This is a genomic window from Hyphomicrobium sp. (assembly GCF_035687085.1).
Taxonomy (GTDB): Bacteria; Pseudomonadota; Alphaproteobacteria; order Rhizobiales; family Hyphomicrobiaceae; genus Hyphomicrobium_B.
In genome coordinates this window covers 56,913-171,676 of the sequence record NZ_DASRYS010000014.1, presented here as the reverse complement: position 1 = coordinate 171,676, position 114,764 = coordinate 56,913, and the positions used below count along the sequence as shown (strand labels likewise).

Here is a 114,764-nt window from a genome sequence, read left to right as displayed (position 1 = left end):
GGCGCAATACCGGGGGACGGGGCGCGAGATGTTGGGCAGGGATGTTTGCCAGAGGTTTGACTAAGAGCAAGGCTTCGATAAGACCGCACCATGGCTATCCGTGACCTGACCTCAGAGCGACTGTTTCTCGACGGCGATCTTGCCGCCGCCAAGCTCGTGGAGCTGGAGGCGCCACAAGCCCACTATCTGACGGGCGTGCTGCGTCTGAAGCCCGGCGCACAGCTGCTCGTGTTCAACGGCCGCGACGGCGAATGGCTCGCAACGCTGACCGAGACGAAAAAGCGCGGGGCGACGCTCACCATCGGGCATCAGACCCGGGCTCAGGAGGCAAGCCCGGACCTCGATTATCTGTTCGCGCCGCTCAAACGCTCGCGGCTCGACTACATGGTTCAAAAGGCGACTGAGATGGGCGTTGCGCGCCTGAGGCCCGTGATCACGGAAAGAACGATCGCCGAAAGAGTTAATACCGAACGGATGCGCGCCAACGTCATCGAGGCGGCCGAGCAGTGCGGCATCTTGCATATCCCGGCGGTCGAAGCCCCCGTGAAGCTCGACGATGTTCTCGACGGTTGGGATGAAACCCGGAGTCTGATCTACTGCGATGAGCATGACGAGGGGTTGGGCCCCATCGAGACTCTCGCGAAGCTGACCTCCGGTCCGCTGGCGGTGCTGATAGGACCCGAAGGCGGCTTTTCCGATCGCGAACGCAAGCGGCTCGTCGGCAAGCCCTATGTGGTTCCCCTATCGCTTGGTCCGCGAATCATGCGCGCCGACACCGCAGCCGTCGCCTCGCTCGCGATTGTCCAGGCCGTATTGGGTGATTGGCGCCGCCGTTAGCCGCTTTCGAGCAGACGCTTGCCGTTCCGGCCGGTCATCGCCATAAGGCTCAGGCCGCGGGCGTGCTCCGCGCCGGGATCACCAAGGCTAGGCCACTCCGGAATGTCCACACGGGAACAAAGCGCAGCGAGCAACACGATCGAGAGCCGTGAGGATCTCGTGCGTTGGATTGCTGCCGGCGAGAAGCCGAAAGCTGACTGGCGCATCGGCACTGAGCACGAGAAGTTCGTATTCCGCACAGTGACACTGGACCCGGTGCCCTACGGCGGCAACGATGGCATTCGTGCGCTGATGGAAGAGTTGATCCGCCGCTATGGCTGGGTCGCAATCAAAGAGGGCGAAAACGTCATCGCCTTGAAGCGTCCCGACGGCGAGAAGGGCGGCACGATCAGCCTCGAGCCAGGTGGCCAGTTCGAACTCTCGGGCGCCCCGCTCGAAACGCTCCATGAAACTGCAGCGGAAACCGACGAGCACCTGCGCGAGGTGATCGACGTCGGCGAAGACCTGGCAATCGGATTTCTAGGCGTGGGCTTTTCGCCGAAGTGGCGTCTCGACCAGATCCCGCACATGCCGAAGAAGCGCTATCAGGTGATGACGCGCTATATGCCGACGGTGGGCAGCCGCGGCCTCGACATGATGTACCGGACCGCAACCGTCCAGGTGAACCTCGATTTCTCCTCCGAAGCCGACATGGTGAAGAAGCTGCGGGTGTCGCTCGCGCTGCAGCCGATAGCGACCGCGCTCTTCGCCTCATCGCCCTTCACGGAAGGCCGGCCCAACGGCTTCCAGTCGATTCGCAGCGAGGTGTGGCTCGACACCGATAAGCGCCGCACGGGCATGCTGCCGTTCGCGTTTGAAGACGGCATGGGCTACGAGCGTTACGTCGATTACGCGCTCGATGTGCCGATGTACTTCGTCTACCGCGACGGCAATTACATCGACGTCGCCGGCGCATCGTTTCGCGACTTCATGGCCGGGCGCCTGCCGGGCTTCGAGGGCGAACTGCCGACCGTGGACGATTGGTCCGACCACCTCACCACGCTCTTTCCGGAAGTCCGCCTCAAGCGGTTCCTCGAAATGCGCGGCGCCGATGGCGGGCGCTGGGGAACGATTACGGCCCTGTCGGCTTTCTGGGCTGGGATCCTCTACGATGAAGCCGCACTGGATCAGGCCTGGAACCTTGTCCGTGATTGGACCGAGGAAGAACGGCAGACATTGCGGGCGGATGTCCCCAAGACGGCGCTCGCGACGGTGTTCCGGAACACCACGGTGGCTAACATCGCCCGCCAAGCGTTGCGCATATCGCGGACGGGTCTCAAGAATCGCGCTCGCATCAACGCCAAGAACCAGGACGAGACGGTATATCTGACCCCGCTGGAGAAGATCGCCGGCAACGGTCAGACGGTCTCGGATGAATTGCTCCGGCGTTATTCCGGGGAGTGGCACGGGAACATTGATCGTATTTTTGAAGAATTCGCTTTCTGAAGCGGCCATCGGGCGGCAATACTTGCACCCTGCGGTTCAGGCCATGTTCATGGGCCCGGCACTAGCGTCCGCCGCTTGCCTAGGCTCAGCCGCCCAGTATGGCCCGGGGATGAGGAGGAGGCGGTACGTGTTTCAGGCTGCACGGCAGTCCATGAAATGGATCGGGAGAGCCGCACTGGCTGTCCTGGCGATCGGGGGTTTTGCTGCCCGCGACGCCAATGCCGACCCGTGCGCCGCTGCCTGCCGCTCCCAGCACAATTCCTGCCGTATGTCGGCCAAGCTGCTTTTTGCATCGCACTGCGACGCTCAGTTGCAGTCGTGCATCACCCAATGCTTTGCTGGCGCTCGCGGTAGCCGCAGCCGTGAGGGCCGCCCAGACGTACGCGAGCGCGAGCTGCGAAGCCCGGGCGAACCGCGCGAAATGCGAGGCCCACCCCGCGAGCGGCCTTGATGCGCTGTCTCGCCTCTCCAGCTCCCATGTGCGGCTGACGCCCATATTGCCGGTCAAACGCGCACGTGCGAGGATGATTAACGCCGGTGGCGGCGTGTCGTATCTGCCGTGGGCGATCAATTCGGCAGCCTCTTTTGAGTGCAGGCGTGCGCCCTGAACACGAAACAGCTGACATGACAAAATTGGAGACTGAGGACGATGCCGCATATCGAGCTGCCTGAGCCCGATGTTGGCGTCTTGCGGCGGCTGCCCATTCTGATCGAGGGCTTGAAAAGCCGGGTCGGACAAGACCTCCTGATCGTCGACGAGGAAGGCCGCCGCGCCTACGAGACGGACGCGTTCACGGCCTATCGCCGCGTGCCGATGCTCGTCGTGCTGCCGCGCACGACCGAGGAAGTCTCCAAGATCTTGAAGTACTGCCACGAGAACGGCGTGAAGGTCATTCCGCGCGGCGCAGGAACGTCCCTGTGCGGTGGTTCGCTGCCGACCGAAGACGCCATCGTGCTCTGCATTTCCAAGATGAACCGCGTCATCGAGATCGACTACACCAATCGCCTGGCGCGCCTCGAAGCCGGCATCACGAATCTTCAGATCACGGCGCAGGTTGCCGCCGAAGGCTTCTTCTACGCGCCTGATCCCTCATCGCAGCTCGCCTGCACGCTGGCAGGCAACCTCGCAATGAACTCGGGCGGCGCGCATTGCCTGAAATACGGAGTGACCACGCACAACATTCTCGGTGTGAAGATGGTGCTGATCGACGGTACCGTCGTCGAGATCGGCGGCTCGGCGCTGGAGCGCAACGGCTATGATCTCTTGAGCCTCGTGATCGGGTCCGAAGGCCAGCTCGGCGTCATCACGGAAGCCACCGTGAAGCTCGTGCCCGCGCCCGAAGGCGCACGCCCGATGATGATCGGCTTTCGCTCGCCGGAAGCGGCCGGCAGCTGCGTCTCCGCGATCATTGCAGCGGGCATCATCCCCGTTGCGATCGAATACATGGACCACGCGGCCATCGAAGTTTGCGAAGCCTTCGCCGGCGCCGGTTATCCGCTCGACGTGGAAGCTCTGCTCATCGTCGAGGTCGAAGGCTCGGAATCCGAAATCGGCATTCTTCTCGGCCGCATCGCCGAAATCGCCGCGCGTTTCGATCCGAAGACCGTGCAAATCAGCGCCGATGCCGACCAGAGCGCGCGCATCTGGGCAGGCCGCAAGGCGGCGTTCGGCGCGATCGGACGTATCTCCGATTACTTCTGCATGGACGGCACGATCCCGCTCGCGCAGCTGCCGCACGCGCTGACGCGCATCAGCCAGATCTGCGCCGAGTACGGCTTGAAGGTCGCCAACATTTTCCATGCGGGAGACGGCAATCTGCATCCGCTCATTCTCTACGATGCCAATAGTCCCGAGCAGGCCGACAACGCCGAGCAGGCCGGCGAAGCGATCCTGAAACTCTGCGTCGAGCTGGGCGGCTGCCTGACAGGCGAGCACGGCGTCGGAATCGAAAAGCGCGAGCTGATGACGAGCCAGTTCTCCCCCACCGATCTCGCGGTGCAGACGCGGATCAAAACCGTATTCGATCCGACGTGGCGGCTGAACCCGGCTAAGGTTTTCCCGCTCGCGATGACCGATGTCATGCGCGCAGGCAACGCCGCCAGCACGCCGGAGGCCGCCTGACTTGACCGAACTTTTCCGCCCCGCCGCCGAGTGGGAACTGCAGTCCATGGTCGCAAGGCTCGCGCGCGAAAAACGCGCCATTGAGGTTGTGGGCCACGGCGCGCTGCGCAATACCGGCCGCGTCGCCAATGCCGATGTCGTGCTGACGACGGTAGGCCTTAAAGGCGTGACGCTTTACGAGCCGACCGAACTCGTGATGTCGGCGCGCTCGGGCACGCCCGTCTTCGAAATCGAATCCGTCCTCGCCGCACGCGGACAGATGCTGGCGTTCGAGCCGGTCGATCTCGGCCCCACGACCGGCGCTCCGGGCGGCGCGCTGACCATCGGCGGCGTCTTCGCGACAAACTTCTCCGGCTCCCGCCGCATCTCGGCGGGAAGCGCTCGCGATAACCTGCTTGGCGTTCGCGCCGTCAATGGCCGCGGTGAACTCTTCAAATCCGGCGGCCGCGTCATGAAGAACGTCGCCGGGCTCGACGTCGCGCGCGGATTGACGGGCAGTTGGGGAACGCTCGCCATCATGACCGAGGTGACGTTCAAGGTCGCGCCGCTTCCGCAAACGATGCAGACGTTGGCCTATGTGGGTCTGCCCGATGATCTAGCGATCGAAGCTTTGAACGTCGCGATGGCGACGCCGCTCGAGGTTTCAGGCGCGGTCCATTTGCCGAAGAATTGCGCCGAACGGCTGCGGGTCCCGAAGCTCAAGGACGCCCGCAAGTCGCTGACGCTTCTGCGTCTCGAAACGTTTTCGACGTCGATCGATGAGCGCCGCGAAAAGCTGAAAGCTGCGCTCAAGGTCTATGGCACCCCGATCGAACTCGATCAGGAAGAGACGTTCAGTTTGTGGAGCGAATTCCGCACGCTCTCCGTCATGCCATTCTCGACCGGGACGAGCCTGTGGCGGATCGCAACGCTGCCGACGAAGGCGCCGGAGATCGTCGCCGCGATCCACAAGTTCATGGACGCCGTTGCGTTCTACGATTGGGCGGGAGGGCTCGTCTGGCTGGAAGTGCCAGCCGCCGCGGACGCCGGTGCGGCCGACGTCCGGCGCGCCGTCGCTGTCAGCGGCGGGCACGCGACGCTCATCCGCGCCGAGCCCGAAATACGTTCATCGGTCGACGTTTTTGAACCCCTGAAACCTGAGATCGAACGATTGACACGGGGCATCAAGCAGGCGTTCGATCCCAACGGATTGCTCAACCGCGGCCGGATGTACGCCGATTTCTAGACAAGAGCTTTTGGCAATAAGGCGCAATGCAAACCAATTTTACCAACGAGCAGCTTGAAGATCCCGATGTCCGGGAAGCGAACCGCATCCTGCGGCGCTGCGTGCACTGCGGTTTCTGCACCGCGACGTGCCCGACCTATGTTGTGCTGGGCGATGAACGCGACAGCCCGCGCGGCCGCATCTATGCCATCAAGGACATGCTGGAGAATGGACGGGACGCCAAGCCCGAGGTGTCCGTTCACATCGACCGTTGCCTCTCCTGCTTCTCGTGCATGACGACTTGCCCTTCGGGCGTCGATTACATGCATCTCGTGGAGATCGCCCGCAAACACATCGAGAAGACCGGCAGCCGCAGCTTCAAGGATCGGCTGATACGGCGTGTGCTGACGGAACTCGTTCCCTACCCAAATCGCTTCCGCTGGGCGATGCGCGTTGCGCCGCTCGGTCGCCGCTTCTCGCGCGTGTTCAAGGCTCTTAACCTTCCGCAACTCGCGGCCATGGCTGATCTCGCCCCGCCGCAAGCGCCGCGATCTGGCCGGTTCCGTGGGCCGGGAAGAGCGTCACCCACCGGCGTCAGGACCGGCCGCGTGATCATGCTTGCGGGCTGCGCGCAGCAAGTTTTGAGACCTGAGATCAACGACGCGACGATCAGGCTTTTCGCACGCGGCGGCATCGACGTCGTCGTGTCGGCAGGCGCGGGCTGCTGCGGCGCCTTAAGCCAGCACATAGGGCATGAAGACAAGGCGATCGCAGCCGCCAAGGTGAACGTCGATGCCTGGAGCAAGGAAATCAAAAAGGGCGGCGTCGATGCGATCATCATCAACACGTCGGGCTGCGGCACGACGGTGAAGGATTACGGCCACCTGCTGAAGAACGAGCCGGACTATGCCGAGCGGGCCAAGACCATTTCCGCGATGGCCAAGGATATCACTGAATTCCTCGATGCCTACGATATCGGCGCGCCGAAACGCTGGTCGAGCCTCAAAGTCGCTTATCATTCTGCCTGCTCGCTGCAGCACGGCCAGCGGGTGACGAGCCAGCCGAAGGCGCTGCTGAAGAAGGCGGGCTTCACTGTGATGGATGTGCCCGAAAGTCATCTCTGCTGCGGCTCGGCCGGCGTCTACAACATTCTCCAGCCCGAGATTTCCGGCGCGCTGCGTGATCGCAAAGTGGGCAACATCAAATCGTTGCGGCCCGACGTTGTCGCCGCCGGCAACATCGGCTGCATGAACCAGCTCGCGCCCGGGCTCGACGTGCCGGTCGTCCATACGGTCGAGTTGCTCGATTGGGCGCACGGTGGGCCTGTGCCGCCGGGCCTTGAGCATCTCGCCAGATATTCAACCGACGTGCCGCAACCCAAACGCAGCGTTGAGGACTACATACGCGCATGACACTGAAAGCCGACGTGAAGCAATCCCGCACGCTGCTGGCCGACGAGCTCCGCGCCCGCTTGCGAGGCAAAGCAAAGCCCGTCGGCTCGCTCGGCCGGCTCGAAGATTTGGCCGTTCAGGTCGGCCTGATCGCAGGGTCGGCCAACCCGGTTCTGGGTGCCGCGAAAATTCTGGTCTTCGCCGGGGATCATGGCATCACCGCCGAAGGCGTAACCGCCTATCCCTCGGTCGTGACGCGCGAGATTGCGAAGTTCGTGCTGGCGGGAACCGCAGGCGTCAACGTGCTGGCGCGCGCGGCGGGCGTCGGCGTCGAACTCGTCGATGCGGGCATGCTCGAACCGCTGCCGGCGCACGATCTTTTGATTGACCGGCGCATCGGGAAGGGCGCGCGCAACGCCCGGCGCGAACCCGCAATGTCGCCGGAAGACTGCACAGCCGCTCTCGAAGCGGGCCGCGCGCTCGATGCCGATGTCGGCGCTGAGAACGTCGGCATCGTCGGCTTCGGCGAAATCGGCATCGGCAATACGTCGTCTGCCGCACTGATCGCACACGCGTTGACGGGCCTTGATCTCAAATCCCTCGTCGGCCCAGGTGCAGGCGCACCCGCACTGGGCCTCGACCACAAATATCAGATTCTGGCAGAAACGATTGCGCGCGCCGCGATCGAACCGTCCACCTCTGCCGAGCGCACCTTCGAAGTGCTGCGCCAGTTCGGCGGTTTCGAAATCGTGATGATGGCGGGAGCAATGACAGCAGCGGCTGCCTCAGGCCGCGTGATCGTCGTCGATGGTTTCATTTCCACCGCGGGAGCGATCGCCGCCGAAGCTTTGAGCCCCGGAACGATCGACAACTGCGTCTTCGCTCATTGCTCCGCCGAGCCGGGCCATGCCGCGCTTCTGAAGCACCTGAGCGTGCGCCCGCTACTCGAACTAGAGATGCGGCTGGGCGAAGGCACGGGTGCGGCGCTCGCCGTGCCCATCATCAGGGCCGCCGAACTGCTGCTCCGCGAAATGGCCGACCTGCCGGGCGAACACCCCGTATGATCTCGCTCGAAAGCATGCGGTTTTTCGTTGCGCTGCAGTTCCTGACGCGCATTCCGCTGAAGCACATCGACCCGTTGCCGCGCGATTGGCTCGCACGCGCGGCGAAATATTTGCCCCTCGTCGGCGGACTGATCGGCATCGCGACGGGAGGTGTCATCCTGCTCGCGTCTTACGTTTTCCCCTGGCCGCTGCCGGTGATCTTGGGTCTCGGATTTGCGATCCTGCTGACCGGCGCACTTCACGAAGATGGATTGGCCGACACGGCGGACGCCTTTGGCGGAGGCCACACGCGCGAGCGCTGCCTCGAAATCATGAAGGACAGCCGCATCGGCACGTACGGCGTGCTGGCGCTGATCATCACGCTGGCGTTGAAGGCGACGGCACTCGCGCACGTTTCGGCGGCGACGGCGGCAGCAATTGTCATCGCCGGATTTGCGGGCGCGCGCCTCGCCCCCGTGCTGGCGCTCGCAGCCTTGCCCTATGGCGGCGGCGAGGCAGCCAAAGTCAGCCGCACGGCGTCCGACATGACCCGGAACGAACTCGGCGTCGCCGTTGGCACCGGTTTGATCTTCGGATTGATCTTCCTCAACCCGCTCGTGTTCCTCGCCTCGACCCTGTTCGCCGGGGTGGCGGCAGCCCTTGTGGCATTGATCGCGCAGCAGAAAATCGGCGGCTACACGGGCGATGTCCTGGGCGCCATCGAGCAGGTCTATGAGACGGTCTTCTTCATAATGGCCGTGGCGATTATCTCCGGACCGGGATAATCTTCCCGAAAAGACGTTCGACGCCGAGTGTAACGCGTATGGCGACGATAGATACGGGGGAGGGCGCGTTCCGGCGCGCCGGGGGTGGCTGGTCGCGAGTCCTCAGCTCGCGCAATCACCGCTTCATTGCCGAAATCTTCGACGGCGCCGACGACGCGCTCGCCGCATACGAGGCCGTGGAGCCGGGCCTTGCCGCCAACGGCTTCCAGACGCTCGACTGGCTGACGGTCCTCTACGAGGAACTCGCGCCCGCGCGAAAAGCCATGCCGCGGCTTGTGGTCGTGACGGAACGCGCAAGCGGCGAGGTGGCGCTCGTGCTGCCGCTGCTGGTGAAGAAAGAAGGCATTCTGCGGGTCGCGAGCTTCGCGGACCTCGGCGTCTCCCTTTACGGCGGCCCGATTCTGGGCCCGGCGCGTATCACCGACCAAGGCGCGACCCGCAACCTATGGCGCTCGGTACGGCGCGCGATGCACGACATCGACCTCATCCGGTTCGAGCGCATGCCGGCGGAAATCGCCGGCCGGCCCAATCCGCTGCGGGCGCGAGCCGGTGTCTTGCCCGCAAAAACGTCGGCAAGCGCGCTGACCGTGCCGGATAGGGTGGAAACATACCTGCGCGGCATCGGCACGAAATATCGCAAGGAAGTCGAGCGCTGCCATCGGCGATGGCAGGAAGAAAGCGCGCCGCGCTTCTATCGCGCCGAGACGGCCGATGAGATCGCGCACGTCTATCTGGCCTTCGAAGAACAACACGCGCAGCGTCAAGCGAGCCTGCATGAGGCGAACAGCCTTGACGAGCCGGGCTATCGCGCCTTTTACGAGCGCCTCGCAATCGACGGGTCGAATGCGGGCTTGAGCGCGCTCTTCGCACTTGAGGCGAACGGCGAGATCATCGCCACGCTGTTCGGCATCGTGCACGAGGGCACCTTCACGCGGCTCTTGAGTTCGACGGCGGGGAAAGAGTGGGCGCACCTCTCGCCGGGCAGGCTCGTGATGATCGAGGCAATGAACTATTTCGTAGGCGAAGGCGTGCGCCGCTTCGACATGGGACCCGGCAAGCATCCGCTCGCCCGCGGGTTCGGTGTGAAGCCCGTCCCCCTCTACGATCTGGTGGTGCCGATGGACGCCATAGCCGTGCCGAGAGCCTTGTTCCATGGCGTCAGAGCACGTCTCGGCGCGAAATGGGCACCCACGCGCCATGCAAGTCGCTGGCCCGCGTAGATTTTAAGGATTTTGGGCGGCTTTCCTCATGCCGGTCCATCCGATATAAGGCGGGCTCGCGCGCCGGATGCCATCAGGTGTCACGGCAACTTTTCCATTTGCGGTTCGGCCCTTCATCACCTCATGTCCAAAGTGAACCAAAGCACGCGTCCTGAAGCGCGCCTCGCCAAAGGCTTCCGCGATATCGAGGCGGCGGAACTGCGCGGCCTCAACGACATGACGGGCAAGATCCGCGAGGTCTACGAGCGCTACGGTTTCGAAGCGCTCGAGACGCCCGCCGTCGAGTACACCGATGCGCTGGGCAAATTCCTGCCCGATCAGGACCGGCCGAACGCCGGCGTCTTTTCGTTCCAGGACGAGGACGAGCAGTGGATGAGCCTGCGCTACGATCTGACGGCGCCGCTCGCCCGTTACGTCGCGCAGAATTTCCAATTCCTGCCGAAGCCATTCCGCCGCTACGCGTTCGGCAACGTCTACCGCAATGAGAAGCCGGGCCCCGGCCGCTTCCGCCAGTTCATGCAGTTCGACGCCGATACGGTGGGCGCTGAAGGTATCGCCGCCGACGCCGAGATGTGCATGCTCGCCGCCGACACGCTGGAAGCGCTGGGCGTGAAGCGCGGCGACTACGTGATCAAGGTCTCGAGCCGCAAGCTGCTCGATGGCCTGCTCGACGCGGCGGGCCTTGCAGGTGATGAGAATGCCGCCCGCCGCCTCACCGTGTTGCGCGCCGTCGATAAGCTCGATCGTCTCGGTCTCGAAGGCGTCTCCGCGCTCCTCGGCAAAGGCCGAAAGGACGAGAGCGGCGACTTCACCAAGGGCGCCGAGCTTTCGCCTGCCCAGACGATGGAAGTGATCGGCTTCCTTGAAAGGCCGATCGCCGACAGCGCATCGAACCCCGTCTTCAAAGCAGGTGTCGATGATCTTCTGCAGATCCAAGAGATCTGCAAGGCGGCCGGATATGATGAGACGCGCATCCGTCTCGATCAGACCGTCGTCCGTGGCCTTGAATATTACACCGGCCCGGTCTTCGAAGCCGAACTGACGTTCGAAGTGAAGGACGATGACGGCAAGCCCGTGCGCTTCGGTTCGGTCGGCGGCGGCGGCCGCTACGACGATCTGGTCGCGCGCTTTACCGGCGAGAAGGTTCCCGCAACCGGCTTCTCCATCGGCGTCTCGCGCCTGCAGGCAGCGCTCTCGCTGATCGGCGAGAAGAAGGCCAAAGCGCTCGGCCCCGTCGTCGTGCTGGTGATGGATAAGGGCGAAATCGCCACCTACCAGCGCATGACGCAGGCGCTGCGCAACGCCGGCATCCGCGCTGAGATGTACCTCGGCTCATCCGGCATGAAGGCGCAGATGAAATATGCCGACAAGCGCAACAGTCCGTGCGTCATCATCCAAGGCTCCGACGAGCGCGCCAAAGGCGAGGTAACGATTAAGGATCTGATCGAAGGCGCCAAAGCCGCCGCCGCGATCAAGGACAACAAGGAGTGGAAGGCGGCGCGCCCGGCGCAGTTCTCCGTCTCCGAGGCGAACCTGATCCAGGAAGTCCACAAGCTCATCAAGCTCCACCAGGAATAGAACATGGCCGCCGAGACGGCGCAAAATCTCGAGGCGCTGGCATCGCAAGCGCAGACGATGATGTCGGTCTTCACGAAAGCCGGCTACGACGCCGTTGCGCCCTCCATCATCCAGCCGGCCGATGTTTTTCTCGACGTCATCGGCGAGAGCTTGCGCGCACGCACGTATGTCTTCAGCGATCAGGACGGCGCGGAGCTGTGCTTGAGGCCCGATATCACCGTGCCGACGTGCAGGCTGCACTTGGAGCGCCATGCCGATCCGGCAACGCCCGCGCGCTATTGCTATAATGGCCCCGCGTTCCGCTATCAGCCGCAAGGTGCCACGGCTTCGCACCCGCGCGAGTTCCGCCAGGCGGGCATCGAGCGCTTCGGCGACAAGTCGCGCGAAGTGGCGGAAGCCGAAACCGTCGCCATCGTCCTGAAGGCCATCGAAAAGGTCGGCCTCAAGGACTGGACGCTGCGGCTCGGCGATCTCGGGCTGTTTTCGAGCGTACTCGATGCGGCCGGTGTTTCACCCAACTGGAAGAAGCGGCTCGACGATGCATTTTTGAAACCGCTGTCGTTCCGCGATGCGCTGAAAGGCTTCGCATCCGGCGCACGCGTGGCTTCGCCCGGCATCCCGGAAGAGCTGCTGGCATCCATCAGCCGCGATGATCGGGAAAAGAGCGAAGCCGCGGTCGCCGTCTATCTCGAGGAAAACGCCATCGAGCTTATCGGCACGCGCTCGCTGTCGGACATTACCGAGCATCTGATCGTCATCGCCGAGGACCGCCAGGAAAAGCCGCTCGATGCCCGCGCCATCGAATTGATCGCGCGCTATGTGGCGGTCTCGGGTCCCGCGACGACGGCAGGCGACAAGATCGCGGCGCTGCTGAAAGGCGCGGCCAATGGTGCGGGCATGGCGCTGGAGACCTACGACAGGCGTCTCGCACTTCTATCCAACGCCGGCATCGATTTGGATCGCGTGACCTTCTCGGCCGAATTCGGGCGGACGCTGGCCTATTACTCAGGCCTCGTCTTCGAGGTGAATGCAGCGTCTCTCGACGCCAAAAGCCCGGTCGCGAATGGCGGCCGTTACGACGGACTGATGCGCGCCGCAGGAGCCGCGGTCGATGTTCCGGCCGTTGGCGCCGCCATCCATTCCGAGCGTCTTCTCGCAACGACAGTGAAGAGGGCGCCATGAGCAAGCTGACGCTCGCGATCCCCTCCAAGGGTCGCCTGATGGAGCAGACGACCGATATGTTCGCGCGCGCCGGATTGGTCGTGCGCAAGGTCGGCCACGTTCGCGGCTATCGCGGCGAGATCGACGGCCTGCCGGAAATCGATGTTGCCTACGTGTCGTCGGGTGAGATCGCCGCCGCCCTGAAGGCCGGCAGCGTTCACCTTGGCATCACGGGTGAGGATCTGATCCGCGAAGGCATTTCCGATGCCGCAACGCGCATCCGCTTCCTGCAGAAACTCGGCTTTGGCTTTGCAGATGTGATCGTGGCCGTACCGGCATGCTGGGTCGATGTCGCAACCGTCAAGGATCTCGAAGAGATCGCGCTGCCCTTCCGCCGCTTACACGGACGCTGGCCGCGCGTGGCGACGAAATACGTAAACCTTACGCGCCGCTTCTTTGCCGCCAACGGCTTCGGCGACTACCGCATCGTCGAAAGCGCCGGTGCCACCGAAGGCGCACCTGCAGCGGGCACCGCCGAGTTGATCGTGGACATCACGACCACGGGTGAAACGCTGCGCGCCAACGGTTTGAAGATCCTCGACGACGGCGTCATCCTGAGATCTCAGGCGAATCTCTGCGCCTCCAATGCCGCCCAATGGACGCCGGAACTCGAGAAGATTTGCGATGAGCTGACGGCTAAGCTCTCGGCTTCCGTCCCGGAAAAGTCAGCGTAGGCTCTGAGATCACACGGTATCAGCGAGATGGCATTTCAGGATGCCGTAATCGTATTGGCCGCCGAGCGCGGAAAAGGCCGGGCCGAGCTTGCCCGTCTCGCGCGTATGGCACCGCTCGAATGCTTCTTCAATCTCGTCGATCTCCGCCGGATCGAGCTTCAGCGCATCCGCCGCCGTGATGAGACCGGCTTCGATGGCTTCGGCCAAATGACCGTAGACGGTCGAGACTTCGATTTTGCGCTCAGCCGCAATGGCCTCCGCATCAAGCCCGCGCAAGTGCGCGGCGAGCGTCGCATTCACCGTCGCCGATAGCCGGTTGTTGAGCGCGGGATGCTTCTTGAACTGCGAAATGACCTGCAGGAACGCCGCGCCGTAACGCGCGATCTTGCTGGCGCCGAGACCGGAAATATCGTGCAGCGCATCCTCGGTTGTTGGCCGCTTCTCGGCGAGCTCGATGAGGGTTTTGTCCTGCGCGACGACATAGGGTGGAAGCTTCGCCGATGCCGCGAGCTGCTGCCGCATCGTGCGCAGCGCGTCGAACAGTGGCTGGTGTTCCCGCGCCACGCGCGATGAACCAGCGAGCGATGCCGCGCGCGTTGAGCCTTTTGAGACCTGCCGCGTCACGCGCAGCAGGAAGCGCTCTTCACCGCGCAACAGCGGCCGCGCCCGCTCGGTGAGCACCAGCGAGCCCATGCCCTCGTCGTCGATCGTCAGGTAGCCCTGCGCGGTGAGCTGGCGGAACAACCCTTTCCACGTCGTCTGGGCCACGTCCTTGCCGATGCCGTAGACGCTCAGCCGGTCGTGCCCATTGCGAATGATCCGCTCGTCAGCAGCGCCGGTCAAAACGTCGACGAGATAGGTCACGCCGAAACGCTGCTCGGTGCGGTACACGGCCGATAGCGCCTTCTGCGCCAGTACGGTGCCGTCTTCCGTGTGCGGCGGGTTGAGACAGTTATCGCAGTTGCCGCAAGGCTCAGGCCGCGTCTCGCCGAAATAGGCGAGCAGCGCTTGCCGCCGGCATCCGGGCATCTCGGCAAGCCCGATCAGCGCGTCGAGCTTCTGCCGCTGGACCTTCTTGAAAGCTTCCGCGCCGTCCGACTGCGAAATCCATTGCCTCAGCTGCACGATGTCTTGGAAGCCATAGGCCATCCAGGCGTCGGCAGGCTCGCCGTCGCGGCCCGCACGGCCGGTCTCCTGATAGTAGGACTCGATCGACTTCGGCAGGTTCAAATGCGCAACGAAGCGAACGTCCGGCTTGTCGATGCCCATGCCGAAGGCGATGGTCGCGACGATAATGAGACCGTCTTCCGACAGAAACTTCGACTGCGCGCCGGCGCGAATGTGCGGCTCGAGCCCGGCATGATAGGCAAGCGCCTTGCGGCCTTTGGAAGACAGCCACGCCGCCGTTTCCTCGACCGACTTGCGTGAGAGGCAATAGACGATGCCGGCGTCGGTCGGATGCTCGGTTTCGATGAACTGCCAAAGCCGCTCTCTGGCACTCGCGCTGCCGAGTTCGGAGATGGTGTAGCGAATGTTCGGCCGGTCGAAGCTCGCGATGAAGGAGGCGGCGTTTTCGAGCGATAGTTCCGAGATGATGTCCTGACGAGTGCGCTCGTCGGCCGTCGCCGTCAGCGCGACGCGCGGTACGTTCGGGAAGCGCTTGGCCAGAACCTTGAGCTGACGGTACTCGGGCCGGAAGTCATGGCCCCATTGCGAAACGCAGTGCGCCTCGTCGATCGCGAAAATGGCGATGTCGGCGCGCTCGAACATGTTGAGCGTGCGATCCTGCACAAGCCGTTCCGGCGCCACGTAGAGGAGATCCAGTGCGCCCGCAGCGAACTCGCGTTCGATCTTGTCCTGCGTCGCGCGGTCCTGCGTCGAATTGAGGAACGCGGCTGCGACGCCGAGGTCGAGCAGCGCGTCCACCTGATCCTGCATCAATGCGATGAGCGGGGAGACGACGATGCCCGTGCCGTTCCGGATAAGCGCCGGGATCTGATAGCACAGCGACTTGCCGCCGCCTGTCGGCATCAGCGCGAGGCAGTCGCGGCCATCGAGCAGGGTGCCGATGATATCGCTCTGCAGCGACCGGAAGCCCTTGTACCCGAACACCTCTTCCAGCGTCGCGAGCGCCTTCGCCATGTCGTTCTTGGCGGCCGGGGAAAAGGGGAGGGGAAGCGGCGCGGCGTTGGCCGGCATCATGGAAACCTGTGCTTGGAAATCGATGCCGGAAGCTAATCTGATTCGAGCCCACGAGCCCCGGCCCGAGCCCCTGCAACCCGGGGAAAACTCATTGATCTGCCGGGACCTTTTGAGGCAACCGAACGTTGCGACTTTTTAATGCCACGTTCAGAATGAGTTCATATTTGTCAGGCTAGATTAGGCTTCAAGCTGGTGATGTCACTTCCCCCCGTGCACACCAGATGCTGCTGAGCCCGGTCAAGCCCTGAGACATCCCCCCGTCTTCCCCGCTTGATCGGGCCAGCCCCAATCTCCCCTCATTTTTATGAAGATCGGCCGCGGCTTCGGCGTGCGCCCCGTCAAACGGCGATATTTCCGGCAAGCTGCACCCGGCTGCTGGTGCCCCCCTGGCTCTCGATGAGGTCAGGGCCTGTCATCCGACCGAAATCCATCTCGCGGATTGCGCCGTCCTTGGCATTCGAAATCAGGTTGTTGGCGATGAGGCACTTCCCGGCATCGGACGCGCCCGTGACGGAGATCCCGACGCCCGCGTTGCGAATGACGTTTCCGGTCGCCGCGACATCGCGCATGAAGGCACCCCAGCCGATCTGAATGCCAACCGTCGGCGCGTTCTCGATAGTGTTGCCTGAGACGACCGCGTCCGCTTCCACGCCGATGCCTTCGCCGCGCTTGTCCTCGGGCTCCTGCTCGCGCCGGAAGAGGTTGCGAATGAGGTTGCCCTGGACGACGGCAAGGCGGCCGCCCTCGTTGAAGTTTGTGACCGAGATCCCGGCCGCTGCCGTATCGACGATGTTGTTGGCGATGACGGCGCCCTGAAATCCGAACTCCGCATAAAGCCCGACTTCGCCCAGGCGCTCGCAGCTGTTGGCGATGATCTGAATGTTGGAGGCCGCGTTCCCGCGAATGGCCGTATAGGCGCAGTCGGCAATGCGGTTGCCGGTGACAAGCACGCTCCCTGCGCGAAAGACGTTGACGCCGTTGCCGTATTCGCCCGTACCGCCCGACGCGTTGCGGATCCTGAAGATGCGGTTGCCGGAGACGACGGAGCCATCCTCGCCGGCGGTCGAGCGCCAGACGAGAATGCCGTTATTCCCGCAATCGGAGATCGTGTTGCCTTTGATGTCCAGGCCCGTCGCATCGAGGCTCTTCAGCCCGGCATCGAGCGCGCCAGTGATCGTCACGCCGCTGACCTGCCCGCTGCACGAAAATAAAGAAACCCCGTTGCCGGCGCTGTTGCGGACGTCGAGGTCGATAAGGCGGATGTCGTTCGAGCGGGAGATCGCAAGAGCGCCATCGGCGCGTGTCTGATCGAATGGCTTATAGCTGCAATCGAAAACGACGCCGTCGACCACGAGGCCGTGCGCATCCTCTGCGGTGACGAACGTATCGCCGCCATTGAACGCGAGGATGCTTGTGCGTGCATTGCCGATGAGCCGCGTGCCTGCGCGAAGCTTCAAGCCGCCGATGAGAAACGTGCCCGGTGGCAGGATGACCGGCATATCCTCGCGGGCGGCCGCATCGATCGCCGCCTGCAGGAAGGCGGTCTGATCGAGGGTGATGTTGGGAACGAGGCGCGCCGCGAGATTCTTGGGCGACGTCTCGCCCGCTGCCTTCGCGGCTTTTTCAGCAGCTTGCGCAGCCGTGGCCGCCGCGCTGAAGGTAAGGCCAGCGCCCAACACCAAGCGGCGATCAATGGTCATGGATGGCTCCCCGTGCCTCGGCTCTCTAGCGCGAAAAGTACGCACAATGAGCGAGCGTCGAGAGTCGTTAAGCCACGGTTAACGTTGTTTCGCCGGGTGCCGTTTCGATGGCGATTTTGATGACCTCAAGCGCTGCAGCCGCAGCTTCCTCGAACTGCTCTTCCGACAATTCCCTTGGAATGTGCACGAAGCCGGCTTTGCCGCCATGTGCCTCAGCGAGCGCCAAAGATTGGTAGAGGACGGCGTTGCAGAGATATCCGCCGGCATCATCGGATACAGAGCAAGAGAAGCCTTTTGCTTCCAGTGCAGCCGCAATCTCGGGGATAGAAATCGAGGACGCACGGACCGCCGGGCCATCGACTGACAAATTTCCGCGAAGCGGTAGCGCCCCAGCGGCGTCGGCGGCATTCCGGCAGAAATTGACCGCCCGCGATTCGAGTCGAATGATCCGGCTCCCGGCGGCGACGCCGAAGTGTAAGGCGAGCGCGGGCCGGTGCTGTTCGTGGAGTTCCGCCACAAGCGACGGCGCCTTTTCCCACTCGGTCGGCAGCACCTCAGCCACAAAGCGGACTTGAGGGAAGACACTACTCGCCTCGCGCGCGATCCGGCGCGCGAGATAAGCGGAGGCGTTCACCGGCACGTTGGGAAACGGGCCAAAGCCGGTCAGCAGCACTGTCGGACGTTCTTTGGACCCCGTAGTCACTGTCGCGGTATTCGCCTTTAGACCTTTTGTTCGACGACCAGCCGACCCTCTTCGGCCTTATGAAAATACTGGCTGTTCACGAGCCATCCCTTAAGCGGTCTGAGCGGGGGAATGCAGGTGATCAGGACGAGCGGCAGACTGGTTACCAAGTGCATCCAGAATGCGGGCCCGTAAACGACCTCGAACCAGCACGCGAAGGCGACGCTCGGAATGCACCCAAAACAAATCACAAAAAAGGCGGGCCCGTCGGCAGGATCCGCAAAAGCAAGGTTGAGACCGCAAGCGGGGCACGCCTTTTTGAGCGTGAGAAAACCGTCAAAAATCTTGCCCTTGCCGCAGCGGGGGCAAAGCCCTCTTATCCCCGTGCTAAGGGGAGACAACTTAGGCCATTCGTGTTGATGTTCGCCGCACACGGCGCTTCCTTTCAAAGTTAAGTGTTGCTACATCCAAGTATTGTATGGCAACAAACGCTGCAGACAAAGCTAATGTATGCGCTCCGCGCTGAAACTCAAAGCATAGAAATTATATCGCGTTTTCAGCGGCTTATCATAATATATAGAGGACGCTTTCAGTTAGTGCGTTGAGGCACCATTACATAAAAGCCCGTACATTTATGTAATGTATGGCTGTCGTAGGGAGAAGGCCTGGACCTATGTCTTCTTGGGAACCCTGGTTGGCGGAGGGCGAACAGCTCAAATACCGCGGCATCGTCGAGGCCATCGAGGCGGACTTGCGGGCTGGGCGAATAAAGCCTGGAGACCGGATGCCGCCCCAACGCATGATCGCGGAAATTCTCGGCGTTGATCTGACGACGGTAACGCGCGCCTTCAACGAGGCGAGGCGGCGCGGTCTCGTCGAGGCGAACGCGGGCCGCGGCACCTTCATTCGCCGGCGGGTGGACGATAGCCGCATTCTGGGCGGGCCGGCTCAGCCGGCTGTCGACCTCAGCATGAACATTCCACCCCAGCCAACTGCGGCCAACCTGAAACGCCTCATTCCGGAGACGATTGCCACGCTCCTCGCGGAGGAGAACGGCATGCAGAACCTCCATTACCAGGAGAGCACGGGCAGCGAGACCGATCGAGCCACTGCCGTAGTGTGGCTGGAGCGGAGACTATCTGGCTTACAGCCGGCTTCCATCGTCCTGACGAACGGCGCGCAGAACGCGCTTTTTGCGATCTGCGAATGCCTTGCATCGCCCGGGGATTCCATCGCAGCAGGGTTCGTCACCTATCCCGGTTTGAAGGCCGTGGCCCAGCAACAGGGCTTGGAGGTACAGGCGCTCGAGATGGACGCCGAAGGCATCGTTCCAGACGCCTTCGAAGCCTGCTGCGCGGCCGAGGCGCCGAAGCTTCTCTACGTCATTCCCGCAATCGACAACCCGACAACGGCGACGCTGCCGGCCGAGCGGCGGCACGCGATCGTTGCGATTGCGCGAAAGTACAACGTGACGATCGTCGAAGATGACCCCTATTCGCCGCTGCAAACCAATCCGCTTCCTCCGCTCGCCGCGCTGGCCCCGGAAATCACGTGGCACATTGCAACCCTGTCGAAGTGCGCAACGCCGGCATTGCGCATCGCATACGTGGTGGCGCCCAGCTCGGCTCAAGCAACGCGGCTTGCAGCCGTGATCAGGGCCGTGAATCTCATGGTGCCTCCCATTAACGCGGCATTGGCATCGCGCTGGATCGTGACTGGCATCTTGGACGACATCACCGATGCGATCCGAGATGAGAATATCGCGCGCCAAAAGATCGCGAAGACCGTGTTCGGCGATGCTCCGATCGCGGCGGATAAGTGTGGCTCGCACATCTGGATGCCCATGCCCGCGCATTGGCGCGCGAACGATTTCGTGCAGCACGCGGGCCGCTCGGGGATCTCGGTCGTGCCTGCATCTGTCTTCGCCACCAGTGGAACGGAGCCCGAAGCGCTGAGGCTATCCCTCGGCGTAGCCTCCGATCGCGACGCGCTGCTGCAAGCCTTGAAGCAGCTGGCGAGCCTTCTTTCGCAACCCTCCGGCGCCGCCAGAGCCATCGTTTGAACCACCTCAAGTTGCGGGCTGATCCTTGGCGCTGCTGAAACGCAGGTTGCAAACGCCGGGAAGCTAGATATCCTCCCGGCTATATCGGTCTCGGCAAAAGGAAATATCCCTAATGCAGGCAGCGCTTGGGTTTACGCGTCCGTTGCTCAAGCTGGCACTGGCCGGCATGATGCTGGCCATTGCGCTTTTGATAGGAACTCAAGCGAGCAAAGCCGATCCGTCGACGATTACCGTCTTCGCAGCGGCCAGTCTTAAGAACGCGTTGGACGACGCTGCTGCGGCCTATGAGAAGAGCACGGGCAATAAGGTCGTCATCTCCTATGCCGGATCGTCTGCGCTGGCCAAACAGATCGAGCAGGGCGCACCGGCAGACATTTTCCTATCAGCCGATCTCGATTGGATGGATTACCTCGGCAAAGCCAAGCTCATCGACGGCAGCCAGCGTTTGGACCTCTTTGGCAATCGCCTCGTTCTGATCGCGCCGCAAGCGAGCGCAGTATCGCTCAAGATCGGCAAGGGCTTTCCGCTCGCCGAAGCTTTGGGCGGTAATCACTTGGCGATGGCGAACGTGAAATCGGTGCCCGCCGGTAAGTATGGCTCGGCAGCCTTGAATAAGCTTGGCGTGTGGACAGCCGTGGAGCCGAAAGTCGCGCAGGCCGACAATGTACGTATGGCTCTCGCGCTCGTTGCCCGAGGCGAGGCGCCATTCGGCATTGTGTACGAGACCGATGCAGCGGCTGAACCCAAGGTCAAGACCGTGGACGTCTTCCCTGAAGACACGCACCCACCGATCATCTATCCGGTTGCCGTTGTCAGGGCGAGCCGGAATGCCGAAGCCGCAAAAGCTTTCATCGCGTACCTGAAATCACCGGAGGCCCAATCGTTCTTCACAAAGCAGGGCTTCACCATCATCAAGCAAACGGGCTAAGCGGCAACGCACGGCGGGAGACGTATAGGTGTTCGGATTTTCACCCGACGAATGGATGGCGATAGAACTCAGCCTCAGGGTCGCAACCGTTGGCACGCTAGCCGGCTTGCCGGTTGCGCTTGTTGCTGCCTATGCCCTCGCGCGCTGGCGCTTCCCCGGCAAGATCATCCTCGACGGCCTTTTGCATTTGCCCCTCGTTCTGCCGCCGGTCGTGACCGGGTACTTCCTTCTTCTGACGTTCGGAAAGCAAGGCGCAGTTGGCAAGGCGATTTATGACCTCTTCGGCATCACATTCTCCTTCAGATGGACGGGTGCTGCGCTGGCGTGCGGCGTCATGGGATTTCCGCTCATGCTGAGAGCCATCCGCCTCTCGTTTGAGGCTATCGACCGCAGACTGGAGAAGGCCGCAGGCACGCTCGGCGCAAATCCGTACTGGACGTTTCTTCTTGTCACCCTGCCGTTGGCGCTGCCGGGCGTCCTCGTCGGCGTCATCCTGTGTTTCGCAAAGGCGCTGGGCGAGTTCGGCGCGACGATCACGTTCGTCTCGAATATTCCCGGCGAAACGCAGACAATTCCATCCGCGATCTATACCTATACGCAGGTTCCGGGCGGCGAGTCGCAAGCACTCAGGCTATCGATGGTGTCGATTGCCATCGCAATGGTGGCGCTCATCGTCTCGGAAGTGTTGAACCGCCGTATCCAAAAGCGCATCGCCGTGTTCGAATGAAGGAAGCAAAACCACTGTTGAGCGTCCAGGCATTGCAGAAGTGGCCGGATTTCACGCTCGACGTTGCCTTCGAAAGCGATCGTGCGATTACGGCATTGTTCGGACCCTCGGGGTCAGGGAAGTCGACGATCCTCAACATGATTGCCGGTGTTCGAAAGCCCGATAGCGGCCGTATTACCGTGGCCGGCAATGTGCTGACAGACACTGAGGCTCGCATTTTCGTTCCCCCGCATAAGCGGCGCATCGGCTTCGTCTTCCAGGACGCGCAGCTCTTTCCGCATTTAACGGTGCAGCAGAACATCAAGTTTGCGCAGTGGTTCAACCCAGCTGAAAAGCGAGGCCTGCCACTCGAAGCAGTGGTCGAAACTTTGGGTATCGGAGCATTGCTGAAGCGCCGTCCGGCGACGCTCTCGGGCGGAGAAAGGCATCGAGTGGCCTTGGCGCGAGCATTGTTGTCATCGCCTCGCATTCTGCTGATGGATGAACCGCTCTCCGCGCTCGACGACGCGCGGCGTGCAGAGATCATGGGGTTGATCGAGCGCATCCGCGATGAGTTTGCGGTGCCAATCGTCTACGTCACGCATCGCGTCGATGAAGTGCGAAGGCTCGCCTCGCGCGTCATAAGGCTGAACGCTGGCCGTGTTGTTGACACCGGCAGCGCTGCCGAGGTGCTCGGTCCGTGAGCGAGGACGCTATGCGCGCGCAGCCGGCGGCGATTTCTTCGCGGGCTTGCGATGGCCTTTGGCGTTTTGAACGAGATGCTTCTCGATCGACGCCAAAGGCTTTGCAAATGCGACAAGCGCCTTCGCTTCCATTTCGCGATACTGCCGCACGAGTTCCGCGCCGAACGGCGTAAGCTTGGCCGCGCCGCCGCCACGACCACCGTGCTGTCGTTCGATGATGGGATCGGCGAAGAGAGCGCCGAACTCGTCCATCAAGTACCAGGCGCGCTTGTAGGACATGCCCATGGCCTTCGCCGCTTTCGCAATCGACCCATGCTGACCGATGAGCTCGAGAAGCTGGATGCGGCCATGGCCGATGTATCTTTCGTCATCGAAGTCGATGCGGATCTTTATGACGGCCATTCGTTCCACTCCGCGTTTCAACCGGCCCGCCGGTTCGTTGCGCCGCAATCGGCAGCATTCTGAACGACGGGTTCAATAGAATCCTCCGCCAAAATCAATCGGGGCCGCGACCGGAAGCCTTTTACGATCTGAGCGGACTGAAATTCTGGCGGCTCCACACTGCGTTGCCGAAACTCTAAGCAATCGCCCCTTGCTGGTAAGGCGTCCCTGGCGCGAGTGCAATTCGTGAACTAACATCAACGCGGTATGCGCGGCGGCGGGGGCGCGCGGAGTGAACCCTCCGAGCCCTGGTTGAGGCGTGGCAAGCGGAGGAGTACGCACATGATGCCCAGTTGGAAGATACTTCTTACATCCGGAGCGTTCCTTTTGATCGGCAGTTTTGCCGTGATGGGTGATCCGGCGAAATCAGTCGGAGAGGGAGAAGGCCAAGTCGATATTGTAGCCTGGCCCGGCTACATCGAGAGGGGCGAGTCCGACAAGAACTACGACTGGGTGACGAGCTTCGAAAAGGAAACGGGCTGCAAGGTCAACGTCAAGACGGCGGCGACGTCTGACGAAATGGTGACGCTGATGAACCAGGGCGGTTTCGATCTGGTCACGGCTTCAGGCGATGCCTCCTTACGGCTCGTGGCTGGCAAGAAGGTTCAGCCGATTAACATCGACCTCATCCCGAGCTGGAAGACGATCGATCCTCGGCTGCAGGAAGCCCCCTGGCACACGGTCGATGGCGTCCATTACGGGGTGCCCTATCAGTGGGGCCCCAATGTGCTTGCCTACAATACGAATGTCTTCAAGGAGCCGCCCAAGAGCTGGTCGGTCGTCTTCGAGGAGCAGAGCCTTCCCGATGGCAAGAGCAACAAGGGCCGCGTGCAGGCCTACGACGGCCCAATCTACATTGCCGATGCCGCGCTCTACCTGAGCAAGAAGAAGCCCGAACTCGGCATCAAGAACCCCTACGAGCTGAACAAGGAGCAGTACGATGCCGTCATTGCACTGCTGCAGGAGCAGCGTGGCCTCATCGGCCGTTATTGGCATGATGCCACCGTGCAGGTCGACGACTTCAAGAACGAAGGGGTCGTCGCGTCGTCCTCATGGCCATATCAGGTCAACCTGCTGCAGGCGGACAAAAAGCCGATCGCATCGACCATCCCGGAAGAGGGTGCAACCGGCTGGGCCGATACGACGATGATGCACGTCAACGCCAAGCATCCGAACTGCGCCTACAAGTGGATGGAACACTCGCTCAATCCGAAGCTCCAGGGCGATCTGGCATCGTGGTTCGGTTCGGTGCCGACGGTGCCGGCGGCCTGCAAGGGCAACGAGCTCTTGACGGACACGGGCTGCGCGACGAACGGATTTGAAAACTTCGAAAAGATCTGGTTCTGGCGCACGCCGACGGCAAAGTGCGAGAAGGAAAGCTCTTGCGTCCCCTATTCGCAATGGGCGAAGGATTATATCGCTATTCTCGGTAAGTAACATTGACACCAGCTGCGGTCGGCCTCAATTGGCCGGCCGCAGTGAGCCGATGAGTTTCATGTCACCTGCAGTCCGCTTCCAGAACGTTTCGCGACGCTTCGGCGCCGTTCGCGCCGTCGACGGCGTATCTCTCGACATCGAGCCCGGAGAGTTCTTCGCGCTTCTTGGGCCCTCCGGCTCCGGCAAGACGACGTGCCTCCGCCTCATCGCGGGCTTCGAGCAGCCCGATGATGGCCACATCGAAATATTCGGTGAACGCGCCGATGGCGTGCCGCCCTACCGGCGCAACGTCAACACCGTGTTCCAGGACTACGCGCTGTTCCCGCACATGACCGTTGGCGAGAACGTCGCCTACGGCCTGATGATCAAGGGCGTCGGAAAATCCGAGCGCGAAGCGAAAGCAAAAGACGCGCTCGCGATGGTCAAGCTCGCGGGCTACGAGGGCCGCCGCACCGCGCAACTCTCGGGCGGTCAGCGCCAGCGCGTGGCGCTCGCCCGAGCCTTGGTCAATGGACCCAAAGTCCTCCTGCTCGATGAGCCGCTCGGCGCCCTTGACCTGAAGCTGCGCGAGCAGATGCAGGAAGAATTGAAGACGCTGCAGACGAAGCTCGGCATCACGTTCGTTTTCGTCACGCATGACCAGGGCGAAGCGCTGTCGATGGCAAACCGCGTCGCCATCTTCAACGAAGGCAAGATCGTCCAGGTCGGCACGCCGTCCGACGTGTACGAACGTCCGAAATCGCGCTTCGTCGCTGATTTCGTCGGTTCCTCCAACGTGCTGCCGCCGGAGTTCGCAGCAAGCCACGGTGGCCAGCCGATGTGGACGAGCCTGCGTCCGGAAAAGATCCAGATCGCAGCCAAGAACGCTCTTGTTCCGGCGGCCTGCGCACATGCGGCGGGCACGGTGACGGCCATCAGCTATCAAGGCGCGGTGACGCGCATCACGGTCGCCACCGATCAGCTGGCTCTCATAGCCTCAACGCCGGCGGAGACGACATTGCGCAAGGGCGACAGCGTCTCCCTGATCTGGCCGAAGTCCGCGATGGTGGCGATGGGAGAAACCGCGTGACCGCCGCCGTTGCAGAGAGACGCAGTGGGATCGCAGGCGCGCTCTCGGACGTCTTCTTCGCGCGTCCACAGCTCCTCACGTTTCTTCTGCTGACGCCCCCGCTGATTTGGATCGGCGTCGTCTACATCGGCTCGCTATTCGCGCTGCTGCTGCAGAGTTTCTATTCTCTCGACGATTTTTCGGGCGTCGTCGTCCACGAGTTCACGCTCGCGACCTACGAGCAGCTGCTCGAAGCATCGAACGCGCAAATCATCCTGCGCACTGTCCTCATGGCGGTGCTCGTGACCGTTGCGAGCGCGATCATCGCCTTCCCGATCGCCTACTACGCGGCGAGATACGCGCGCGGGTGGAAGAAAGCGCTCTTCTACCTCGCGGTGATGATGCCGCTCTGGTCGAGCTACCTCGTCAAGGTCTACGCCTGGAAGCTGATCCTCGCCAAGGAGGGGATCATCACCTGGTTCGCCAACTTCCTGCACTTGAGTTGGCTACTCGACGGCGTTCTGGCGCTGCCGGTCATCGGCGGTCCGTCGCTGTCGTTCAGCTATATCGGCACGTTCCTCGTCTTCGTGTATGTCTGGCTGCCCTATATGATCCTGCCGACCCAGGCGGCGCTCGAACGCGTGCCCGTCAACTTCATTGAGGCCTCAGCCGATCTCGGTGCTGATCCGCGCCAAACGTTCCGGACGGTAATCTTTCCGCTGGCGCTACCCGGCATCGTCGCCGGATCGATCTTCACGTTTTCGCTGACGCTCGGCGATTACATCATCCCGCAGATCGTCGGCAATTCGCGCCTCATGATCGGGCAGGCCGTCTACACGCTCCAGGGTACTGCCGGCAACATCCCGCTCGCAGCGGCCTTCACCGTCGTGCCGATGCTCATCATGGCCGTCTATCTCTGGATGGCAAAGCGCATGGGGGCCTTCGATGTCCTCTAACGCCAACCGCTCAGCGCCGCTCGGACTCCGGATCGCGGCGATCGCGGGTTTGCTGTTCCTGCATCTGCCGCTGGCACTGATCTTCCTCTACGCCTTCACGACTGAGGAAAAGAGCTTCGCTTTTCCGCCGCCTGGCCTCACGACCAAATGGTTCGAAGTCGCCTGGACGTCGCGGCCGGATATCTGGGGGCCGCTCTATCTGTCCCTGCAGGTCGCGGCCATTGCGACGCTGCTCGCGCTGATATTCGGAACGCTGGCTGCGGCCGCACTCTCGCGCACGCGCTTCTTCGGCCGCGAAACGATCTCGCTTCTTTTCATCCTTCCGATTGCGCTGCCGGGCATCATCACCGGTATCGCTTTGCGGTCGGCCTTTGACATCATGAGCGTGCCGTTCTCGGTCTGGACAATCATCCTGGGCCACGCGACGTTCTGCATCGTCGTCGTCTATAACAACGCGGTCGCGCGCTTTCGCCGGCTGCACGGCAGTCTCGTCGAGGCCTCGATGGATCTCGGCGCCAACGCCTTCCAGACATTCCGGCACATCATTCTTCCGCAAATCGGCACGGCCCTTTTGGCCGGGGGCATGCTGGCCTTCGCGCTGTCGTTCGACGAGGTGATCGTCACGACATTTACCGCGGGCCAGCAGACGACGCTGCCGATCTGGATGCTTGGCGAATTGATCAGACCGCGGCAGCGGCCGGTAACGAACGTCGTCGCCGTCTTCGTATTCGTCGTAACGCTGTTGCCGATCCTTGCAGCCTACTATCTCACGCGCGACGGCGAACACACCGGCGGTTCTTCTAAGTAACGGACTTGGGACTAGTGGAGGACAAGATGCTCGACACGAATATGCTGATCGGCTCGGACTTCGTGGCCGGAACCGATACGCCGGAACCCGTCATCAATCCGAAGACAGAAGACATCATCACCAGCCTGCCGGATGCTTCCCCCGCGCAGGTCGACGCCGCTGTCAATGCAGCCGAAAAGGCGTTCAAGACCTGGTCGCAGACGACGCCGGGCGAACGTTCGGCTCTCCTCCTGAAGCTCGCCGACGCGATCGAGCGCGACGCCGAAAGCTTCGCGGCGCTTGAAGCGCTCAACACCGGCAAGCCGCGCATCCGCGTCCTGCAGGATGAGATGCCCTCGATCGTCGATTGCTTCCGCTTCTTCGCCGGAGCGGTGCGCACCATGCACGGCCCCGTCGCCGGAGAATACGCCGCCGGCCATACCTCGATGATCCGCCGCGATCCGGTCGGCGTCATCGGATCGATCGCGCCGTGGAACTATCCGCTGATGATGGCGGCCTGGAAGCTCGCACCCGCACTCGCCGGCGGCAACACCATCGTGCTGAAGCCCTCCGAACAGACGCCGCTGACGCTCTTGAAGCTTGGCAAGATCATCGCCGACATCTTCCCCGAAGGCGTGGTCAACATCGTGGTCGGCAAAGGCGCGACGACAGGCAATGCGCTGATCAATCATCCGAAGGTCGCGATGGTCTCGCTCACCGGCAGCATCGGCACCGGTCAGAAAGTGCTGCAAGCCGCAGCGCCCACCATCAAGCGCACGCATCTGGAACTCGGCGGCAAGGCCCCCGTCATCGTGTTCGACGACGCCGATATCGCGGCTGTCGTCGAAGGCGTGAAGGTCTTTGGCTACTACAACGCGGGCCAGGACTGCACGGCTGCCTGCCGCATCTATGCGGGCAAGAAGGTCTACGACAATCTCGTCGCCGATCTCTCGAGCGCCGTGAAAACGCTGAAGTACAACCAGCCTAACGACGATGAGAACGATTTGGGGCCGCTCATCTCGTCGGCGCACAAGGAGCGTGTGAAGTCGTTCGTCGAGCGCGCAAGCCTGCAGAACCACATCGTCATGGCTGCCGGCGGAAAGCCCGCAAGCGGCAAGGGCTACTTCTTCGAGCCGACGGTCGTCGCTGGCGCCACCCAGAACGACGAGATCGTGCGCAAGGAAGTCTTTGGCCCCGTCGTCTCGGTCACGCCCTTCGACGATGCCGATGAAGCGATCGCCTGGGCGAACGACAGCGACTACGGCTTGGCCTCGTCCGTTTGGACGAACGACATCGCCAAGGGCATGAAGGTTGCCTCGCAGCTGCAGTACGGCTGCACCTGGGTCAACACCCACTTCGTGCTGGTCAGCGAGATGCCGCACGGCGGCATGAAGATGTCGGGCTACGGCAAGGACCTCTCAATGTACGCACTTGAGGATTACACCGTGCCGCGCCACGTGATGGTGAAACTGTAATCGCGTTCGCGTGAACAGCTAAAAAGGCCGCGCGGCGCTGTCAACTGACGCCGCGCCGAGGTCAAGTTCACTTTTCCCGTCGCCCTTAGTGTTTCCAAAAAGCGAGAAGCGGCCGATAACGCCGCTTCTCAATGCACCGCTTGGGAGCCAAGGCCGGGATGACGGGCACTGATGAGCTGACACACGAAGAGCTGCTGCAACGGCTGCAGCTTCTGGCCGAGCGCGCGACGCGGCGCTATGGCCTTCCCGCTGACTGCACCGTCAAACTGATCAACGTCTCGGAAAACGCAACCTATCGCGTCGAAGGCGGCTCGGGACAAAAGTGGGCACTGCGCGTCCATCGCGAGAATTACCACACGCGAACGGGCATCGCTTCTGAACTCTCCTGGCTCTCGTCCCTCCGCGATAAGGCGGGCGTGGCGACACCGACTGCGGTGCGAGGACAGGACGGCGAATTCATTCAAACAATCTCAGCCGAAGGGCTGCCCAATCCGCGGAACGTCGTTCTGTTTCAGTGGGAGGAGGGCGCCGAACCCGGACAAACCGATGTTGCGGGCTTCGAATTGCTAGGCGAGACGGCAGCGCGCATGCATGCGCATGTTCGCAAGTGGCAGCGCCCGCCGTGGTTTGAACGCTTCTCCTGGAACTTCGAGACGAGCCTGGGGAGCCGTCCGCATTGGGGCGAGTGGAAGAACGGCATGGGCATGACGCCCGAGGCGCTCGCCGCATTCACCGAAACCGTCGCGCTTATCGAGAAGCGGCTCGAGAACTTCGGCCAGTCGCCCGACCGCTTCAATCTCGTGCACGGCGATATGCGCTTAGCGAACCTCTTGATGGATGGTTCGACTGTCAAAGTCATCGACTTCGACGACTGCGGCTTCTCGTGGTTGCTTTACGATTGCGCTACGACCGTGTCTTTCTTCGAGCATGAGCCCGAGGTGCCGGAGCTTCTGAAAGCTTGGGTGCGTGGCTATCGCCGGATCGGCACGCTGAGCGAGGAGGAAGAACACGAGATCGCAACGTTCGTCATGCTGCGCAGGCTCCTGCTGGTCGCCTGGATCGGTTCGCATTCTGAGACTGAACTCGCCAAGTCCATGGGCGTCGCCTACACCGCAAGCTCAATCCCGCTCTGCGAGAAGTATCTCTCGAGCTACGGCGCCGCCGTCGGAAAAGCGCCCTCGACGCAACCTAAAAAGGGCATCTTGGGTCGTCTTTTCGGCTGAATGCTGCACCGCAAATATGCAGTCTGCAGCGCTGATTGCTGAATAATTCACCCCGGATGATAGTTGACCCATGAGCCGCTTCTGGTAGCCTTTTTCTCCAGGATATTGGCACCTGCTCACCAGGAAACTATGGGACTGGGCATTATCGACTTCGCAGGGAATGGCGCCTCCGGAAACCCCGCCACCAAGGGGGCTGATCCGTCCGTCCTGGCTTCGGCCGCGACCGGGTTGGTCAAGTTTATCGAGCGTCAGCGTGGCGACGTCGATCGAATTTTCGGAAGCGCGGGCATCTCGCCCGAGATGGCGGGATCGCCGACACTTCAACTAAGTCTCAACTCCTACTGCCGCCTGTTCGAGGAAAGCGCGAGGCTTACGCGCAACGACAATTTCGGCCTGTGGTTTGGCAACGCATTCGATCCCCGTGATCTCGGTCTTTGGGGCTACGCCACGGTCTCCGCGCCCTCTCTCGCTGTCGCTCTTGAAACCCTTGTCGAACTTTTCCCGCTCCACCAGCAGTCCTCGTCAATGGCGCTGAAGACCTCTCCCGAAGGCTTGGTGAGGCTTGAATATCGCATTGACGCGCCGCAGATCGTCGAGCGCCGCCAGGATGCGGAGCTGTCGCTCGGCATGTTCCTCAATGTTATTCGCGAAGCGATGGGCCAGAGCTGGGCGCCCGAGGAAGTGCACTTCGAGCATCCAAAGCCCGAAGGCTGGCGCGAGCACGAACGCGCGTTCGCGGCACCCGCTTTCTTTTCACAGCCGACGAACGCAATCGTCTTCAAGCCGCAAATCCTGAAACAGGTGATGCCCGCAGCAGACCCGCGGCTCATGTGTGCGATGAAGCTCTGCCTCGAGCGGCTGTCCGAACGCCGCGACGTCCGCACCAGCATTACCGATCGCATTCGCAGCGCGGTTCGTTCGAAGCTTCCGGAAGGCTTCCCTCAAATCGAGTGCATTGCCGCCGAACTGCGCTTGCCGCTTTCGGCCATTCAGCGCGAACTTCATTACGACGGGCTGAGCTACAGCACGCTCGTTGAGAACACGCGGCGCGATCTGGCGCTCTCGTATGTTCGCCAGCGCCAGCTCTCGTTTTCTGAAATCGCCTTCCTCGTCGGCTATTCGGAGCTTTCGGCTTTCAGCCGCGCGGTTCGCCGCTGGACGGGGCTCTCGCCCCGTGCCTTGCGCGCCCAGGTGCTGCGCACTCAAATCTGAACGGCAGCCCTGGACTCAAATCGATGCGTTAGGCTTGCGCCAGCGCATCCATGCTCTCCGGCAAAATCTGACCGCCGTCGACGATGATCGTCTGACCGGTGATGTAGGCCGCTTCCTTTGAAGCGAGGAAGAGCGCGGCATAGCCGATGTCTTCCACCGTTCCGAGCTTCTTGAGCGGGATAGAATTGGCCATCGACTGCGCATACTCGGGCCCGAGATCGGCCAGCCCCTCCGTAGCGATATTGCCAGGCAGGACCGCGTTGACCGTGATGCCATACTTCGCGAGCTCGATGCACGCCGTACGCATGAAGCCTAGCTGGCCGGCTTTCGTGGCAGCATAATGCGACCAGCCGGGAAAGCCCGTCACCGGACCCGTGATGGACGACGTGATGACGATGCGGCCCTGGTCCGATTTCTTGAGGTAAGGCAGGCAGGCCTTTACCGATAGAAACGTTCCTTTGAGGTTGGTGTCGGAAACGAAGTCCCAGTCCTCCGGCGACAGTTCCTCGATCTTGGTCTGCGGGAAGATACCGGCGTTGGCGCAAAGGATATCGATGCCGCCGTAAGCCTTCTCCGTCGCCTCGGCGAGCATCTGCAGGTCGCCCATGCTCGTGATGTCAGCGGCAAAACCCATCGCGGTGCCGCCCTTGGCGCGGAACTCTTCTGCAGTCGCTTCCGCTTCCGCGATGTGGCGCGACACGACCACGACGTTCGCGCCGCTCTGCGCGAAGACGCGGGCGATGCCTTTGCCGATGCCCTTGCTTCCGCCTGTGACGATAACGGACCGGCCTGAGAGTGACGTAAGCATGAGAGAGATCTCCTCAGAGACGTGTTGTTGGTCTTGTTGAAGTTCAGCCGCTGCGAGCGCCTTAGATACCAGCCTTGCGGTTTCGCGTGAGGATCAGCATGGCCGCGTAGCCTCCGAACAGCACGACTGCGGCCGCTGCCGTGGAGATCGTACCGAGCACGGGCACACCCGGCGTATAGCCGGCGACCATCTTCGCATAGAGATACTTGGGCAGCGTATTGTCCGACCCTGCCGTGAACAACGACAGCGGGAAGTTGCCCCACGAAAGCAGGAAGGCGAACAGGCTGCCGGAGAAAACGCCCGGCATCAGGACGGGCAGCGTCACCTCGCGGAACGTCTGCCAGCGCGTGGCGCCAAGATCGTTGGCCGCTTCTTCAAGCGACGGGTCGAACGAATAAACCTGGATCGCCATCACCAGAGTGACGACCGGCGCAATCCAGACGAGATGCGCGAGAACAGCCGTCTTCCACGAGAGATTAAAGCCCAGGGCGTTGAACCAGAGGAGCAGCGCGAGGCCTAGAACCGATTGCGGAAAGAAGATCGGAAGCAGAATGAACTTCTGATAGAGCTTGCGGCCACGCCAGTCGTAGCGGGCAAATGCCAGTGCTCCAAAGAAGCCAAGCACTACTGCAATAACTGTGACCGTCGCTGCGATCGTCAAAGACGTGATCGCCAGCTGCTTCACTTCGAACGAGTTGACGGTCTTCGACCACCAGTCGAAGCCGAACTTCGTGATCGGGAAAGTGAAGTAGCGGCTGGACGTCATAGAAGCGAGCAGGATCGTCGCGCTGGGAAGGAACACGAAGATCAGCACCGCCGCCGTCCAGACGCCAATCAGGATGTGACGAACGCTATATTTGCTGTCGGACATGGGGCTAGCGCTTTCCAAGAATTTGATCGAGATCGAACCGCCTCAGCACGGCGAGGACGAGCACGCTGACGACCAGCATCAACAGCACCGCGAGGGCAGCACCCAAAGGCCAGTTCTGTGCGTAGGTGAAAGCAATCTCGATGTCGTGCGTGATGGGGATGATGCGCTGGCCGCCCAGAACCTTCGCCTCGGCAATGGCGCCGATGGCAAGCACGAAGGTCAACAGCGATCCGATCATCAGACCGGGCGTGGAGAGCGGTAGCTCGACTTCACGGAAGACCTGCCAGCGCGAGGCGCCGAGATCCGTCGCCGCTTCGCGCATCTGGTTCGGAACCATCGCAATGCCGAGCGTCATCGGAAAGAGCATGAACGGCAGATAGACATACACCATGCCGAACAGAACGGCGGCTGGCGTAAAGAGGAAATCACCCATCTCCGCGCCGAATAGCGTCTTCAACGTGCCGGGCAGCACGCCGCCTTTGATGAAGAACAGCACCCAACCGTAAAGGCGAATGTTCTCCGAGACGACGAGTGGAATGGTGAAGAGTAGCGTCAGGACCGTAGACCAGCGGCCGAACACGCGGACGAGGCCGTAAGCCACCGGATAACAGATGAGTGCGAGCAGTACGACGGTCGCCGAAGCAAGCCCGAGCGACCACAGCAGTGAGACGTAGGTATTGTCGCTGAAGATCTTCTCGTAGTTTTCGAGCGAGGGTTCATGGAAAAGCCCGAACGTTCGGGGCGGCATGAAGCTGAAGCCGACGACGGCAATGAGCGGGGCAACGAATCCGAGTAGCAGCAATACCAGGATCGGCATGGCTGCACGGCGCCCTGGCTGGGCGAAGAACGAGTTGAGCGCGCTCATTCGTCGGCCACCATAATGGAGTTTTCCGGGTCCCATCCAATGATGACTTCATCGTCAAGCTTACCCTTGAACGGCTGCTGCCGCAGCTTTTCGACGAGGAACACCTTTTCTCCGATCCGGACCTGATACTGGATGCGCGAACCGAGCGCATACTCGTTGTAAAGTACGCCCTTGAGGCTGTTCGGGGCGTCGCCCGGAGCATCGAGAAAGCGCAGGAACTCCGGACGAACGACAAGGCACTGCGCCTTGGCTTCAATGGACGTGGCCGGAACCTTGAACGCCGCGCCGAGCGCCTGCGAACGGACCGAGCCCGCGCCGTTGCTCTCGACCGGAATGACGTTGACGTCGCCCATGAACTCGGAGACGAAACGCGAGCGCGGCGCCGAGTAGATCTCGTTGGGCGATCCGACCTGGATGAGCTTGCCGCGCCGCATGACGCCGATCCGGTCGCTCATCACCATCGCCTCTTCGAGGCTGTGCGTGATGTAAACAAACGTTTTGCCGGTCTCGCGGTGAATGTCCTTCAGCTCTTTCTCAAGCGTCTTGCGCAGCTTGTAGTCGATGGCCGAAAGCGGCTCGTCGAAGAACAGGATTTGCGGATCGAACGCGAGCGCCCTCGCAAGCGCCACACGCTGGCGCTCGCCGCCCGAACACAGGGTGACGTTCTTGCCGTAGTAGTCGGCGGGAAGATGCAGCTGCTGCATCAGTTCGCGCGCACGCTTCTCACGAGCCGCGGGAGCGACGTTGCGGATCTTGAGTGCGAACTCGATGTTCTGCCCGACCGTCCGGTGCGGGAACAGAGCAAGCGACTGAAACACCATGCACGTCGGCCGCTGATTGGCCGGCGTGTCGTTGATCCGCTTGTCGCGGAGCAGGATGTCGCCCGACGTCGGCTTATCCATGCCCGCAAGCATGCGGATCATCGTCGTCTTGCCGCTGCCCGATGGGCCGACGATCGTGAAGAACTCACCTTCGCCAATGGTGAGATTGATGTCATCGACGGCATTGAAGTTGCCGAAAGATTTGCGGACGTTCTTCAGTTGGAGGATGGGCTTTGAGATACCGTTCAACGTGGTGGTCCAACTTTATTGGAAGCGGATGTGAAATGCTTTGGGCCTTCCGCTTGTCGACGGCGGAAGGCCCATGCGTTGTGTTCCATGCCGTGCCCTGCAAGGACGGCGCAGCGCATTAGCCTCGACAAGTCTACTTTTTCGCAGCGTTCCAGATGTCGAGCAGCTTGTCGTAATCGGGAACGATATCGTACTCGACCGAGCCCGCCATTTCCTCTTCGAGGCTGTCCCACTGAATGGCTTCGAGCTGATCCTTCGAGAAGAGCTTGAAGCATTCGGGGTTGCCCATCTGGGCGACCGGGTTGAACGTGCCCTCGGCGAACGCCACGGTGTGGGCGACGACGGGATCTTGGACGTATTCCAGGAACTGCTCGGCGAGCGGTGAGCCCTCGGGATTGTTCACAACAGAGGTGATTTCGATCCAGGCGATACCGCCCTTGCCGTCCTTCAGCGGTCCCTTCTTCGGCGTAATGCCGCGCAGGTTCAGGTGGCCGTCGGCACGCGCCGGAGATACCGAGTAAGAGCCGCCCGTGAGGTGGAAATCGATTTCGCCGGAAACGAGCGCTTGGTTCATGGTCGCGATGTCGCCGACGACCTTCTTGTTCTTCATGATGCGGCGGGCGGTTTCTTCGAACTTGGCGACTTCCTCGGCCGAGTGCTCCTTGTAGGGATCGAAACCGGCGATGGCGCAAATGCCGAACACGTTCCAGTCGTCCGACTCCAAAATGCCGAAGCGGCCGGCCATTTTGGGATCGTTGAAGAGATCCCAGCCCTGATCCTCGGCCGTTGCGCGGCTGATCTTGTCCGTATTGACGACGAAGGAATACGGCCCGAAGCGCTGCGCCATTCCGAGCAGCTGCTCGCCGGAGTCGTCCATTGCCCATTTGTAGGGAGGCTTGAACTGCGGCAGCATCTTCTCGAAGTATGGCTCGAACTTCGCGCGATCGAGCGGCTTGATCAGCTTCTCGGGCATCATGACTTTGCGTGCCCAAGGATTATTGACGTTGATGAGGTCCCAAACCTTGATCTCACCCGCGCGCAGACGGTTGATCATCGTCGGATCGTTCGTCAGGCTTTCAGCCTTGACCGTTGCGCCCTTGTCGGAGCGGAAGGGATCGAGGACCTGCGCCGAGTTGTAACCTTCCCAGCAGAGGATATTGAGTTCCTTGTCGCGGGCCGCGTGAGCGGGCCGGGAGAAAGGACCCATCTGACTGGCGGCCAACGTGGCCGCAACAGACGCAGACGTTTTCATAAAGTTGCGGCGCGTGAGCTTGCTGTCAAACATGCCTGTCACTCCTGGTCGTCGAAAGATGATGTTGCTGGCCGGAAGCGGCCGGACGAATGCGATCGAAGGAAGCTCGCCAAGGGACGAGCACGAGTGGGAAGGAGCGCTTCAACAGTCGATCACGTCATAGTCAGTTCCCCCTAGGACACATCACTGTAGGCGCGTGGCTGCCAAGTTGATTTGACTTCCCCCCATGTAAACTTGACCCTGCGAGCTGCGAAAGCCCCGTTAAGCCAGCTTCATCAGTGCTTTGAGCTCCGAACTCGACATGACGTGGCAGTAGATCATGTTCATGATTTCGAGTTCTTTGTGGTGGAGCTCGTCGGAGCCGGCCGCGCAGCAATCCTCAACCACTACGACCGAGAAGCTCTCGTCTGCCAGGCTGCGGACGGTGGACGACACGCACTGGTCCGTGAAAATCCCGCAGCACACGACGGTTTTGATGCCGAGGTTGGTCAGGATCAGCCGCAGATTGGTGCCCGTCAGCGCGCTGTCGGTTGTCTTGGTGACAACGATCTCATCGCCCACGGGCGCCAGCTCCGGCACGATCTGCGACGGCAGCTCGTCCTTGGGCAGCAGCAGGTTGTTCCAGCCCGGCATTTTTTGCGACAGCGACCGCTCGCGCCCGTCCTTGGTATGGCAGGCGATCCGGGCAAACAGGCATTCGACACCGTTCTTCCGGAACGTCTGCAGCAGTTCCTGCGTCCGCGGCAGCACGATATTGTGCATGCGGTCGTGAAACGGCGTCCAGGCGTCGTACCGGCGCTGATCCTCGGCCGACAGAGACCCCCGGTCGGGCCGCTCGAGGTAGGTGTTTTGAACGTCGATTATCAGGAGGGCTGTGGTTGCCTTTGTGAGATCCGGATCCTCGGGCTCCGGCGCGCCATCGTAATAGATTGACCTGTAGGCCGTCTTCCAGTTCATGCCCGTCCTTTCAGAAACGTCTTTTGTAGAGAGATCTGCGCTCGTAAACGTCCGCAGCCTCCTCAATGAAGGCGGCGACACCTCCCGCGCCGTAGGTTTCACGAAGCTCTTGCGCCGCCGCGAGCAGTTCGTCTTTAGAGCTCGCCCGGCCGGGACGCAGCAGCTCGTAGACCCGCATAATGACGTCTTGCGGAACGTCCACGAGTTCGGCGCCCCGTTCGAAGTTGGCAGCAAGCGTTGGCCGCCCCGCCGCCCGTGCAATTTCCGCCTGCTGCCGAAGCGCCCGGTCCGTGATGCGGAGGTCTTCCAGCGTCACGCGGTCCGCAAGCAGGCCGCCGAGCGTGATGTCGTCGAGCTTTTTGCCGGCCTTCGTCTCGACGACGTCGGGCCGGTTCTCGGCAAGCGGATAGTCGGCAACTGTCAGAGGCTTCTCGGTCATGCGGCCGCTCCGATGAAGCTCACGTCGATCTCTTCGGGTTCCGCGCCTTCCGACGTCATTTCCGTCTCGATCGCATAGATGAGAGAAACGCGGGCGTGATAACGCGAGCCCATCGCTTCGCCCCGCGTCGGCACGATGACGGGTTCGGGCATTTGGCCGAGCGCGTACGCGGCCGCATTCATCCCCATGCGTTTGTAGTGTTCGAGCTTGGTGATTGGCGAATTCGAAAAGAGCTCGAGATTGTTGTGCGGCAGCCGGTCTTTCTGATGAATGACGGCGGTGCCCTTCGCCTGGATGCCGATCCCGATGCCCGACCCCGCCAACCGCGCCGCGCTAAGCCCCAGGAATGACGTGTCCGCCGTATGGCGCATGCGAACCACCCGCGCCGTGCATCCGCCTTCCGTGATGCCCGCAATAAGCACTCGCAGAATGGCCGAGAGCGGATGACCGGCGACGGTCTGGAACAGCTTCACGCCGAAGGCCGGGCTGATGCCGATCACCACCTCGCGCGCGTTGCGGGTTGCCGAAGCGGGACCTACCGGCCGGTAAGCGATGCGCGCGACTTCCGCCGGGCGCAAAGCCGACTCGACTCTCAAGACCTCCTCACGCGTCAGCACATCGCGAATGGCCACAATTTCCTCGCGCCGTTCGTCGCTGACACGGTAGCCCGTGCCCGGCCCCTGATAATCATTGGGTTGGTTGACGGCGCTGACGATGCGGCCGTCACGGACGACCGCCGACGTCTGCAGGTAGTCGCCGGAAACGCGAAGCCGCACGACCTTCAACAGGTTTTCGGCTTCCTCGGTGAACCCGCGCGCGGCGAGAGCCTTGATGACATCGATGACGGTAATCGAACGCTCGTAGATGGCTTCGCTGATGAGCGCCACGTCGCGGCCGGAGAAGGTCCGCGTCTCATCCGATCCCGACGCCGCTATGACACTCTGCTTCATGTCCTGGGTAGGATTCGCGAGCCCCAGCTCCTCCAGAACGGCACTGATGGCGTCCACGGCGCGGGCTCTCAATTCCATCACGCGCGTCTCGCCGACCGGCGTCAGCCCGCCGTCGGCCTCGAAGTCGCGTTGCAGAACGAGGTAGTCCTCCAATTCCTCGCCGTTGAGCAGCGAGGCATTGAACGAGTTGTCGTATTTCAGGATCGAGCCAAAACCGGAACAGATGAGATCGGATCCGGCGATGAGATACGGCAGGATCTTCGCGCCGACGCGGATTTCCGATTCCGTCGCCCGTGCGTCGTTGCCCGATGCGCATTCGAGATCGAGCCAGACCGCGATCAGGTTCTCCGCCATCAATTCGCGCATGCCGCCCGGAACAGTGCAGGTGACGGGCGCGCCGTCGATGCCGCCATTCTGCGTACCCTGCACCCCCATCGCACGCTGCAGGCATAAGCACCGCGCTTCGAGATACAGCAAAGACTTGCGGTCGTGAAAGCCCATCAGCAACTCTGAACCCGCGCCCGACGTGCACCGCATCTTGATGCCGCGCGAAGCGTAAGCCGCCGCCAGAAACGCCTTCGACCACGGCGTGTCGTCGCCGTCGATGAAGCTCTTCTCGGTGCCATAGACCGACACCGTCTCGGCATAGGAGGTGAACCCGGCCATGCCGATCTTGAGTTCTTCCGCTTCCTCGCTGGAGCACTGAAAGAGCGCACCCCAGCGTCCGACGGCAGCACCCACCGCGCAAGCGACGGCGTTTGACCAAGAGTTGCGCGCAACGCGCATGGTCGTCTCGACTTCGTCGAACCCGAACGCGACGGCGGTTGCGGCATCCGCCGCCATCTGTAGCGGATCGTCCTTGGCGTTCGTCACGTGCGCCTGGTTGCCGGGCGTCTGCCGGGCCCGCATCTTGCTATAGGCGAACGCAATCTCGAGCGAGGAGAGGTGAGCGACGACTTCCGCCAGCTTCGCCGGCGTCATGCCGCGCGCCAAGCGCACCAACGTCGTGCGCGGGACGTTCATGTCGACGAGCATGCGCGCGACTTCCAACGACGGCATCGCCATTGCTTCCGGCGCGATCTCGGGATCGAGATGATAGCGCGCAATGAAGACGTCGATCATGTCGAAGTCGTCTACGCCGATGCCATCCATCGATTGAACGCCGCCCGGCCCAAGCGAAAATCCGGGTTTTGGGTCGAACGGGCTTTTGAACGCCGAAAAACCGTTCGCGGCATCTTCCGCCGCAAACTTGTCGAGCCGGAGCGGGCGGTCGTCCCAATCGGAAAACCGCTTCCACCGATTTGGCCGTGCGTGCGAGTCTTCCGTCATGGTCGTGATCTCAGACAGTGGCGATGCGGTTGCAATCAGAATGACGATAGCGTGACCGGCGCCCGGGCGTTTGACCAGAGCCGCCCCGAAGTTGACGTGTTCAAGGCCTGAGCCGAGACCGGCCGCACCCCTTGCGCGTTAAACTGAACAGACCCGGCCGCGAAGGGTCAAGCCGCTGCCGGTCGCCTGACCTATATTAAGCAGAAAAGCGGTGCCGAGAGCAGCGCACTTGCCAAGGAGCTTGCCCGAGGGGCGTTATGGAAGCCACGCGAAAAATTCTTGATCTCAACGCTTTCGACATGAACGCGGCCGATAAGCTCGCGCCTGAGGTGACGAGCCTCGTCAAGCGCCGGCAGCAGACATTCGGGCCGACCTCGATGCTGTTCTATGAGCGCCCGCTCAATCTCGTCCGGGGCGAGGGCGTCTGGCTCTTCGACGCCGATGGCACCCGCTATCTCGATGCCTATAACAACGTGCCCTCGGTCGGGCATTGCCACCCGCGCGTCGTCGAAGCCATCTCGCGCCAGCTGGGCACGCTCAACACGCACACGCGATATCTCTACGACAACATCTACACGTACGCCGAGCGCCTGCTCGGCACGATGCCGGATCCCGTCTCGAATATCGTCTTCACCTGCACGGGCAGCGAAAGCGGCGATCTCGCGCTGCGTATAGCCCGCGCGGTTTCGGGCGGTACCGGCTTCATCGTCACCGACAATGCCTATCACGGCAATACAACTTCGATGACGGAGATTTCGCCGTCCTCCGCCAGCGCCGAGCCGCGGCCCCCGTATGTGTTCATCGTCCCCGCTCCAGATACCTATCGCTACGGCAGCGAAGCCATCGGCAGCAAATTCGCCAGCGATGTCCGCAAGGCTATCGCCGCCATGGAGAAGGCAGGCATTCGCCTTGCAGGCTTCATGGCCGACAGCATCTTCTCGAGCGACGGCGTCTTTCCAGGCGAGCCAGGCTTCCTGGCAGAAGCAGTCGAGGCGGTACGCGAGGCGGGCGGTGTCTACATCGCCGATGAAGTGCAGCCGGGCTTCGCCCGCACGGGCGAGAAGATGTGGGGCTATCAGCGCCACGGACTTGTGCCCGACATCGTGGTGATGGGAAAACCTATGGGCAACGGCTTCCCGATGGGCGGCGTGGCCGTGAAACCCGCTATGCTCGAGGCCTTCGGCTCGAAATCGGGTTACTTCAACACGTTCGGAGGCAACCCCGTCGCGGCCGCGGCTGGCCTCGCCGTCCTGGACGTGATCAAAGACGAAGGGCTGCAAGAGAATAGCTTTGAGACCGGCGCTTATCTGAGATCCGAGCTGCGGATTGCAGGCGCTGACGGTGATCGCATCGGCGACGTGCGCGGCGCCGGCCTCTATATCGGTGTCGAGGTCGTGACCGATAAAGCTTCAGGCGAGCCCGACCGCGCGGCAGCCGAAAAGATCGTCAACGGCATGCGCGCGCGGAACGTCCTCATCGGGACGGCAGGCGGCCATGGCAACGTCTTGAAAATCCGCCCGCCGCTGTGCTTCACGCGCGAGCACGCCGATATCTTCATCGCAGCGTTCAAAGGCGCGCTGGCCGAGGCGTCCTGAGCCAGAGGTACGTTAGGCCTTGAGGCGGTAGCCCGTCTTGAAGATCCACCAGACGACGCTCATGCAGATGGCGAGGAACACGAAGATCATCGCTAGGCTGACGCCGACGTTGACGTCGGAGATCTCGTAAAAGCTCCAGCGGAAGCCGCTGATGAGATAGACGATCGGATTGAACAGCGTGACGGCCTGCCAGGCCGGCGGCAGCATCTTCAGCGAATAGAAGGTGCCGCCGAGAAACGTGAGCGGCGTGATGATGAGAAGCGGCACGATTTGCAGCTTCTCGAAGCCGTCGGCCCACACGCCGATGACAAATCCGAGCATGCTGAACGTGATCGCGGTCAAAAACAGAAACGCGATCATCCAGAAGGGATGCGCAATCTGGATATCGACGAACAGGCTCGCAGTCGCCAGGATGATGAGGCCGAGGATGACGGACTTCGTCGCCGCCGCCCCGACGTACCCGATCACGATTTCGAAGGGCGATATCGGCGCCGACAGGTGCTCGTAAATCGTGCCGGTAAATCGCGGGAAATAAATTCCGAACGACGCATTGGACGTGCTCTCCGTCAGAAGGGAAAGCATGATCAGGCCCGGCACGATAAACGAGCCGTAGCTGACACCCTCGATGCTCGGAATGCGCGAGCCGATCGCGGCGCCGAATACGATGAAGTAAAGCGATGTCGCGAGAACCGGAGACACGATGCTCTGCATCAGCGTCCGCTTCCAGCGCGACATTTCGAAAAAGAAAATGGCGCGGACGGCTTCGGTGTTCATCGCTTTTGCCTCACGAGATCGACGAAAATGTCTTCGAGCGAGCTTTGCATCGTGGAGAGATCCTTGAACGTCACGCCTGCCGCTCGCATGTCGTTCAGGAGCGTGGTGATGCCCGTTCGTTCCGCCCGCGTATCGTAGGTATAGGTCAGCTCGTTACCGTCGGCGCCGAGCTGCAGACTGTAGGCGCTGAGTTCCGGAGGGACCGCTGCCAACGGCGAAGACAGCTGAAGCACGAGCTGCTTCTTGCCGAGCTTGCGCATCAGCTCGTTCTTTTCTTCAACAAGAATGATCTCGCCCTTGGCGATGACGCCGACGCGATCGGCCATCTCTTCCGCTTCTTCGATGTAGTGCGTCGTCAGAATGATCGTCACGCCTTGCGCGCGCAGATCTCTGACGACCTCCCACATCTCGCGGCGAAGCTCGACATCGACGCCTGCGGTGGGCTCGTCGAGAAACAGAATGCGCGGCTCATGCGCAAGCGCTTTCGCGATCAGCAACCGCCGCTTCATGCCGCCCGAAAGCGTCATGATGCGAGCATCCTTCTTTTCCCAAAGCGAAAGCGAGCGCAGGACCTTCTCGACGTAGGCATGATTCCGCGGCTTGCCGAACAAGCCACGGCTGAAGTTTACCGTGGCCCACGGCGTCTCGAACATGTCGGTCGAAAGTTCCTGCGGCACAAGGCCGATCATGGCCCGCACTTTTCGGTATTCAGCCACGATATCCATGCCGTCGACCCTGATCGTGCCGGCTGAAGGATTGACGATCCCACAGATGGCACTGATCAGCGTCGTCTTGCCGGCACCATTTGGGCCGAGAAGCGCGAAGATCTCGCCGCGATTGACTTCGAGATTGATGTCCTTGAGGGCCGTAAATCCCGAAGCGTACGTCTTGGCAAGATGTTCGATACGGATGACTGGCTGCATCGATGGGTTCTCTGCAATGGCGTGCTTCGACCGGGCACGCATCGCAGCGTCACCCACCGTTGTCAACGGGACCCGCCGGAAACTGTCAGCCTGTCACCGGTAATCCAGCCGGCCTCGTCCGACGCCAGAAAAACGGCCACCTTCGCGATATCATCCGGCTGGCCGACGCGCCCAAGCGGCGTTTCAGCGACCACAGTTTTCTCGAAATCGGTGCCTATAACGCCGAGTGTGTGCACGCCCTCGGTTTCGACCAGACCCGGAGCAAGCGTGTTAACGCGAATTTTCCTCGGGCCGAGTTCGGCAGCGAGAACCCGCGTGACGGTATCGACAGCAGCTTTCGTGCTGGCATAAACGACGGTGCCTTGCAGTGAAGACTGGCTGGCGACTGAGCTGACATTGATGATGCTGCCGCCTTCGGGGCCAAAATACTTCGCGGCTTCCTGCGCAGCGAGGATCGTTCCAAGAACGTTCGTGTCGAACTGCCGGTGGAATTCCTCTTCCGTCACGGCTTCCAAGGGCTGAAAGAGATAAACGCCGGCGTTGTTGACGAGGATGTCGACCTGGCCGAAGGCGTTCTTCGTCTCAGCAAAGATGTTTTTGATGTCTTCGCGCTTGGCAACGCTGCCTTTGACGGAAATGGCCTTGCCGCCTTTGCTCTTGATATCGGCGACGACGCGATCGGCACCTTCTTTGCTCGACGCATAGTTCACGGTGACAGCCGCGCCCGCTTCAGCGAGGGCTCGCGCAATCGCGGCGCCGATGCCCTTTGAGGCGCCGGTGACGACGGCGACTTTGCCTTTGAGGTTAGCCATTGCATTTCTCCTTAAGGGGTGGGGGAGGGGGGAGCTTTAGTTTGCGCCGCGTTACTCTGCGGGCGTAGGTGACAAGTGCCCATGGGAACCGGGCCCATTGCCAGCGACCGGAGCGACAATGGCGCCGGTGTGCTTCAAGGGCTTGTTTCCGCTGAGCTTACGCAGAATGACGTAGAAAACAGGCGTCAGGAAAATGCCGAAGATCGTTACACCGATCATTCCGGAGAACACGGCAATGCCCATGGCCTGCCGCATCTCCGCGCCGGCTCCGATCGAGGTGACGAGCGGGACGACGCCCATGATGAACGCCATGGACGTCATCAAGATCGGACGAAGACGCAAGCGGCTCGCTTCGATCGCCGCCTGCACGGGGTTTCGCCCGGCAAGCTCGAGTTCGCGCGCAAACTCCACGATCAGAATGGCGTTCTTCGCGGACAATCCGACAAGAACGATCAAGCCGATCTGCGTGAAGACGTTGTTGTCTCCGTTCGACAGATAGACACCGCCGATTGCAGCGAGCAGGCCCATCGGCACGATCAGGATGATCGAAAGCGGAAGCACGAGACTTTCGTACTGCGCCGCGAGCACCAGGAAGACGAGGAAGATCGACAGCGGGAAGACCCAGATTCCGGAATTGCCTGCCAGGATCTCCTGGTACGTCAGGTCGGTCCATTCAAAGCCAATGCCCTTCGGCAGAACTTGAGCGGCGATCCGCTCAACCGCATCCTTTGCCTGGCCGGAAGAGTAGCCGGGCGCAGCACCGCCGTTGATGTCTGCCGTGAGGAAGCCGTTGTAACGCATGGCGCGCTCCGGGCCCGCGACCTGCTTCACATTGAGGAGCGCCGAAAGCTGGATCATTGCGCCCGTGTTCGAGCGAACCTTCAACAGGCCGATGTCCTCGGCGCGCGCCCGATACTTCGCATCCGCCTGAACGCGAACCGAATAGGTGCGGCCGAATTTGTTGAAGTCGTTGACGTAGAGCGATCCGAGATAGATTTGCATCGTCTCGAACACGTCCGTCACGGCGACGCCGAGCTGGCGCGCCTTGGTCCGGTCGATCGCAGCATAAAGCTGCGGCACGTTCACCTGATACGACGTGAAGATGCCGGCAAGCTCCGGCGCCTTGTTCAACGCCGCTGTGAAGTTCTGCATCGCCTCGCTAAGCGCGTCGTAGCCAAGACCGGCGCGGTCTTCGACCTGAAGCTTGAAGCCGCCGATGGTGCCGAGACCCTGCACGGGAGGCGGTGGGAACATGACGATGAAGGCATCTTTGATACCGGCGTATTGCTGGTTGAGCTTCATCGCAATGGCCGGGCCGCTGAGGTCGGGTGAGCGACGCTCTTCGAACGGCTTCAAACCGGCAAAAACGATTCCGGAGTTGGAGCTGTTGGTGAAGCCATTGATCGACAAGCCCGGGAACTGCACGGCATCCTGCACGCCAGGAGTCTTCAGCATGATGTCGCCCATCTGCCGGATGACTTCTTCCGTGCGGTCGAGCGTTGCGCCGTCGGGCAGCTGGGCGAAGCCGACGAGATACTGCTTGTCCTGGCCGGGCACGAACCCGCTGGGAACCGCCTTGAACAAACCTCCGGCCGCTCCGATCAAAAGCAGATAGACGAAGAACGCCGCCGCCTTGTGAGACAGGATGCGTTTCACGCCACCGCTGTAGGCGTTCGATCCACTTGTGAAGGCGCGGTTGAACGCGCGGAAAAACCAGCCGAACGCGAACTCCATGGCGCGCGTCAGCCAATCCTTCGGCGCATCGTGGCCCTTGAGCAGGATGGCTGCGAGCGCGGGCGACAGCGTCAGCGAGTTGATCGCCGAGATCACGGTCGAAATCGCGATCGTTAGCGCGAACTGCTTGTAGAACTGGCCGGTGAGGCCCGTGATGAGGGCGAGCGGCACGAACACGGCAACGAGCACCAGCGCAATCGCGATGATGGGACCGGAAACCTCGCGCATGGCCTGAATAGTGGCTTCGCGCGGGGGCAATCCGTTCTCGATATTTCGCTCGACGTTCTCGACGACGACGATGGCGTCGTCCACCACGATGCCGATGGCGAGCACAAGTCCGAAGAGGGTCAGCGCGTTTATCGAGAAGCCGAAAATGTGCATCACGGCGAAGGTGCCGATGATCGACACGGGAACCGCGATCAGCGGAATGATCGACGCGCGCCAGGTTTGCAGGAATATGATGACGACCAGGACGACGAGCGCGACGGCTTCGAGCAGCGTGTGAATAACGGCCTCGATGGAGGCGCGCACGAACTGCGTCGGATCATAGACGATGCTGTAGTCGACGCCTTCCGGCATATACCGCTTCAGCTCCGCCATTGTCGCGCGGACATTGTCCGAGATCTCGATCGCGTTTGATCCGGGAGACTGGAAGATCGGGATGGCGACCGCCTGCTTGTTGTTGAGCAGAGACCGGAGCGAATAGTCGGCTGCGCCGAGTTCGATACGCGCGACGTCGCGCAGGCGCGTGACCTGATTGTTCGCGCCGGCCTTGACGACGATGTCGCCGAATTCTTCTTCGCTTGCGAGACGCCCTTGCGCATTGACCGAAAGCTGGAAGTCGAGGTTCGGGAGCGACGGCGACGAGCCGACGACGCCAACGGCTGCTTGCACGTTCTCGGCGCGGATGGCGTTGGCGATGTCGCTCGCCGAAAGTCCCAGTTCAGCCGCCTTCTCGGGATCGACCCAGACGCGCATCGAATAGTCGCCCGAACCGAAGATCTGGACGTCGCCCACGCCGTTGATGCGCGCGAGGCGATCCTTGACGTTGATCACCGCGTAATTGCGCAGGTACGTCATGTCGTAGCGATCGTTCGGCGACAGCAAGTGCACGACCATCGTGAGGTCGGGCGAACTCTTGACCGTCGTGATCCCGAGTGCGCGCACGTCGGCGGGCAAACGGGGCTCGGCCTGCGAGACGCGGTTCTGCACGAGCTGCTGCGCCTTGTCGGGATCGGTTCCGAGGCGGAAGGTGACGGTCAAGGTCATCAAGCCATCGGTCGTCGCCTGGCTGCTCATATAGAGCATGCCTTCAACGCCGTTGATCTGCTCTTCGATGGGCGTCGCAACCGTCTCGGCGATCACCTTCGGATTGGCGCCGGGATAATTCGCGCGAACGACGACCTGCGGCGGCGCCACCTCCGGATATTCCGAAATTGGCATGGCCGGCAACGCCAGGAGCCCGCCGAGAAAGATCAGGGTGGAAAGGACGCCTGCGAAAATCGGGCGGTCGATGAAGAAGTTTGAAATGTTCATTGCAGGCGCGCCTTGGTGGCTGTCGTTGAGCGAGTTTTCTTTGCGCCCGGCGGCTGACGTTCTGCGAACCGCCGCCGGGGTGGGGCCTTATTGCTGCGCTGTGGTGGTCGGCTTCTCGGTGGCGGCGTGCTCTTCCACCAACGGCTTGCCGTTCATGGCGACGGGCTCCGGCGCGACTTCGTCACCCGGGCGCACATGCTGCAAGCCCGCGACGATGATGCGATCACCCGCGGCAAGGCCGCTCGTGATGATGCGAAGATCATCCGCCATCGCTCCGAGCTTCACTTCCCGATAGGCTGTCTTGTTGTCAGCGCCGACAACAATGACGTACTTCTTGTCCTGATCGGTGCCTATGGCGCGCTCGCTGATCGCAATGATCGGCGCGCCACGGGGCTTCGCCATGCGGACCCGGACGAACTGTCCAGCGATCAGCCTGCCATCGGCATTATCGAGCGTCGCGCGCAGGCGCACCGTGCCGCTCGCGACATCGACCTTGTTGTCGATCAGCTGCAGCGAGCCGCGGCGCCATTGCCCCTCGGCCGACGCAGTCGAAATCTCGACAGGAATTTGCTCGACGCGCGCTGTCGCATTCGCCTCGGGCGAAAGCGTTGCAAGTGCGCGCGAAACGACATTCTCGTCGGCGTTGAAGCTTGCATAGATCGGATTGACCGAGACGATCGTCGTCAGCACCGGAGCGTTGGGGCCAGACTCAACAAGGTTGCCGACCGTGATTTCACGCCGGCCCACGCGACCCGAGACCGGTGCTCGCACTTCCGTCCATTCAAGATTGAGTTTCGCGGTTCTGAGTGCGGCCTGAGCGCTTTTCAGGTTTGCGATCGCCGCGTCGTACGCGTTTGCGCGCGAATCGAGTTCCCGCTCGGAAAGAGCGTTGCCGATGATTTTGCGGGCGCGCTCCACGTCGGTTTTGGTGAAAACGACCTGTGCTTCTGCTGCGGCGACCGTGCCGCTCAAGCGCTCGACCTCAGCAGCATAAGGAGAGGGATCAATGGTAACCAGCGTATCGCCGGCTTTCACCAGCGCGCCTTCGCGGAAATGAATGGCTGAGATCTGCCCGGAAACACGAGGACGAAGGTCGACGCGTTCCACGGCCTCAAGGCGGCCCGAGAATTCATCCCACGTTTCGGCGTCGCGGGCTTCTACCGTTGCGACAGAAACTGCCACTGGCGGGCGCGCCTGGGCGAACGCCACCTCTGCGCTGGCTGTAAGAAGAACAGTAGCTACGGCTGCCGAACCCATCAGCCGTTTCAGATCTCGTGAAGAAACGCGAAGTCGCATGATAACCCTCGATTGTTCACGCCTATGGCGCGTCGCCGCAGCGGCGTGCTGCCGGAAAAAGTGAAAAGGGCCGTGAATGCGGCGGCCCCAAGCAGGAGGACCGCCGCCGTGTCGTCGCTCAGGAAAAATTGTCGTGGTTGATTCCGGGAGACCAACGGTCGCGCGAGGCATCGAACCGCCCCGCCTTCTCCACGGAATCTCCTTCATCCCGAGATTGATACCCGCAAGCGGATACGATGAACGGACGCACCTCATCGGTAATCTGAATGGAGGTTCGACCTGAAACCCACCCTGCAAATCCTCGGAGGACCGCAGTAGCGCTGCCGAAAGTACTTTTCATCGTGCGCCGATTCCCTATATATGTACCGAGTGGTACGGATATAGGCGGGGCCGTGAACGTGTCAACTGCTATTTGTATCGACCAGTATGAAAATGTATAGGTGTAAACCAAACAAAAAAGTTATCGGGAGAGAAGCGGTGCAAAAAGGCCGCCCCAGGGAATTCGACGTTGAGCAGGTGCTCGACAAGGCTTTGAAGGTCTTCTGGGAGCACGGTTACGAAGGGGCATCCCTCACCGATCTCACGGAAGCCATGGGGATTAGCCGTCCGAGCCTCTATGGCGCTTTCGGAAGCAAGGAAGAGCTCTTCAAGCTGGCCCTGGAGCGCTACGAACAGAAGGGGCCGGGCTCGCTGTATCGTGATGCGATCGCGCAACCGACGGCCAGAGCCGTGGTTGAGAAGCTTCTGACAGGCTGTGCGATGTTCCTGTCGGACCCATCAAACCCGCCCGGATGCCTTGCCGTGCAGGGCGCTCTTTCGTGCGGTGAAGCGGCCGAATCAATCAAGCAGGAGCTTTGCCGGCGCCGGTCGATGGGCGAGAAGGAGCTTCGCGATCGGTTCGAACGCGCCAAGGCCGAGGGTGATTTGCCAGCCGATGCCGATCCGGACGCGCTGGCGCGCTATACAATGACGGTGGCGCAAGGCATGGCGGTGCAGGCAACGAGCGGCGCGTCGCGCGAGGCTCTTCTGGCCGTTGCGGAAATGGCTCTGCAAGCCTGGCCGGTTGCGAAGGAAAAGACCAGGTGATCCCGTTCGCTCGCCTGCGCGAGATCATGTAGGACTGTCGCTGCAAAGCAGACCTAGTCCTGTTCTCAACCGGCCAATCCATCTGGTGAAATTGTCATCGCGGAGTTCTTGAATGCCCCACTGGCTCGTACCCGGCGCGATCGCAGCGTCCGTCCTGCAACTCGCTCTCATGGCTGAGATGCCGGTGTCGATGGCAGGCGGCGCCGAATTAGCGGAGCGAAATTCTTGCAGTGCAGACGCCAAGAACGCTGGTATCACGCTGCCGAAGGGGTTCTGCGCCACGATCTTTGCCGACAAGGTAGGCGCGCCTCGCCATATGGCCGTCGGCCCTGACGGTACGGTCTACGTCAACAATCGCAGCCGCAAATCGTCATCCAGCGGCTCCCTGCTGGCCTTGAAAGACACCAAAGGCCAAGGCCACGCCGACGTCGTTGAGCGGTTCGGGCCGCCGGACGACGGCGGCACCGGTATCGCGGTTTATAAGAATGGCGTCTACGTCGATCTGGGCGATGAAATCGTTCGTTACGATCTCAAGCCCGGCGACATTGCACCCAAGGGCAAACCCGAAACCATCGTATCCGGTATCCCGCAGAACGGAGACCATAAATCTCGCCAGTTTACGATCGATCCGGCAGGCAACCTCTTCCTCAATATCGGATCGGCAACGGACTCCTGCCAAGTCGATAATCGGGCACCGGAATCGCCCGGTATCGATCCGTGCGTCGAGCTCGAGACGCACTCTGGAGTTTGGCGATTCGACGCCAACAAAACCGGCCAAGTGTTTTCGCCTGCCGCGAGATACACGACGGGCATTCGCAATGCCGCAGGCATCGACTTCGATGAATCGGGCCGCGTTTATGCGACCCAACACGGCCGCGATCAGCTTCATGAGAACTGGCAGCACCTGTACACCTCCAAGCAAGGCTCGGAACAGCCCGCGGAAATCCTCGTCGAGCTTCGCGAGGGCGGCGATTACGGCTGGCCGTACTGCTATTTCGACGCGGCGCAGAACAAGCACGTGCTCGCACCCGAATACGGCGGCGACGGCGGCAAAGCCGTCGGCCGGTGCGCGGATAAGCTTCCTCCCGTGGCCGCCTATCCCGCTCATTGGGCGCCGAACGATCTGAAGATCTACAAGGCAAACGCTTTTCCCGAGTCCTATCGCGGCGGCGCGTTCATCGCGTTCCATGGATCGTGGAACCGCTCCGACGGTCCGCAGCAAGGCTATAAAGTCGTCTTCCAGCCGCTCGCTGACGGCAAAGCCTCGGGCCCCTACACCACTTTCGCCGACGGTTTCCGCGACGGAGATCCAGAAGGCACAGAGCATCGGCCCACGGGGCTTGCGGTCGGACCCGATGGCGCGCTTTACGTCAGCGACGATGCTGGTGGCCGAATCTGGCGCATCGTCTACACGGGGTGACCTGAAGTTCGGACGCGAAGGGGTGGGTAAGCGTTGGCGGGAAAAGACATCGCATTTTTGACCGGCGCCTCCGGATTCGTAGGCTCAGCGGTCGCCCGCCGCCTTATCGCGGAAGGATTTGCCGTCCGCGCGCTTGTCCGGCCGACAAGCAATCGCGCCAACTTGACGGATGCCGGGCTGGATATTGTTGAAGGGGATATTCGCGACGCGGACTTGATCGCGCGAGCCGTTCAAGGCACGCGCTATGTTTTCCACGTGGCTGCCGACTATCGCCTGTGGGCGCCGGACCCGGAAGAGATCATCAGAACGAACACGCAAGGCACGCGCGCCGTGATGGACGCTGCCTTGAAAGCCGGGGTCGAACGCGTCGTCTACACGTCCAGCGTCGCAACGCTGAGGGTGTTTGAGGACGGCACGCGTTCGGACGAGACGATGCCTCTCGACGCCCAAAGGGCTATCGGCGCCTACAAGAAGAGCAAGGTGCTCGCCGAGCGCCTCGTTGAGCGCATGGTGGCGGAAGAAGGTTTGCCGGCCGTCATCGTCAATCCGTCGACGCCGATCGGCCCGCGCGATGTCCGCCCGACGCCGACCGGGCGCATCGTGGTTGAGGCGGCATCGGGGAGAATGCCGGCCTACGTCGAGACGGGATTGAATCTGGTGCACGTCGATGACGTCGCTGATGGACATATTGCGGCCCTGAGGTACGGGCGCATTGGCGAACGTTACATTCTGGGGGGCGAGGACATGACTCTCGGGCAGATGCTCGCTGAAATCGCGCATCTCGCTGGCCGCAGGCCACCGTCGATCAAGCTTCCGCGCCAGATCATCTATCCGATTGCCTACGGGGCGGAAGCCGTCGCGCGCTTCACGGGTCGAGAGCCGTTCGCCACCGTCGATGGCCTGCGCATGGCGAAATACAAAATGTTCTTTTCATCCGCCAAAGCTCAAGCTGAACTTTCCTATCGGGCGCGTCCCGCTCGAGAAGCACTGGCGGAAGCCTATCGCTGGTTTCGCGATGCCGGGTATCTGAAATGACAGCGCTTGATGTCATAGCGGCCCTGAGCCTCGCTGCTTGGGCTTACCTCGTGCTGTTCAACGGCGGATTCTGGCTGACGAGCGAGCGCGAGGAGACCGACGGCGAGAAGTCCTCCACACCGGCCATCTGGCCGCGCGTAACGGCCGTCATCCCGGCACGAAACGAAGCCGATATGCTTCCTTCGTCGCTCACGTCTCTGGCGGCGCAGGACTATCCCGGAGAATTCTCCATTGTGCTCGTCGACGATCAAAGCAACGACGGGACAGCCGATATCGCCCAAAAGATCGCTGCGACGTCGCCTCGTCAGATAACAGTCATCAGTGGCCACGAACTGCCGCCGGCTTGGACCGGCAAGGTTTGGGCGATGCACCAAGGAATTGCCGCAGCCTCCGTCTCGAAACCCGATTATCTGCTTCTGACCGACGCTGACATTGCCTACGCGCCGGGTACGCTTCGGTCGCTTGTCAAAAGCTCTAACGCGAACGGCCGCGCCATGACATCGGTGATGGCCAAGCTCAAATGCGAAAGTTTCGTTGAAAAAGCCTTGGTTCCGGCCTTCATCTTTTTCTTCAAGATGCTTTATCCATTTCGCTGGGTAAATCGGCAGACAGCAGCGACGGCAGCAGCAGCCGGTGGTTGCATGTTAGTTGAGCGCGGCGCGTTGGAACGGGCTGGCGGCATCGCCGCCATCCGCGGCGCGCTCATTGACGATTGTGCGCTCGGAAAGCTGTTGAAAACGCAGGGGCCGATTTGGCTCGGTCTTTCCAATAATGTGACCAGTCTACGTGAATACCCCGCACTGCAAGATATTCGCCGAATGGTTGCGCGTTCGGCCTACGCCCAACTGAAGTACTCGCCGCTGCTATTGCTTGGTACGGTCGTCGGCATGGCACTTATTTATCTGGTACCGCTTGTTTTTGCGTTTTTCGCCGATGACCCTGCGAACGTACTCGCTGTGGCTGCATATTTGATAATGATCTTTGCATTTCAGCCGACGTTGCGCTTTTACAACCGTTCAGGACTTTGGGCTCTCGCGCTACCAGTTATCGCGATGACCTATGTGGGTTTCACGCTAGATTCGGCGTATCAGCATAGGCGCGGTCGCGGAGGCCTCTGGAAAGGCCGAGTACAGGCCGCAAAGTAGGCAGGCAATGACGGTCGACGGCAAGTACAAATCCGGCAAGTCCGAGCGTGACGAGAACTTTCCTGTTGCGTCGCGCATCATTGCCTCGCGTCACCGCGCGCCCATTCTGGCCTTCTATCGCTTTGCGCGCGCCGCCGATGATGCCGCTGATCATCCGGCGCTGGACGCACAATCGAAATTGTCGATCCTTGAGGCGCTCGAACAAACACTGCTCGGCCATTCCGATGCCGCAGTCGATGCGCTGGCCCTGCGCGAACAACTGCAACTGAGGAACTTGAGCGCGCAGCACGCGCTCGATCTGCTCAAGGCCTTCCGGCAGGACGTTACCAAGAATCGCTACAACACGTGGGACGAGCTTATCGAGTATTGCCGGTATTCGGCGATGCCCGTCGGCCGCTTCGTTCTCGACGTCCACGGCGAACCGGCCTCAACGTGGCAGCATTCCGATGCCTTGTGCACGGCGCTGCAGATCATCAATCACCTGCAGGATTGCGCGAAGGACTATCGCAATATCGATCGCGTCTACGTGCCGATCGAAGAGCTTGCGTTGTACGGTGCGAGCATCGAGGCTCTGGCGGCGCCCAAAGCGTCGCCGGAATTGCGCGCATGTCTCCAAGCCTTGGCCGCGCGGACCGAGCGCCTCATGCCTGAGGCGGCGCTGTTGCCCTCCAGCGTCGCCGATACTCGGCTCGCTGTGGAGACGGCCGTCATTGCAGCGCTCGCGCGCAAGCTGATCGGCCTCCTGAAGACGCGGGATCCGCTCTCAGAGACCGTCCACCTTTCCAAATCACACGCAGCTGCTATAGCGGCGCGCACGGCGGCCACGACGCTTCTGGGCCGCCCCTTCACACGTGCTGCGTTCACTAAGACGTCAAGGATGATGCCGCATGAGCGCTGAGATCGACAGCCTGATTGCTGAAGAAACGCCGGCCGCCGCCAGCAGCTCGTTCTATGCAGCGATGCGGGTTCTACCGCGCCAGCAGCGCGAGGCGATGTATCACGTGTACGCCTTCTGCCGGGCCGTCGATGACGTGGCCGATAATGGCGGCTCGCGGGAGGTTCGCTTGGCCGACCTCGTCCAGTACCGCGAAGACATTGAAGCCCTCTATGCAACAGGACGCCGGACGCAGCGCACGCGCGACCTCGCGGGCCCGATTGCGCAGTATGGCCTGCTAAAGGATGATTTCATCGCCGTCATCGACGGCATGGAGATGGATATCGTCCGCGATCTTCGCGCACCCGAATGGAAGGTGCTCGACCTCTATTGCGACCGCGCAGCTTCTGCCGTTGGAAGATTGTCGGTACGCATTTTCGGCATGGAAGAAGCGGCCGGAATAGAGCTGTCGCACAACCTCGGCCGCGCGCTGCAGCTGACGAACATCCTGCGCGACGTCGACGAAGACGCCAGCATGGGCCGGCTCTATCTGCCCAAAGAGGCGCTGCGCGAGTGCGGTCTTGCAGACCTCTCGATTGCCGAGATCCTTGCCGATCCGCGGCTCGATCGCGTGTGCCGTGGTATCGCGGATAAGGCGCGCAGGTACTACGACGCCTCGGATGCCATCATGGCGCGCAGCTCCCGCCGCTCGGTTAGGTCGCCGCGCATGATGGCGACGGTCTATCGGGGCATCCTCGAGAAGCTGATTGCACGAGGATGGCACGCGCCGCGCGTCGATGTACGCCGCTCCAAGCGCACTGTGCTCTGGGCTGTTCTGCGCGACGGCATTTTCTAAATGAGCGACGGCACTGTTCACATCGTCGGGGCTGGCCTTGCCGGCCTCTCGGCGGCGGTCACATTGGTCGGCAGCGGGCGCAAGGTCGTCATCCACGAACTTGCACGCCATGCGGGCGGCCGTTGCCGCTCCTATTTCGAACCCGCGCTTGGACTGACGATCGACAACGGCAACCATCTGCTGCTGTCGGGCAACTCCAGCGCGATAAGCTATCTGAATACGATCGGCGGCAGACATCTGCTCGACGACCCGCAGCACGCGGAGTTCGCCTTCTGCGATTTGAAATCCGGAGAGCGCTGGACGCTGCGGCCCAATGACGGGCCGCTGCCCTGGTGGGTTTTCGCAAAGAACCGTCGCGTGCCCGGCACGCGTGCTGCCGATTACATTCGCCTCGCAAGCCTCCTCCAATCCAAAGCCAACGATACGATTACGCAGCGGGTCGATGTGCGCTCGCCGGTTTTTACTCGGCTGATGCAGCCAGTGTTGCTCGCTGCGCTGAACTGCGATGCCTCCGAAGGCTCAGCTCAGCTCGCAGCCGCCGTCGTACGCGAAACGCTCGCGCGCGGAGGACAAGCCTGCCGTCCGTTGTTCGCGGCGCACGGGTTGGGGCCGGCCCTTATCGATTCCGCGCTGTCGTTTCTCGGCAAGCGGGGCGCCGAAGTGCGGTTCGATCATCCGCTGCGATCGATCGAACTAGGCGAGCGCAACATCCGCGCCCTGCAATTCGAAGATGGCACTGTCGAGCTGAAGGAGAGCGATAGGCTCATCCTCGCAGTACCCGCTTGGGTGGCCCGCACTTTGGTTCGCGATCTGACGGTACCGACGGAATACCGGTCGATCTGCAATGCGCACTTCGCCATCGCACCGCCAGCGGATTTGCCGAAGATCATGAGCGTCATCAACGCCACGACGGAATGGCTGTTCGCATTCGAAAACCGGCTGTCTGTTACCGTCAGCTCCGCCGACCGCTTCAATGAGGCGGAGAGAGAGCCGCTCGCGCGGCAGATTTGGGCCGAGGTCGCCAAGATCGCGAACCTCCCCGCAGATCTGCCGCCATGGCAGATCGTGAAGGAGCGGCGCGCCACTTTTGCCGCAACGCCTGAGCAAAATGCCCTGCGTCCAAAACCACGCACGCGTTGGGAAAACCTCATTCTAGCGGGCGATTGGACCGACACCGGACTTCCCGCGACAATTGAAGGCGCGATAAGGTCCGGTGAGGGGGCCGCAAAACTGGCGATGTCGGCGCGCTTCTGATAGGACGCTCGAACTTCTGGGAGAGCATCTATGAACTTCAATCCTGCAGCGCAGTCAGCCCGGCTTGAGCCGGCTATCGCAGCGCGCGGCATCGCCACGACCGATATCGAAAACGCAATCAGCAAGGCCAAGACCGCGCTTCTCTCATTGCAGCGGGACGATGGCCATTTCGTATTCGAACTCGAAGCGGACGCGACGATTCCGGCAGAATACGTTCTGATGCGTCACTATCTGGCCGAGCCCGTGGACGCAGAGCTTGAGGCCAAGATCGCCAACTATCTACGCCGTATCCAGTCGGCCGATGGCGGCTGGCCGCTTTTCCACGAGGGTGAGTCGAACATCAGCGCCAGCGTGAAGGCGTACTTCGCGCTGAAGATGATCGGCGTCGGCACCGAAGAGCCGTACATGAAGAAGGCGCGCGGCTGGATCTTGTCGCAGGGCGGCGCCTCGCACGCGAACGTTTTCACGCGCAACCTGCTCGCACTGTTCGGCGCAATTCCTTGGCGAGGCGTGCCGGTGATGCCGGTCGAGATCATGGTGTTGCCGCGGTGGTTTCCGTTCCACCTAGACAAGATTTCGTACTGGGCGCGCACCGTCGTGGTGCCGCTCACCGTTCTCAATGCGTTGAAGCCGCGCGCGCGGAACCCCAAAGGCGTCGGCATTTCCGAGCTGTTCACGATCCCGCCTGAGGACGTCAAAGTCTGGCCGAAGGGGCCGCACCAAAAATCGCCCTGGTCTGAAATTTTTGGCGCGATTGATCGCGTACTCCGTGTCTGCGAGCCATACTTCCCGAAGTCCGTACGCAAGCGGTCGATCGATAAGGCCGTCGCCTTCGTCGATGAGCGTTTGAATGGCGAAGATGGCTTGGGCGCGATCTTCCCGGCGATGGTCAACTCGCTGCTGGTCTACGATGCGCTTGGCTATTCGCATGACCATCCCAATTACCAGATCGCGCGGAAATCCATCGACAAGCTGCTGATCGTCAAAGACGACGAAGCTTACTGCCAGCCATGCCTGTCCCCGGTGTGGGACACCGCGCTTTCGACACATGCGTTGATGGAAGTGGGCGACGCGCAAGCCGAAGCGAGCGCCGAGCGTGCGCTCCAATGGCTGAAGCCGCTGCAGGTTCTCGACACAGTCGGCGACTGGGCGGCGAGCCGTCCTGGCATTCGTCCGGGCGGCTGGGCCTTCCAATATAACAACGCGCATTACCCTGATACCGACGATACCGCCGTCGTGGTGATGGCGATGGACCGCTCACTGGGGCGCGTCCAGCCGGCTGACAATTCCTACCGCGAGGCGATCGACCGGGGCCGGGAATGGATTGTCGGCATGCAAAGCAAAAACGGCGGCTGGGGTGCTTTTGACGCCGACAACACATACGAATACCTCAATCAGATCCCATTCTCCGACCACGGGGCTTTGCTCGATCCGCCGACAGCCGACGTCAGCGCCCGCTGCGTCTCGATGCTGGCGCAACTTGGAGAGCGCCGCGGCCAAAGCTACGCGCTCGACAAGGCAATTGCTTACCTCGAGCGCACGCAGGAGAAGGACGGCAGCTGGTATGGCCGTTGGGGGATGAATTACATCTACGGCACATGGTCGGTGCTGTGCGCCATGAACGCGGCTGGGGTCGACCCGAACTCGAGCGTCGTCCGCAAGGCCATCAATTGGTTGCTATCAATCCAGAATGACGACGGCGGCTGGGGCGAGGCCGGCGAGAGCTACAAGCTCGACTACAAGGGCTACGAAAAGGCGACGAGCACGGCGTCGCAAACAGCCTGGGCACTTATGGGCTTGATGGCGGCAGGGGAAGTGGATCATCCTGCGGTTCAACGGGGAATCGCGTATTTGGCGTCAACGCAGGGCTCTGACGGCTTCTGGAACGAGAAGCACTTCACGGCCACCGGCTTCCCGCGGGTCTTCTATCTCCGCTATCACGGCTACTCGAAGTTCTTTCCGATGTGGGCTTTGGCCCGCTACCGCAACCTCAAGGCTTCAAATGCGAGAACCGTGATGGCTGGGATGTAAATGCGAAAACGGGGGGGGATTATCGCAGCCACGGGGCTGAGGGCGGAGGCGCGCGTCGCGCAGCGATGCGGGCTGGTGACTGCGCTTTCCTGCGGGGGAGACGAGAAGCGGCTCGTTTCGTTGATCGACGAGACCGTCTCGGCCGGCGGCATCGACGGCATCATCAGCTTCGGAATAGCGGGCGGATTGCGGCCCGATTTGCCGTCGGGGACAATTGTCGTCGGCACCTCCGTTATCGCCAACGGCATGACCTACGATGCTGATGAACGCTGGAGTGAACGCCTGCTGGAGCTGCTCCCCAATGCAGAGCCCGGGGCCATTACGGCATCGAATTCCGTCATCGCCCGGCCGGACGACAAGCAAAACCTCTATGAGGCGACGGGCGCCTTTGCGGCCGATATGGAAAGCCACGTCGTGGCCCACTTGGCCATGCAGTACCGGCTGCCGTTTGCCGTGCTACGCGTGATCGCCGATCCAGCGACCCAGCATCTGCCGCCCGCTGCTATCAACGGCCTGAAGCCGGATGGAACGCCCAACATCGGCGGCGTTTTGAAGTCGTTGATTTCTCAGCCTGGACAGTTCCCGGACCTATTGCGGGCCGCCTCAGCGACCCGCCGGGCCATGGAGAGATTATTCAGCTGCCACAGTCTTCTGAGCCCGGGCCTCGGATTCGCTGATCTCCGCTAGCTTGTTCTCCACGTGCCGCGAGAACACGTACTCGGCCGGACGCTGCTTATCGAGCGGGATCTCGGGCGCCATCGGACCATCGGTCTTCACGCCGCGGAGCGCGACGGCGGCAATCTTCCAAGGCTTCTTCACAGCGTCCATCACGGCCGTCGCTTCAAAGCCTGAATGCACCATGCAGTCGGCGCACTTCTCGTAGTTGCCGGTGCCGTACTTGTCCCAATCGGTGCTTTCCATCAGCTCCTTGAAGGTCTTCGTATAGCCTTCGCCGAGCAGATAGCAGGGCTTCTGCCAGCCAAATACCGTGCGCGTCGGGTTGCCCCACGGCGTGCATTGGTAGGTCTGATTGCCGGCAAGGAAATCGAGGAACAGCGCCGACTGGAAGAACGGCCAAGCGCGGCCGCCGCGGCCCAGCTTGAAGATATCGCGGAAGAGCTGCTTCGTCTTTGTGCGATTGAGGAAGTGCTGCTGATCGGGCGCGCGCTCGTAGGCGTAGCCGGGCGAAATCGTGACCCCGCCGATGTCGAGCTTTTTCATTTCGTCGAGGAACTTCGCGACCTGCTCGGCCTTTGCGTCGCTGAAGAGGGTCGTATTGATGTTGACGCGGAAGCCCTTGGACTTCGCAACCTTGATCGCCTCGATGGCCCGGTCGTAAACGCCCTTCTGACAAACCGACCTGTCGTGCATCTCCTTGTCGCCGTCGAGATGGATCGACCAGTTGAAGTTCTTGTGCGGCTTGTAGAGGTGAATTTTCTTTTCGAGCAGCAGCGCGTTCGTGCAGACGGTGACGAACTTGCCCTTCTTGAGCGCGCCTTCGACGATCTCCGGCAGCTCCTTGTGGAGCAGCGGCTCGCCGCCTGCGAGCACGACGACGGGAGCTCCGCATTCGTCCATCGAATGCAGCGCGTCCGCGACCGAGATGCGCTGGTTGAGGATCTTATCCGGGTAGTCGATCTTTCCACAGCCCGCGCAGGCGAGGTTGCAGCGGAAGAGCGGCTCGAGCATCAGCACGAGCGGATAGCGTTTGCGCCCCTTGAGGTGCTGCTTGATGACATAGGCACCCACCGACAGGGCTTGGTTTAACGGAATTCCCACCGATAGGGCTCCTTCTAGCGGCGCTCGAACCGGCATTATCGCCGATCATAATCCTTCGAGCAATTCAGGCGGCAGGCGGAACGTGAGTTACCCCATGGCGCCGTCGAGCAATTCTCTTTGGCGTAGTCGCCCGCAGCAGCCGGCGCAGAAACGCCTGCGCTGGTGAAATCTGATACGAACCATTTACGCGCGATCATGTGGGCCCGGCAGCGGGGGCAACGTCGCGGCGACGATGCTGTTGGGTGAAGTGTCTCAAAAGCAACACACTCCCCATCACCATTTATTCATCAGCTCGACGGGTTCGTCATCTAACCCGAGCTGCTATTGAAACCAGCCCTGCCTTGAGGGACCTGTCTAACGCTATCACGAGTCCGCCCTAGAATGATTTCTCACGACGCCACTCTCCCGCGCCGCTCCACTTATTTATCGGCGGCAGCATGATCGAACGCGCTGTCGCCGGAACCGTGGCCCTCGCTGTACGGCTGCGCTGGCTCACCATTCTATTGGGCTTGGCGCTCACGGCGGGCGCCATTCACTATGTCGTCAACAATTTCGCCATCACGACCGATACCGGAAAGCTCATTTCCGCGGATCTCGATTGGCGCCAGCGCGAGTACCAGTTCGACCTCGCGTTTCCGCAGCACACCGAGACCATCGATATCGTCGTCGATGGCAAAACGCCTGAACTGACGGAAGCTGCAGCAGCCAAGCTCGCCGCAGCCTTGTCCGAGTCGAAACCCGATCCATTCCAGATCGTTCGCCGGCGCGACGGCGGCCCATTCTTCGAAAAGAACGGCCTTCTCTATCTTTCAGTGCCGGAGCTTACCCAAACGACGGAGGGTCTGATCAAGGCCCAACCTGTACTCGGCACGCTCGCTGCTGATCCGACGCTGAACGGCCTGGCAAAAGCGCTGTCTTTCGTGCCGCTCGGCATCAAGGAGGACCGCGCCAAGTGGCCGGACTTCGAAAAGCCTCTGGGCGTGTTGGCTGAGGCCATTGACGGCATTCAGGCGGGCAAGGAAACGAATTTCTCTTGGGGTGAGCTTTTCACGGGCGGAAAGCCGTCAGCGTCCGAGCTTCGCCGCTTCCTTGAGGTCAAGCCAGTCCTCGACTATTCCGCCCTCGAGCCCGGCGCCGAGGCGACCGCCCTGATTCGCCAGACTGCCGAGCGGCTCGGTCTGACGCCCGAGAACGGCGTGCGCGTGCGGCTGACGGGCGCCGTGCCGATGGCGGACGAGGAATTCGGCACCGTTGCCGAAGGAGCGGCTCTCAACGGAGCCCTAACGATCGCAGCCGTTCTGCTGATCCTGTGGCTGGCACTAAAGTCGGGACGAATCATCTTCGCTGTTCTTGTGAGCCTGTTCGCGGGACTCGCGATAACGGGCGCTCTGGGACTCTACCTCGTCGGCGCCTTGAACCTCATCTCCGTCGCCTTCGCCGTTTTGTTCGTCGGCATCGGCGTCGATTTCGGCATCCAGTTTTCAGTCAGATATCGCCACGAGCGCTTCAGCAAGCACGGCTTGCGCGATGCATTGATCGCCTCCGGAAAGAACGCCGGAAAGCCGCTGGCACTCGCCGCCGCAGCAACCACGGCGGGCTTCTACGCCTTCCTGCCGACCGATTATCGCGGCGTGTCCGAGTTGGGCCTCATTGCCGGCAGCGGCATGATCATCGCGTTCCTGACCAGCATCACGATGCTGCCCGCGATGTTATCGCTGCTCAACCCTCCCGGTGAAGCGCACGAGGTCGGCTATAAAGCCCTGGCCCCTGTCGACCGCTTCATGGCCCGGCATCGCCGCGCCATTCTCGTGCTGACAGGGATTGCCGTGGTCGCCGGACTACCGCTGCTCGCGAAGCTGGAATTCGATTTCAACCCGATCAATCTGCGCAGCGACAAGGTCGAATCCGTTTCGACCTTCAATGATCTCATGGCCGATCCGATGACTGCGCCAAACACCATCCAGGTTCTCGCCCCGAACCTGGCTGAAGCGAAAGCGGTGGCAGCCAAGCTCGATGCGCTGCCCGAGGCCGATCACACCGTGACACTCGCAAGCTTCGTGCCTGGCGATCAAACCACAAAGCTTGCGATTATTCGTGACGCAGCCGATTTGCTGGGGCCGACTCTCGAGCCCGACGAAATGGCGCCGCCACTATCGGATGCCGAGACGCAGGCGAAGTTGAAGGAGACGGCGAAGGCCTTCGACGAGGCTGCTCAACTGCCTGGCGCGCCGCCACTTGCCGCCCACATGGCCGAAACGCTGCGAAAATTAGCCGATGGGCCACCCGAGGTGCGGGCCAAGGCCGAGAAGGTGCTGCTTGACGGCTTGAAGCTGCGGCTCGCGCAAATTCGCTCTGCCTTGAAGGCCGAGCCCGTGACCCTCGAAAATCTGCCGCCTGAGATCGTCTCCGACTGGATCGCCGCCGACGGCCGCGCCCGCGTCGAAGTCGCGCCGAAAGGCGATGGCAACGACAACGCCAACCTCCGGCGCTTTGCCTCTGCCGTCCTCGCCGTCGAGCCTGAAGCAACGGGCGTGCCCATCCTCATCCAGGAATCGGCAAAGACGGTTGTGCGCTCGTTCATTCAGGCGGGGCTGCTGGCGCTGGGTTCGATAACGATCATCCTGTACATCGCGCTGCGCCGCGTCTCGGACGTTCTGTTGACGCTCGTGCCGCTATTGCTCGCAGCCGTGGTGACGCTCGAGCTTTGCGTGTTGATCGGCTTGCCGTTGAACTTCGCCAACATCATCGCGCTGCCCCTGCTGCTCGGCGTGGGGGTCGCGTTCAAAATCTATTACGTGCTCGCCTGGCGCGAAGGCGAAACGAGCCTGCTGGCCTCGCCGCTCACCCGCGCGGTGATGTTCAGCGCCATGACGACCGCGGTTGCTTTCGGAAGCTTGTTCTTCTCTAGCCATCCGGGGACATCGAGCATGGGCGAGCTTTTGGCGCTCTCGCTTGTGACGACGCTTGCCGCAGCCGTTCTCTTCCAGCCGATCCTCATGGGCCCGCCCCGGAACGCGAAGCCGGAAGACAAAGGCGCCTAAACAACAACGGCGCCGGTTAGAAACCGGCGCCGTATGATTTGCAAATCTGTCGCTTGCCGCCTTACGCGGCGTTGCGGCGCTCGCGCAGGAACTGGAAGAATTCGACGCCCTCTCTGAGGCGGCGCTTCATCATGTCGGGCTGCGTGACCATCTCGGCGACAATTGAAGCAATCTTCGGCACCCGGAAGTAGAACTTCCGATAGAAGTCCTCCACCGACGAGAAGATCTCGGTGTGCGAGAGACCCGGATAGTGCAGCGGCGCGATCTGAATGCCATTGGCATTGATGAGTTCGGCGTTCTCCACGTCAAGCCAGCCATTCTCGGAGGCCTGCTTATAGAGGAAAGTGCCGGGATAAGGCGCCGCGAGCGAGACCTGGATCGTGTGCGGATTGATCCGCGTCGCGAACTTGATGGTCTCTTCGATCGTCTCCTTCGACTCGCCCGGAAGGCCGAGAATGAAGGTGCCGTGGATCTTGATGCCGAGTTCGTGGCAGTCCTTGGTGAACCGCTCCGCGACCTCGACCCGCATGCCCTTCTTGATGTTGTGCAGGATCTGCTGATTGCCGCTCTCGTAGCCGACGAGCAGCAGGCGCAGGCCGTTGTCCTTGAGAACCTTCAGCGTATCGCGCGGCACATTCGCCTTGGCATTGCACGACCACGTAACGCCGAGCTTGCCGAGTTCCTTGGCGATCGCTTCCGCGCGCGGCAGGTCGTCCGTGAAGGTATCGTCGTCGAACATCAGCTCCTTCATCTGCGGGAACGCCTTGAGGATGTATTTCACCTCCTCGATGACGTGGCCGACGGAGCGGGTCCGGTAGCGATGGCCGCCGACGGTTTGCGGCCACAGGCAGAACGTGCAGCGGCTCTTGCAGCCGCGCCCCGTGTAGAAGGAGATGTAGGGATGCTTCAGATAGCCGATGAAGTAATTCTCCATCACGAGGTCGCGCTTATAGACCGGCGTGACGAAGGGCAGCGTATCCATGTCGTGCATCACGGGACGGTCCTCGTTGTGCACGATGACGCCCTGCGAGTTGCGGTAGGACAGGCCCTTGATGTCGCTCCAGGGCACCCCATCGGCGACGTCTTTGATCGTGAAGTCGAACTCGTTACGGGCAACGAAGTCGACAATCGGCGCGTCGCTCAAGCTTTCGTTTGATTGCACCGCGACCTTGGCGCCGATCAGCCCGACCTTCAGGTTCGGGTTCGTCGCCTTCATCGCCTCGATGACCTTGACGTCCGAATCAAACGACGGCGTCGAGGTGTGCAGAACGGCGAGGTCGTAATCGCGCACCTGCGCCAGAACATCCTGCAAGGTGGTGCGGTGCGGCGGCGCGTCGATCAACTTGGAGTTCTCGACCAGCGCGGCCGGCTGCGCCAGCCAAGTCGGGTACCAGAACGATTGAATTTCTCGCCGTGCCTGATACCGGGATCCAGCACCCCCGTCGAAGCCGTCGAACGAAGGAGCTTGTAAAAATAGCGTGCGCATGTCCGCGCCTTTCATATAGGCCTAACGGTCCCATCGGCGCCGACGCTGTAGCGGCGGCCCCTCCAATTAACAGCTCCGGGCACATAGCTCGCGATAAAGATCGCGAAGCTCAACATGTCGCGCAAAGGAGTGAGCAGTACCGAACTCTTTCCCCCACCGGGCAGCCGTTCGACTTGTAACGGAACGAAAAGGCGGCACGCAAGTGTCCCGGCGAGGATCGCCCACGCGATTGCGTTGAAGCCGCTCAAAGGCAACGCCGCCAGTGCGAACGGCAAGGGGTGCGTTACGACGGAGCCAGCATAACCCACGGGATCGACGAGACGTATCGTTCGCGCCCAGCGAAGTTCATGGGCCAGCAGCTCCCGGAAGGTTTTTTCGGCAAAGGTGTGGCCGATCGTGAATGGCGCGATTGCGACCTTGAGGCCGCTGCGACGGACGGCATCCCCCATTGCGTAGTCGTCTGCCAAGGTATTGGCGAAGGCCTCGAAACCGCCGATTCGGGCGAGCGTGCTCCGGCGCGTGGCGATGGTCGATCCGAAGCAGGGCTTCGCCAAGCCAAACTGAACGCCGACCAGAACGCTTGGCAGAAAGTGTTGATCCACAGCCGCAGCCGCAAGTCGGGACCAGAAACCGCCGATCGCGCAGCCACGATAGAGACAGGTCACCAAGCCGACACCGGGCTTCTGCAACGTGGCGACCACGTCGCGAACGTAGTTCGGCTCGACCCGCATGTCGCTGTCGCTGAGGATCAAGACATCGTGCCGTGCACGCGGAAAAATATTGAGCACGTTGGAAATCTTTGGATTTCCGCCGCTCTTTCGCGCCGAGACGGTGAACTCGACGTCTGCCCCCGGCAGAGCTTCTTTAAGCTCGCGCACCGCATCGATGGCGGGATCGGCAGCATCGTGAACCCCGCAGACCATCTGAATCGCGCCTGGGTAGTCTTGCCGGAGAAACGACGCGAGGCTGCCCGCAAGGCCCGGTTCGGCGCCATACAGCGGTTTGATCAGAGTTACGTCTTCCGTTCGCCCTAAAATCGACTTGGGCTGGCGCGCAAATCGTGCGACCAAGAAAGCAGCCAAAACGGCATAAGCGCTACCGATAACGGCTAAGAGGGTGCATACAAGCCACAGACAGGACGTCATTCAGACGTTACTTTCCGGTTCGGAGTGTGGGGAAGGCCAAATGGCCTTGGTGGGTAAGCTAGCGTTTACTGGACGGCTGCGATAGATCTGAGGTTGCCCGGCCGGGTGGTCCGGGCAAGGGGGAATATCGGGACGTGAATGTCACTGCTATGTTGAAGTGGGCCGGCTGCATCGTGGCCGCCGCGGGTCTTTCGGCCTGCGCCAGCGCATCTGCGCCTCAAATTGCACCTCAACGCTTGGCCTCGGTAGAAAGCGACGCCGAGCCGAAAGAGCCTGCCGATCCCCACGAAAAGTTCAATCGCTCGGTTTTCGAAAGCAACCAGGACTTCAATCACAAAATCCTGTATCCGGCTGCGAAAACCTACAACGAGAACATCCCTGAAGAAGTTCGCGACCGTGTCACGGCATTTGCGACCAATCTTTCCGAGCCGATGGTCTTTGCAAACAACGTTTTGCAGTTCCGGCCGGCAGCTGCCGCCACGACTCTGGGACGGTTTGCACTCAACTCCACGCTTGGACTCGGCGGCCTCTTTGATGTCGCGGCGACGCAAGGCATGGCGCATCAGTCTGGCGACTTCGGGCAGACGATGTACGTCTGGGGCTATCGCGAGAGCGCGTACTTAATGCTGCCTGTCCTCGGCCCCACGAACGTGCGCGACGCAATTGGCACGACGGTGGAATTTGCGGCCGGTATCCCGGCCGCAACCTTGATCCCGACACAAGCGGCGACCCTCGCGAGCCACGTCAACATCGCAGGCAGCGTAGCCAGCCCGTTATCGAACTTGAGCAGAGCGGAAGATATGCAGACGCTCGAGGAAAGCTCGATCGACTTCTACTCGATGCTACGCAGCGTGAGCGAACAGAAGCGCCAGGCTGAGCTTCAGGAAGCGCTTGATACGAGCATCCTGACCGCGAACCCGCCGCCGCCCGATCCCGGTCCGGTCGAGCCTGTGATGGAACTCGTTTCCTCGCCGATGATGCTCAGGAAGCGTCAGATGACGGACGTCCCGAAAATATCCGGTGGTACGGTCATGGTCGTCGGCCCTCCGACGCCCGTCGAGACGCGCTAACGGGCTAGAATTCAGTCGAACAAGAAGGGCGCGGCGTTCCACGAAACACCGCGCCTCATTTTTTGGCTTGCTAACGCGAAGCCGAAAATCGTGGTGGGCCTGCTGAATGAGACCGGCCACGATATTCAGGCATCAGCTGCCCGACAGCAGCCTGTCGCCTTGCTTCTTGAGAGAAGCAATTAGCGCGTCAGGTCCGCCCGACCTCAGGATTGACGTGAACTCGGCGCGACGGCTCGCAAGCTCGCTGATCGTACCGTCCAGATAGACATCCACAATCTTCCATTGCGGCCCGGTCTTGCGCATCAGGTAATTGATCGCAACAGGCTTGCCGTTGCTCTGCACGATGCGCGTCTTCACCATCTTGTCGGATGGCGGACGATCCGTGATTTCGGCAATCTCGAATGTCTCGCCGGAGAAGCCGTCAAAGCGCTTCGCATAGGTCGCAATCATCATTCGCCCGAAGGCTTCGGTGACGGCGGCCTTCTGGTTGGGCTGAAGCGTTTCCCAGCTCTGACCAACAGCCGTGCGCGACATTGAAGGGATGTCGTACGTCGTCGAAAGCACCGGCGCGAGGGCTTGGTAGCGGCCCTGGACGCCTAGAGACTGCGCCTGCTTCATGGTGTCGAGGAGTTTGGCGTTGAGCCCGTTGATCGTCTTCTCAGGCGCATCCGCAGCCTGCGCGCCTGCGAGGTGCGGCGAGCCGAAGAGCCCGATCATCAGTGCGGCGACCGAAACTCGCAGAATATGTATTTTCTTGGCCGGGACCATTGCCCCTCCCTGATTGTTTTCGAATTCAGCATTCCGTCGGCGAGAAAATTCTCAGCAACGAAAATGTGTCCTAGGTCGACACGGTGGCGGCATTTAGCCAGTTTTCCCACAGCTGTCTTCAATTTGTGAGGCTTGAGCGCCACACATCCCCATAGAGTCCGGTCCATAGTGCATGATCCATTTTTTGCGCCGTGTCATAGGTCCATATTTGGAACCGTTACAGGGACACGTGTCGGGGGAGTTCGGTCGATGGACGCAGTGGTGCCTCGGGTTTCCAAAACACCGCTTTTGGACCAGGTCGATACGCCGGCCGATCTCCGCCAATTGTCGGAGAGCGAACTCCCGCAACTCGCAGCCGAACTCCGCTCCGAGCTCATCGATGCCGTCTCGCAGACGGGTGGCCATTTGGGCGCGGGGCTCGGCGTCGTCGAGCTGACGGTTGCCCTCCATTATCTTTTCGAGACGCCCCGTGATCGCTTGATCTGGGACGTCAGCCACCAGTCGTATCCCCACAAGATCCTCACCGGCCGCCGTAGCCGCATCAGAACGCTGCGCCAGCCGGGCGGCCTGTCCGGCTTCACGAAGCGCACCGAAAGCGAATACGACCCCTTCGGCGCCGCCCATTCGTCCACATCGATTTCTGCTGGTCTTGGCATGGCGGTCGCGCGGGAACTGTCCGGCGAAACGAACAACGTCGTTTGCGTCATCGGCGATGGCGCCATGAGCGCGGGCATGGCCTACGAGGCGATGAACAACGCCGGCGCCCGTAATGAGCGGCTGATCGTCATCCTCAACGACAACGACATGTCGATTGCGCCTCCGACCGGTGCGCTATCCTCATATTTGGCGCGGCTCACCTCGAGCGGCTCGTACCTGTATGTTCGCGACATCGCCAAGCAACTGGCGAAGAACTTGCCTAAGAGCTGGGAACGCCGCGCCGCTCGCGTCGAGGAATATACGCGCCATCTCTGGCAGGGCGGGGCATGGTTCGAGGAGCTGGGATTCTACTACGTCGGACCCATAGACGGCCATGATCTCGGCCAGCTGTTGCCGGTCCTGAAGAACGTCCGCGATGCGGAGCTGGGCCCCATTCTCGTTCACGTTGTCACGCAGAAGGGCAAGGGCTACGCGCCCGCCGAAGCGTCAGCCGACAAATATCACGGCGTCGCCAAGTTCAACGTCGTAACAGGCGTGCAGGCAAAGCCGGTGGCGTCTGCGCCGTCCTACACGCGCGTATTTGCCGACAGCCTGATCGAAGAAGCCAGGAAGGACGAGAAGATCGTCGCCATCACCGCGGCCATGCCGGACGGGACGGGCCTCGATATCTTTGGCCGCGAATTCCCGGACCGCACGTTTGACGTCGGCATAGCCGAACAGCACGCGGTCACGTTTGCCGCGGGCCTAGCCACCGAAGGCATGAAGCCGTTCGCTGCGATCTACTCGACGTTCCTGCAGCGCGGTTACGATCAGGTCGTGCACGACGTCGCGCTTCAGAGCTTGCCTGTCAGATTTGCCATCGACCGTGCCGGCTTCGTCGGAGCGGATGGCGCAACGCATGCCGGAACGTTCGACCTCGCCTACCTGGGATGCTTGCCCAACATGGTCATCATGGCGGCGGCGGACGAGGCCGAGCTGAAGCACATGGTCGCCACCGCAGCGAGTATCAATGATCGTCCGAGCGCCTTCCGCTATCCCCGCGGCGAAGGCACGGGCGTTGCTTTGCCAGAAGCCGGCATCCCGCTTGAAATCGGCAAGGGACGCGTGTTGCGCGAAGGCTCGACCATCGCGCTGCTCTCGCTCGGCACACGCTTGCAGGAGACCTTGAAGGCCGCTGATCAATTGGCGGCACTCGGGCTGTCGGCAACGGTCGCCGACGCTCGCTTCATGAAGCCGCTCGACACCGAACTCATCCGGCAACTTGCCGAAAACCACGATGTGCTGATCACGATCGAAGAAGGTTCGGTCGGCGGCTTCGGCAGCCACGTGCTGCACTATCTGGCGGAGAACGGATTGCTCGATCGCGGCCTGAAGGTCCGCAGCATAGTTATGCCGGATGTCTTCGTGGACCAGGATAAGCCCGAGGTCATGTATCAGCAGGCGGGACTCTCGGCCCAAGGGATCGTCGAGACGGTGCGCAAGGCGCTCCAGATGAACAAGCCCACGGCTGCCCGCGGCCGCGCCTGACCAACCAACGGGCTGGCCTCGATCGAGGCGGCGATGCGCTCCCGAAAAATTCAGCGCTTGCTGCGAGCGTCTTTCTTATCCGGTCCCGCAATGACGGTCCGGCACGCGGGGCTCAATTTTTTGATGTTCTTGTTGAGGCACGCCACGATGCGTTCCTCGTTCGGGATGTCCCAGAAGCAGAGGCTGAGCACATCCGGTGTGCAAGCGGCCTGCTCTTCAGCGGTCCCGCTGTGAGCGAACGAAGCGCTGGTCTGCGCAAGAGTGATGATCGCAGCTGCAACGCAGGCGGCGGGTATTTTTTTGATCAGAGTGTTGCGTCGCACGTGTCGTTGTCCTTCGCCAAGAATATCCCCCACGTTGTCCCATTCACTGTGGGCGAGTTTTTCGCGTGAGCTGACCCCCAGTCATCACCACTCGGCAATTGGGACTGAGCTTCTTCAGATTACGCTTCAAGCACGCGACGATGCGGGATTCATCCGGAATTTGAGCCGAGCAATACTGAAATACGTCCGGCGTGCACGCCTCTTGCTCTTCGCGCGTGCCGCTGTGCGCGAACGCCATGGTCGAAATCCCGCCGGCGAGAACGACGCCAGCTAGCGCCAACGATGCCATGAGTGCTCTCGACTGCTTCACTGTCCGGTCTCTCGCTGATCAGAGGGGAGTTCCGGCATATGCCCCGGACCCATGTTGAGACTAAGGCAGAGGCTGAGCGAAAGGCGTTCGCTCTCTGGATTTGCTGTCGCCGATGTCCCCCGCAGCGGCATGCCTATGGGGTCGTACCGGACGGGGGCGCGCTGGGCGTAGGCTGACCTGCGGGCGGCGTATCCGGCGCCGAAGGTGCGGCGGCCGGGGGAGGTGATGGAGGTTCGGCCGCGGGAGCAGCACTCGGTGCTGGCGGCGGCGCGGCGCTTTCCTCAGACGCCGCTGAACGGACTTCACAGAGCGTCGAAGAATCGAGCGACGTTTTATTCATGAACGCCCAGTTCGCGAATGCAACGTAGCAGACAGCGACGGCTTCCCTGTTCTGCAGCGTGACAATGACGTTGTCGGTCTTCACCTTCTCGGTCACGCGCTTGGCGACGTCGAGCGGGATGAGCGTCACGGACTTGACTTCGAAGCCCTTGGCGACGAGCGCAGTGAACGACGACTGCATCCGTTCGTCCGCGGAGGCCGCGACCGGAAGCAAACCCATGGTGACTGCAAATAAGAGTCCGGGGCCAATGCTGCGCATAAGATCCTCACTGCTCCAGTCGCAATCCGCTATTCCGTAAAAAAGTCACTACTACGGCGCGGCAAGCCTCTCAATACGGCAATGCCCGCCATACGCTCAGACTTGGGGACAAGATGGGCTTCTCCAACGTTGCTCGCTATCAGGCCTTTTTGCCCGAGTCGTGAGGATAGAAAATTGCGACTGGCGAGGCGTAGTCGGGCAAGGTCAGGCGCGAAGGGATTTCTTCCCCGCCCTTGAGAAAATCAGGCAAGAAATGCGTGTGAGCGCCTGGCGGTGATGTTTCCGCCGGAGATGGAATTTTTGTGAAGACCTCGATGCGAGCCGCTGCGGTCTCGACCACGCGCGCTGGGCTGGCCGCAAGGATCTGCTTGCCGATCGAAGCCATCGCGTCAGACCAATGCCGGCCCCTTTGGCATGTCAATTCGGACGCAAGGAGTTCATCGCCGGTGCGGATGCAGAACCGCGAATTTTTGCGGCCGATGCCAAAATCAAACAACAACTCCCCCTGATGCTCGGCATCGATGGCATCCAAGTCGGGTCCAAGCGTTTGGATGGCCTGCGATGAGGGGACGACGGCACGCGCTCGCGGCAGGCCGAGAACGATTGCGCCGCCCTCGCTGAAATAGAAAGCGCGAACCTTATCGTTTAGGCGCAATCGGAACGAGGCATCCGGTGCTCGAGCGATCATCGAGCCCGATCCCGCCTCGACGCTGATCGGGCGTTCGGCCGTACAAGGAAATTCAGCCACCGCGCCCGGCGCGCCGGTTACCCACGTGCCGGCTCGCCCCACGATTGTCCCTGCGGCCCAAGTGACGAGTTCCTCGCACGTCCAGGGAAGAAGCTGCACGCGGACGGACAGCTTTGAAAGTCTGACTGGCAGCTCCGACCAGACAGCATCGCGCTGGCCCTCGCTCATGGCGATCCAATCACCAATCTCACGGCCGGTGCGGCCGCATCCAAGGCAGTAACCGGTAGCATCGTCGAGCTTGCAAATGCCAATGCATGGCGAATGGCGCATTGTTAGAGAACGTCTTTCAAGTGAGGTGGAGGGTGGAGGCGGGGATTGGGTGTCAAGCAAAGGTCAGCGTGCGACCCTTTCATGATCGAGGGCAATGAGCCACCCGAACAGCAACCCAATTGCTGCCCAAAGGATGAACTGAGTACCCAACGATGCGAGGCGGAAGTTCCAAAGCAGATCGGCAGGGAATGTTTCTGGCACTTCGTTGATCGCCGGTAAAGCGAAGGCAGCCAGCGAAACCAGCAGCAGATAGGTGCCGATGCCCAGCATCGACGCGTTCCACCCGCCGAATTTCTGAAAGACTTGCCGCCCGAAGCTAACCGCAATCGTCAGCGCCAGGAGTGAGACGACGACCATCGCGAAATAAAGCTGCGTGCGATAGGCGATCGTCTCGCCTTGGCCGACTGCCGGAGGGTTCGCCGGATATTTGAGATAGGGCACGAAATAGAGCGCTAGAAAGCCAATCGCCGCGATGACGAGCGCGGTGCTTCGCGGTGAAAGATGAAGCAGGCGTCCACTGACGAATGCGTAAGCGAGCGCAAAGAGACCGCCAAGCGCAGTCCCGTACAACGCAACGCCGGCGAGAAGGCCGGTGCTCGCCTGAACATCGCGGCTGACAAGTTCGGGTTCGCCGTCGGCACCATGAGCGTGGGATTGCGCCGCTTCCTCGAAGGCAATAGCGCGGTCAATGTGCGGTTCGCCGATGACCTTGGCGAAAGCAAAGGCCAATAGGCTAGCGATGAGCCCGGCAATCATGCCGCGCACGAGCAGGGCGCCCATTTTGAGATCTCCGCTAGGCTAATGGCAGGGGAAGCCGAGCAGATGGCGGCCGTCGTGCACGAACTCGTGCACATAGGAGCTATTGAAGATCGAAACAGCGCCTTCTTCGACGCCGACGAAATACAGAGCTAGGACGAACAGCAATCCGACGAAAATCGCCCATGGCAAAATTTCGTGTAGCGGAACGGGCGCGGCAGCCGAGCCGCCTGATACGATTGCAGGGTGTGACATTCGTTAGTGCCTCCGAGGGATTTACGCGTCCCGTTTCAAGCTCTGTTGCGGTCCATAGGAGGGTCTGACTTTCGATGGACGCTATCAATGTCCCCGATTACAGTGGCGCGACCGTTCCGGAATTTCACCGGCTTCCTGCCTATGGCGATGCGTTCGCCAACATAAGCCCGGCCGGGTTTTTGTCAACGAAGCACCGGCAAACATGCAGTCGCGGGTTACATTCATCGCCGCCGCCTCGACCGCCGCCACGAGAGCCGGCGCGTTCCCGGCGGACGAAGGCTTAGACGTCTTCGGCAAGAAAGACGCCGCTGCACTGGCCAAAAGGTTGCGGCGATCAGGGCCGGCGCTGACGAGCCCGGCGGTACGAGCATTGGAAACGGCAAGCGCATTAGGTCTCGACCCGGTCGTAGACGAAGAACTGCGTGATCTAGACCTGGGCCGATGGGCTGGATGCACGTTGAACAATGTTGCGGAGCGCGAACCGGAATCTTTCAAATGCTGGCTTTCCGATCCGGCCGCTCATCCTCACGGCGGAGAAAGCGTTGAAGCGCTCGTCTCGCGAATTGCAATTTGGCTTAACGGCGTCTTGCCGCGGCAGGAAAATATCGTTGCAATTACGCATCCGGCAGTCATGCGCGCAGCAGCCGTGGCGGCCATCCACGCGGACCCGATGACGTTTTGGCATATCGATATCGGGCCCTTGGCCGTTCTCGAATTGAGTTCCAACGGCCGGCGTTGGATGCTGCGCGGGCTCGAAAATTGAGCGCAGTGGCCATTCCCAATCGGCGGGAATTCGCAATCCCCGAAATGAACGGCGTTTAATCCGTACGCGTACAAGATGTTTGCTGACTTTGTCCCAGGATTAAAGTTACGATAACATTCCTGATACTCTGGAATATCATAGCCAATTGCCCGAAAAAGCTGGCAAGTGCAGTAATTGCACGTGCACCAACGGAATGCCGCGCAAAGTATTTCACGCCCAATTCATGTCGACGCTCAAGCTGAGCCCCCCAGTTAAGCGAGGAAAATATGGTCGGAGTAAAAAGCAGCCACGCTAACGCGGCGGCGCTGATTGCGTTGTTCGCATATGCTTCATTAACGCCCGTCTCGGCACAGGAGATCGAACACCACAAGAAGGAAGCGGCCAAAGTCGAAGCGCCCGCCCCAGTGGTGTCGCAAGAGGAACTCACAAAGGCCGGAAGCGATTCGAAGCAGTTTCTGCATACCAACGGCAATTACGAGCAGACGCGCTACTTCCCCGGCAAACAGATCAACGCATCCAACGTCTCGAAGCTTCGCCCGGCGTGGATATTCCAGATGGATGTGAAGGAGTCGCTCGAGACGACGCCGATCATCGTCGGCAATGTCATGTATGTCACGACGTCATTCGATCATGTCTATGCGCTCAACGCCAAAACCGGCGAGCAGTACTGGCACTACAAGCACAAGATGGGGCCGATCACGACCTACTGCTGCGGCCCGAACAATCGCGGCGTCGCGGTCGCCGATGACAAAGTCTATTTCGCAACGCTTGACGCCAAGCTTGTAGCTCTTGATGCAAAAACCGGCAGCCTCGTCTGGGAAACCGAGATTGCCGATCCTGAATCGGGCTACAGCGAAACGATGGCGCCGACAGCCGTCAACGGCAAGATATTGATCGGCACAAACGGCGGCGAATACGGCATACGCGGCTTTGTTCGCGCATACGATGCCAAGACCGGCAAGTTGGTCTGGAATTTCGATACGATACCGGAAAATTCGGTTGGCGTATGGGCGACGAAGGATGCGACCGGTAAGGATCTGCTACGCGATATTGATGCAGAAAAGGCCCAACTCGCAAAAACAGGCGACCCATATAAGACATTGGGCGGCGGCGTTTGGCAAAACCCCGCGGTCGATCTCAAGCTGAACCGTATTTTTTTCGTCGTCGGCAACCCATCGCCCGACCTCGACGGTTCGCTGCGCCCGGGCGACAATCTCTATACGGACTCTCTTGTCGCCGTAGATCTCGACAACGGCAAGTACGTCTGCCACTTCCAGTTCATCCCGCATGACGTCTGGGATCTCGACGCTGTCAGCCCACCTGTCCTCGTCGACGTGAAGGACAAGGACGGCAAGACCGTTCCGGGCGTTCTGCATGCCGGAAAGACCGGGCACGTCTACGTCAACAAGCGTGACGATTGCAGCATGATCCGCTTCTCCGATCCGATGGTCGCTCAAGAGAATATGTGGACCCTGCCGACGCCGGAAGGCGCGCGCATGCTTCCTGGTGCCAACGGCGGCGTGGAATGGTCGCCGATCGCGGTCAATGAGAAACTGAGCCTCGCTTACGCCATCAATCTTCATCAGCCGATGACGTATCAGGTTCAGTCGAGCCCCTATCCCGATGGGAAGCTGTGGCTCGGCGGCGCTTTCAAGGTCATCCCGACCGAAGAGAGTTTCGGCAACGTCTCGGCGGTGAACTACAACACCGGCAAGATCAAATGGAAGGTGGAGACGCCGCAGCCCATGATGGGCGGCGTTCTCTCGACAGCAGGTGATCTGGTTTTCACCGGCGAAGCAAACGGCTGGTTCCGCGCCTACAACGCCGAGAGCGGCAAGATCTTGTGGTCTTTCCAATGTGGCGCCGGAGTCAACGCTCCGCCGTCCGCCTACACGCTCGACGGCAAGGAATACATCGTCGTCGGAGCGGGCGGAAACACGCAGATCGATTTCAAGCGCGGCAATAACATCATTGCCTTCACGCTGAACTGATCGAACCGGGAAAGACGCGGAAGGAGCGCCCCCGCTCCTTCCGATCATGTGTGCAGGAGATCGTGACCGCCCCGGTCACTCGGAGTTCGACATGATGAGCATGAAATGTTCTTTGCCGATCGCAATTGGCGTCCTCGTCGCCGCTTTTACCGCAATGCCGAGATTGGCTTTTGCCGACAGCGTTGAGGAAAACGCGCAGACGTGCGCGGGTTGTCACGGCGAAAGCGGCATTCCGCAGGAGAAGACGACGCCGGTCATCTGGGGCCAGAATGAAGGCTACCTCTATCTGCAACTTCGGGACTTCAAGAGCGGCGCGAGGAAGAACGATATCATGTCCGGGGTCGTGGCCGGTCTCGAGAAGGCTGATTTCAAGGCGCTGGCCGCGCACTTCGCAAGCCTGAAGTGGCCGAACATCCAACAGCCTTCACCTCCGAAGGATGTGACCAAAGCCGCACTGACGGTGATCGGCTCGATCGGCTGCACCTCATGCCATCTCGATCAATACCAGGGTGACGGCTCGACGGCGCGGCTTGCCGGCCAGCAGGCGGAATACTTGCTGAAGACCATGACCGATTTTCGCGACGGCTCACGCGGCAACAACCCCGGAATGTCGGATCTCATGAAAGCAGCGCAACCCGCCGATCTCGGGCCCATCTCACAATATCTCGCGAGCCTTCAGGTCATCGGCGGCAACGGCGACCAATAGCCTTAGCTGATCGTCAGCTTCCTGCGCAAAGCATCGTTGGCGGCGAGATCGGCAGCTGACTGGCCCGATTTGTCGTGCAGCGTTCTATCAGCGCCCCTGGCCAGCAGGACATCGACCGCTTTTTCGTGTCCGAGCGATGCCGCGATCATCAAAGCCGTTCGCCCCCGATTGTCCTGATCATCCAAGCGCGAGCCGCGATCGATGAGAAGCGTCAGTACGTCCACCACATCGCTCGAGCCCGCGGCCTCCTCGTGCCCCGCGGCCCACATGAGCGCGGTGAGATCATTGCCGTAGCGCGCGTTGACGTCGACGCCATGGTCGAGAAGCAAGCGCACGACCTTCGGAAATCCTCGCGCAACCGCGTAGCAGATGGGTGCCTTGCCGGTGGTGTCTGCCTTTTTCGGATCGCCGCCTTTGTCGAGGAGCAGGCCAACGACCTGGTCGGTGCCGGCAAACGATGCTGCAGCGATCGGGGTGAGGCCGCTCCGCCCCGGAGTGTTCACGTCTGCACCGTGTCCGATGAGAGATTGGACGGCTGAAGGATTGTCCTGCTCCGACGCCGCGAAAAGGGCGGTTCCTCCATCGAGATCACGCGCATTGATGTCCGCGCCACGCTCGAGGAAGAGTTCGACAATATCCGCATGACCTGCCTTGGCCGCGCGAGCGAGCGGCATCGCGCCAAGGCGATCGCGTGACGCGAGCGATGCGCCATCGTCCAGTAGTCGCCGCGCGAGGTCGATACAGCCCTTGTCAGCCGCGGCAGCGAGCGCGGCGTTCACCTCGAGCGGGCCTGCCGCTTGCTTGATCTGCATGTACCGCTGCTCTTGTTGCTGACAGACGCGTACGTTCGCCAGCACGGCGCTGCCGCACGTCGCGCAGCAAAGTAAGGCGGTGAGGAGGGCAAGTGCCGAAGTGCGCAGACCATGGGACACGGGAAGGCTCCTTTACCGGAGCCCAATCTAGCCTCGGAAGCCTTTCGATTTCCATACTTCGTAACGGATCCGGGCGAGCTTGTAAGCATCGGGGATTGACAGCGCCCAGACGAACAGTCCGCCCGCGGAGCGGCCGACGAACGACTGTTCGGGCGTCGAGAAATGCCAAGTGAACGCGACCATCAGCATCGTGAAAAAGGCAAATCGCAAACCGCGTTCCGGATAGCCGGCCGCAACATGTCCGCCGCCGGGGAGTACGACGGCAATGGCCAGGACCAGGTAGGGGTTCATGGGTGGGCGTTGGGTGATTGCGTTCATGCAGCTTGAACTTCCCGAGTGGTGTCGATTGCAGCCGATAGGTCGTCGAAGTCTTTAAGACGTGCCGCGAGCGCCTCTCGCGCGACGCTGGCGTCGCCGAAGCGGCTTTGCCGGAGCAGCAAGTGGTGGCCGCGGTCTCCTTCGCCGGCCTGCCAGACGAGACGAAGGCCTTTGCCAGTGGCGGCCACTTCCTTCATTCTGGGATCGGAGAAGATGCGGCGGAGAACGGGCGCAACCCGGTTTAGCAGCTGCTGCGAACTCTTGCCGTCTCCCTTCGCGAGGATTTCGGAAGGCACGCCAAGCGGCGGCTCGAGCATCCGCGCGTGATTGTGTGTGAGCGAATAGAATTCGGCGCCTGTCGGACGAACGAGCAAAGAAAACTCCGGCAGGCCGGGGCGAGGATCAATCAGCGTGAGCTTAAGCCAAAGCTGAGGCAGCCTGCGGATCGTCATCGTATCCGGAAGCAGTTCGACGTGAAGCAAGCGGCCGTTGTGAAGGCCTTTGAGCCGGGGAAAGCCATCGCCGCCATGTGTGATCACCGCATTCGACAGAAGGCCCGCGCAGCTGTCGAGCAGGCCACGTCGCGAAGCCACGGCTTTCGCGTGCTCGCGCATTGCGACGGCGGCTGTCACAAACAAGCCTATGGCCGCAAACGTCAAGGATAAGGACATCGCATTCCTTCGTGGGAGATGAGAATGGCCAGCCTTGCAGCCGGCCATTCGAAGTGAAGGTTTAGTAGCCCTGCGGCCGCGGCCACTGCATCGTGAACTGGTCACCGCGCCGTACGTATTTGTAGCGGTGGAAGTGGAACCACAGCGAGGCAACGACGAAGAAGATCATCATCGCGACGAGCTGCGTGCCATATCCGAGGAACACTGCGAAATACGTGGTCGAGCAGATCAGCAAGAGCACGATGGCCGGTATCGGATGGAACGGATGAATGTAGCCGCGCTTGATCGTCTCAAGCGGCCACTTCTTCCTGAACAGCATCACCTGGACGGACATGTACGTATAGCCGAGCAGGCCCGACAGGATCGAGAACGTGATCACCTGATCGAGAGGCGCGAAATAAGCAAATACGAGCGCCACAGGAACAAGAAACACGATCGACCGGAAGGGGGTCCGGTTCTTGGGATGAACGGCACCGAACCATGTCGGCAGGTACCGGTCGCGGCCCATCGAGAACCAAGCGCGCGATGCGTCGTTGATGCAGCCATTGGCCGACGCAAGCGTCGAGAACATCGTGCCGATGAACAGCAGAACCATCAGCGGCATGGAGTCTGTCAGGCGCGCGGCGTCAAAGAGCGGCGTCGTTGCTTGGCCAAGGTATTCCCAAGGCATCAACCCCGAACAGAGGTACCAGGTCATCGTAGCGGCGATCAGGAGCGTCATGATGCCCGTCATCGTGCCCAACGGCAGTGATCGCGCAGGCGACCGCACCTCTTCGGCTGCCTGGCACGTGCCCTCGATGCCGAGGTAGTACCAAAGGCCGAAGTGCAGCGCCGCGACCACACCCAGCCACCCATAGGGCAGGCCGTTCAGAAGTTCGCGATGCTGGAGAAGATCGTTTGACCACGGCTTGACGGCAGCAAACAGGATGATGATCGCGATGAATGCGATGGCCGTCAGCACGAGATTGACGGTCAGCGTCGCATAGACGCCGCGATAGTTGAGCCAGGCGAGGAACATGATCGTCAGAACGATGAATGGCTTATCGCTGGCTTCGGCGAAGCCGGCCATCTGCCCGACCGTTTGGACGAGGTAGCCCAGCGTAATGGCATTCGCAGCCTCGAGCATCGTGTACGCGAAGACGAGATAGAGCCCGACGTTGAACGCCATCAGCGGCCCGACGATGTGTTTGGCTTGCGCGTACTGACCGCCGGCGGCAGCAACCGTGGAGGTCACCTCCGAGTCGATCATGGCGACGCAGGTGTAGAGCAAGCCCGCCACCCAGCATGCGATCAGCGCAGCAATGGCGCCGCCTTTGCCAACGGCGAAGTTCCATCCCATGTATTCGCCGACGAGGACGATGCCGACGCCAAGTGCCCAAACGTGCGCGGGACCCAAGACGCGAAGAAGCGAGATTTTCTCGCCGTGAATAACTGTCGTTTGACTCACAGGTGTCCCCCTTGGTGGGTAGGATCGATGACGAGCGTTTGATCGATTTCGCCTTCCTTGGACGAGGTCAAAAGATCTTCATCGTAAGCGCGATTGGTTCTGATCATGTCGAAGAGCATCCACAGCCCGAGTACGGCCGATAAGCCCCAAGCCACGTATTCAAAGAGCTCGAAGGTGTTCATTGCGGGGATCTCACTTTTTGCCGAACCGTTCTTCGATGACTTCGATGTATTCGCGCTTTGAAAACGCAAACAGCAGGACGAAGTAGCCGATGACCACCACCGCCGTGATGGCGAGTTCGGCAACGTTGAAGCTGTAGTCGAACCGTGACGTGATCATTCCAGCCGCAGTTTCAGGAGTAAGCCCGAGCTTCTCCCATTGCGCCTGTTGGGCTGCGTTCTGGCCAAGGCCGGCCCACGTCGTCGCGTCTGCAACCGGCAGATCGATTTTTCCGCCGCCGGCAAGCTTGAGATAGAGCGGCGTAAAGAGCGCCGCGAAAACCAGAATCAGTAGGAATAGGCTGTCGAAGAGCTGGCCGAATGCGGACTGCTTCGGAGGCTCATAATGGGGTTTGTTCACGATGCACCCGTCGGTTTCAGGATTTTCGCTTGGAAAGATCGAGGTAGTGCAAATCGAGGCCGTAGATTTCATCGCGCTCTTCGCTGAGGTGCGCGACCATCGCCAGGATTGCAGCTGTGTTGAACAACACGACGAGGGCGCCCGCGATACCGAGAGCCCAGAGAACGTCGGCCGAACTCGTGTAAGTTGAGACCTCGTAGAAGACGAAGGCGTAGAGCGCCCAGAGCGTCACGACAGCGGCCAGCGACCACGTTCGGTCACCCGAGAATTTCGACGCGATCCGAGGATCGACGTTTGGAATTTTCATTGTTCCCTCCCTGTTTTTGCGTTGCGGGCGCGCACCGGTAGCCGAGGGCTCTGACGGACCCTTTGATCTGATCAGTGCTGAAATCGAACCGAGATCCGCTCGCCCGTTAGAGTTCGTTCTTCCTGCGACATTTAGTGACGCAGGCGAGCCGGGCGCCGTCAACATTTATTCGTAAGACGAAACAGAGAATTGATGATGCAGCGCACGAATTATTGCTGCTGTGCAGCGCGCGCACTAAATGAAATCAGTCACTTAGCAGCTTTGCACTGCAAACCGATGACACGCTTTTAGGCATGCTGAATTTTTGTTTCGGCAACGTGACCGCGTTTTGAGCTGCTGACGCACAAGCGGTTAGAGCACTGAAGGTTATCCAAGAGCGGGTTCAGGACACGACAAACTTGAGCAGGGCTCATCCAAAAAGCTCGGAACCGATCGATGCGCGCCTTACGTCGCGTCCGCGGCGACTCTTCACTGGAGCAGAAATCTTCCCCAACCGGCCTTCGGGTCCGCCACCGAGCCCACCTTCATTGTGCTAGCCGCATTGAGCGCACAGCGCCGCAAATGCAAAACGGGAGCGCTCGAGCCTTGCTCGAGTGCTCCCGCTAATAATGCTTTAAGTATCCTTGAAGCCCGGTCTTCAGACCAGGACTTCTTCCTTCGCCGGCGCGTCTTCGTGAGCAGGAAGATCCAGCGGACGTTCAATCTGCGTGTCGCAGACGCGTGCCACGACGCCCGGCCCGAGAGCCTGTAGCGTGATCACTCTGCCATTGCTGAAGCGGATAGCGTCACGGTGGAACGGCCCGTCCACCTGAGTGAACGTTGCATTCTCCCGATCCGATACATCGGCATGCTCTTGAATGAACGACGAAATGCCGGATAGCTGGAGCTCCATATCGCACGCCATGCAAATAGCGACCGACTGATCCCCGCGAGCTATGAAGCCCACGGTTCCACTCGGAAACTTATTGCTGATGTACTCTTCGCCCCGTCGCGCCGGCCTGCTCTGAAACATTTCTAAGGAATAGTCGCACATTTCTGACCTCATCAGTTGGTGCCACTAGATCGGAGAACCGGGACCCGACTACGAAGTTCCTGGGATGCACCCGGAATGTTCGACGAAAGCTTTCATCGCAGGACCGACCAGCGCTTGAACCAGTTCTCTGCCTGGATCCAGGCATCCTTCGAGGCATCCGCGTCGTAGCTCGTGCGGTAATCCGCATGGAAGCCATGCCCAGCTCCCGGATAAATTTTGAATTCGGCGGTTTTTCCCGCGGCCGCTAAGGCGGCTTTCATCATATCGACTTGTGTTTGCGGGATGCCTTGGTCGTCGCCGCCGTAGAGACCCAGCACAGGCGCTTTCATGTCGGCGGCAAGCTCGATCGGGCTCCTGGGCCAAATTTCCTTCTGCGCCGCCGAATCGACAAGAGAGCCATAAAACGCAACGCCAGCTTTGACGTCGGGATTGGCCGCACAATAAACCCAGACCGCCCTGCCGCCGCGGCAGAAGCCCAAAATGCCGAGCTTCGATACGTCGCCGCCTTGGCTCTTCGCCCAGCGGACAGTCGCATCGAGGTCGGAGACAAGCTCAGAATCGGCTTTGGAATTGACGAGCGGCATGAGCTCTTTGGGATTGGCGATCTTCGTCAGGTCCCCGAGCTTGAAATAATAGTCCGGAGCGATGGCGAAAGCGCCAAGCTTCGCGAGCCGGCGGGTCACATCCTTGATGTACTCGTGAAGCCCGAAAATCTCCATGCAGACGAGTATGACGGGCGGATTACGTGCACCTTCCGGTTTCGCGAAATAGGCCGGCATTTCACCTTCGGAAGTCTCGATCTTCGCGGTCCCGGTTTCGAGACCGGACGCACTGGTTGTGATCGGCTTTGCCCTGACTGGACCGGCCGCAAGCGTATAGCCCGCCGCGGCAGCCGCCGATGCCGTCATGAACCGGCGGCGCGACAGAGACGCCCGCCTGATGAGGCCCAGAAGGTCGGACGCGATGTAATAATGGGCCGCCATATCCAGATCCTTTTTTGAAACGCCTAAACCTAGGACCACCAGCTGAAAGGATCTTACGATCTTAAGGCGCGAGACGGCAGAATGACGGCGCTTCTTGTAATCTGATACGCGAGCTTGAGTTATATCCTTCGTTTAGGCCGAGTTTCTTCGGCCGCGTGGTCAGGGTTTGATAACCACGGTTGAGGTCCGGCCGGCCACAAGGCGCATGCCATCTGGAACTTTGTCCAGGGCGATGCGCACGGGGATGCGCTGCGCGAGGCGTACCCAGCTGAAAGTCGGATTGACGTCAGCGAGCAGGTTGGAGCCGTCGGTCCTATCGCGGTCTTCAATGCCGCCTGCAATGCTCTCAACATGGCCCGTGATCGGCTGGTCCTCACCCATCATATAAACCGAAGCTTTGTCACCAACCTGGATCCGGGGCAGCTTCGTTTCTTCGAAGTACCCATCGACATGGAAGGAATCCTGATCGATGAGCGCCGCGACCCCCTTTCCAGCGGTGACGTAGTTGCCGGGCTGCAAATCGAAGTTCGTAATGGGACCATTCACCGAAGCACGAACCTCGGAACGTGTGAGGTTGAGCTTTGCCACATCGCGATCAGCCTGAGCCTGATGCAGATCCGCCCGGGCCTTGGCCTCGATCGCTGTCACCTGCTCGACCTTCTGCTGGCTAACAGCAATGCTGCTCATCGTGCGGTAGCGCACAAGATCCTTCTCGGCCGCCTCCAGCGCTGCCTTCCGTCCCTCGACGTTGGCTTCCGCCTGTTGCAGGGCCAGTAAGAAGCGATCGCGATCGATACGGAACAGGACGTCGCCTTTGTGGACGAGTTGATTGTCACGCACGAGCACTTCGGTGACGAGGCCTGAAACGTCAGGCGCGATGGCGATGACGTCTGCGCGAACACGGCCGTCGCGCGTCCAGGGCTCGACTTCGTAATGAACCCAAAGCCGCCACCCGACGAAAATAGCAATTGCGACGACGATGAGAGTTATAGTCAGGCGGCCGAGGTTGGCCAAAAAGCGGATCATTAGTTAGCCTTCGAGAAAATCATGACGCTGGCTCCGAGCAAGCAGACGTAAATGCACAAATTGAAAAGCGGTGGATGCCATACGCAACGGTAAAGACCGATGACCCGCAGCGCGCGAGAGAGAACGGCCACCACGAAGTAGGCCGCCATGGCGTAGACGAGCATCGAAGGCACGAAGACGCCGAAGATGTCGAGTTCTGGGTTCATTCAGCCGCCTCCGGTATTTCGCGCGTCTCTGGCAGATTGGGCGGCGAGGGTTGCCCCGGGAAAAGGCTTCGCCGCAAGCCGATGAGCCCGAGCAGAGCCTTGCGCGCAGATGCGCCCTGCTCCTCACGGACAACTTCGATTGCATCATCGATTGCAACGAGAACGGACGGCGATGCCGGCGTTCCGGAAGTCGCCCTTTGATAATGCTGCCTCAAGTTCCCGAGCACGGTGTCGATGCGCGCCCTGACGTACTTTGGAAGGCCTGCGCGCGCGTGGCGAAGGTCGACGATATTGAAGCCTTGCCGAAGCTCGCCAATCGCATCGGGTATTCGGTGACCGGCCGCCTTGGCGCGAGGCGCCAGCAACATCAGCCTGTCGAGCATGACGCCGGCCATCCGCCCATCCTGCGAAGCATCTTGGGCGTTCGCGATCACCGCAAGGGTCGCGCGGTTTGCGTTGGCAAGCCGGCGGATGCTCCACTCGGCGCCGACCGTGCGAAGTAAGGCAGCCATCGCTGCAGCAAGGCAGACGCCAAACGTCGTCGCGATACTCACGTTCAGGAATGCGGCGGCATCCGCGGTGAAGTGGGCTTGCAGGCCGGTAGTGGCAATGCCGTTGACACCGAGAGAAAGGCCGATCAGCAACGTCTCGGGCCTCGAGATGAGGAGCCCGATGGCGAGCAGCCAAGGCGCAAAGGCCAGCATCAGGGTTTCGTAGTTATGAGCATGTGTAAATGCGCCGAAGACACAGACCCCCGAAATGATCGCGGCAACAACCGCCCACTTGGCGAAGATCACGATGGAAGGAACCGGATTGTCCTGCGCAGCAAACAAGCTTCCGGCGACCGCGGCCATCATCGCCGCCGTGCCGCCGTCCGGCCACGCAAGCAGGATCCAGAACGAGCAGCAGACGATCGTCGTGGCGAAGCTGACGAGCGCCGCGAGAGAAGCCTGACCACGGTCACGATGGCGCGCGGGAGCGGCAAAGTTCGCAATCTGATAAGCGAAGTCCTTTGAGCGCGCCTTGGTCTTTCCCGCCATCGCTTGCATGACGTGCAGGAAGTCGCTGCGGATCGCGGTCAAATCGCGGAGCCGCATGAGTAGAGTAAGTTCGAGCAGGCCGCGCCACGTGCGGTTTGCACCAGGCAAGGCGACCCGCCTTTCGAGGTCCGCTCGCAGTTCATCGAGTTCTTGGACGCTGGCGGGGCGTTCCTGTACCAGTCCACGATCGACGCGCTCCACGAGGTCGCGTACCTGAGCCGTGGGGCCGCCCATCGCCGCAAGCTCGCGCAAGCCGTCCGAAATCGACGAGAGAATAGGCAGAAGCATCAGCATTCGCGGCTGGATTTCGCGAACGAGACGCGGCAGATCGCGATGGCCGCCGGCATCGTAAACCAAGTGGCTCGCCAGATTTTCAATTTCGCCTGTTTCGGCGGCGAGCCGGAGACGGTTAGCGTCGGCTTCAACGCCCGACTTCGCCTCTAGCGCGTCGCGGGCGCTGGCATCGGCGCCTGTCAGCCATGAGGTCAGACGTTGCGTCACCGCATTGACGACAGACCGGGGAAATACAACGCTTGAGACCACCGCCGCGCAAACGATGCCGAGAACGATCTCCTCGGTCCGGGCCAGCGCTACGTCGAAAACGGTTCCGGGCACGTCGACCGTGGGGAAGCCGATGAGTGCTGCGGTGTATCCCGCCAGCATGAAGACGTAGCTTCTCGGGCCGCGGTCGAGCAAAGACAAGTAGAGGCAGAACGCTGTCCACGTCGCCATGGCGAGCACGAGCAAGACCGGGGCGTTCGCGAGATTGGGGACCATGACGACGGCTGCGACGGCGCCAATCAATGTCCCCATCACGCGGAAGATGGCTTTCGACCTCGTCGCACCCGACAAAGGGTTGGAGGCAATATATACGGTCGCAACCGCCCAGTAGGGGTTGGGCAGCGAGATCCAGAGGCCGATGAAGAGAGCGAGCGAAGCAGCGATGAAGGTCTTCACGGAGAAGAGCCATTGTTGTGCGGAGGGCAGCCACAAGGGATTTACCGCGACTGGGCGGAGAGCCCCGCGCTCGCTTTTAGATCTTGAATGTTTGCCCATTGGGGCATAAATGACCCGGCAGTCACTTTTGTCAAGATCATGTGGCACACTGATCGTGCGACAAACGCATGGGTCCTAATCGAAAATGGAAGGCCTGGGCCCGGTCCAGGCAGAAATCGTTGCCTTGATGCAGAGAAGCAGTCGAAACGGCCGGCACCCGCCCAAAGGCAGCGAAGTTCGCCGGCGCGGCGCCAGCCCCGAGAAGACCGCTCAAACCCGGCAAGCCATCGTTGACGCCGCACTTCAGGAATTCCTCGAAAAGGGGTTCGCAGACACCACGGTTGCAAGCGTTTCGAAGCGGGCAGGCGTCGCGAAGGGTCTCATCTATCGCTACTTCGAGACCAAAGAAGAGCTCTTCTCGGCTGTCGTTCAGCAGGAGATTGTCCACGCCCACATAGAGGTGGACGAGTCGAAAAGAGAACCGGGAGAGAGAGTCGGAGCCTTCCTGCGACGAACGCTACTCGTGACCGTTCGCAACATCGATAAGAAGAGCCGCGCTGACATTGCGCGCGTCGTCATCGCCGAAGGCTCCAAGTTTCCGGCCCTGGTCGAGATCTATCGTCGTGACGTGATTGAGCCGCTCACCCAGAAGATCAAGCGGCTTGCAGCCTCGGCCCGGAAAGCCGGCGAATTGACGGGTGATGAGCTCATCCAAAATCCCCAAATCCTTCTCGCGCCGATATGGGCCGGCATCGTCATCAACAAATTCTTGGACAAGGCCAACCCCGTCGATGTGGGCGCATTGTTTGAAGCGCAACTCGACCTGATCTTCTCCCCCAACGGAAATAGCCGGCTTAAACCTTATAAATAACGCGCACCGCTACTTGGTCTTAAAGAGTTCGCCCACTATGAGAGCGCAGCCCGCCCCGCTCCGGCCAGCGTGGACAGCCCAGCAGCGTCGCCGGGATATGAGACGCGGTAGAAACTAGCTGGAGGCTCGATTGGAACTTGGTATCGACAGTTTCGCGGCGATTATGTCCGGCGTTTCCGGGGACACACCCTCACCGGCAGGCCGAATAGCTACTCTTCTGGAAGAGATCGAAATGGCCGATAGATGCGGCCTCGATGTCTTCGGGATCGGCGAGCACCACCGGCCCGAGTTCCTCGACTCAAGCCCCGCCGTTATCCTCGCTGCGGCCGCAGCAAAAACGAAGTCGATCCGCCTGACGAGCGCGGTCACCGTGCTGAGCGCAGCCGATCCCGTCCGCGTCTTTCAGGAGTTTGCAACGCTTGACCTGATTTCGCAGGGGCGGGCGGAAATCGTTGTCGGCCGTGGCTCATTCGGTGAGGCATACCCGCTCTTCGGATTGCGTTTCGAAGATTACGACGCGCTCTTCGCCGAGAAGCTGCAGCTGCTGCTAGAAATACGCGCCACAGAAAATGTGCACTGGTCGGGCCGGTTTCGCCCTGCCATTTCCGGCCAAGGCATCTATCCGCGTCCCCTTCAGCCTGAAATCCCCATCTGGCTGGGTGTAGGCGGCTCACGGCAATCATTTGCCCGAGCTGGTCTCCTCGGCTTGCCCTTGATGGTCGCGATCATCGGAGGCGAGTTCCGCCGCTTCCGTCCACTGGTTGATCTCTATCGAGAAGCCTGGCGGCGCGCTGGCCATCCACCGGAACGCCAGCGCGTCGGCATCCACGCGTTGGGCTTCGTCGCTGGAAGTTCACAGGAGGCCCGCGATACATTTTATCCGGGATGGTCGCACATGTTCACGCAGATCGGTCGCGAACGCGGCTGGTCTCCGGTCACGCGGGCGCAGTTTGAGGCCCAGTGCGGACCCGGCGGCGCGTTTCTGATTGGCGATCCCGAAACAGTCGCTCGCAAGTTGCTGGAAGCCAGTGACGACCTCGGTGGTGTCTCGCGCTTTACATTTCAGATGAGCTCCGCCTCGGCGGAGCATGAGGCGATGTTGAAGTCCATAGAACTCCTGGGGACCGAGGTCGCGCCTCTTGTCCGTAAGGCCGTCAGTCCTCGTACGTGAAAATATCTCGGAACGAATTCGGGACCGGCGATCGCCTCGTAGGCCGCGGGCTTTTTGGCATTGGCGGCGGCTCTTCGGACGGAGGCGCACCGAGGAAAAACAGAATGGGCGGCAGGAGTCCTGGCTCTGGCGGCTCGACGACAACCGTTTTGACCGCTGGCTCCCGCGTCCGCGTGACCTTCGGCGCACGCCGGGAATAGCCGAGAACTCTATCGCGCGGGGTGGCCGGCCGTTTCACGCGCGAGGGATCACGGAGGACGGGGACGTCGTTGTGCGCCGTTAGGATCTCGATATCATCCGGAAAGCGCGATTGATCGATTTCGGTTTTGAATGCCGTTGCCGGGTTCGCCGGCAAATCAGCCGGCGCATATTCCTGGCTGCCGAACGGCAGGCTCCAGCGCCTATTATCCGTGATGAGCGCCGTAACTGAACGATGATCCGGCTGCGCTGTCTCCGACGCAGCGAGCGGCTTTTCAGGATCATCCGCGGACGGCACCGGCTGCTCTGGCTTCAGGTCGGAGCGGGCACTCGTGTCTGCCGAAAGATCGATCGCTGGCTCGGATGCAAGCCGTCGGCCCAAGCCTTGACCAAAACTCATTCGGCTTTCGGCAATTGAGAAGTCGCGGTCGTTGCCAGGCGCACGCGATACGATCGGTGACGACGCAACTGCGAGGGGAAGCAGAACAAAGGCAAGCGCAGCGCGCGCGTAGATAGCCAGTTCATTTTTAGTCGGACGCCAAGCCGTAAGCCGGGAGAGAAGCCTAGAAGAAACCTCAATCCAATTTCTCCATCTCGGCGAACGCGTGAAGGTTCGCTGCTGCTCACCATCAGGAGCCGAAGATAGGAACGCGGGAATCTCGTTCTGTTCAGACGGGCTGTTGGTTGGCTCGCGTTGCTGCGTGAAGCGTCTGTCACGAAGACGGCGCACGACGTCGCTTCCATCATCACTATGAGGATCGGTCGCCAACTTCTGCGCCCCGGGATTGAGGTGAATTAGCGAAAATTTGAAGCGGATTTCACATACCCGCGAACCCTGCGACGCGCAGCGGATTCGGTGAGAAAGGTTGACTGATCGTTTCGAAGCGTCAGTACACAGCGTCCAATTCTACGGTGCTCCCGAATGCACTGGCCGAAGACGCTCTCCGTTTGCAGGGCGCAACCTGAGGTGGCCAAATGTCCACACCTGCATGATAAAACATATCTTATCAGGTTGACGGTCTACTTCGTTATCTGCAAGAAAACACAAAGCAGCGAAACGCATAGTTCGCGCCGGGCGAAACGTTAGACATGCCCTCTTTCTGATTTCGGGTGAACAGGTTTCACCCGTAGTTCGGTAGATTTTCTCACAGTCAAACAACGTGATGCCATCGCTTCGGCGATTGTCGCACTCCACGTTATCGACAGCTTCCATCATCGAAAAACCAAAGGAATTGGCCGATTTCTCGACCTGAGAACACGCGCTTGCACGTCCTGGAGGCCACGCTCAGCGAGCGGAATTACTGGTCCGACCTTTGGAACTACCGCGAGCTGTTCGCCATTTTGGCCTGGCGAGACATTGCTGTTCGCTACAAGCAAACCATCATTGGTGTCGCTTGGGCTGTCATCCGCCCGCTGCTGACTGTGGTCATCTTCACTGTGATTTTCGGCAAGCTTGTAAAGCTGCCAAGCAACGGCGGCGTGCCGTATCCGATACTCGTATTCGCGGGCATGCTTCCCTGGTTTCTGTTCTCGAGCGTTCTCAGCGAAGCCTCGAGCAGCCTCATCAATAACGCGAACCTGATTGGTAAGGTCTATTTTCCGCGCTTGATCGTTCCCGCTTCAGCAGGAGTCGTCGCGCTCGTCGACTTCGTGATCAACCTCGCAATCTTTTTCGGCCTGATGGCATGGTATGGATATGCGCCGAGCTGGCACGTGGTGTTCCTGCCCGTCTTCATCGGCTTTGCTGTCATTGCCAGCCTTGGACCCGCGCTCTACATCACCGCGCTCAATGTCAAATACCGCGATGTGCGGTACGCTATTCCCTTTGTAATCCAATTCGGGCTTTACGTTTCCCCCGTAGGCTTTTCCAGCGACATCATCCCGTCGGACATGCGCTTCTGGTACAGTCTCAATCCCGTTGTCGGGGTCATTGACGGGTTTCGTTGGTGCCTCCTGGGCGGTGAAAGCCAAATTTACCCGCCGGGCCTTTTCGCCAGTATCGGCGTTGCAGGGTTCATGATGTGGTTCGGCCTCAGATACTTTCGCCGAACCGAGCGCGCATTCGCGGATCTCATCTAAAGCTTCGAATTCAAAATGACGGACATTGTCATTCGCGCCGATCGGCTCGGCAAGCGCTACCTCATCGGGCATAAAGCAAAGCCCGAACGCTATACTGCGCTACGCGATGTGCTGACGCGCTCTGCATCGCGTTTTCTGCGCGGGGCGTTCGATGTCGCGCTTGGCCGCCAGCTCATTGCCGGAGACGAACTGGAGGAATTCTGGGCCCTGAAGGAGGTCTCGTTCGAACTGGAACGTGGCGATGTCGTGGGCATAGTAGGTCGTAACGGGGCGGGGAAGTCCACTCTTCTAAAGGTTTTGTCGCGCATCACCGACCCGACATGCGGGCGCGTGGAAATAAGAGGACGGCTTGCAAGCTTGCTCGAAGTCGGCACCGGCTTTCATCCCGAACTCACCGGACGCGAGAACATCTACCTCAACGGCGCCATCCTTGGCATGAAGCGCATCGAGATCGACCGCAAGTTCGACGAGATCGTTGCATTCGCGGAGGTCGAGAAATTTCTGGATACGCCCGTCAAACGCTATTCCAGCGGAATGTATGTCCGCTTGGCGTTCGCAGTTGCGGCGCATTTGGAGCCTGAAATTCTTGTCGTTGACGAAGTTCTGGCCGTCGGCGATGCCGAGTTCCAAAAGAAATGCCTGGGCAAGATGAAAGACGTCGCGGGGCAGGGGCGAACCGTCTTATTCGTTAGTCACAACTTGGCGGCAGTCAAAGCGCTCTGCAACCGCGGCCTTCTCCTCGCCAATGGACGTGTAGTGCTCGATGGCTCCGTTGATGCCGTCGTCAAGCAGTACCTGAATACGAGCGATGCCGCGCATTCGATTTCGTTCGTGGCAACGGCGACGCGCCCCGCGATAACCGCAATCGCCGTAAACGGCGAAGCGCTCGTCAACCGTGACTTGATCGTCGATATTCAATTTGCTTCGCCGAGGCCGCTGTCCACGGCAGTTGGTGGAATTGTCCTGCGCGCCGATACCGGTGAACCGGTCTGGGGATCGAATAGCCGGTTTCATCCGAGCCGGAGTCGCGTGAACGGCATGTCCCACGGCGTCCTGAGATGCGAGGTGCGCCGCTTGCCGATCCGCCCGGGCAGGTATTCGCTGTCAGCGTGGCTGGGCGATTGGCATGAAGACTATGATGCAAGAATTGATGTTTTGAACTTTGCCATAGGCGAGGACGACGCTCACCGCCTGCTGCCACCAGCCTCGGCCGTTGGTCATCTCGATTGGCCCGCTGAATGGGGCACTGCGACGTCCGAAGCTTTCCACTTGCCTGAGCCCTGCCGCGCGATCCTATGAGCGCGCCTGCGAAGAACTCAGATGCCGTCAACGACACCCACAGGGCAGAGATCATCGATGAGCGAGATTTCCTACCACTTCAATCGTAACACCCATTCGTTGGCGGGCGCGCGGCACGCGCTGGCCTATCTCCTCTCGGGCACGCCATGCGCGAGTTTGCTCGATGTTGGCGCAGGCCTCGGAAACTGGCTTCGCGCCGCACGCGAGATGGGCATAGATGACATATTCGGCTTCGATGGCGTAGCGGCCGATCCGGCAGAGCTTCACGTTGAAGCCAATCGTATTGCGACGTTCGATCTGCGCCGGCCGGTGTCTCTGGGTAGGCGCTTCGACGTCGTCCTATGCCTTGAGGTCGCCGAGCACCTGCATGCAGAATTCGCCGGCACCATTGTCGAGACGCTTTGCAGACATGGCGACCTCATATTCTTCTCGGCGGCGGCTCCGGGCCAACACGGCGAACACCACGTGAATTGCCAATGGCCAACCTACTGGCAAGCCTTGTTCAATGCACAGGGCTACGTTTGTCGTGACGACATGCGGTCCGAGATCTGGAACGATGGCATGATCGAGCCCTGGTACCGGCAAAATCTTTTCTCAGCACGCCGCGACCCCGAAGGCGCTGGCAAAGAGCCGCGCATCCAACATCTCATCCATCCCGAAATGACACGGCATATGGATTTTCCAGACTCGCCGCTTGCGCGAAGGCTCAGTGACCTCTCGCAGGGAAAGTATCACCCCACGCATTACCTCCGTTTGCTCAATCGTTCCGTTGGAGAGCGGTACGGCGTTCGCCTCCCGGTGCGCTGATATGAACGGCATCAGCGTCATCATCTGTGCGCACAACAGCGCCGACCGCATTCGCCCGACGCTCGAGACTCTCGCGCGCTGTGAGGCGGACTTCCCCGTCGAAATCATTCTCGTCGATAACGATTCAACCGATGGCACGTCGAGACGCGCCGAAGAGATGTGGAGCTCCTGCGGCAACGATCGGTTCTCGTTCTCGATCATCAAAGAGCCACAGGCGGGTCTCGCCTATGCGCGTTGCGCCGGAGTTCGCGCCGCGTCGTTTGGCATCGTCATCTTCTGTGATGACGATAATTGGCTTGCCGAAGACTATCTCATGCAGGCCGCAAGGATTATGCGCGACTCCGATGTCGGCGCCGCAGGTGGCTGCTCCACGCCGGCCAACCCGGAAGTGTTGCCGCCATGGTTCTACACGTTCTCGTGGGGCTTCGCCGTAGGTGTTCCCATCTCGAAGATCGCGTATCTGCCCGATCCGCCCGCAACAGAAACGTTGGTCAGCGCACTATGGGGCGCGGGGCTCGTCATGCGGCGGGACTTCATCAGACACCTGTACTCGCTCCCGGGCTTTCCCGCGCTCAGTGGAAGGAAGGGTGCAGAGCTGCTGTCGGGGGAAGACCTGGAGATTTCAGCATGCCTCTCAGCCGCCGGATACAGGCTGATCTTCAGCGAAAGCTTGCGGTTCAAGCACGATATCGCGCCTGGGAGGCTGTCGGTCTCTTATGCGAAGCGTCTCTTTGCAAACTTCGGCGCAGGCTTTGCAGTGCACGGCCAGTATACGAAGATTATCGAAGCTATGGACCAGCCGTGGCGTGCCGCCGGCGTGGGCTGTGCTCGCATCATCAAGCATGCGCTTCTTGGACGATTGAACCGCGCATCGTGCCTCTCCCTCTTCGCGGCGCTGCGCGCTCCCGCGTTGCTGACACGCGACGAGCGGCAAATCTACGAGACTGTGAAGAGGCTCCGCGGCGCTCGGAGTTTGCCATCCAAGGCGTGTCCGCCCGTACTGCGGCGGGTCGCTTCGCAAAGCCCAGCCTAGCACCATGAACATGATGGACATGGAACGGGCGCCAACCGATAGCCGCCCGATCTGCCTCCATTTCGCCGGAGCCTCAAGCATCACGGGAGGCGGCGGCTCAAATACGTTCATACGCGCTTTGGCCAGGCGGCAAGCTGGCCTCGGCTGGCGGCCAATCATCGTTCTCAATGAACGTGCGGAAGAACCCGATTGCAGTGCTGAGCAATCCAGGGCTCCAGATTTGGAAATCCGTATTTTGCCCCCGGTCCTCGGCGCAAACAGGAAGGCCTATTATGCGCGCCGCCCGCAGGCTGCGCCCGGCCTCCAAGAACTCTTCGAAGAGTTGCAGCCCGAGGTCGCGCACTTTCACACGCTGAGTATGACAGCCGGGCTGCTGCACCTGGAGGCGGCGAAAGCCGCTGGTACTCGGACCGTCGTCACCTATCACACGGGCGGCATCTCATGCCCGCAGACCGGGCTGCTTGAAAACGGATTTTCGCCGTGCGACGGCCGGCTTGAGACCACCCGCTGCACACGTTGCCGCTTGGCAAATCGTGGGATGCCAGCGCAGCTCGCAGAGCTTCTCGCGCGGACTGAGTTTGGGAAAGCGCGTGAAGGGAGTGTGATCGGCCGCATCTTCTCATCGCGATCAATGACGAAAAGCTTCATCGAGGCCTTCCGCACCGCGGTGGGCCTCGTCGACGTATTTCACATCCAATCGCGGTGGATCGCCGGCGTGCTGCGCACGAATGGGGTGCCCGATGAAAAAATCGAATTTATTGAAATGGGTGTCTCGCAAGATCCAATAGCGCCCGATATTTCTGTCCCGGAGGAATTCAACGAAACGCGGCCGCTGCGCCTTGTGTTCGCTGGACGGTGTAGTGACGTCAAAGGTATCGAGACGATCCTTGGCGCGCTGAAGCTGATCGATCAGCGCGCGCCTCTGACGGTTTCGCTTTTGGGCCCGGGCTGGGACTCCGCCTACGGAACGAAGCTGTTGAAACCCTTCGCCAGGGACAAGCGGCTGCTGCCGCCTCGCACGGTGCTGGCTGAAGAAATGCTACACGAACTCGTCACGCATGACGCTTGTCTCGTGCCATCGGTATGGCTCGAGACGGGGCCGCTGGCGGTCTATGAAGCTATGGCGGCAGGACTCCCGGTCATAGGAAGCCGTCTTGGCGGGATCGCCGAGCGCATTCGCCATAATGTTGATGGCCTATTATTCGCGCCCGGCGAAGCCGGCCAATTGGCCGAGCGGATCGCGCGCCTTCTCGCAGCTCCTTGCGAACTCCGCAGGCTTCGCAGCAACATCCACCCGCAGCGCACCTTCGATCACATGGCGCGCGAACTCGATGCCGTCTATCGGCGCGGCATGAAGCTTTCGGGATCTGCGGATCAAACCGCAAGTCCAGCCTTCGCGCTAAGCCCTTAGCCCTCCGAGGGAGGGTTGCCGGACCCCCAGCTATCACGGAACTCTGCCCCGGCCCCCGGGGTTTGCATGGCGATTGCCGGGCGAGGAGTTCCAAAAAATGCAAAGAGATGTTTCGGATCTGCAGTCCTCTGAGGCGTCTGAGATCTCCGCCGGGATGCCGTTCATTCCCTTTGCCAGTGCCCCAGCGGGCGGCGCAAGTGAGACGGAAGCCGTCGAGTTAAGCATCAACGGCGAGAATTACCGGCTAACCTTAGACCCGCGCACAAGCCTTCTCGATGCCATCCGCGATCATGCCGGACTGACCGGCACAAAAAAGGGATGTGACCACGGCCAGTGTGGCGCATGTACCGTCCACGTCGCTGGTCAGCGTGTGCTCTCATGCATGACTCTCGCCGTCATGGCCCAAGGCGAAGCCGTCACGACGATTGAAGGTCTAGCGAGTCCCGAGGGCAAGCTGCATCCGGTCCAGCAAGCCTTCATCGACAACGATGGCCTCCAATGTGGCTACTGCACGCCGGGCCAAATCATGTCGGCCGTTGCGTGCATCAACGAAGGCCATGCCAACGACGACGATGAGATCCGCGAGTTCATGAGCGGCAATCTCTGCCGCTGCGCCGCTTACCCCAACATCGTCGCTGCTGTGAGACAGGCCAAAGCTGAAATGGAGCGGGCCTGATGAATAGGTTTGGATACTACAAAGCCCGCGATACGGGCGACGCGGTTGCAGCCGCCGCAGCCCACGCGGCCCGGGCGCAATTCATCGCCGGCGGCACGAATGTCGTCGACTACATGAAGCTCGACGTACTTCAACCGGATCGCTTGGTCGACATCAACGTCCTCGCCAAGGACGTGCATGGGCGCATCGACGTGACGAGCGAAGGTCTTCACCTCGGTGCGCTGGTGCGCATGGCGGAAGCTCAGGACCACCCGGATATCAAACGCGATTATCCGGTCATAGCAGAAAGCCTCATGCTGGCTGCCAGTCAGCAAATCCGCAATATGGCGAGCCTAGGCGGCAATATTCTGCAGAAAACGCGCTGCCAATATTTCCGCGAAACGTCTTGGCCTTGTAACAAGCGTCAGCCGGGATCGGGATGCTCTGCGCTTGAGGGCATCAACCGTGAACACGCGGTTCTCGGCACCAGCCCAGCCTGCATCGCGACATACCACGGTGACTTTGCCCAGGCGCTCATCGCGCTCGATGCGATTGTTTCGACGGCCGGACCGAACGGCAATCGTCAGATTCCGTTTGGACAATTGCACCGGCTTCCGGGCGATACACCGGAAGTCGAGACAGTCCTAGAGCCGGGCGAACTGATCACGTCTATTGACGTCCCCGCCGGACCGCACACGCGCCGCTCTCATTATCTGAAAATCCGCGACCGCCAGTCTTACCAGTTTGCGGTTGCCTCCGTTGCGGTGGCTCTCGATCTCGATGGTGACAGGGTTCGCGACGTGCGGCTCGCGCTCGGCGGCGTGGCAACGGTGCCCTGGCGCTCGGGCGAGGCCGAAGCGGTCATCAGAGGCAACATCCTCGATGAAAGGTTGGCGGCAAAGGCGGCCGAAGCGGCCTTTGCCGGAGCCGAGCCCCGCCAATACAATAAATTCAAGGTGCCGGCCGGCAAGGCCGCCATTGTGCGTGCACTGCTCGAAGCGAAGGCGATGAGGATCTGAGAAATGCTGCAGCCAGCCGCTCCCGAGCCGCGTCAAAATCAAGGTCAGCCCGCGCCGCGCATTGATGGCCGACTGAAGGTAACGGGCGAAGCACCTTACGCTGCCGACATTCCACTGAACAATTTCGCTCACGCCGTGCTGGTGACTAGCCCCATTTCGCACGGTGAAGTCACCTGGATGGATTTTTCGGAGGCAAAGGCCGTTTCGGGCGTTCTCGATATCGTCACTTATGGCGACATGAGTGGCGTCAAGGCCCCCAAGTATTCCAATTCAACATCGACGTCGTTGGCACCGCTGCATCAGAAGACAATCGTCCATGACGGGCAGATCGTAGCGCTCGTCGTCGCCGACACGTTCGAAGCCGCATCTCAAGCGGCATCTCTAGTGCGCATGACCTACGCGGAGCAGCCCGCGAGCGCGACGCTGGATTCCCCGGGCACGGAGACGATCCCTGCAGCGGGCGTTAGCCCGATGTATCCGGAAGATCTCAAGGCTGGCGACTTCGAAGCTGCGTTCGCAAGCGCCCCTGTGCAGATCGATGCCGAATATGCGACCGCCCCCGAGACACACAACCCGATCGAGCTTTTCTCCACGACTTGCGCCTGGACGCACGATCAGCTGACCGTCTACGAACCGACGCAGAACGTTTACGGCTTCAAAGCGGAAATCGCCAAGCAGCTGCAGTTGGATCCAAAGAACGTTCGCGTCGTGAGCCCGTACGTCGGAGGCGCGTTTGGCTCCAAGGGACCGATGACGCCGCGGACGGCGATCGTCGCCGTCGCCGCGCGCCGTCTCAACCGGCCGGTCCGCTGCGTCGTAACACGCATGCAAGGATTCACGACTACGACGTTCCGCGCGGAGACGAAGCATCGCCTTCGCCTAGGAGCATCCCGCGACGGCAAGTTTTTGGCATTCAGCCACGAAGGGACCGAGCTGACGTCCCGCATCGATAATTACGTGGTCGGTGGCGTCGATACGACATCGCGAATGTACGCATACGGCGCAGTCGCAAGCAAAGTCGAACTTGTGAAGGCGGACCGGCAAACGCCGGGGTACATGCGATCTCCGCCCGAAACGCCGTATATGTTCCCGCTCGAAAGTGCGATCGACGAACTGGCCTACAAGCTGGATATGGACCCCGTCGAACTTCGGCGCCTCAACGACACCCACAAGGATCCCATCTCAGGCAAGCCATACAGCAGCCGCTCGTTGATGGAATGCTACGACGAGGCGGCCAAAGCATTCGGTTGGTCAAACCGAGTCAAAGCCCCTGGCAGCATGCGCGATGGCGATTGGATGATCGGGTGGGGCTGTGCGACCGCCGTATATCCAACCCATGTTGGGGCCGCCACTGCGCGCGTCCGCCTGTCTGCCGACGGTACTGCTGACGTTCAAAGCGCCTCCCATGAGATCGGCACGGGCATCCGGACCGTTGCAGCCCAAATGGCGGCCGAGAGACTTGGGCTCGATATCACGGCGGTCCAGTGCGAAATGGGAGACAGCGATCATCCGCCCGCGCCCGTCGCAGGCGGCTCGAACAGCACTGCGAGTGTCTGTTCCACGGTGCTCAAGGCCTGCGAGGGAATACGGCGCAGGCTCTTCGAAGCTGCCGTTCGATCGAACGATGGCCCGCTCGTCGGCAAGCCGATTGCCGATCTCGATCTCAAGAACGGCGAAGTCGTCGCCAAGGACGGACGCTCGCAGAAGCTCTCGGACGTGTTCAAAATTCTCGGCGCCGGCATGGTCGAAGAGTATGCCGAGTTCGTACCGGAAGGCGCGCCCGCGGATGCGGTGCATTCGCTCTATACCGGCAAAAGCACGTTCGTTGGCGGTTCGCACGGCAAGAAGCTGATGTACGCGTTTGGCGCCGAGTTTGTCGAGGTCCGCATCAATGCCCGAACGCGCGAAATCCGCGTGCCTCGCATGGTCGGCGCGTTCGCAGCCGGTCGCATTATGAATACCCGCACGGCCCGAAGCCAGCTGATGGGCGGCATGATCTGGGGCATGAGTTCAGCGCTGCTGGAAGAGACGCAGGTCGATCCGCGCAATGCGCGCTATGTCAATCGCGAGCTTCAGGACTACCTCGTGCCGGTGAATGCGGATATTGCAGATGTCGAGGTCATCCTCGTTCCCGAAGTCGATGACGAGGTCAATCCGGCGGGCATCAAGGGTCTGGGCGAACTCGGCAACGTCGGGACGAACGCGGCAATTGCCAATGCGATCTTCCATGCAACGGGTAAGCGCATCCGGCATTTGCCTATCCGCCTGGAACACCTTCTCGAGAACTGAACCGAGTGAGCAGAATGGAGTGCAGCCATGTCGCGCGTCGCCGGCATCGACCATTTAGCGATCCGCGTCAGCAACTTTGCAAAATCAAAGGCCTTCTACGGCGGCCTCTTCGAGTTCCTCGGCTTCGACGTGCTGGATGAATACGAGAACTCGATTGGCTGGACGAACGGCAAGACCCGCTATTGGATTACGCAGGCCGACGCGGATGGACGGAAGCATAAACACCGGACCGGCGACGTCGGGCTGCATCATTACGCCTTCCAGCTTCGCAACCGAAAAGACGTCGATGAACTGCAGGAGTATCTTAAGAAGAACAGCGTGGAAATTGTCGATCCTGCCGATGAGTATTATGAAGACTACTACGCCGTCTTCTTCTTAGATCCTGACGGCATCAAGCTCGAAGGAATGAAATACGGCGAGAAGCACGAAAAATCGAAGCCAAAACAAAACAAGTAGAGAAGCAAAAGAAGGGCTCAGGTCCGCTTGCTCGGCGACTTTGGCAGCCGCTGAGGGAACTATCTTGGAAGCTCTGAGTTTAGGCGAATTGACCTTTTAGCTGCGCGCGGCGGCGCAGGCGAAAAATCCAGAGAACAGCGTTTGGAAAATCCTGCAGCCGGCAAGGCACCCCACGAGCAAACCGACGGCTCCCTACTGCTGCCGGCTGATGAGGCAAGCACGAGCGTCCGCGACGCGCTGTCTGCGCGTCTGTTCAAGACGCGACAGCACTCGATGGACTTGGCCGAGCCGCTTTCGGCCGAAGATATGGTCGTGCAAGCCTCCGATGATGCGAGCCCGACGAAGTGGCACCTCGCACACGTGACTTGGTTCTTTGAGAACTTTGTCTTGAAGCCGCACCTCGCCGGCTATCAAGTTTTCGACGAGGCGTTCAATTATTGCTTCAACTCGTACTACGAGAGCCTCGGCCCTCGTCATCCGCGGCCAAAACGAGGCCTGCTGACGCGGCCAACATCCGAGCGCGTTTTCCAATATCGAGCCCACGTCGACGAGGCGCTTCGGCGTCTTCTCGCAAGCGATGGGACTGATCAAGACGAAGTCGCCCGGCTGCTCGAAATCGGCATCAACCACGAGCAACAGCATCAAGAACTGTTGTTGACCGACATACTGGCGCTGCTTGCATCAAACCCTCTGCGCCCCGCGTATCAAGCCAAACCCTCCGCTGTCGATTTCACCGGACCCGAGCCGCTTGGATGGACGGAGTACCCCGGCGGCATCGTGAAGATCGGTCACTCCGGCGAAGGTTATTGCTGGGATAATGAACTGCCTTCGCATGACGCGCTCATTCAGCCGTTCAAGCTTGCCAACCGGCTCGTCACGAATGCCGAATGGCTCGAATTCATGGAAGATGGCGGTTACGCGACGCCAGCGCACTGGCTGGCGGACGGTTGGGCGGCCGTCAACCGAGAGGGCTGGGAGGCCCCGCTGTATTGGGAGCAGACGGACAGCAGCTGGTCGCAGATGTCGCTCCAGGGTCTTCGGCCGGTGGCGCCCGCAGAACCCGTGACCCACGTATCCTATTATGAAGCCGACGCCTTCGCCCGCTGGGCCGGCAAGCGTTTGCCCACCGAATTCGAATGGGAATCGGCGGCCCTTTCAGACGGGCAGGAAGCAGCGAAATCATCTGGCGTGTTGCGTCCGCAGCGAAGTGAAACATCGGCTTCAAAAGGGCCAAAGCAGCTCTTCGGCCAAGTCTGGCAGTGGACGGCGAGCGCCTATCTGCCATATCCGGGCTACCGCCCGCCCGCAGGCGCAATCGGCGAATACAACGGCAAGTTCATGGTCGGGCAACACGTGCTGCGGGGATCCTCATGCGCAACGCCGGCGGGCCATTCCCGCGTGACTTACCGCAATTTCTTTTATCCCCATCAGCGCTGGCAGTTCCTCGGCTTGCGTCTCGCGGCGGAGGTTGAGTGATGCGCCACGTTCCGAACCTTGAGACCTTGCCGCTGCCGGGCACAACGGCGCTGGCGGATGATTTTGGGGCGAGTGTCATTGAAGGTTTATCTCGCCCGCAGAAGACGCTGCCGTGCCGCTTCCTCTACGATGCTCGTGGCAGCAGCTTATTTGAGGAAATCACAGAACTCCCAGAGTATTATCCAACGCGCACCGAGATCGGCATCCTCAAGCAATGCGCAGCCGAAATCGTCGATGGTATTTCAAGCGGCGATGTTCTGGTGGAATTCGGCTCCGGCTCGAGCCTGAAAACCGAAATCCTCCTCGACCATATTGCTGGTCGCGTGACGTACATGCCGTTGGACGTTTCGGAATCTGCGTTGTCGGAGGCGACTGCGCGCTTGCAAGGCCGCTATCCAGCGCTCGACATCAGGCCGCTCGTGGCGGACTTCTCCAATCTGCCAGAGCTCCCCGATGAGTTTGCCGGTTCTAACAAGACAGGCTTCTTCCCTGGATCGACTATCGGAAATCTTTCTCCGAATGAGGCGGTCGCCCTGCTGAGGAGCTTCAGAAACGTGCTGGGAGATCGGGGGCGCTTGATCATCGGCGTCGATCTGAAGAAGGATCCACGCGTCCTCGTGAATGCCTATAATGACAGCGCAGGGGTCACGGCCGAATTCAATTTGAACCTCCTCGTCCGCATCAATCGCGAACTCGCTGGCACATTTGATCTGGCCGCTTTCCGTCATAAGGCTCTCTACAATCCGCGCGCGGGCCGGATCGAGATGCATCTCGTTAGCGACCGCGTTCAGGACGTCATGGCCGCCGGGAGCCGCTTCCACTTCTCCCAGGGTGAAACAATCCACACTGAGAACTCCTATAAGTATGCGGTCTCAGAGTTCCGTGAGCTGGCAAGCAAGGCCGGCTGGAAGCCCAAGCGCCTATGGACCGATGCTGGCGAGCAATTCAGCGTTCACGAACTGATCTGAAGAGCTTGGCCGAGCACCCTTTGGCCGCCGCCCGATGTAGCTCAGGTTGACCACGCGCAACCTTTCGCGCCTCGATCTCGTTGAGCCGCATGCCCTTCGCGGGCGAAAGAACTCAACCAGCAAGGCCAAACTCGAATGAATACACCGAACCAGGCGAGCGCGCGCCGAACCCTAGTCTTCCGCAGCTCGGCGATCGTCGTCGCAGTTGCTGTCCTGGCGGCAATTGCGGGCTGGCAATTCTATGGAACCGCCGAAGCGCCCCCTGCGCCGGATCCAAATCCCACCGAAAAAGTCGGAACCGGCAATGCGCCGTCGAACAATCCGCTGACGACGCTTGATAAAAGATAGTGGTGCGCCTGCCACATCTGAAAACGTTCTGTGACAATTTGGAACTTTATTTGGTTTTGAGGAATTCAAGGAGGCCTACGGGAACACCTCAAAACAAAGGAGAGTCACACATGCTCGCTCCAGAATCCGTTTTAGCCTGGATTATCATTGGTGCAATCGCGGGGTGGCTCGCGGGGCTTCTCGTCAAGGGTTATGGCTTTGGATTGATCGGCAACATCGTCATTGGCATTCTGGGCGCAGGTATCGCCGGAATCCTCGCCCAAGCGATGGGTCTTTATACGGAGTCGACGGCAGGAAATATCGTGGCAGCCGTGATCGGATCTTTAATCCTGCTCTTTATCGTCGGCATGGTGCGGCGGGCCTGAAATTAAAGACATATGCCTTCGATATGGCGCGTGCGGAGCGGAAACGTCTCCGCACGTTTTTTTGCCGTATCTGTATCAGCGGGCCTGAATTCCTTATCCACAGCGGCGTTCTTCACAGCCGGAACTGGCATCGCTCTGGGGCGGTTTTCTCTGCGAATGGGAAAGGACAGATGAGATGACCGCTAACCTGTTGCCTCTTGAAATCATTCTGGCGCTGCAGACGATTACGGGAGCGATTATCTGCTGGATCCTGGTCTTTGGACAGAAGGACGAGTGATGTCTGAAACGTCCTTTTCCGATCCGCGCGTCTGTTCGATATCGTACAGGCGATTGAGGCGCTCCAAGATTGGGCGCGACGTCATCCAATCCATATCTTCCTGGAGAACTTCCTTCAGCCGCTCTGTCACGCCGTCGGTAAAAATCTCGACCCAATGCCGCTGAGGCCCAGCCGGCTCAGGCGGGGGCCGCGGTGGCTCAGGACTGGTACGCCGGCTACTCAACTCACTCAAACTCACTGAGACGTTCCAAACGGCTGCACATGCTCGACCGGCCAGACGAAATATCCATCGGACGCTACACCGCGAAGGATGGGTTCTGGGTCCAGCCCGAATGGCGTGGCTTCATGCACACCAAGTGGGAATTCCCGCTCAAACCGCCACTGGCTCTCGCCGGTTTGCGGAAGATCCCGCCCGTCGCGACGAAGCGAGACGGCATTCAAGGTGCGATCGGAATTAACGAATAAAAACGCCTCTCTGGCGTCATCCAGGATACGGTCGCTCATACTACTCTAAATTCGTGTGGCCACTGCCGGTTCCACCCGCCTCGGGCGGGTGAAAGGACGCGGCCCCCAAAGCCGTAGACCGCAAGCCTAAGCCGCTGGTGCATCCGGCCTATCGCACAGGGTCGAGGCAGATAATTCGGCCTAAGAAGGCTGGCCACAGGGGGAGGTGGTTGGTAATAAGGCTCTGCTAAAAGTTTTCCCAAGAGCGAAATGCCCCCCAGTCCCCAACGACTTCTCCGCACAACGTATGCATTTGCCATTGCCGGCTTCGTGGCTCTCGCCCTTCTGATCGGGGCCTCGTTCTGGCTCGTCCAGAGAACCCAAACGACGACGGAAGGCGTGCTGCAGACCCGTGCTCAGCGCACCGCGCTCGTGCGCCTTCTCTCGACCGTCCAGGACGCGGAAACGGGCCAGAGAGGCTATCTGCTGACAGGTGAGGCCCACTATCTCCAGCCATACCAAGCCGCGGTTTCCAATATGCCCGATCGGCTTGCCGTCGTCCGCGCGTCGCTAACGGGTAATCCGCAGGAAGCTGCCAAAATTGCGCAAGTCGAGAAAGCAATTGATCTGAAGCTTTCCGAGTTGGCGGAGACGATCAAGGCCTATGACGCTGGAAAGGCGTCGGAAGCCCTTGCAATCGTCAAGAGTGACACCGGCAAGGAACTGATGGACCAGATCCGCGGTGGGATCTCCGCCGTGTTGGACCAGATCGACAGGAACCTGAGCGAAGGCGTGGAGGAGCAGCGCCTCGACACCGCCATGGCCCGTCAATTCGCGCTCCTGGCCGGCAGCTTCATTCTGCTCACCGCATTAGGCGGAATAGCGACGATCATTAGATACACGCGGCAACTGGTTGCGGCCCGAAACGAACTCGGCGAACTTAACGCCGGGCTGGAAAGCCGCGTCAAAGAGCGAACGGCCGATCTGCAACGGGCAAACGAGGAGATCCAGCGCTTCGCCTACATCGTCAGCCACGATCTGCGTGCGCCGTTGGTCAACGTCATGGGATACACGAGCGAGCTGGAGGCGAGCCTCGAAACGTTGCGGGAGTTGACGAACGATCCGGGCATTGAGGCGCTCCCCCACGGCGAGGCAGCCAAAACCGCGATCGCGACCGATCTCCCGGAATCGATCGGGTTTATTCGCACCTCGACCCAGAAAATGGACGGCCTGATCAAAGCGATATTGAAGCTGTCCCGCGAAGGCCAAAGGGTGCTGGCTCCAGAGCGCATAAACCTCAACGAATTCTTCGATTCCATCTCCGATGGTGTTCAGCACCGTGTCTCCACCGTCGGTGGGGAAGTTCGTATCCTCAAACCACTCTCCACAATCGAGTCCGACCGGCTGGCTCTTGAGCAAATATTTGGAAATCTGGTCGACAATGCCCTGAAATATAGGGCGAAGGACCGGCCGCCTGTGGTGACGATCCGGCAAGCTTCGAGCCGCTGGGGAATGGTCGATATCGACGTGGAAGACAATGGCCGGGGAATCGGACCTGAGGATCAGGAAAGGGTCTTTGATCTATTTCGCCGGGCTGGACCGCAGGATCAGCAAGGCGAGGGCATCGGCCTAGCGCATGTCCGGACCCTCGTCAGAAGGCTCGGCGGCGAAATAACGATGACATCCGCGTTGGCCCGTGGCACCACCTTCCGGGTGAGCCTGCCAATTAAATTGATTATCCGGGGGAAATGATCACGTGAGTGGAAATCCAGTACGGATCGTAATGATCGAAGACGATGCCGGGCACGCTCGCCTGATCGAGCGGAATATTCGCCGCGCCGGCGTAAATAATGAGATCATCCCCTTCGCCAATGGGACGGATGCGCTGGCTTTCCTTTTCGGGCCTGATGGCAGTGGCGAAATCAGCATCGGCCGGCATCTGCTGGTTCTACTTGATCTGAACCTGCCGGATATGACGGGGGTAAGCATCCTTGAAAAGATCAAGGCCAACGAACATACCCGCCGCATTCCCGTAGTCGTCCTGACGACGACCGACGACGAGCGCGAAATTCAACGCTGCTACGATCTTGGCGCCAACGTCTACATCACCAAGCCCGTCGACTACGACAACTTCTCCAATGCCATTCGTCAGCTCGGGCTGTTCTTCGCCGTGATCCAGGTCCCGGAAACTCAGTGACGATGTCACGCGCCAGGGTCCTGTACATCGACGATGATCCCGGCATCGCCCGGCTAGTTCAAAAAACGCTCGAAGCGCATAGCTTCGAAGTCATTATCGCGCCCTCGGGCACGCAAGGCTTGGAGCTTCTACAAAGCAGCCGCTTCGACATCGTCGCGCTGGATCACCATCTGCCGGGACAGACGGGCCTCGATATTCTTCGCAGCATCCGTGCGCTCCCCGAAGCGCCGCCAGTCGTTTATGTGACCGGGTCGGAAGACAGTCACATCGCCGTCACGGCCATGAAGTCAGGCGCCGTGGATTACGTCTGGAAGGATGTCCAGGGCCATTTCCGCGAACTCCTGGCAAAGGCCATCGCTACGGCGCTGGAGCAGGAGCGCCTCCGCCGGGAAAAGGAAGCCGCCGACAACGAAGTGCGGCTGGCGCGCGACCGGGCCGAAATGCTCTTGAAAGAGGTCAATCACCGCGTTGCCAATTCGCTCGCGATCGTGGCCGGCCTTGTCGGGCTTCAGCGCAATTCCATTCGCGATGACTCGGCCCGGGAACTGCTCGCCCGCGTCCAAGCTCGGATCATTGCCATCGCAAGCGTTCACCGCCGGCTGTATACCTCGCCAGATGTCCGTAACGTCGATGTCCACGATTACCTCGATGGCTTGGTTGAAGAACTCAAAGCCACGATGACGGATGAGGGTAGAAACCATCCCATCCGCCTCGATTGCGCGAAGGTCCTTATCCCCACCGACAAGGCAGTCTCCCTGGGCATCATAACGACGGAACTCGTCACCAATGCCTATAAGTACGCCTACCCCGAGGATCGCGTGGGCGAGATCCGCGTCATCCTGAAGATTGACGATGGGAAGGGCTTGCTTGCCGTCGAAGACGACGGCGTTGGCGTGAACGCTCAGGAACCGGCAGGCGGTACGGGCTTGGGTTCCAAGGTCATTGCTTCCATGGCGATGAACCTCGGCGGCGAACTCAAGCTCTCCGCCGCAGGGCAGGGCACCCGCGCGACACTCGCATTTCCGCTGTGAAGTTGTCTTCGCTTTAGCCGATCATGGCTGACAGCACGCGCTCAACATCCTCGAAAACGTATGGCTTCGAGATCATCGGGCGCTGCTTGAAACCTTCAGGCAGGGCATCTGCGCCGCGCCCAGTCGCGAATGCGAAGGGAATGCCTGCCTTCGTGAGCGTTTCTGCAATGGGCGTGCTCTCTTCGCGGCCAAGCGCGCAATCGAGGATCGCGCACGCCGGACGTTCACCATTCAAGAGCGACAGAGCCTGTGCCACGGTGCCCGCAGGACCGATGGTCTCATGCCCTATCTCTTCGATGTACATTGCCAGCAACTCTGCGATCAGAGCTTCGTCTTCAACGATTAGAATTCGCGCCAAAACGTTCTGCTCTCATTCGCCCGCTCGGGGGCTGTCTTCGACAGGAATGCAGGAGCCCGGCTCACTTATCGTTGTCCGTTTTCACTGCGCGCAGCCGCTTGGCGTCTTGAAGATCGACCAAGTTTTTCCGGTTTAAACTTTCGCTGCGTTCGAGCAACAACTTTTGCATCGCGCGATCGAGTTCGGCCGTCTGATACGGCTTTTGCAGCGTCGTGAACTGGCCTTGAGCCTCTTCAACGCGCTTGTTGGAGCCGCTTGCGAGCAGCACAGGAAGAGAAGGCCAAGTCCGGCGGACGAGCTTAGCGAATTCCAGCCCATCGATGTCGCCGGGCATCATGATGTCGCTGAAGACGAGATCAAACGACTCCTGTTCGAGAATGCGCATCGCCGCGTCCGCACTGCTGGCGAGCCGGATCGTATAGCCAAGCTGCATGACGAGCGCGGCCGTGACCTCGGTGACGTCGGGATTGTCTTCAACAATGAGGATCCGCGCGTGCTTGCGCTCGCCCGGCTGATCCTTCGGGGCGGCGCCCGTCTGAGGTTCTTCTCCCGCGCGCGGCAGGATCATCGTCACGCGCGTGCCCTTTCCGACTTCGCTGTCGATCGTGACCGTGCCGCCCGATTGATGCGCGAAGCCGTAGACTTGTGAAAGGCCGAGCCCGGTGCCCTTGCCCGTCGCCTTGGTCGTGAAGAACGGATCGAAGACTTTGCTGAGGACGTCCTTGGGAATGCCGGCGCCGGTGTCGGAGACGCTGAGCGCCACGAAGTCTCCCTCAAGCCCTTCTTCGTTGTCCTCGCGGGTGAGCGTAACGTTGTCGGCCGTTATGGTGATGGTACCGCCTCCTTGCAGCGCGTCGCGCGCATTGAGGACCAGGTTCATCAGGGCGAGTTCGAGTTCATTGGGGTCCGACATGATGAGCCACGTGTCGGGAAGCACGCCGCCGATAAGTCGCGTATTGACCGGCAACGAGGTCGACAGCATGGCCTGCAGACCAGGCAATCGTTCATCGAGTGATACGGGCTGCGGCTCGAGCCTCTGCATGCGCGAGAAGCCGAGGAGCTGCCGGGTCAATGAGGCGCCGCGTTGAACGGTTGCCTCGATGCTCGCAAGGGCTTTGCTTCCACGCGGATCCGTGACCTGGGACTTGAGAATGCGCGCTTGGCCGCCGACGATCGTCAGCAAATTGTTGAAGTCATGGGCGATGCCGCCCGTGAGCTGACCCAACGCCTCCATCTTTTGTGCGTGGGCGAGCTGCTGCTGAGCACGCTGAAGCGCGATCTGGGCTTCGCGCCGCTCGCTGATATCGCGAGTGATCTTGGCAAAGCCGACGAGGTGCCCGTTCTCGTCCCGTATGGCGTCCAGGACGACGTTGGCCCAGAAGCGCGTGCCGTCTTTGCGTACGCGCCAGCCTTCGCCTTCAAACCGGCCTTCGTGCGCGGCCGTGTAGAGTGCCCGGGCGGGGCCGCCCGCGAGCCGGTCTTCCTCGGTATAAAATCGCGAGAAGTGGCTGCCGATAACCTCTTCGGACCGATAGCCCTTGATTTTTGCCGCGCCCGAGTTCCAGCTGACGACAACGCCGTTGGGATCGAGCATGAAAAGCGCGTAGTCGATGACGGCGGAAACGAGCATGCGAAACTGCCGCTCGCTTTCGCGCAACGCTTCCTGAGCGCTTCGCCTCTCCGTTATGTCGCGCGTGACCTTCGCAAAGCCAACGAGTTCCCCCGTTTCGTTGCGGATGGGCTCGATGACAACGGATGCCCAGAAGCGACCGCCGTCCTTGCGCAACCGCCAGCCTTCGGTTTCGAACTTGCCTTCACGCCGCGCCGTCTCCAGAGCGATGGCCGGCAGACCGCGCGAGCGGTCCTCTTTCGTGTAGAACCTGCTGAAGTGGCTGCCGACGACCTCGTCGGCGCTGAAGCCTTTGATGCGCGCGGCGCCGGCGTTCCAGTTGGTAATGACGCCGCTCGGGTCGAGCATGTAGATGGCATAGTCGACGACGCTGTCGACCAGAAGACGAAAGCGCCGTTCGCTCTCGATCAGCGCAAGCTGCCCCTCGTGCCGGTCGGTTATATCGCGCGTGACCTTGCCGAACCCGATAATCGTGCCCGTCTCGTCCTTGATAGCTTCAATGATCGAGTGGGCCCAGAAACGTCCGCCATCTTTGCGAATGCGCCACCCTTCGGCCTCATAGCGTCCAGCGTCGCGGGCGATCGAAATGGTCTTCTGCGGAAGCCCCTGACGCTGGTCTTCCTCGGTAAAAAAACGGGAGAAGTGCTGGCCGATGATCTCGGAGGCGCCATAGCCCTTTATGCGTTCAGCCCCAGCGTTCCAAGTGGAGATGAACCCATCCGGATCAACCATATAAATGGCGTAATCGCTGAGCCCCTGAACCAGAAGTTCGAATTGTTGGCTCCGATCGAAATGTCGAGCTTTGGCGATTTCAGAGGGGGACATCGGCGAACACGACTTCCGCAAATTACGTGGTTGAAGGCAGGGCTTGCGCGACGGCACAAAGATACCATACTCTCGCATGGGCCGGAATGCATCTCACTGCGTCAAGCTGCACGAGTGATATGAGTAATGAGCCTAATGATCTCATGATCGAGTGGCGGATTTTTCACTGATGACTGGCCTGCGAGCCTGGTATCGTTTTTCGACATTCGATGATCCGGAACGCTTACCACCCGGATCCAATAGCTCTCCGTCCGATCTTTCACCGCAGCCAGACCTTCCATATAGGGTCGAGCTGTGGGATTCGACCAAGTCGGTGGTCGAACTCGTGCTGGCGACGACGGTCAGCAGCAGCATTGGATTTGCCGCCTATCACGCCGCCACCCTCGAATACCCTGAAAGCTATATTGTATTAAGGCATCAAGATGCGGTCTTGTCCCGGTGGAACGCGCCCGGCCATTGATCGAGCCCCGAATTGGCCAAGTGATATAACGCCTTTGCTCGGAATAAGTTTCACTCGGGATTGTAAATTTTATTGCCGAATTGGCGGGGGGCCTCGATATTGCATCGCGGGACGGCTCAGACGCGGTAAGGACCGGTCAGAGGGAACTCAAATCGGTCGGCGGAATTAGCTGCGCGCAGGTGAGAGAAGGAGATCTCCAATCGAACGGGCGCCTGCAGAAAAGGGCGAGGTCCTGGCACAGCGTTCGGTACTCGTCGTGGAGGATGAAGTTCTCATTCGGCTGCATTTGGCCGAGGAACTGCGCGATGCCGGGTATACCGTTTGCGAAGCCGCGGACGCTCACGAAGCCATGACGTTGTTGTCGAGCCTCGACCGGGTCAGGCTCATGCTGACCGACATTCGTATGCCGGGCGGACTAGATGGCATGGATCTGGCGCGCTGGGTGCGCGCAAAATTCCCTGAAATAAAAATTGTTCTGATCTCGGCTGAATACATTCCCGAGACCTCCGCCGGATTCGACGCCGGCTTCACGAAGCCCGTCCGCATCGATGATCTTTTGCGTTGCGTGCGCCGCCTTCTGCCGCAAGCGGAACTTGGCAATTAGCCAAATCGTTGATGCTTGGTGAGCAAACCAAGGACCATAACCCAAGGCCGCCCGACGGTCCTCATCGCCGAAGACGCCGTGCTCGTGCGTATGGCGATCGCTGCGTACCTTCGTGATTGCGGCTATCGCGTCGTCGAAGCGGCGAGCAGCGACGAAGCACTACTCGTACTGCAGCACTCCGCGCAGCCGATCGACGTTCTGTTTTGTGGCGTTCACGTGACGGGTGCGCTCGATGCCTTCACGCTTAGTCAGTGGACACGCAAAAACCGGCCGCAAATAAAAGTCATCCTGGCAGGCGCTCCAAAAAGCGCCGCGGCCGCTGCTGGAAAACTTTGCGAAGAAGGACCTCATCTGGCAAAGCCATATGAGCCGCACGTGGTCGAAGACTACATTCGCAGGCTGCTGGCCCTCCAGAGCATCGAAGGCTCCAGCTGACCCCTCAACGAGCCGCGCAAATGAGTGTTCAAGCGGCTGCGATCGAAAGATTTTTCTGCGCGGCCTGAGAACCCCCTACCTTTAGGACCGAACTAGGGTATGCATCCAAGGGCAGCGGTTCATCTGTAAAGCAGCGCGTAACCGGTACGTTGCATTCCGCCGGCGGCCACAAAGAGCTACCGGGACAAGCCCTACTTAGCCGGCGGCGGCAGCGATCCGCGCGTTCGGTCATGGAAGGCTTGCCCCGCAAGCCTGCGTGGCAATGCCTTCAGAACAAAAACATAACCTTACTCGGGGTAAGCAGACATGAACTTTTTGGTCGACTACCTGATGGCAATCGACGTGCTCGCGATTCTTGCATGTGTGGCACTCGTCATCGCCGCTTTTGTCCGCCGTGAAAATATCTGGCTTGGCATCCTTGCGGTCGTGGTCATTATCTGGGCCGCAGCCCGGCTCCCGGGCTTGATCTAGAAGATCGGCCCTCCCAAATCGCCGGAAGCATCCGATTGCAGCTCACTGCAATCGGAATTCTGCTGGTCCTGCGACCGAAGCTCGTTGGCAGGTACGAAGGGGTCTCTATTGCGCATTAAGGTGAGGGCCGAAGGCCGCCTCTTGCGACCCACTGTTGACTTGCCATTGCCATCGAAATCTCCGAGGTATCCTGCGCATACGAGGCATCTTCGAACCGCCTCGGAGAGGATATCCGCTTGGACTTGATCAACACTCGCATCGCCAAGGAACTGAACGTTCAGACGGCTCAGGTCACCGCGGCCGTTGACCTTCTCAAGGAAGGCGCGACCGTGCCGTTCATCGCCCGCTACCGCAAAGAGAAAACGGGCGGGCTCGACGATACGCAGCTGCGCAAGCTCGAAGAGCGGCTGGGATATTTGACCGAACTCGAAGCGCGCCGCGCGGCAGTACTGAAGAGCATCAACGAGCAAGGCAAGCTGACGCCTGAGATCGAACGCGCGATCGGCGCCGCAGACACGAAGGTCGAACTCGAGGACCTCTACGCGCCGTTCAAGCCGAAGCGGCGAACGAAAGCCCAGATCGCGCGCGAAGCCGGCCTGGAGCCGCTGGCCGACGTTCTCCTCGCCAATCCCACACTCGATCCGCAGAAGGAAGCCGAGAAGTACATCGCGGCCGACAAGGGTGTAAGCGATTCCAAGGCAGCCCTCGAAGGCGCGCGCTCGATCCTCATCGAACGGATGGGCGAAAACGCGAAACTTGTCGGCGACTTGCGCCAGTGGCTATGGGCAACGGGGCTCATCATCTCGAAAGTGCTGAAAGGCAAACAGACCGAAGGCGCGAAATTCTCCGATTATTTTGATTTCCGTCAGCCGGTGCGCCAGATCCCATCGCATCGCGCACTGGCGCTGCTGCGCGGAAGAAATGAAGGGTTCCTCGATCTCGACCTCGACGTCGAAGTGGATCCGAGCCGGCCGCATCCTGCGGAAGGTAAGATTATGGCGGCCTTCAACATCGCCGATCGCGGCCGCCTCGCCGACAAGTGGCTCATAGATACCGTCAAGCTCGCGTGGAAGACGAGGCTGCATACCTCTCTCGCCGCCGATCTTCTGACGCGCGTGAAGGAGGAGTCGGACAGCGCAGCGATCGGGGTGTTCAAGACCAATCTTAAAGACCTGCTGCTCGCGGCCCCCGCCGGTCCACGCGTCACCATGGGACTTGATCCGGGCATCCGCACCGGCGTGAAGGTGGCCGTCGTCGATCAAACCGGCAAGGTTCTGGATACGGCAACCGTCTACCCCCATGAGCCGCGGAATGACTGGAATGGAGCGCTGGCAACGCTGACAGCGCTATGCGTGAAGCATAAGGTCGACGTCATCGCGATCGGCAACGGCACGGCCAGTCGCGAAACCGATAAGCTCGCGGGCGACCTCATGAAGAAGATGCCCGACCTCAAGCTGACGAAAGTCATCGTCTCCGAGGCCGGCGCTTCGGTTTATTCCGCGTCCGAGATCGCAGCGAAGGAATTTCCCAATCTGGACGTCTCGCTGCGCGGGGCGGTGTCGATCGCCCGCCGCCTGCAAGATCCGCTGGCAGAACTCGTGAAGATCGAGCCGAAAGCCATCGGCGTCGGCCAATATCAGCACGACGTCAATCAGTCTGAGCTGGCCCGCTCGCTGGATGCCGTCGTCGAGGATTGCGTCAACTCGGTGGGCGTCGACGTCAATATGGCCTCAGTGCCGCTTTTGGCCCGCGTGGCAGGCCTCAACGCGACCATCGCAGCCAACATCGTTCTGCACCGGGATGAGAATGGCGCTTTCAAGAAGCGCACGGACATCAAGAAGGTCGCTCGCCTCGGGCCGAAGGCCTTTGAGCAGGCAGCGGGGTTTTTGCGGATCGCGAACGGCCCGAATCCGCTCGATGCATCAGCCGTTCATCCTGAAGCTTATGAAGTCGTTGAACGCATCGCCAAGCAGATGAAGCGGCCGGTAAAGGCGATGATCGGTGATAGCGCGTTCTTGAAGTCGATCAACCCGAAGGAGTTCGCCGACGAACGCTTCGGCACGCCGACGGTGATCGACATTCTGGCCGAGCTAGAAAAGCCTGGCCGAGATCCGCGCCCAGAGTTCAAGACGGCGGAATTCAAGGAAGGCGTCGAAAAGATCTCCGATCTGCGCCCTGGCATGATGCTCGAGGGCGTCGTCACGAACGTGACGGCGTTTGGTGCATTCGTCGATATCGGCGTGCATCAGGACGGCCTTGTGCACGTGTCCGAGCTAGCCGACAAATTCGTCAAAGATCCCCGCGAGATCGTGAAGGCCGGAGACGTCGTCAAGGTGCGGGTGAAGGACGTTGACGTTGAACGCAAGCGCATCGCGCTGACGATGAAATCCGGTCCAATCGAAAATCACGCGCCAACGCGGGAGCGCGGCCCAGATGTTCGCCGCCCGAATATGCAAGCGTCACGGCCGAAGGCCGAAGAAGGAGAGTCTGCCCTTGCTGCAGCGCTCCGCCGCGCGCGCGAGGCCGGGAAGAACTGAGCAGTCGGATCTCAGCAGGCTCTCAATTCTCGTGCCGTAGGGGTGTCGCTAAAGCGATCGACGATCGAGCGTGGAACGCCCGGCGATTGGAAGCCGTCGTAGTCGCCGCCGTACTTGCGGCCATGCTGATCGAAGGCGGCCCAGAGCTTATCGCCAATGTAAAGGCCGACGGTATCCTGAGCTGCGTTCCATCTCACCGACACGTCGGACGCTTGGATACCGGCGTCCCCTGAGTTCACGCGTATAGCCGCGCGCGCTTGCTGTCCCCGCTCTTGCGTCAAATCGAAGAGGTAGAAGTAGCCGCCGCTGCTATTGCATTCGAAAATCCCGACGAGATCACCCGCAGTTCGTGCAGCACTATCGAAAATTTCAGTTGCCATAGTGCGAACCTCTTGAAGCATGGATTTGACGTCAGATGCCGGTGACTTTCTGGGCGTGCGTAAGGAGGGCCTCGAGTTCAGAAATGCGCATACGTTGCGCGCGGTCTTTCTCGAAGCGGCGCGTGTCATCGCGAATGATCGAAGCGATGGCTGTCACCGCGCCGTCGGCCGAATGGAGAAGCGAGACCGTGAATGCGATCGAGAATTGGCGGCCGGCCTTGTCGATTGCAGGAACCTGCAGAACATCGGCGCCATACCGCGTAACGCCTGTCGCCATGGTTTTGCGGTAGCCGTCCCAGTGCCGCGCGCGCAGCTTCTCGGGAATAATGAGGTCGAGCGATTGGCCGAGCGCTTCGGCTTCCGTGTAGCCGAACATGCGCTCCGCAGCCCTGTTCCATAAAATTATAGAACCGTGTACGTCACAGACGACAACGGCGTCGCCTGCGCGTGATATCAGTTCCTGCAGATCAACCATCGGTTCCATGTTGGTCTCCGCGCCTACGAGAGAAAGGGCGACGTCCTTTCGGACGTCGCAAGTGGGCTCTCGAAGGATGGTCGAGGTAGTGTACTTATACGGCGTTCGCAGCGTGGAGCTGTTGGATCCGGTCTTTCGTGTAGCCGAGTTCGGTCAGCACCTCTTCGGTATGTTCGCCGAGGAGAGGTGAGCCCTTGATCTCGATCTTCATGTCCGAGAACTTGATCGGGCTGCCGACCGTCAGATACTTGCCGCGAACCTTGTGATCGACTTCCGCGATCGTGCCGCTGGCACGCAGCGACGGATCTTCGGCAAGCTCCTTCATCGACAGAACCGGCGCGCAAGGAATGTCGTACTTGCGGAGAATGTCGACGGCTTCGAACTTTGTCTTGTCCGAGAGCCAAGCCTCGATCGTCTCGAAGATCTCGA

Annotated in this window: 107 protein-coding genes and 1 pseudogene (1 of these 108 only partly in view); 62 read left to right on the top strand and 46 right to left on the bottom strand. The window is 60.7% G+C overall.

Going from position 1 to position 114,764, the window contains the following annotated elements; all coding sequences use genetic code 11:
• The first annotated feature begins 90 nt into the window (after positions 1-90).
• From VFG26_RS14210 to hisG, 11 genes and pseudogenes are all read left to right on the top strand, one after another.
• On the top strand, positions 91-837 hold the full coding sequence (locus VFG26_RS14210) for a 16S rRNA (uracil(1498)-N(3))-methyltransferase (protein ID WP_325026416.1): 747 nt from the start codon (positions 91-93) through the stop codon (positions 835-837).
• Between the two features lie 102 nt (positions 838-939).
• Complete coding sequence (locus VFG26_RS14205) at positions 940-2,322, top strand: glutamate--cysteine ligase (protein WP_325026414.1); 1,383 nt, start codon at positions 940-942, stop codon at positions 2,320-2,322.
• Between the two features lie 649 nt (positions 2,323-2,971).
• Positions 2,972-4,444 (top strand): FAD-binding oxidoreductase, encoded by a 1,473-nt coding sequence (locus VFG26_RS14200; RefSeq protein WP_325026412.1) that lies wholly within the window; start codon positions 2,972-2,974, stop codon positions 4,442-4,444.
• A 1-nt stretch (position 4,445) separates the two neighbouring features.
• On the top strand, positions 4,446-5,669 hold the full coding sequence (locus VFG26_RS14195; protein WP_325026410.1) for an FAD-binding protein: 1,224 nt from the start codon (positions 4,446-4,448) through the stop codon (positions 5,667-5,669).
• 26 nt (positions 5,670-5,695) lie between these two features.
• Positions 5,696-7,060, top strand: a complete 1,365-nt coding sequence (gene glcF, locus VFG26_RS14190) for a glycolate oxidase subunit GlcF (RefSeq protein ID WP_325026408.1) — start codon at positions 5,696-5,698, stop codon at positions 7,058-7,060.
• Positions 7,057-8,103 carry a nicotinate-nucleotide--dimethylbenzimidazole phosphoribosyltransferase gene (gene cobT, locus VFG26_RS14185; RefSeq protein ID WP_325026406.1) on the top strand — a complete coding sequence of 349 codons (1,047 nt, stop codon included), beginning with the start codon at positions 7,057-7,059 and terminating at the stop codon, positions 8,101-8,103. Before glcF ends, cobT begins: the two co-directional genes overlap by 4 nt.
• Positions 8,100-8,867, top strand: a complete 768-nt coding sequence (cobS, locus tag VFG26_RS14180) for an adenosylcobinamide-GDP ribazoletransferase (RefSeq protein ID WP_325026404.1) — start codon at positions 8,100-8,102, stop codon at positions 8,865-8,867. Before cobT ends, cobS begins: the two co-directional genes overlap by 4 nt.
• 38 nt (positions 8,868-8,905) lie before the next feature.
• The gene (locus VFG26_RS14175; RefSeq protein WP_325026402.1) at positions 8,906-10,087 is read left to right on the top strand and encodes a GNAT family N-acetyltransferase; all 1,182 of its coding nucleotides are present in this window, start codon (positions 8,906-8,908) and stop codon (positions 10,085-10,087) included.
• 123 nt (positions 10,088-10,210) lie between these two features.
• A complete protein-coding gene (gene hisS, locus VFG26_RS14170; protein ID WP_325026400.1) occupies positions 10,211-11,665 on the top strand; it encodes a histidine--tRNA ligase in 1,455 nt (484 codons plus the stop codon).
• A 3-nt stretch (positions 11,666-11,668) separates the two neighbouring features.
• Positions 11,669-12,847 (top strand): ATP phosphoribosyltransferase regulatory subunit, encoded by a 1,179-nt coding sequence (locus VFG26_RS14165; RefSeq protein ID WP_325026398.1) that lies wholly within the window; start codon positions 11,669-11,671, stop codon positions 12,845-12,847.
• A pseudogene (gene hisG, locus VFG26_RS14160) lies at positions 12,844-13,539 on the top strand (ATP phosphoribosyltransferase); the annotation flags it as partial. The gene VFG26_RS14165 and the pseudogene hisG, both read left to right, overlap by 4 nt.
• Positions 13,540-13,569: 30 nt before the next feature.
• Here the strand turns inward: hisG and recQ are convergent.
• The 4 genes from recQ to VFG26_RS14140 form a co-directional block, all read right to left on the bottom strand.
• Complete coding sequence (gene recQ / locus VFG26_RS14155; protein ID WP_325026501.1) at positions 13,570-15,759, bottom strand: DNA helicase RecQ; 2,190 nt, start codon at positions 15,757-15,759, stop codon at positions 13,570-13,572.
• A 341-nt stretch (positions 15,760-16,100) separates the two neighbouring features.
• Positions 16,101-17,462, bottom strand: a complete 1,362-nt coding sequence (locus VFG26_RS14150; RefSeq protein WP_325026394.1) for a TIGR03808 family TAT-translocated repetitive protein — start codon at positions 17,460-17,462, stop codon at positions 16,101-16,103.
• Positions 17,463-17,529: 67 nt separating this feature from the next.
• A complete protein-coding gene (locus VFG26_RS14145; RefSeq protein ID WP_325026392.1) occupies positions 17,530-18,165 on the bottom strand; it encodes a pyroglutamyl-peptidase I in 636 nt (211 codons plus the stop codon).
• 17 nt (positions 18,166-18,182) lie between these two features.
• Positions 18,183-18,578 carry a DUF983 domain-containing protein gene (locus VFG26_RS14140; protein WP_325026499.1) on the bottom strand — a complete coding sequence of 132 codons (396 nt, stop codon included), beginning with the start codon at positions 18,576-18,578 and terminating at the stop codon, positions 18,183-18,185.
• A gap of 239 nt (positions 18,579-18,817) precedes the next feature.
• Here VFG26_RS14140 and VFG26_RS14135 point away from each other — a divergent pair, with 239 nt between their 5' ends.
• The 4 genes from VFG26_RS14135 to modC all read left to right on the top strand — a co-directional run bounded on the left by VFG26_RS14135 (position 18,818) and on the right by modC (position 22,544).
• The gene (locus tag VFG26_RS14135) at positions 18,818-20,206 is read left to right on the top strand and encodes a PLP-dependent aminotransferase family protein (RefSeq protein ID WP_325026391.1); all 1,389 of its coding nucleotides are present in this window, start codon (positions 18,818-18,820) and stop codon (positions 20,204-20,206) included.
• Positions 20,207-20,318: 112 nt separating this feature from the next.
• Complete coding sequence (modA, locus tag VFG26_RS14130; RefSeq protein ID WP_325026389.1) at positions 20,319-21,134, top strand: molybdate ABC transporter substrate-binding protein; 816 nt, start codon at positions 20,319-20,321, stop codon at positions 21,132-21,134.
• A gap of 28 nt (positions 21,135-21,162) precedes the next feature.
• Positions 21,163-21,861 (top strand): molybdate ABC transporter permease subunit, encoded by a 699-nt coding sequence (gene modB / locus VFG26_RS14125; protein ID WP_325026386.1) that lies wholly within the window; start codon positions 21,163-21,165, stop codon positions 21,859-21,861.
• Positions 21,858-22,544 (top strand): molybdenum ABC transporter ATP-binding protein, encoded by a 687-nt coding sequence (gene modC, locus VFG26_RS14120; RefSeq protein ID WP_325026384.1) that lies wholly within the window; start codon positions 21,858-21,860, stop codon positions 22,542-22,544. The genes modB and modC overlap by 4 nt, the downstream gene beginning before the upstream one ends.
• Positions 22,545-22,553: 9 nt before the next feature.
• Here modC and VFG26_RS14115 read toward each other — a convergent pair whose 3' ends face one another.
• Entirely contained in the window at positions 22,554-22,946 is a 393-nt protein-coding gene (locus tag VFG26_RS14115; RefSeq protein ID WP_325026382.1) for a winged helix-turn-helix domain-containing protein, read from the bottom strand.
• Positions 22,947-23,333: 387 nt separating this feature from the next.
• Here VFG26_RS14115 and VFG26_RS14110 point away from each other — a divergent pair, with 387 nt between their 5' ends.
• The 7 genes from VFG26_RS14110 to qhpR all read left to right on the top strand — a co-directional run bounded on the left by VFG26_RS14110 (position 23,334) and on the right by qhpR (position 31,123).
• A complete protein-coding gene (locus tag VFG26_RS14110; protein WP_325026497.1) occupies positions 23,334-24,422 on the top strand; it encodes an ABC transporter substrate-binding protein in 1,089 nt (362 codons plus the stop codon).
• Between the two features lie 58 nt (positions 24,423-24,480).
• Positions 24,481-25,491, top strand: a complete 1,011-nt coding sequence (locus VFG26_RS14105) for an ABC transporter ATP-binding protein (protein ID WP_325026380.1) — start codon at positions 24,481-24,483, stop codon at positions 25,489-25,491.
• A complete protein-coding gene (locus VFG26_RS14100; RefSeq protein WP_325026378.1) occupies positions 25,488-26,426 on the top strand; it encodes an ABC transporter permease in 939 nt (312 codons plus the stop codon). The genes VFG26_RS14105 and VFG26_RS14100 overlap by 4 nt, the downstream gene beginning before the upstream one ends.
• A complete protein-coding gene (locus VFG26_RS14095) occupies positions 26,416-27,234 on the top strand; it encodes an ABC transporter permease (protein ID WP_325026376.1) in 819 nt (272 codons plus the stop codon). Before VFG26_RS14100 ends, VFG26_RS14095 begins: the two co-directional genes overlap by 11 nt.
• A 26-nt stretch (positions 27,235-27,260) precedes the next feature.
• Positions 27,261-28,688, top strand: a complete 1,428-nt coding sequence (locus VFG26_RS14090) for a gamma-aminobutyraldehyde dehydrogenase (protein WP_325026374.1) — start codon at positions 27,261-27,263, stop codon at positions 28,686-28,688.
• Between the two features lie 158 nt (positions 28,689-28,846).
• Positions 28,847-29,911: a phosphotransferase enzyme family protein gene (locus tag VFG26_RS14085; RefSeq protein ID WP_325026373.1), complete on the top strand. Its 1,065-nt coding sequence runs from the start codon at positions 28,847-28,849 to the stop codon at positions 29,909-29,911.
• 129 nt (positions 29,912-30,040) lie between these two features.
• A complete protein-coding gene (qhpR, locus tag VFG26_RS14080) occupies positions 30,041-31,123 on the top strand; it encodes an AraC-like transcriptional regulator QhpR (protein ID WP_325026371.1) in 1,083 nt (360 codons plus the stop codon).
• Between the two features lie 28 nt (positions 31,124-31,151).
• Here qhpR and fabG read toward each other — a convergent pair whose 3' ends face one another.
• From fabG to VFG26_RS14040, 8 genes are all read right to left on the bottom strand, one after another.
• Positions 31,152-31,931 (bottom strand): 3-oxoacyl-ACP reductase FabG, encoded by a 780-nt coding sequence (fabG, locus tag VFG26_RS14075; protein WP_325026370.1) that lies wholly within the window; start codon positions 31,929-31,931, stop codon positions 31,152-31,154.
• A gap of 61 nt (positions 31,932-31,992) precedes the next feature.
• On the bottom strand, positions 31,993-32,802 hold the full coding sequence (locus tag VFG26_RS14070) for an ABC transporter permease (RefSeq protein ID WP_325026368.1): 810 nt from the start codon (positions 32,800-32,802) through the stop codon (positions 31,993-31,995).
• Positions 32,803-32,806: 4 nt separating this feature from the next.
• Positions 32,807-33,667, bottom strand: a complete 861-nt coding sequence (locus VFG26_RS14065; RefSeq protein ID WP_325026366.1) for an ABC transporter permease — start codon at positions 33,665-33,667, stop codon at positions 32,807-32,809.
• Positions 33,664-34,737, bottom strand: a complete 1,074-nt coding sequence (locus VFG26_RS14060; protein WP_325026364.1) for an ABC transporter ATP-binding protein — start codon at positions 34,735-34,737, stop codon at positions 33,664-33,666. Before VFG26_RS14060 ends, VFG26_RS14065 begins: the two co-directional genes overlap by 4 nt.
• 133 nt (positions 34,738-34,870) lie before the next feature.
• Complete coding sequence (locus VFG26_RS14055; RefSeq protein ID WP_325026362.1) at positions 34,871-36,022, bottom strand: PotD/PotF family extracellular solute-binding protein; 1,152 nt, start codon at positions 36,020-36,022, stop codon at positions 34,871-34,873.
• Between the two features lie 228 nt (positions 36,023-36,250).
• The gene (locus VFG26_RS14050) at positions 36,251-36,946 is read right to left on the bottom strand and encodes an isochorismatase family cysteine hydrolase (protein ID WP_325026360.1); all 696 of its coding nucleotides are present in this window, start codon (positions 36,944-36,946) and stop codon (positions 36,251-36,253) included.
• A 10-nt stretch (positions 36,947-36,956) separates the two neighbouring features.
• Positions 36,957-37,385, bottom strand: a complete 429-nt coding sequence (locus VFG26_RS14045; protein ID WP_325026358.1) for a diol dehydratase small subunit — start codon at positions 37,383-37,385, stop codon at positions 36,957-36,959.
• Positions 37,382-39,664, bottom strand: a complete 2,283-nt coding sequence (locus tag VFG26_RS14040) for a propanediol/glycerol family dehydratase large subunit (RefSeq protein ID WP_325026356.1) — start codon at positions 39,662-39,664, stop codon at positions 37,382-37,384. The genes VFG26_RS14045 and VFG26_RS14040 overlap by 4 nt, the downstream gene beginning before the upstream one ends.
• Positions 39,665-39,921: 257 nt before the next feature.
• Here VFG26_RS14040 and VFG26_RS14035 point away from each other — a divergent pair, with 257 nt between their 5' ends.
• Positions 39,922-41,259: an aminotransferase class III-fold pyridoxal phosphate-dependent enzyme gene (locus tag VFG26_RS14035; protein ID WP_414653306.1), complete on the top strand. Its 1,338-nt coding sequence runs from the start codon at positions 39,922-39,924 to the stop codon at positions 41,257-41,259.
• 12 nt (positions 41,260-41,271) lie between these two features.
• On the opposite strand, the gene VFG26_RS14030 is transcribed toward VFG26_RS14035, so the two are convergent.
• The 5 genes from VFG26_RS14030 to VFG26_RS14010 form a co-directional block, all read right to left on the bottom strand.
• Positions 41,272-42,033 (bottom strand): ABC transporter permease, encoded by a 762-nt coding sequence (locus tag VFG26_RS14030; protein WP_325026355.1) that lies wholly within the window; start codon positions 42,031-42,033, stop codon positions 41,272-41,274.
• Positions 42,030-42,956: an ABC transporter ATP-binding protein gene (locus tag VFG26_RS14025; RefSeq protein ID WP_325026353.1), complete on the bottom strand. Its 927-nt coding sequence runs from the start codon at positions 42,954-42,956 to the stop codon at positions 42,030-42,032. The genes VFG26_RS14030 and VFG26_RS14025 overlap by 4 nt, the downstream gene beginning before the upstream one ends.
• A gap of 62 nt (positions 42,957-43,018) precedes the next feature.
• Positions 43,019-43,768: a glucose 1-dehydrogenase gene (locus VFG26_RS14020; RefSeq protein ID WP_325026351.1), complete on the bottom strand. Its 750-nt coding sequence runs from the start codon at positions 43,766-43,768 to the stop codon at positions 43,019-43,021.
• A 51-nt stretch (positions 43,769-43,819) separates the two neighbouring features.
• The gene (locus tag VFG26_RS14015; RefSeq protein WP_325026349.1) at positions 43,820-47,038 is read right to left on the bottom strand and encodes an efflux RND transporter permease subunit; all 3,219 of its coding nucleotides are present in this window, start codon (positions 47,036-47,038) and stop codon (positions 43,820-43,822) included.
• A gap of 87 nt (positions 47,039-47,125) precedes the next feature.
• Complete coding sequence (locus VFG26_RS14010) at positions 47,126-48,220, bottom strand: efflux RND transporter periplasmic adaptor subunit (protein ID WP_325026347.1); 1,095 nt, start codon at positions 48,218-48,220, stop codon at positions 47,126-47,128.
• Positions 48,221-48,811: 591 nt separating this feature from the next.
• On the opposite strand from VFG26_RS14010, the gene VFG26_RS14005 reads away from it, so the two are divergent.
• The 9 genes from VFG26_RS14005 to VFG26_RS13965 all read left to right on the top strand — a co-directional run bounded on the left by VFG26_RS14005 (position 48,812) and on the right by VFG26_RS13965 (position 58,722).
• Positions 48,812-49,420, top strand: a complete 609-nt coding sequence (locus tag VFG26_RS14005; protein WP_325026345.1) for a TetR/AcrR family transcriptional regulator — start codon at positions 48,812-48,814, stop codon at positions 49,418-49,420.
• Positions 49,421-49,532: 112 nt separating this feature from the next.
• The gene (locus tag VFG26_RS14000; protein ID WP_325026343.1) at positions 49,533-50,840 is read left to right on the top strand and encodes a PQQ-dependent sugar dehydrogenase; all 1,308 of its coding nucleotides are present in this window, start codon (positions 49,533-49,535) and stop codon (positions 50,838-50,840) included.
• A gap of 33 nt (positions 50,841-50,873) precedes the next feature.
• Positions 50,874-51,875 carry a hopanoid-associated sugar epimerase gene (hpnA, locus tag VFG26_RS13995; protein ID WP_325026341.1) on the top strand — a complete coding sequence of 334 codons (1,002 nt, stop codon included), beginning with the start codon at positions 50,874-50,876 and terminating at the stop codon, positions 51,873-51,875.
• Positions 51,876-51,925: 50 nt separating this feature from the next.
• Positions 51,926-53,020, top strand: a complete 1,095-nt coding sequence (locus VFG26_RS13990; protein WP_414653305.1) for a glycosyltransferase — start codon at positions 51,926-51,928, stop codon at positions 53,018-53,020.
• Between the two features lie 7 nt (positions 53,021-53,027).
• Positions 53,028-53,918: a squalene synthase HpnC gene (gene hpnC / locus VFG26_RS13985; RefSeq protein WP_325026337.1), complete on the top strand. Its 891-nt coding sequence runs from the start codon at positions 53,028-53,030 to the stop codon at positions 53,916-53,918.
• Positions 53,908-54,750, top strand: a complete 843-nt coding sequence (gene hpnD / locus VFG26_RS13980; protein ID WP_325026335.1) for a presqualene diphosphate synthase HpnD — start codon at positions 53,908-53,910, stop codon at positions 54,748-54,750. Before hpnC ends, hpnD begins: the two co-directional genes overlap by 11 nt.
• The gene (hpnE, locus tag VFG26_RS13975) at positions 54,751-56,004 is read left to right on the top strand and encodes a hydroxysqualene dehydroxylase HpnE (protein WP_325026333.1); all 1,254 of its coding nucleotides are present in this window, start codon (positions 54,751-54,753) and stop codon (positions 56,002-56,004) included.
• A gap of 30 nt (positions 56,005-56,034) precedes the next feature.
• Positions 56,035-58,035, top strand: a complete 2,001-nt coding sequence (shc, locus tag VFG26_RS13970; protein WP_325026330.1) for a squalene--hopene cyclase — start codon at positions 56,035-56,037, stop codon at positions 58,033-58,035.
• Positions 58,036-58,722, top strand: coding sequence for a phosphorylase (locus tag VFG26_RS13965; protein WP_325026328.1), 687 nt, complete (start codon positions 58,036-58,038; stop codon positions 58,720-58,722).
• On the opposite strand, the gene hpnH is transcribed toward VFG26_RS13965, so the two are convergent.
• Positions 58,666-59,814, bottom strand: a complete 1,149-nt coding sequence (gene hpnH / locus VFG26_RS13960; protein ID WP_325026326.1) for an adenosyl-hopene transferase HpnH — start codon at positions 59,812-59,814, stop codon at positions 58,666-58,668. The genes VFG26_RS13965 and hpnH overlap by 57 nt on opposite strands.
• 437 nt (positions 59,815-60,251) lie before the next feature.
• Here hpnH and VFG26_RS13955 point away from each other — a divergent pair, with 437 nt between their 5' ends.
• A complete protein-coding gene (locus tag VFG26_RS13955; RefSeq protein WP_325026324.1) occupies positions 60,252-62,855 on the top strand; it encodes an MMPL family transporter in 2,604 nt (867 codons plus the stop codon).
• 61 nt (positions 62,856-62,916) lie between these two features.
• Here VFG26_RS13955 and hpnJ read toward each other — a convergent pair whose 3' ends face one another.
• Both hpnJ and hpnI read right to left on the bottom strand, forming a co-directional pair.
• Positions 62,917-64,341, bottom strand: a complete 1,425-nt coding sequence (gene hpnJ, locus VFG26_RS13950; protein ID WP_325026323.1) for a hopanoid biosynthesis associated radical SAM protein HpnJ — start codon at positions 64,339-64,341, stop codon at positions 62,917-62,919.
• Positions 64,342-64,352: 11 nt separating this feature from the next.
• The gene (gene hpnI / locus VFG26_RS13945) at positions 64,353-65,486 is read right to left on the bottom strand and encodes a bacteriohopanetetrol glucosamine biosynthesis glycosyltransferase HpnI (RefSeq protein WP_325026321.1); all 1,134 of its coding nucleotides are present in this window, start codon (positions 65,484-65,486) and stop codon (positions 64,353-64,355) included.
• Positions 65,487-65,620: 134 nt separating this feature from the next.
• Here hpnI and VFG26_RS13940 point away from each other — a divergent pair, with 134 nt between their 5' ends.
• Positions 65,621-66,556 (top strand): VacJ family lipoprotein, encoded by a 936-nt coding sequence (locus tag VFG26_RS13940; RefSeq protein ID WP_325026319.1) that lies wholly within the window; start codon positions 65,621-65,623, stop codon positions 66,554-66,556.
• A 132-nt stretch (positions 66,557-66,688) separates the two neighbouring features.
• On the opposite strand, the gene VFG26_RS13935 is transcribed toward VFG26_RS13940, so the two are convergent.
• Complete coding sequence (locus tag VFG26_RS13935) at positions 66,689-67,324, bottom strand: ABC transporter substrate-binding protein (RefSeq protein WP_325026318.1); 636 nt, start codon at positions 67,322-67,324, stop codon at positions 66,689-66,691.
• A 249-nt stretch (positions 67,325-67,573) separates the two neighbouring features.
• Between VFG26_RS13935 and dxs the strand changes: the two genes are divergently transcribed.
• Complete coding sequence (gene dxs / locus VFG26_RS13930; protein ID WP_325026316.1) at positions 67,574-69,508, top strand: 1-deoxy-D-xylulose-5-phosphate synthase; 1,935 nt, start codon at positions 67,574-67,576, stop codon at positions 69,506-69,508.
• A 50-nt stretch (positions 69,509-69,558) separates the two neighbouring features.
• Here dxs and VFG26_RS13925 read toward each other — a convergent pair whose 3' ends face one another.
• From VFG26_RS13925 to VFG26_RS13900, 6 genes are all read right to left on the bottom strand, one after another.
• On the bottom strand, positions 69,559-69,831 hold the full coding sequence (locus tag VFG26_RS13925; RefSeq protein WP_325026314.1) for a hypothetical protein: 273 nt from the start codon (positions 69,829-69,831) through the stop codon (positions 69,559-69,561).
• Positions 69,832-69,874: 43 nt separating this feature from the next.
• A complete protein-coding gene (locus VFG26_RS13920) occupies positions 69,875-70,120 on the bottom strand; it encodes a cysteine rich repeat-containing protein (RefSeq protein ID WP_325026312.1) in 246 nt (81 codons plus the stop codon).
• 154 nt (positions 70,121-70,274) lie between these two features.
• On the bottom strand, positions 70,275-70,700 hold the full coding sequence (locus tag VFG26_RS13915; protein WP_325026310.1) for a hypothetical protein: 426 nt from the start codon (positions 70,698-70,700) through the stop codon (positions 70,275-70,277).
• Positions 70,701-70,878: 178 nt separating this feature from the next.
• The gene (locus VFG26_RS13910; RefSeq protein ID WP_325026309.1) at positions 70,879-71,757 is read right to left on the bottom strand and encodes a DUF1289 domain-containing protein; all 879 of its coding nucleotides are present in this window, start codon (positions 71,755-71,757) and stop codon (positions 70,879-70,881) included.
• A gap of 63 nt (positions 71,758-71,820) precedes the next feature.
• A complete protein-coding gene (locus VFG26_RS13905) occupies positions 71,821-72,537 on the bottom strand; it encodes a CbtA family protein (protein WP_325026307.1) in 717 nt (238 codons plus the stop codon).
• 18 nt (positions 72,538-72,555) lie between these two features.
• Positions 72,556-72,768 carry a CbtB domain-containing protein gene (locus VFG26_RS13900; protein ID WP_325026305.1) on the bottom strand — a complete coding sequence of 71 codons (213 nt, stop codon included), beginning with the start codon at positions 72,766-72,768 and terminating at the stop codon, positions 72,556-72,558.
• 202 nt (positions 72,769-72,970) lie between these two features.
• Between VFG26_RS13900 and VFG26_RS13895 the strand changes: the two genes are divergently transcribed.
• The 3 genes from VFG26_RS13895 (at position 72,971) to VFG26_RS13885 (ending at position 76,228) form a co-directional block, all read left to right on the top strand.
• The gene (locus tag VFG26_RS13895; protein WP_325026303.1) at positions 72,971-73,531 is read left to right on the top strand and encodes a histidine phosphatase family protein; all 561 of its coding nucleotides are present in this window, start codon (positions 72,971-72,973) and stop codon (positions 73,529-73,531) included.
• Positions 73,532-73,797: 266 nt separating this feature from the next.
• Positions 73,798-75,522: a pyrroloquinoline quinone-dependent dehydrogenase gene (locus VFG26_RS13890; protein WP_325026301.1), complete on the top strand. Its 1,725-nt coding sequence runs from the start codon at positions 73,798-73,800 to the stop codon at positions 75,520-75,522.
• A gap of 91 nt (positions 75,523-75,613) precedes the next feature.
• Entirely contained in the window at positions 75,614-76,228 is a 615-nt protein-coding gene (locus VFG26_RS13885) for a cytochrome c4 (RefSeq protein ID WP_325026300.1), read from the top strand.
• Between the two features lie 2 nt (positions 76,229-76,230).
• Here VFG26_RS13885 and VFG26_RS13880 read toward each other — a convergent pair whose 3' ends face one another.
• The 12 genes from VFG26_RS13880 to VFG26_RS13825 form a co-directional block, all read right to left on the bottom strand.
• On the bottom strand, positions 76,231-77,040 hold the full coding sequence (locus tag VFG26_RS13880; RefSeq protein WP_325026298.1) for an ankyrin repeat domain-containing protein: 810 nt from the start codon (positions 77,038-77,040) through the stop codon (positions 76,231-76,233).
• Positions 77,041-77,187: 147 nt separating this feature from the next.
• Positions 77,188-77,478: a hypothetical protein gene (locus VFG26_RS13875; RefSeq protein WP_325026296.1), complete on the bottom strand. Its 291-nt coding sequence runs from the start codon at positions 77,476-77,478 to the stop codon at positions 77,188-77,190.
• Entirely contained in the window at positions 77,475-78,149 is a 675-nt protein-coding gene (locus VFG26_RS13870) for a hypothetical protein (RefSeq protein WP_325026294.1), read from the bottom strand. The genes VFG26_RS13875 and VFG26_RS13870 overlap by 4 nt, the downstream gene beginning before the upstream one ends.
• 61 nt (positions 78,150-78,210) lie before the next feature.
• Positions 78,211-79,596: an APC family permease gene (locus VFG26_RS13865; RefSeq protein ID WP_325026292.1), complete on the bottom strand. Its 1,386-nt coding sequence runs from the start codon at positions 79,594-79,596 to the stop codon at positions 78,211-78,213.
• On the bottom strand, positions 79,593-79,778 hold the full coding sequence (locus VFG26_RS13860) for a hypothetical protein (protein WP_325026291.1): 186 nt from the start codon (positions 79,776-79,778) through the stop codon (positions 79,593-79,595). Before VFG26_RS13860 ends, VFG26_RS13865 begins: the two co-directional genes overlap by 4 nt.
• Positions 79,779-79,788: 10 nt before the next feature.
• Positions 79,789-80,175, bottom strand: a complete 387-nt coding sequence (locus VFG26_RS13855) for a hypothetical protein (protein WP_325026289.1) — start codon at positions 80,173-80,175, stop codon at positions 79,789-79,791.
• A gap of 16 nt (positions 80,176-80,191) precedes the next feature.
• Positions 80,192-80,482 carry a hypothetical protein gene (locus VFG26_RS13850; RefSeq protein WP_325026288.1) on the bottom strand — a complete coding sequence of 97 codons (291 nt, stop codon included), beginning with the start codon at positions 80,480-80,482 and terminating at the stop codon, positions 80,192-80,194.
• A 637-nt stretch (positions 80,483-81,119) separates the two neighbouring features.
• A complete protein-coding gene (locus tag VFG26_RS13845; RefSeq protein WP_325026287.1) occupies positions 81,120-81,374 on the bottom strand; it encodes a hypothetical protein in 255 nt (84 codons plus the stop codon).
• Positions 81,375-81,607: 233 nt separating this feature from the next.
• A complete protein-coding gene (locus VFG26_RS13840) occupies positions 81,608-82,498 on the bottom strand; it encodes a dienelactone hydrolase family protein (protein ID WP_325026286.1) in 891 nt (296 codons plus the stop codon).
• A gap of 159 nt (positions 82,499-82,657) precedes the next feature.
• Positions 82,658-83,524: an HlyD family secretion protein gene (locus VFG26_RS13835; protein WP_325026284.1), complete on the bottom strand. Its 867-nt coding sequence runs from the start codon at positions 83,522-83,524 to the stop codon at positions 82,658-82,660.
• Positions 83,524-83,730 carry a DUF1656 domain-containing protein gene (locus VFG26_RS13830; RefSeq protein ID WP_325026282.1) on the bottom strand — a complete coding sequence of 69 codons (207 nt, stop codon included), beginning with the start codon at positions 83,728-83,730 and terminating at the stop codon, positions 83,524-83,526. Before VFG26_RS13830 ends, VFG26_RS13835 begins: the two co-directional genes overlap by 1 nt.
• A complete protein-coding gene (locus tag VFG26_RS13825) occupies positions 83,727-85,763 on the bottom strand; it encodes an FUSC family protein (RefSeq protein ID WP_325026280.1) in 2,037 nt (678 codons plus the stop codon). The genes VFG26_RS13830 and VFG26_RS13825 overlap by 4 nt, the downstream gene beginning before the upstream one ends.
• A 190-nt stretch (positions 85,764-85,953) precedes the next feature.
• On the opposite strand from VFG26_RS13825, the gene VFG26_RS13820 reads away from it, so the two are divergent.
• Together VFG26_RS13820 and VFG26_RS13815 are read left to right on the top strand one after the other, a co-directional pair.
• On the top strand, positions 85,954-86,637 hold the full coding sequence (locus VFG26_RS13820; protein WP_325026278.1) for a TetR/AcrR family transcriptional regulator: 684 nt from the start codon (positions 85,954-85,956) through the stop codon (positions 86,635-86,637).
• A 130-nt stretch (positions 86,638-86,767) separates the two neighbouring features.
• On the top strand, positions 86,768-87,808 hold the full coding sequence (locus VFG26_RS13815) for an LLM class flavin-dependent oxidoreductase (protein WP_325026276.1): 1,041 nt from the start codon (positions 86,768-86,770) through the stop codon (positions 87,806-87,808).
• On the opposite strand, the gene VFG26_RS13810 is transcribed toward VFG26_RS13815, so the two are convergent.
• On the bottom strand, positions 87,792-88,406 hold the full coding sequence (locus tag VFG26_RS13810) for a hypothetical protein (protein ID WP_325026274.1): 615 nt from the start codon (positions 88,404-88,406) through the stop codon (positions 87,792-87,794). The genes VFG26_RS13815 and VFG26_RS13810 overlap by 17 nt on opposite strands.
• 863 nt (positions 88,407-89,269) lie before the next feature.
• Between VFG26_RS13810 and VFG26_RS13805 the strand changes: the two genes are divergently transcribed.
• From VFG26_RS13805 to VFG26_RS13725, 17 genes are all read left to right on the top strand, one after another.
• On the top strand, positions 89,270-90,085 hold the full coding sequence (locus VFG26_RS13805) for an ABC transporter permease (protein ID WP_325026272.1): 816 nt from the start codon (positions 89,270-89,272) through the stop codon (positions 90,083-90,085).
• A 15-nt stretch (positions 90,086-90,100) separates the two neighbouring features.
• Complete coding sequence (locus tag VFG26_RS13800) at positions 90,101-91,384, top strand: ABC transporter ATP-binding protein (RefSeq protein WP_325026271.1); 1,284 nt, start codon at positions 90,101-90,103, stop codon at positions 91,382-91,384.
• Between the two features lie 57 nt (positions 91,385-91,441).
• Positions 91,442-92,191 (top strand): class I SAM-dependent methyltransferase, encoded by a 750-nt coding sequence (locus VFG26_RS13795; protein WP_325026269.1) that lies wholly within the window; start codon positions 91,442-91,444, stop codon positions 92,189-92,191.
• Position 92,192: 1 nt separating this feature from the next.
• The gene (locus tag VFG26_RS13790) at positions 92,193-93,224 is read left to right on the top strand and encodes a glycosyltransferase (protein ID WP_325026267.1); all 1,032 of its coding nucleotides are present in this window, start codon (positions 92,193-92,195) and stop codon (positions 93,222-93,224) included.
• A 4-nt stretch (positions 93,225-93,228) separates the two neighbouring features.
• Positions 93,229-94,635: a glycosyltransferase gene (locus VFG26_RS13785; protein ID WP_325026265.1), complete on the top strand. Its 1,407-nt coding sequence runs from the start codon at positions 93,229-93,231 to the stop codon at positions 94,633-94,635.
• A 154-nt stretch (positions 94,636-94,789) separates the two neighbouring features.
• Positions 94,790-95,311, top strand: coding sequence for a (2Fe-2S)-binding protein (locus VFG26_RS13780; protein WP_325026493.1), 522 nt, complete (start codon positions 94,790-94,792; stop codon positions 95,309-95,311).
• A complete protein-coding gene (locus tag VFG26_RS13775; protein WP_325026264.1) occupies positions 95,311-96,309 on the top strand; it encodes a xanthine dehydrogenase family protein subunit M in 999 nt (332 codons plus the stop codon). The genes VFG26_RS13780 and VFG26_RS13775 overlap by 1 nt, the downstream gene beginning before the upstream one ends.
• 6 nt (positions 96,310-96,315) lie before the next feature.
• Positions 96,316-98,598: a xanthine dehydrogenase family protein molybdopterin-binding subunit gene (locus VFG26_RS13770; RefSeq protein ID WP_325026491.1), complete on the top strand. Its 2,283-nt coding sequence runs from the start codon at positions 96,316-96,318 to the stop codon at positions 98,596-98,598.
• A 27-nt stretch (positions 98,599-98,625) separates the two neighbouring features.
• Complete coding sequence (locus VFG26_RS13765; RefSeq protein ID WP_325026262.1) at positions 98,626-99,054, top strand: VOC family protein; 429 nt, start codon at positions 98,626-98,628, stop codon at positions 99,052-99,054.
• A 195-nt stretch (positions 99,055-99,249) separates the two neighbouring features.
• Positions 99,250-100,530: an ergothioneine biosynthesis protein EgtB gene (gene egtB, locus VFG26_RS13760; RefSeq protein ID WP_414653308.1), complete on the top strand. Its 1,281-nt coding sequence runs from the start codon at positions 99,250-99,252 to the stop codon at positions 100,528-100,530.
• The gene (gene egtD / locus VFG26_RS13755) at positions 100,530-101,498 is read left to right on the top strand and encodes an L-histidine N(alpha)-methyltransferase (protein ID WP_325026260.1); all 969 of its coding nucleotides are present in this window, start codon (positions 100,530-100,532) and stop codon (positions 101,496-101,498) included. Before egtB ends, egtD begins: the two co-directional genes overlap by 1 nt.
• Positions 101,499-101,633: 135 nt before the next feature.
• The gene (locus tag VFG26_RS13750) at positions 101,634-101,846 is read left to right on the top strand and encodes a hypothetical protein (protein WP_325026258.1); all 213 of its coding nucleotides are present in this window, start codon (positions 101,634-101,636) and stop codon (positions 101,844-101,846) included.
• 110 nt (positions 101,847-101,956) lie between these two features.
• Complete coding sequence (locus VFG26_RS13745) at positions 101,957-102,211, top strand: GlsB/YeaQ/YmgE family stress response membrane protein (RefSeq protein ID WP_325026256.1); 255 nt, start codon at positions 101,957-101,959, stop codon at positions 102,209-102,211.
• Between the two features lie 538 nt (positions 102,212-102,749).
• Entirely contained in the window at positions 102,750-102,953 is a 204-nt protein-coding gene (locus tag VFG26_RS13740) for a hypothetical protein (protein WP_325026254.1), read from the top strand.
• A gap of 378 nt (positions 102,954-103,331) precedes the next feature.
• Positions 103,332-104,684, top strand: coding sequence for a sensor histidine kinase (locus VFG26_RS13735; RefSeq protein WP_325026251.1), 1,353 nt, complete (start codon positions 103,332-103,334; stop codon positions 104,682-104,684).
• A 31-nt stretch (positions 104,685-104,715) separates the two neighbouring features.
• Entirely contained in the window at positions 104,716-105,129 is a 414-nt protein-coding gene (locus tag VFG26_RS13730) for a response regulator (RefSeq protein ID WP_325026487.1), read from the top strand.
• Positions 105,130-105,131: 2 nt separating this feature from the next.
• Positions 105,132-106,160, top strand: coding sequence for a response regulator (locus tag VFG26_RS13725; RefSeq protein WP_325026249.1), 1,029 nt, complete (start codon positions 105,132-105,134; stop codon positions 106,158-106,160).
• 13 nt (positions 106,161-106,173) lie between these two features.
• Here VFG26_RS13725 and VFG26_RS13720 read toward each other — a convergent pair whose 3' ends face one another.
• Together VFG26_RS13720 and VFG26_RS13715 are read right to left on the bottom strand one after the other, a co-directional pair.
• A complete protein-coding gene (locus VFG26_RS13720) occupies positions 106,174-106,518 on the bottom strand; it encodes a response regulator (protein WP_325026247.1) in 345 nt (114 codons plus the stop codon).
• A 61-nt stretch (positions 106,519-106,579) separates the two neighbouring features.
• Complete coding sequence (locus tag VFG26_RS13715; RefSeq protein ID WP_325026245.1) at positions 106,580-108,973, bottom strand: PAS domain S-box protein; 2,394 nt, start codon at positions 108,971-108,973, stop codon at positions 106,580-106,582.
• A 169-nt stretch (positions 108,974-109,142) separates the two neighbouring features.
• Here VFG26_RS13715 and VFG26_RS13710 point away from each other — a divergent pair, with 169 nt between their 5' ends.
• The 5 genes from VFG26_RS13710 (at position 109,143) to VFG26_RS13690 (ending at position 113,480) form a co-directional block, all read left to right on the top strand.
• On the top strand, positions 109,143-109,433 hold the full coding sequence (locus tag VFG26_RS13710; protein ID WP_325026243.1) for a hypothetical protein: 291 nt from the start codon (positions 109,143-109,145) through the stop codon (positions 109,431-109,433).
• Between the two features lie 256 nt (positions 109,434-109,689).
• Positions 109,690-110,037 (top strand): response regulator, encoded by a 348-nt coding sequence (locus tag VFG26_RS13705; protein ID WP_325026242.1) that lies wholly within the window; start codon positions 109,690-109,692, stop codon positions 110,035-110,037.
• Between the two features lie 18 nt (positions 110,038-110,055).
• Positions 110,056-110,472 carry a response regulator gene (locus tag VFG26_RS13700; RefSeq protein WP_325026240.1) on the top strand — a complete coding sequence of 139 codons (417 nt, stop codon included), beginning with the start codon at positions 110,056-110,058 and terminating at the stop codon, positions 110,470-110,472.
• A 306-nt stretch (positions 110,473-110,778) separates the two neighbouring features.
• Entirely contained in the window at positions 110,779-110,943 is a 165-nt protein-coding gene (locus VFG26_RS13695) for a hypothetical protein (protein WP_325026238.1), read from the top strand.
• A 236-nt stretch (positions 110,944-111,179) separates the two neighbouring features.
• The gene (locus VFG26_RS13690; protein ID WP_325026236.1) at positions 111,180-113,480 is read left to right on the top strand and encodes a Tex family protein; all 2,301 of its coding nucleotides are present in this window, start codon (positions 111,180-111,182) and stop codon (positions 113,478-113,480) included.
• 11 nt (positions 113,481-113,491) lie between these two features.
• Here VFG26_RS13690 and VFG26_RS13685 read toward each other — a convergent pair whose 3' ends face one another.
• From VFG26_RS13685 to frc, 3 genes are all read right to left on the bottom strand, one after another.
• A complete protein-coding gene (locus VFG26_RS13685; protein ID WP_325026234.1) occupies positions 113,492-113,860 on the bottom strand; it encodes a hypothetical protein in 369 nt (122 codons plus the stop codon).
• A 31-nt stretch (positions 113,861-113,891) separates the two neighbouring features.
• Positions 113,892-114,344, bottom strand: a complete 453-nt coding sequence (locus tag VFG26_RS13680; RefSeq protein WP_325026232.1) for a PAS domain S-box protein — start codon at positions 114,342-114,344, stop codon at positions 113,892-113,894.
• An 85-nt stretch (positions 114,345-114,429) separates the two neighbouring features.
• Positions 114,430-114,764, bottom strand: partial view of a formyl-CoA transferase gene (gene frc / locus VFG26_RS13675; protein ID WP_325026230.1) — the 3' end only. The gene runs 916 nt beyond the window's last position; the window shows 335 of its 1,251 coding nt (coding positions 917-1,251); its start codon lies off the right edge, out of view — the gene reads right to left on this strand; its stop codon occupies positions 114,430-114,432.

What these genes read in the sequence shown, in the direction of transcription:
- VFG26_RS14210 (WP_325026416.1), top strand. Translation starts at nt 91, where the DNA reads ATGGCTATCCGTGACCTGACCTCAGAGCGACTGTTTCTCGACGGCGAT.
- VFG26_RS14205 (WP_325026414.1), top strand. Translation starts at nt 940, where the DNA reads ATGTCCACACGGGAACAAAGCGCAGCGAGCAACACGATCGAGAGCCGT.
- VFG26_RS14200 (WP_325026412.1), top strand. Translation starts at nt 2,972, where the DNA reads ATGCCGCATATCGAGCTGCCTGAGCCCGATGTTGGCGTCTTGCGGCGG.
- glcF (WP_325026408.1), top strand. Translation starts at nt 5,696, where the DNA reads ATGCAAACCAATTTTACCAACGAGCAGCTTGAAGATCCCGATGTCCGG.
- cobT (WP_325026406.1), top strand. Translation starts at nt 7,057, where the DNA reads ATGACACTGAAAGCCGACGTGAAGCAATCCCGCACGCTGCTGGCCGAC.
- cobS (WP_325026404.1), top strand. Translation starts at nt 8,100, where the DNA reads ATGATCTCGCTCGAAAGCATGCGGTTTTTCGTTGCGCTGCAGTTCCTG.
- VFG26_RS14175 (WP_325026402.1), top strand. Translation starts at nt 8,906, where the DNA reads ATGGCGACGATAGATACGGGGGAGGGCGCGTTCCGGCGCGCCGGGGGT.
- hisS (WP_325026400.1), top strand. Translation starts at nt 10,211, where the DNA reads ATGTCCAAAGTGAACCAAAGCACGCGTCCTGAAGCGCGCCTCGCCAAA.
- VFG26_RS14165 (WP_325026398.1), top strand. Translation starts at nt 11,669, where the DNA reads ATGGCCGCCGAGACGGCGCAAAATCTCGAGGCGCTGGCATCGCAAGCG.
- recQ (WP_325026501.1), bottom strand. Translation starts at nt 15,759, where the DNA reads ATGCCGGCCAACGCCGCGCCGCTTCCCCTCCCCTTTTCCCCGGCCGCC.
- VFG26_RS14150 (WP_325026394.1), bottom strand. Translation starts at nt 17,462, where the DNA reads ATGACCATTGATCGCCGCTTGGTGTTGGGCGCTGGCCTTACCTTCAGC.
- VFG26_RS14135 (WP_325026391.1), top strand. Translation starts at nt 18,818, where the DNA reads ATGTCTTCTTGGGAACCCTGGTTGGCGGAGGGCGAACAGCTCAAATAC.
- modA (WP_325026389.1), top strand. Translation starts at nt 20,319, where the DNA reads ATGCAGGCAGCGCTTGGGTTTACGCGTCCGTTGCTCAAGCTGGCACTG.
- modC (WP_325026384.1), top strand. Translation starts at nt 21,858, where the DNA reads ATGAAGGAAGCAAAACCACTGTTGAGCGTCCAGGCATTGCAGAAGTGG.
- VFG26_RS14115 (WP_325026382.1), bottom strand. Translation starts at nt 22,946, where the DNA reads ATGGCCGTCATAAAGATCCGCATCGACTTCGATGACGAAAGATACATC.
- VFG26_RS14110 (WP_325026497.1), top strand. Translation starts at nt 23,334, where the DNA reads ATGGGTGATCCGGCGAAATCAGTCGGAGAGGGAGAAGGCCAAGTCGAT.
- VFG26_RS14105 (WP_325026380.1), top strand. Translation starts at nt 24,481, where the DNA reads ATGTCACCTGCAGTCCGCTTCCAGAACGTTTCGCGACGCTTCGGCGCC.
- VFG26_RS14095 (WP_325026376.1), top strand. Translation starts at nt 26,416, where the DNA reads ATGTCCTCTAACGCCAACCGCTCAGCGCCGCTCGGACTCCGGATCGCG.
- VFG26_RS14090 (WP_325026374.1), top strand. Translation starts at nt 27,261, where the DNA reads ATGCTCGACACGAATATGCTGATCGGCTCGGACTTCGTGGCCGGAACC.
- VFG26_RS14085 (WP_325026373.1), top strand. Translation starts at nt 28,847, where the DNA reads ATGACGGGCACTGATGAGCTGACACACGAAGAGCTGCTGCAACGGCTG.
- qhpR (WP_325026371.1), top strand. Translation starts at nt 30,041, where the DNA reads ATGGGACTGGGCATTATCGACTTCGCAGGGAATGGCGCCTCCGGAAAC.
- fabG (WP_325026370.1), bottom strand. Translation starts at nt 31,931, where the DNA reads ATGCTTACGTCACTCTCAGGCCGGTCCGTTATCGTCACAGGCGGAAGC.
- VFG26_RS14070 (WP_325026368.1), bottom strand. Translation starts at nt 32,802, where the DNA reads ATGTCCGACAGCAAATATAGCGTTCGTCACATCCTGATTGGCGTCTGG.
- VFG26_RS14065 (WP_325026366.1), bottom strand. Translation starts at nt 33,667, where the DNA reads ATGAGCGCGCTCAACTCGTTCTTCGCCCAGCCAGGGCGCCGTGCAGCC.
- VFG26_RS14055 (WP_325026362.1), bottom strand. Translation starts at nt 36,022, where the DNA reads ATGTTTGACAGCAAGCTCACGCGCCGCAACTTTATGAAAACGTCTGCG.
- VFG26_RS14050 (WP_325026360.1), bottom strand. Translation starts at nt 36,946, where the DNA reads ATGAACTGGAAGACGGCCTACAGGTCAATCTATTACGATGGCGCGCCG.
- VFG26_RS14045 (WP_325026358.1), bottom strand. Translation starts at nt 37,385, where the DNA reads ATGACCGAGAAGCCTCTGACAGTTGCCGACTATCCGCTTGCCGAGAAC.
- VFG26_RS14040 (WP_325026356.1), bottom strand. Translation starts at nt 39,664, where the DNA reads ATGACGGAAGACTCGCACGCACGGCCAAATCGGTGGAAGCGGTTTTCC.
- VFG26_RS14035 (WP_414653306.1), top strand. Translation starts at nt 39,922, where the DNA reads ATGGAAGCCACGCGAAAAATTCTTGATCTCAACGCTTTCGACATGAAC.
- VFG26_RS14030 (WP_325026355.1), bottom strand. Translation starts at nt 42,033, where the DNA reads ATGAACACCGAAGCCGTCCGCGCCATTTTCTTTTTCGAAATGTCGCGC.
- VFG26_RS14025 (WP_325026353.1), bottom strand. Translation starts at nt 42,956, where the DNA reads ATGCAGCCAGTCATCCGTATCGAACATCTTGCCAAGACGTACGCTTCG.
- VFG26_RS14020 (WP_325026351.1), bottom strand. Translation starts at nt 43,768, where the DNA reads ATGGCTAACCTCAAAGGCAAAGTCGCCGTCGTCACCGGCGCCTCAAAG.
- VFG26_RS14015 (WP_325026349.1), bottom strand. Translation starts at nt 47,038, where the DNA reads ATGAACATTTCAAACTTCTTCATCGACCGCCCGATTTTCGCAGGCGTC.
- VFG26_RS14000 (WP_325026343.1), top strand. Translation starts at nt 49,533, where the DNA reads ATGCCCCACTGGCTCGTACCCGGCGCGATCGCAGCGTCCGTCCTGCAA.
- hpnC (WP_325026337.1), top strand. Translation starts at nt 53,028, where the DNA reads ATGACGGTCGACGGCAAGTACAAATCCGGCAAGTCCGAGCGTGACGAG.
- hpnD (WP_325026335.1), top strand. Translation starts at nt 53,908, where the DNA reads ATGAGCGCTGAGATCGACAGCCTGATTGCTGAAGAAACGCCGGCCGCC.
- hpnE (WP_325026333.1), top strand. Translation starts at nt 54,751, where the DNA reads ATGAGCGACGGCACTGTTCACATCGTCGGGGCTGGCCTTGCCGGCCTC.
- shc (WP_325026330.1), top strand. Translation starts at nt 56,035, where the DNA reads ATGAACTTCAATCCTGCAGCGCAGTCAGCCCGGCTTGAGCCGGCTATC.
- VFG26_RS13965 (WP_325026328.1), top strand. Translation starts at nt 58,036, where the DNA reads ATGCGAAAACGGGGGGGGATTATCGCAGCCACGGGGCTGAGGGCGGAG.
- VFG26_RS13955 (WP_325026324.1), top strand. Translation starts at nt 60,252, where the DNA reads ATGATCGAACGCGCTGTCGCCGGAACCGTGGCCCTCGCTGTACGGCTG.
- hpnJ (WP_325026323.1), bottom strand. Translation starts at nt 64,341, where the DNA reads ATGCGCACGCTATTTTTACAAGCTCCTTCGTTCGACGGCTTCGACGGG.
- hpnI (WP_325026321.1), bottom strand. Translation starts at nt 65,486, where the DNA reads ATGACGTCCTGTCTGTGGCTTGTATGCACCCTCTTAGCCGTTATCGGT.
- VFG26_RS13935 (WP_325026318.1), bottom strand. Translation starts at nt 67,324, where the DNA reads ATGGTCCCGGCCAAGAAAATACATATTCTGCGAGTTTCGGTCGCCGCA.
- dxs (WP_325026316.1), top strand. Translation starts at nt 67,574, where the DNA reads ATGGACGCAGTGGTGCCTCGGGTTTCCAAAACACCGCTTTTGGACCAG.
- VFG26_RS13920 (WP_325026312.1), bottom strand. Translation starts at nt 70,120, where the DNA reads ATGGCATCGTTGGCGCTAGCTGGCGTCGTTCTCGCCGGCGGGATTTCG.
- VFG26_RS13915 (WP_325026310.1), bottom strand. Translation starts at nt 70,700, where the DNA reads ATGGGTTTGCTTCCGGTCGCGGCCTCCGCGGACGAACGGATGCAGTCG.
- VFG26_RS13910 (WP_325026309.1), bottom strand. Translation starts at nt 71,757, where the DNA reads ATGCGCCATTCGCCATGCATTGGCATTTGCAAGCTCGACGATGCTACC.
- VFG26_RS13905 (WP_325026307.1), bottom strand. Translation starts at nt 72,537, where the DNA reads ATGGGCGCCCTGCTCGTGCGCGGCATGATTGCCGGGCTCATCGCTAGC.
- VFG26_RS13900 (WP_325026305.1), bottom strand. Translation starts at nt 72,768, where the DNA reads ATGTCACACCCTGCAATCGTATCAGGCGGCTCGGCTGCCGCGCCCGTT.
- VFG26_RS13895 (WP_325026303.1), top strand. Translation starts at nt 72,971, where the DNA reads ATGCAGTCGCGGGTTACATTCATCGCCGCCGCCTCGACCGCCGCCACG.
- VFG26_RS13890 (WP_325026301.1), top strand. Translation starts at nt 73,798, where the DNA reads ATGGTCGGAGTAAAAAGCAGCCACGCTAACGCGGCGGCGCTGATTGCG.
- VFG26_RS13885 (WP_325026300.1), top strand. Translation starts at nt 75,614, where the DNA reads ATGATGAGCATGAAATGTTCTTTGCCGATCGCAATTGGCGTCCTCGTC.
- VFG26_RS13880 (WP_325026298.1), bottom strand. Translation starts at nt 77,040, where the DNA reads ATGCAGATCAAGCAAGCGGCAGGCCCGCTCGAGGTGAACGCCGCGCTC.
- VFG26_RS13875 (WP_325026296.1), bottom strand. Translation starts at nt 77,478, where the DNA reads ATGAACGCAATCACCCAACGCCCACCCATGAACCCCTACCTGGTCCTG.
- VFG26_RS13870 (WP_325026294.1), bottom strand. Translation starts at nt 78,149, where the DNA reads ATGTCCTTATCCTTGACGTTTGCGGCCATAGGCTTGTTTGTGACAGCC.
- VFG26_RS13860 (WP_325026291.1), bottom strand. Translation starts at nt 79,778, where the DNA reads ATGAACACCTTCGAGCTCTTTGAATACGTGGCTTGGGGCTTATCGGCC.
- VFG26_RS13850 (WP_325026288.1), bottom strand. Translation starts at nt 80,482, where the DNA reads ATGAAAATTCCAAACGTCGATCCTCGGATCGCGTCGAAATTCTCGGGT.
- VFG26_RS13845 (WP_325026287.1), bottom strand. Translation starts at nt 81,374, where the DNA reads ATGGAGCTCCAGCTATCCGGCATTTCGTCGTTCATTCAAGAGCATGCC.
- VFG26_RS13840 (WP_325026286.1), bottom strand. Translation starts at nt 82,498, where the DNA reads ATGGCGGCCCATTATTACATCGCGTCCGACCTTCTGGGCCTCATCAGG.
- VFG26_RS13835 (WP_325026284.1), bottom strand. Translation starts at nt 83,524, where the DNA reads ATGATCCGCTTTTTGGCCAACCTCGGCCGCCTGACTATAACTCTCATC.
- VFG26_RS13830 (WP_325026282.1), bottom strand. Translation starts at nt 83,730, where the DNA reads ATGAACCCAGAACTCGACATCTTCGGCGTCTTCGTGCCTTCGATGCTC.
- VFG26_RS13820 (WP_325026278.1), top strand. Translation starts at nt 85,954, where the DNA reads ATGCAGAGAAGCAGTCGAAACGGCCGGCACCCGCCCAAAGGCAGCGAA.
- VFG26_RS13810 (WP_325026274.1), bottom strand. Translation starts at nt 88,406, where the DNA reads ATGAGTTTTGGTCAAGGCTTGGGCCGACGGCTTGCATCCGAGCCAGCG.
- VFG26_RS13800 (WP_325026271.1), top strand. Translation starts at nt 90,101, where the DNA reads ATGACGGACATTGTCATTCGCGCCGATCGGCTCGGCAAGCGCTACCTC.
- VFG26_RS13795 (WP_325026269.1), top strand. Translation starts at nt 91,442, where the DNA reads ATGAGCGAGATTTCCTACCACTTCAATCGTAACACCCATTCGTTGGCG.
- VFG26_RS13790 (WP_325026267.1), top strand. Translation starts at nt 92,193, where the DNA reads ATGAACGGCATCAGCGTCATCATCTGTGCGCACAACAGCGCCGACCGC.
- VFG26_RS13785 (WP_325026265.1), top strand. Translation starts at nt 93,229, where the DNA reads ATGAACATGATGGACATGGAACGGGCGCCAACCGATAGCCGCCCGATC.
- VFG26_RS13780 (WP_325026493.1), top strand. Translation starts at nt 94,790, where the DNA reads ATGCCGTTCATTCCCTTTGCCAGTGCCCCAGCGGGCGGCGCAAGTGAG.
- VFG26_RS13775 (WP_325026264.1), top strand. Translation starts at nt 95,311, where the DNA reads ATGAATAGGTTTGGATACTACAAAGCCCGCGATACGGGCGACGCGGTT.
- VFG26_RS13765 (WP_325026262.1), top strand. Translation starts at nt 98,626, where the DNA reads ATGTCGCGCGTCGCCGGCATCGACCATTTAGCGATCCGCGTCAGCAAC.
- egtD (WP_325026260.1), top strand. Translation starts at nt 100,530, where the DNA reads ATGCGCCACGTTCCGAACCTTGAGACCTTGCCGCTGCCGGGCACAACG.
- VFG26_RS13750 (WP_325026258.1), top strand. Translation starts at nt 101,634, where the DNA reads ATGAATACACCGAACCAGGCGAGCGCGCGCCGAACCCTAGTCTTCCGC.
- VFG26_RS13745 (WP_325026256.1), top strand. Translation starts at nt 101,957, where the DNA reads ATGCTCGCTCCAGAATCCGTTTTAGCCTGGATTATCATTGGTGCAATC.
- VFG26_RS13740 (WP_325026254.1), top strand. Translation starts at nt 102,750, where the DNA reads ATGCTCGACCGGCCAGACGAAATATCCATCGGACGCTACACCGCGAAG.
- VFG26_RS13730 (WP_325026487.1), top strand. Translation starts at nt 104,716, where the DNA reads ATGATCGAAGACGATGCCGGGCACGCTCGCCTGATCGAGCGGAATATT.
- VFG26_RS13725 (WP_325026249.1), top strand. Translation starts at nt 105,132, where the DNA reads ATGTCACGCGCCAGGGTCCTGTACATCGACGATGATCCCGGCATCGCC.
- VFG26_RS13715 (WP_325026245.1), bottom strand. Translation starts at nt 108,973, where the DNA reads ATGTCCCCCTCTGAAATCGCCAAAGCTCGACATTTCGATCGGAGCCAA.
- VFG26_RS13710 (WP_325026243.1), top strand. Translation starts at nt 109,143, where the DNA reads ATGACTGGCCTGCGAGCCTGGTATCGTTTTTCGACATTCGATGATCCG.
- VFG26_RS13695 (WP_325026238.1), top strand. Translation starts at nt 110,779, where the DNA reads ATGAACTTTTTGGTCGACTACCTGATGGCAATCGACGTGCTCGCGATT.
- VFG26_RS13685 (WP_325026234.1), bottom strand. Translation starts at nt 113,860, where the DNA reads ATGGCAACTGAAATTTTCGATAGTGCTGCACGAACTGCGGGTGATCTC.
- VFG26_RS13680 (WP_325026232.1), bottom strand. Translation starts at nt 114,344, where the DNA reads ATGGAACCGATGGTTGATCTGCAGGAACTGATATCACGCGCAGGCGAC.